At 37.8% G+C, this 115,343-nt stretch carries 93 protein-coding genes, 4 tRNA genes and 3 rRNA genes (2 of these 100 running past the window's edge); 36 read left to right on the top strand and 64 right to left on the bottom strand.

Annotated features, from left to right (window positions below):
• Positions 1-312, top strand: partial view of an MBL fold metallo-hydrolase gene (locus AC3FI7_RS21760; protein ID WP_142724717.1) — the 3' portion only. Its footprint begins 372 nt before the window's first position; the window shows 312 of its 684 coding nt (coding positions 373-684); the start codon falls outside the window, past its left edge; the stop codon is at positions 310-312.
• A gap of 70 nt (positions 313-382) precedes the next feature.
• On the opposite strand, the gene AC3FI7_RS21755 is transcribed toward AC3FI7_RS21760, so the two are convergent.
• Both AC3FI7_RS21755 and AC3FI7_RS21750 read right to left on the bottom strand, forming a co-directional pair.
• On the bottom strand, positions 383-946 hold the full coding sequence (locus tag AC3FI7_RS21755) for a hypothetical protein (protein ID WP_491460891.1): 564 nt from the start codon (positions 944-946) through the stop codon (positions 383-385).
• A 20-nt stretch (positions 947-966) separates the two neighbouring features.
• Entirely contained in the window at positions 967-1,809 is an 843-nt protein-coding gene (locus tag AC3FI7_RS21750) for a helix-turn-helix domain-containing protein (protein WP_142724719.1), read from the bottom strand.
• 159 nt (positions 1,810-1,968) lie between these two features.
• On the opposite strand from AC3FI7_RS21750, the gene moaA reads away from it, so the two are divergent.
• The 5 genes from moaA to AC3FI7_RS21725 are packed head-to-tail and all read left to right on the top strand — an operon-like array spanning position 1,969 to position 6,287.
• Positions 1,969-2,955 carry a GTP 3',8-cyclase MoaA gene (gene moaA / locus AC3FI7_RS21745; protein WP_142724720.1) on the top strand — a complete coding sequence of 329 codons (987 nt, stop codon included), beginning with the start codon at positions 1,969-1,971 and terminating at the stop codon, positions 2,953-2,955.
• A 2-nt stretch (positions 2,956-2,957) separates the two neighbouring features.
• A complete protein-coding gene (locus tag AC3FI7_RS21740) occupies positions 2,958-4,157 on the top strand; it encodes a molybdopterin molybdotransferase MoeA (protein WP_491460890.1) in 1,200 nt (399 codons plus the stop codon).
• A gap of 7 nt (positions 4,158-4,164) precedes the next feature.
• Positions 4,165-4,641: a cyclic pyranopterin monophosphate synthase MoaC gene (gene moaC / locus AC3FI7_RS21735; RefSeq protein ID WP_142724722.1), complete on the top strand. Its 477-nt coding sequence runs from the start codon at positions 4,165-4,167 to the stop codon at positions 4,639-4,641.
• Entirely contained in the window at positions 4,622-5,230 is a 609-nt protein-coding gene (locus AC3FI7_RS21730) for an NTP transferase domain-containing protein (RefSeq protein WP_142724723.1), read from the top strand. Before moaC ends, AC3FI7_RS21730 begins: the two co-directional genes overlap by 20 nt.
• A gap of 16 nt (positions 5,231-5,246) precedes the next feature.
• Complete coding sequence (locus AC3FI7_RS21725) at positions 5,247-6,287, top strand: ThiF family adenylyltransferase (protein ID WP_491460889.1); 1,041 nt, start codon at positions 5,247-5,249, stop codon at positions 6,285-6,287.
• A gap of 23 nt (positions 6,288-6,310) precedes the next feature.
• Here the strand turns inward: AC3FI7_RS21725 and AC3FI7_RS21720 are convergent, their stop codons facing one another.
• The 13 genes from AC3FI7_RS21720 to AC3FI7_RS21660 all read right to left on the bottom strand — a co-directional run bounded on the left by AC3FI7_RS21720 (position 6,311) and on the right by AC3FI7_RS21660 (position 27,295).
• Entirely contained in the window at positions 6,311-7,228 is a 918-nt protein-coding gene (locus AC3FI7_RS21720) for a bestrophin family protein (protein ID WP_491460888.1), read from the bottom strand.
• 10 nt (positions 7,229-7,238) lie between these two features.
• Complete coding sequence (locus AC3FI7_RS21715) at positions 7,239-7,727, bottom strand: molybdopterin-dependent oxidoreductase (protein ID WP_343661543.1); 489 nt, start codon at positions 7,725-7,727, stop codon at positions 7,239-7,241.
• Between the two features lie 32 nt (positions 7,728-7,759).
• Positions 7,760-10,156 (bottom strand): FdhF/YdeP family oxidoreductase, encoded by a 2,397-nt coding sequence (locus tag AC3FI7_RS21710; RefSeq protein WP_491460887.1) that lies wholly within the window; start codon positions 10,154-10,156, stop codon positions 7,760-7,762.
• A gap of 28 nt (positions 10,157-10,184) precedes the next feature.
• Positions 10,185-10,535, bottom strand: coding sequence for a DUF7009 family protein (locus AC3FI7_RS21705; protein WP_142724728.1), 351 nt, complete (start codon positions 10,533-10,535; stop codon positions 10,185-10,187).
• Positions 10,532-11,407: a formate dehydrogenase accessory sulfurtransferase FdhD gene (gene fdhD, locus AC3FI7_RS21700; protein WP_491460886.1), complete on the bottom strand. Its 876-nt coding sequence runs from the start codon at positions 11,405-11,407 to the stop codon at positions 10,532-10,534. The genes AC3FI7_RS21705 and fdhD overlap by 4 nt, the downstream gene beginning before the upstream one ends.
• A gap of 46 nt (positions 11,408-11,453) precedes the next feature.
• Positions 11,454-11,870 (bottom strand): molybdenum cofactor biosynthesis protein MoaE, encoded by a 417-nt coding sequence (locus AC3FI7_RS21695; RefSeq protein ID WP_491460885.1) that lies wholly within the window; start codon positions 11,868-11,870, stop codon positions 11,454-11,456.
• Between the two features lie 5 nt (positions 11,871-11,875).
• Positions 11,876-12,118 carry a MoaD/ThiS family protein gene (locus AC3FI7_RS21690; RefSeq protein ID WP_491460884.1) on the bottom strand — a complete coding sequence of 81 codons (243 nt, stop codon included), beginning with the start codon at positions 12,116-12,118 and terminating at the stop codon, positions 11,876-11,878.
• Between the two features lie 16 nt (positions 12,119-12,134).
• Entirely contained in the window at positions 12,135-12,884 is a 750-nt protein-coding gene (locus tag AC3FI7_RS21685) for a sulfite exporter TauE/SafE family protein (protein WP_491460883.1), read from the bottom strand.
• 221 nt (positions 12,885-13,105) lie between these two features.
• Positions 13,106-13,630, bottom strand: a complete 525-nt coding sequence (locus tag AC3FI7_RS21680; protein WP_343661533.1) for a thermonuclease family protein — start codon at positions 13,628-13,630, stop codon at positions 13,106-13,108.
• Between the two features lie 145 nt (positions 13,631-13,775).
• Positions 13,776-14,489, bottom strand: a complete 714-nt coding sequence (locus AC3FI7_RS21675) for a hypothetical protein (RefSeq protein ID WP_491460882.1) — start codon at positions 14,487-14,489, stop codon at positions 13,776-13,778.
• Positions 14,490-14,497: 8 nt separating this feature from the next.
• Entirely contained in the window at positions 14,498-25,240 is a 10,743-nt protein-coding gene (locus tag AC3FI7_RS21670; protein ID WP_491460881.1) for a polymorphic toxin-type HINT domain-containing protein, read from the bottom strand.
• 9 nt (positions 25,241-25,249) lie between these two features.
• Entirely contained in the window at positions 25,250-26,641 is a 1,392-nt protein-coding gene (locus AC3FI7_RS21665; RefSeq protein WP_491460880.1) for a T9SS type A sorting domain-containing protein, read from the bottom strand.
• 432 nt (positions 26,642-27,073) lie between these two features.
• On the bottom strand, positions 27,074-27,295 hold the full coding sequence (locus AC3FI7_RS21660) for a hypothetical protein (protein ID WP_491460879.1): 222 nt from the start codon (positions 27,293-27,295) through the stop codon (positions 27,074-27,076).
• Positions 27,296-27,551: 256 nt separating this feature from the next.
• Between AC3FI7_RS21660 and AC3FI7_RS21655 the strand changes: the two genes are divergently transcribed.
• The 7 genes from AC3FI7_RS21655 (at position 27,552) to AC3FI7_RS21625 (ending at position 31,979) form a co-directional block, all read left to right on the top strand.
• Positions 27,552-27,626, top strand: a tRNA-Pro gene (locus tag AC3FI7_RS21655).
• A 15-nt stretch (positions 27,627-27,641) separates the two neighbouring features.
• Positions 27,642-27,715 (top strand) — tRNA-Arg (locus tag AC3FI7_RS21650).
• Positions 27,716-28,019: 304 nt separating this feature from the next.
• Positions 28,020-28,844 (top strand): 5'-nucleotidase, lipoprotein e(P4) family, encoded by an 825-nt coding sequence (locus AC3FI7_RS21645; protein ID WP_142724740.1) that lies wholly within the window; start codon positions 28,020-28,022, stop codon positions 28,842-28,844.
• Between the two features lie 98 nt (positions 28,845-28,942).
• Positions 28,943-29,542, top strand: coding sequence for a TetR/AcrR family transcriptional regulator (locus tag AC3FI7_RS21640; RefSeq protein WP_491460878.1), 600 nt, complete (start codon positions 28,943-28,945; stop codon positions 29,540-29,542).
• A 59-nt stretch (positions 29,543-29,601) separates the two neighbouring features.
• Positions 29,602-30,882 (top strand): MFS transporter, encoded by a 1,281-nt coding sequence (locus AC3FI7_RS21635; RefSeq protein ID WP_343661523.1) that lies wholly within the window; start codon positions 29,602-29,604, stop codon positions 30,880-30,882.
• Positions 30,883-30,886: 4 nt separating this feature from the next.
• Complete coding sequence (locus tag AC3FI7_RS21630; RefSeq protein ID WP_491460877.1) at positions 30,887-31,435, top strand: cysteine hydrolase family protein; 549 nt, start codon at positions 30,887-30,889, stop codon at positions 31,433-31,435.
• 127 nt (positions 31,436-31,562) lie between these two features.
• Positions 31,563-31,979: an EamA family transporter gene (locus AC3FI7_RS21625; protein WP_343661520.1), complete on the top strand. Its 417-nt coding sequence runs from the start codon at positions 31,563-31,565 to the stop codon at positions 31,977-31,979.
• A gap of 358 nt (positions 31,980-32,337) precedes the next feature.
• Here AC3FI7_RS21625 and AC3FI7_RS21620 read toward each other — a convergent pair whose 3' ends face one another.
• The 8 genes from AC3FI7_RS21620 to AC3FI7_RS21585 all read right to left on the bottom strand — a co-directional run bounded on the left by AC3FI7_RS21620 (position 32,338) and on the right by AC3FI7_RS21585 (position 45,971).
• Positions 32,338-33,177, bottom strand: a complete 840-nt coding sequence (locus tag AC3FI7_RS21620) for an SH3 domain-containing protein (RefSeq protein WP_491460876.1) — start codon at positions 33,175-33,177, stop codon at positions 32,338-32,340.
• 22 nt (positions 33,178-33,199) lie between these two features.
• On the bottom strand, positions 33,200-34,027 hold the full coding sequence (prmA, locus tag AC3FI7_RS21615) for a 50S ribosomal protein L11 methyltransferase (protein ID WP_491460875.1): 828 nt from the start codon (positions 34,025-34,027) through the stop codon (positions 33,200-33,202).
• 435 nt (positions 34,028-34,462) lie between these two features.
• On the bottom strand, positions 34,463-35,176 hold the full coding sequence (locus tag AC3FI7_RS21610; protein WP_343661516.1) for a 3-ketoacyl-ACP reductase: 714 nt from the start codon (positions 35,174-35,176) through the stop codon (positions 34,463-34,465).
• Positions 35,177-35,463: 287 nt separating this feature from the next.
• The gene (locus AC3FI7_RS21605) at positions 35,464-37,026 is read right to left on the bottom strand and encodes a calcineurin-like phosphoesterase C-terminal domain-containing protein (protein ID WP_343661586.1); all 1,563 of its coding nucleotides are present in this window, start codon (positions 37,024-37,026) and stop codon (positions 35,464-35,466) included.
• 65 nt (positions 37,027-37,091) lie between these two features.
• Positions 37,092-38,540, bottom strand: a complete 1,449-nt coding sequence (locus AC3FI7_RS21600) for a SusD/RagB family nutrient-binding outer membrane lipoprotein (RefSeq protein WP_343661515.1) — start codon at positions 38,538-38,540, stop codon at positions 37,092-37,094.
• 11 nt (positions 38,541-38,551) lie between these two features.
• Positions 38,552-41,515, bottom strand: a complete 2,964-nt coding sequence (locus tag AC3FI7_RS21595) for a SusC/RagA family TonB-linked outer membrane protein (protein WP_491460874.1) — start codon at positions 41,513-41,515, stop codon at positions 38,552-38,554.
• A 477-nt stretch (positions 41,516-41,992) separates the two neighbouring features.
• A complete protein-coding gene (locus tag AC3FI7_RS21590; protein ID WP_491460873.1) occupies positions 41,993-42,739 on the bottom strand; it encodes a glycerophosphodiester phosphodiesterase family protein in 747 nt (248 codons plus the stop codon).
• A 145-nt stretch (positions 42,740-42,884) separates the two neighbouring features.
• Complete coding sequence (locus tag AC3FI7_RS21585) at positions 42,885-45,971, bottom strand: TonB-dependent receptor (protein ID WP_142724751.1); 3,087 nt, start codon at positions 45,969-45,971, stop codon at positions 42,885-42,887.
• 325 nt (positions 45,972-46,296) lie between these two features.
• Between AC3FI7_RS21585 and ligA the strand changes: the two genes are divergently transcribed.
• Positions 46,297-48,300, top strand: coding sequence for an NAD-dependent DNA ligase LigA (gene ligA / locus AC3FI7_RS21580; RefSeq protein ID WP_142724752.1), 2,004 nt, complete (start codon positions 46,297-46,299; stop codon positions 48,298-48,300).
• Positions 48,301-48,415: 115 nt separating this feature from the next.
• Here the strand turns inward: ligA and AC3FI7_RS21575 are convergent, their stop codons facing one another.
• The 18 genes from AC3FI7_RS21575 to AC3FI7_RS21490 all read right to left on the bottom strand — a co-directional run bounded on the left by AC3FI7_RS21575 (position 48,416) and on the right by AC3FI7_RS21490 (position 67,716).
• The gene (locus AC3FI7_RS21575; RefSeq protein WP_142724753.1) at positions 48,416-48,676 is read right to left on the bottom strand and encodes a type II toxin-antitoxin system RelE/ParE family toxin; all 261 of its coding nucleotides are present in this window, start codon (positions 48,674-48,676) and stop codon (positions 48,416-48,418) included.
• Complete coding sequence (locus AC3FI7_RS21570; protein ID WP_002981680.1) at positions 48,658-48,894, bottom strand: hypothetical protein; 237 nt, start codon at positions 48,892-48,894, stop codon at positions 48,658-48,660. The genes AC3FI7_RS21575 and AC3FI7_RS21570 overlap by 19 nt, the downstream gene beginning before the upstream one ends.
• 36 nt (positions 48,895-48,930) lie before the next feature.
• Positions 48,931-49,389: a hypothetical protein gene (locus tag AC3FI7_RS21565; RefSeq protein WP_142724754.1), complete on the bottom strand. Its 459-nt coding sequence runs from the start codon at positions 49,387-49,389 to the stop codon at positions 48,931-48,933.
• Between the two features lie 33 nt (positions 49,390-49,422).
• A complete protein-coding gene (locus tag AC3FI7_RS21560; RefSeq protein ID WP_491460872.1) occupies positions 49,423-49,890 on the bottom strand; it encodes a hypothetical protein in 468 nt (155 codons plus the stop codon).
• A 79-nt stretch (positions 49,891-49,969) separates the two neighbouring features.
• Positions 49,970-51,685, bottom strand: coding sequence for an ATP-binding protein (locus tag AC3FI7_RS21555; RefSeq protein ID WP_142724756.1), 1,716 nt, complete (start codon positions 51,683-51,685; stop codon positions 49,970-49,972).
• Positions 51,686-51,691: 6 nt separating this feature from the next.
• Positions 51,692-52,801 carry a sensor protein KdpD gene (locus tag AC3FI7_RS21550; protein WP_142724757.1) on the bottom strand — a complete coding sequence of 370 codons (1,110 nt, stop codon included), beginning with the start codon at positions 52,799-52,801 and terminating at the stop codon, positions 51,692-51,694.
• A gap of 56 nt (positions 52,802-52,857) precedes the next feature.
• The gene (locus AC3FI7_RS21545) at positions 52,858-53,943 is read right to left on the bottom strand and encodes a porin (protein ID WP_491460871.1); all 1,086 of its coding nucleotides are present in this window, start codon (positions 53,941-53,943) and stop codon (positions 52,858-52,860) included.
• Between the two features lie 31 nt (positions 53,944-53,974).
• The gene (locus tag AC3FI7_RS21540; RefSeq protein WP_491460870.1) at positions 53,975-55,345 is read right to left on the bottom strand and encodes an outer membrane beta-barrel protein; all 1,371 of its coding nucleotides are present in this window, start codon (positions 55,343-55,345) and stop codon (positions 53,975-53,977) included.
• A gap of 227 nt (positions 55,346-55,572) precedes the next feature.
• Positions 55,573-56,130 carry a potassium-transporting ATPase subunit KdpC gene (gene kdpC / locus AC3FI7_RS21535; RefSeq protein WP_142724760.1) on the bottom strand — a complete coding sequence of 186 codons (558 nt, stop codon included), beginning with the start codon at positions 56,128-56,130 and terminating at the stop codon, positions 55,573-55,575.
• A gap of 10 nt (positions 56,131-56,140) precedes the next feature.
• Positions 56,141-58,180, bottom strand: a complete 2,040-nt coding sequence (gene kdpB, locus AC3FI7_RS21530; RefSeq protein ID WP_142724761.1) for a potassium-transporting ATPase subunit KdpB — start codon at positions 58,178-58,180, stop codon at positions 56,141-56,143.
• Between the two features lie 175 nt (positions 58,181-58,355).
• Positions 58,356-60,050, bottom strand: a complete 1,695-nt coding sequence (gene kdpA, locus AC3FI7_RS21525; protein WP_491460869.1) for a potassium-transporting ATPase subunit KdpA — start codon at positions 60,048-60,050, stop codon at positions 58,356-58,358.
• A 6-nt stretch (positions 60,051-60,056) separates the two neighbouring features.
• Complete coding sequence (locus tag AC3FI7_RS21520; protein ID WP_077415921.1) at positions 60,057-60,134, bottom strand: potassium-transporting ATPase subunit F; 78 nt, start codon at positions 60,132-60,134, stop codon at positions 60,057-60,059.
• A 352-nt stretch (positions 60,135-60,486) separates the two neighbouring features.
• Positions 60,487-61,809 (bottom strand): sigma-54-dependent transcriptional regulator, encoded by a 1,323-nt coding sequence (locus AC3FI7_RS21515; protein WP_491460868.1) that lies wholly within the window; start codon positions 61,807-61,809, stop codon positions 60,487-60,489.
• A gap of 663 nt (positions 61,810-62,472) precedes the next feature.
• Positions 62,473-62,580 (bottom strand): 5S ribosomal RNA (rrf, locus tag AC3FI7_RS21510).
• Between the two features lie 171 nt (positions 62,581-62,751).
• Positions 62,752-65,504: ribosomal RNA gene (locus AC3FI7_RS21505) — 23S ribosomal RNA — on the bottom strand.
• 153 nt (positions 65,505-65,657) lie between these two features.
• Positions 65,658-65,731, bottom strand: a tRNA-Ala gene (locus AC3FI7_RS21500).
• 94 nt (positions 65,732-65,825) lie between these two features.
• Positions 65,826-65,899: transfer RNA gene (locus AC3FI7_RS21495), tRNA-Ile, on the bottom strand.
• A gap of 300 nt (positions 65,900-66,199) precedes the next feature.
• Positions 66,200-67,716 (bottom strand): 16S ribosomal RNA (locus tag AC3FI7_RS21490).
• Together the 16S, 23S and 5S rRNA genes with 2 tRNA genes alongside form the textbook arrangement of a ribosomal RNA operon.
• 1,477 nt (positions 67,717-69,193) lie before the next feature.
• Between AC3FI7_RS21490 and AC3FI7_RS21485 the strand changes: the two genes are divergently transcribed.
• On the top strand, positions 69,194-72,061 hold the full coding sequence (locus AC3FI7_RS21485) for a M16 family metallopeptidase (RefSeq protein ID WP_491460867.1): 2,868 nt from the start codon (positions 69,194-69,196) through the stop codon (positions 72,059-72,061).
• Positions 72,062-72,149: 88 nt separating this feature from the next.
• On the opposite strand, the gene AC3FI7_RS21480 is transcribed toward AC3FI7_RS21485, so the two are convergent.
• From AC3FI7_RS21480 to AC3FI7_RS21470, 3 genes are all read right to left on the bottom strand, one after another.
• Positions 72,150-73,226 carry a GNAT family N-acetyltransferase gene (locus tag AC3FI7_RS21480; RefSeq protein ID WP_491460866.1) on the bottom strand — a complete coding sequence of 359 codons (1,077 nt, stop codon included), beginning with the start codon at positions 73,224-73,226 and terminating at the stop codon, positions 72,150-72,152.
• On the bottom strand, positions 73,223-74,221 hold the full coding sequence (locus AC3FI7_RS21475; protein ID WP_343661486.1) for a polysaccharide deacetylase family protein: 999 nt from the start codon (positions 74,219-74,221) through the stop codon (positions 73,223-73,225). Before AC3FI7_RS21475 ends, AC3FI7_RS21480 begins: the two co-directional genes overlap by 4 nt.
• A gap of 72 nt (positions 74,222-74,293) precedes the next feature.
• Positions 74,294-76,432 carry a S46 family peptidase gene (locus AC3FI7_RS21470; RefSeq protein ID WP_343661485.1) on the bottom strand — a complete coding sequence of 713 codons (2,139 nt, stop codon included), beginning with the start codon at positions 76,430-76,432 and terminating at the stop codon, positions 74,294-74,296.
• 301 nt (positions 76,433-76,733) lie between these two features.
• Here AC3FI7_RS21470 and AC3FI7_RS21465 point away from each other — a divergent pair, with 301 nt between their 5' ends.
• Entirely contained in the window at positions 76,734-77,219 is a 486-nt protein-coding gene (locus tag AC3FI7_RS21465) for a copper resistance protein NlpE (protein WP_491460865.1), read from the top strand.
• A gap of 41 nt (positions 77,220-77,260) precedes the next feature.
• On the opposite strand, the gene AC3FI7_RS21460 is transcribed toward AC3FI7_RS21465, so the two are convergent.
• The gene (locus AC3FI7_RS21460) at positions 77,261-77,908 is read right to left on the bottom strand and encodes an MgtC/SapB family protein (RefSeq protein WP_142726483.1); all 648 of its coding nucleotides are present in this window, start codon (positions 77,906-77,908) and stop codon (positions 77,261-77,263) included.
• A gap of 228 nt (positions 77,909-78,136) precedes the next feature.
• On the opposite strand from AC3FI7_RS21460, the gene AC3FI7_RS21455 reads away from it, so the two are divergent.
• The 4 genes from AC3FI7_RS21455 (at position 78,137) to AC3FI7_RS21440 (ending at position 81,248) form a co-directional block, all read left to right on the top strand.
• Positions 78,137-78,535 (top strand): immunity 22 family protein, encoded by a 399-nt coding sequence (locus AC3FI7_RS21455; protein ID WP_142726482.1) that lies wholly within the window; start codon positions 78,137-78,139, stop codon positions 78,533-78,535.
• 114 nt (positions 78,536-78,649) lie between these two features.
• Entirely contained in the window at positions 78,650-79,261 is a 612-nt protein-coding gene (locus AC3FI7_RS21450; RefSeq protein WP_491460864.1) for an FEKKY domain-containing protein, read from the top strand.
• Positions 79,262-79,303: 42 nt separating this feature from the next.
• Positions 79,304-80,035 carry a protein phosphatase 2C domain-containing protein gene (locus AC3FI7_RS21445; protein WP_491460863.1) on the top strand — a complete coding sequence of 244 codons (732 nt, stop codon included), beginning with the start codon at positions 79,304-79,306 and terminating at the stop codon, positions 80,033-80,035.
• 484 nt (positions 80,036-80,519) lie between these two features.
• Positions 80,520-81,248 (top strand): hypothetical protein, encoded by a 729-nt coding sequence (locus tag AC3FI7_RS21440; RefSeq protein WP_343661477.1) that lies wholly within the window; start codon positions 80,520-80,522, stop codon positions 81,246-81,248.
• Between the two features lie 69 nt (positions 81,249-81,317).
• Here the strand turns inward: AC3FI7_RS21440 and polA are convergent, their stop codons facing one another.
• The 12 genes from polA to tssO form a co-directional block, all read right to left on the bottom strand.
• On the bottom strand, positions 81,318-84,152 hold the full coding sequence (polA, locus tag AC3FI7_RS21435) for a DNA polymerase I (protein WP_491460862.1): 2,835 nt from the start codon (positions 84,150-84,152) through the stop codon (positions 81,318-81,320).
• 306 nt (positions 84,153-84,458) lie between these two features.
• Positions 84,459-84,872 carry a type VI secretion system tube protein TssD gene (gene tssD / locus AC3FI7_RS21430; RefSeq protein ID WP_142726479.1) on the bottom strand — a complete coding sequence of 138 codons (414 nt, stop codon included), beginning with the start codon at positions 84,870-84,872 and terminating at the stop codon, positions 84,459-84,461.
• A gap of 338 nt (positions 84,873-85,210) precedes the next feature.
• Positions 85,211-85,624, bottom strand: coding sequence for a type VI secretion system tube protein TssD (gene tssD, locus AC3FI7_RS21425; protein WP_142726478.1), 414 nt, complete (start codon positions 85,622-85,624; stop codon positions 85,211-85,213).
• 283 nt (positions 85,625-85,907) lie between these two features.
• The gene (locus AC3FI7_RS21420; protein ID WP_491460861.1) at positions 85,908-86,273 is read right to left on the bottom strand and encodes a YdcF family protein; all 366 of its coding nucleotides are present in this window, start codon (positions 86,271-86,273) and stop codon (positions 85,908-85,910) included.
• A complete protein-coding gene (locus tag AC3FI7_RS21415) occupies positions 86,249-86,380 on the bottom strand; it encodes a hypothetical protein (RefSeq protein WP_491460860.1) in 132 nt (43 codons plus the stop codon). The genes AC3FI7_RS21420 and AC3FI7_RS21415 overlap by 25 nt, the downstream gene beginning before the upstream one ends.
• Before the next feature lie 166 nt (positions 86,381-86,546).
• Positions 86,547-87,413, bottom strand: a complete 867-nt coding sequence (locus AC3FI7_RS21410; protein ID WP_142726476.1) for a lytic transglycosylase domain-containing protein — start codon at positions 87,411-87,413, stop codon at positions 86,547-86,549.
• Positions 87,414-87,470: 57 nt separating this feature from the next.
• Positions 87,471-89,966, bottom strand: a complete 2,496-nt coding sequence (locus tag AC3FI7_RS21405) for an ATP-dependent Clp protease ATP-binding subunit (protein WP_343661472.1) — start codon at positions 89,964-89,966, stop codon at positions 87,471-87,473.
• 609 nt (positions 89,967-90,575) lie between these two features.
• Positions 90,576-90,983: a type VI secretion system tube protein TssD gene (gene tssD, locus AC3FI7_RS21400; protein WP_142726474.1), complete on the bottom strand. Its 408-nt coding sequence runs from the start codon at positions 90,981-90,983 to the stop codon at positions 90,576-90,578.
• A gap of 437 nt (positions 90,984-91,420) precedes the next feature.
• Positions 91,421-93,826, bottom strand: coding sequence for a type VI secretion system protein TssR domain-containing protein (tssR, locus tag AC3FI7_RS21395; protein WP_343661470.1), 2,406 nt, complete (start codon positions 93,824-93,826; stop codon positions 91,421-91,423).
• A gap of 47 nt (positions 93,827-93,873) precedes the next feature.
• Positions 93,874-94,785, bottom strand: a complete 912-nt coding sequence (locus tag AC3FI7_RS21390) for a PKD domain-containing protein (RefSeq protein WP_142726472.1) — start codon at positions 94,783-94,785, stop codon at positions 93,874-93,876.
• 48 nt (positions 94,786-94,833) lie between these two features.
• Positions 94,834-95,358 (bottom strand): type VI secretion system transmembrane protein TssO, encoded by a 525-nt coding sequence (locus AC3FI7_RS21385; protein ID WP_491460859.1) that lies wholly within the window; start codon positions 95,356-95,358, stop codon positions 94,834-94,836.
• An 11-nt stretch (positions 95,359-95,369) separates the two neighbouring features.
• Positions 95,370-95,906, bottom strand: a complete 537-nt coding sequence (gene tssO, locus AC3FI7_RS21380; protein ID WP_142726470.1) for a type VI secretion system TssO — start codon at positions 95,904-95,906, stop codon at positions 95,370-95,372.
• 179 nt (positions 95,907-96,085) lie between these two features.
• Here tssO and AC3FI7_RS21375 point away from each other — a divergent pair, with 179 nt between their 5' ends.
• The 8 genes from AC3FI7_RS21375 (at position 96,086) to AC3FI7_RS21340 (ending at position 103,360) form a co-directional block, all read left to right on the top strand.
• Complete coding sequence (locus tag AC3FI7_RS21375) at positions 96,086-96,757, top strand: response regulator transcription factor (RefSeq protein ID WP_142726469.1); 672 nt, start codon at positions 96,086-96,088, stop codon at positions 96,755-96,757.
• A 318-nt stretch (positions 96,758-97,075) separates the two neighbouring features.
• Positions 97,076-97,366 carry an HU family DNA-binding protein gene (locus AC3FI7_RS21370; protein ID WP_002984212.1) on the top strand — a complete coding sequence of 97 codons (291 nt, stop codon included), beginning with the start codon at positions 97,076-97,078 and terminating at the stop codon, positions 97,364-97,366.
• A 367-nt stretch (positions 97,367-97,733) separates the two neighbouring features.
• The gene (locus AC3FI7_RS21365) at positions 97,734-99,293 is read left to right on the top strand and encodes an Rne/Rng family ribonuclease (protein ID WP_142726468.1); all 1,560 of its coding nucleotides are present in this window, start codon (positions 97,734-97,736) and stop codon (positions 99,291-99,293) included.
• A gap of 248 nt (positions 99,294-99,541) precedes the next feature.
• Entirely contained in the window at positions 99,542-100,009 is a 468-nt protein-coding gene (locus AC3FI7_RS21360; protein ID WP_491460858.1) for an OsmC family protein, read from the top strand.
• 91 nt (positions 100,010-100,100) lie between these two features.
• Complete coding sequence (locus tag AC3FI7_RS21355) at positions 100,101-100,730, top strand: NUDIX hydrolase (RefSeq protein ID WP_142726461.1); 630 nt, start codon at positions 100,101-100,103, stop codon at positions 100,728-100,730.
• Between the two features lie 27 nt (positions 100,731-100,757).
• Positions 100,758-101,564 carry a lysophospholipid acyltransferase family protein gene (locus AC3FI7_RS21350; protein WP_062675350.1) on the top strand — a complete coding sequence of 269 codons (807 nt, stop codon included), beginning with the start codon at positions 100,758-100,760 and terminating at the stop codon, positions 101,562-101,564.
• 14 nt (positions 101,565-101,578) lie between these two features.
• Positions 101,579-102,016, top strand: a complete 438-nt coding sequence (locus AC3FI7_RS21345) for a hypothetical protein (RefSeq protein ID WP_142726460.1) — start codon at positions 101,579-101,581, stop codon at positions 102,014-102,016.
• Positions 102,017-102,022: 6 nt separating this feature from the next.
• Positions 102,023-103,360: a UDP-N-acetylmuramate--L-alanine ligase gene (locus tag AC3FI7_RS21340; protein ID WP_491460857.1), complete on the top strand. Its 1,338-nt coding sequence runs from the start codon at positions 102,023-102,025 to the stop codon at positions 103,358-103,360.
• 41 nt (positions 103,361-103,401) lie between these two features.
• Here the strand turns inward: AC3FI7_RS21340 and AC3FI7_RS21335 are convergent, their stop codons facing one another.
• Both AC3FI7_RS21335 and AC3FI7_RS21330 read right to left on the bottom strand, forming a co-directional pair.
• Entirely contained in the window at positions 103,402-104,466 is a 1,065-nt protein-coding gene (locus AC3FI7_RS21335) for an NAD(P)H-dependent flavin oxidoreductase (RefSeq protein ID WP_491460856.1), read from the bottom strand.
• Between the two features lie 173 nt (positions 104,467-104,639).
• Entirely contained in the window at positions 104,640-105,515 is an 876-nt protein-coding gene (locus AC3FI7_RS21330) for an aldo/keto reductase (RefSeq protein ID WP_142726457.1), read from the bottom strand.
• 299 nt (positions 105,516-105,814) lie between these two features.
• Between AC3FI7_RS21330 and AC3FI7_RS21325 the strand changes: the two genes are divergently transcribed.
• Together AC3FI7_RS21325 and AC3FI7_RS21320 are read left to right on the top strand one after the other, a co-directional pair.
• Positions 105,815-106,249 (top strand): GNAT family N-acetyltransferase, encoded by a 435-nt coding sequence (locus AC3FI7_RS21325; protein WP_491460855.1) that lies wholly within the window; start codon positions 105,815-105,817, stop codon positions 106,247-106,249.
• On the top strand, positions 106,250-106,717 hold the full coding sequence (locus AC3FI7_RS21320) for a GNAT family N-acetyltransferase (protein ID WP_491460854.1): 468 nt from the start codon (positions 106,250-106,252) through the stop codon (positions 106,715-106,717). It abuts the gene before it with no gap.
• On the opposite strand, the gene AC3FI7_RS21315 is transcribed toward AC3FI7_RS21320, so the two are convergent.
• Together AC3FI7_RS21315 and AC3FI7_RS21310 are read right to left on the bottom strand one after the other, a co-directional pair.
• A complete protein-coding gene (locus AC3FI7_RS21315) occupies positions 106,691-107,590 on the bottom strand; it encodes a LysR family transcriptional regulator (protein ID WP_343661456.1) in 900 nt (299 codons plus the stop codon). The two genes, AC3FI7_RS21320 and AC3FI7_RS21315, sit on opposite strands and share 27 nt — an antisense overlap.
• Before the next feature lie 40 nt (positions 107,591-107,630).
• A complete protein-coding gene (locus tag AC3FI7_RS21310) occupies positions 107,631-108,377 on the bottom strand; it encodes a metallophosphoesterase family protein (protein WP_491460853.1) in 747 nt (248 codons plus the stop codon).
• Positions 108,378-108,691: 314 nt separating this feature from the next.
• On the opposite strand from AC3FI7_RS21310, the gene AC3FI7_RS21305 reads away from it, so the two are divergent.
• From AC3FI7_RS21305 to AC3FI7_RS21280, 6 genes are all read left to right on the top strand, one after another.
• The gene (locus tag AC3FI7_RS21305) at positions 108,692-109,309 is read left to right on the top strand and encodes an NAD(P)H-dependent oxidoreductase (protein WP_142726452.1); all 618 of its coding nucleotides are present in this window, start codon (positions 108,692-108,694) and stop codon (positions 109,307-109,309) included.
• Complete coding sequence (locus AC3FI7_RS21300; protein ID WP_491460852.1) at positions 109,306-110,190, top strand: NAD-dependent epimerase/dehydratase family protein; 885 nt, start codon at positions 109,306-109,308, stop codon at positions 110,188-110,190. Before AC3FI7_RS21305 ends, AC3FI7_RS21300 begins: the two co-directional genes overlap by 4 nt.
• Positions 110,191-110,192: 2 nt before the next feature.
• On the top strand, positions 110,193-110,480 hold the full coding sequence (locus AC3FI7_RS21295) for a putative quinol monooxygenase (protein WP_142726450.1): 288 nt from the start codon (positions 110,193-110,195) through the stop codon (positions 110,478-110,480).
• Between the two features lie 2 nt (positions 110,481-110,482).
• Complete coding sequence (locus tag AC3FI7_RS21290; protein WP_491460851.1) at positions 110,483-111,238, top strand: type 1 glutamine amidotransferase domain-containing protein; 756 nt, start codon at positions 110,483-110,485, stop codon at positions 111,236-111,238.
• A gap of 212 nt (positions 111,239-111,450) precedes the next feature.
• Positions 111,451-112,434: an aldo/keto reductase gene (locus AC3FI7_RS21285; RefSeq protein WP_142726449.1), complete on the top strand. Its 984-nt coding sequence runs from the start codon at positions 111,451-111,453 to the stop codon at positions 112,432-112,434.
• Between the two features lie 218 nt (positions 112,435-112,652).
• On the top strand, positions 112,653-113,621 hold the full coding sequence (locus AC3FI7_RS21280; protein ID WP_491460850.1) for a cyclase family protein: 969 nt from the start codon (positions 112,653-112,655) through the stop codon (positions 113,619-113,621).
• Between the two features lie 246 nt (positions 113,622-113,867).
• On the opposite strand, the gene AC3FI7_RS21275 is transcribed toward AC3FI7_RS21280, so the two are convergent.
• The 3 genes from AC3FI7_RS21275 to AC3FI7_RS21265 all read right to left on the bottom strand — a co-directional run.
• Positions 113,868-114,311 (bottom strand): carboxymuconolactone decarboxylase family protein, encoded by a 444-nt coding sequence (locus AC3FI7_RS21275; RefSeq protein ID WP_142726447.1) that lies wholly within the window; start codon positions 114,309-114,311, stop codon positions 113,868-113,870.
• Positions 114,312-114,319: 8 nt separating this feature from the next.
• The gene (locus tag AC3FI7_RS21270; protein WP_491460849.1) at positions 114,320-114,751 is read right to left on the bottom strand and encodes a DoxX family membrane protein; all 432 of its coding nucleotides are present in this window, start codon (positions 114,749-114,751) and stop codon (positions 114,320-114,322) included.
• Positions 114,752-114,814: 63 nt separating this feature from the next.
• On the bottom strand, positions 114,815-115,343 hold the 3' portion of the coding sequence (locus AC3FI7_RS21265; protein WP_491460848.1) for a Crp/Fnr family transcriptional regulator. It continues 44 nt past the right edge of the window; the window shows 529 of its 573 coding nt (coding positions 45-573); its start codon lies beyond the right edge, outside the window; the stop codon is at positions 114,815-114,817.

Raw genomic sequence — 115,343 nt, 5'->3', positions numbered from 1 at the left:
AATGATAGTATAGGAAACTTTCGGGTAATAGAGACGCCCGGACATTCAGCAGGTCATATTTCTTTATTCCGCGAGCGGGATGGTGTACTGATAATCGGGGATGCCGCTACCAATATGAACCTGCTCACAACAACAACCGGCCTGCACCTTCCGCCCAACATATTCACCTCGGATCAGCAACGCAATATCCAATCACTCCAGAAGCTGGCAAAGCTGAATCCTTCCATCATCTGCTTCGGTCACGGACCGGTTTTGAGAAATAAAGATCGGAAATTTGAGAAATTTGCAGCTCAATGCAGCGCGGCTATTTAAGATAGACGCGCACTTTGACCCTACTTTACATATTGAATTCCTAAAATCATTAATTTGTAGTCAATGTTGATTAATATTCAGTAATATATTGTCCTATCCATTGATCAAAAGGAGCTTTATATTTTTCCTGAGCCGTTTTAATCAGATCATCAGGTTCTTCGATCGGGTTTAAGTGAAACGTCTCCTTCAGCCACTTTATGTATTCCATCCGGTCTTCGCTTTCGTCATCTTCATCATCTTTATAGAAATAAGCTGTATCAAAATCTACAGAAATTTCTGTATCATAGCTGAGAAGATGCAGCAATTGTAAGAGGTTTTCAGCCACGACATGAACACCTCCTTCGTCCCCAAAAACAACAACTGGCATCAGTTCCAATGGCTTGCCAGTTCCATCATTCCAGATTGCATAAAAGGAGCCAGAACCATTTGCCTGAGCAAAAGGGAAAAGTTTATCGAGAAAACTTTCATCCGTACTCCAGCTTTTCAATCCGTTTTTCTTATCTATTAAAATCCCAAACCCCTGGGAATAGTTTTCAAAGGAGGAAATAGTGTTCTGAAAATAAATTAATTTTTCCAACTCAGCGGGAATTTCTTTAAGATTTAAGTTTTCTTTGAATTCTGTGATGTTTATCATTGTTTATATTTTTATTAAACCTAACTTTTTCCCATCGTCATTCTATAGTTCTTGGGGGTCCAGCCGGTCTGCGATCTGAAAAAATATGAAAAGTGAGAGAAATTATTAAATCCAAGCTCAAAGGCTATTTCTTTAATTGATTTATCTGAACTGTGTAATAATTTTTTGGCTTCCAATAATACCCTTTGTCTTATAAACTCCAATGGAGATATTTTATATTGCTTTCTACAAAGAACGCCGAGATAATTGGGCGTAATACATAGCTCTTCAGCGTAAAAGGCCACCCCTTTTTGTGTTTTATAATAGGTTTCGACAAGCTCATGGAAACGGAAAACAGGATTATTGTGATCATTCAATGCAGACTTTCCATACACCTGCTCTATCCAAAGGTTAATCATCAGTGCCAAGAGTCTCACTCTTGCATTAATAAGTTCCGGGAATACAATTTCTGAATGTATTTCTTTGCGGATGGCATCAAATTCCATACTGAATTTTTCATAAGCTTCTCCGTTTGACGGAATCATTTCGTAGGTACTGTGAGGTGAGAAAGTATGTTTTAAAGTAGGAGAAAATGTTTCAAGAATAGAATCATTAATGATCAGTCTTCTGCCACTCGCCTGTAAAGGCAGATTCCATATATATTTCCTTTTGGGAAGATGAACAAATAACTGCCGGGAATTTAAGGCATATGTTCCAATATCCGTCGTACAGTTACCTTCCTTACATTCGTCCAAAATAATGATTGTGAAAGAATTATCAGGAAAACGGTTGAGCTCGGAAGAACTTATTTCATCCTGATAAATTACATCGATATCTTTTTTAGTCTGACTTTCCAATATTTTTGAATTACCCTGTCCCTGCATTTTATATTTTACTATCGCATAAAGTTAGTTAAATTCAATATGAATAGAGATCAATATCCGGAATTGTGAAATAAATATTGTCTATTATCTGCCAATAGAGAATTTCCCATTTCGAAGAGAAACATTCAGTATATTTGTAATAAGACTTATTCTATTTAAATGTTGACAGATAAATTTGGAAGGAGCATAAACTATCTCCGGCTTGCTATTGTAGACCGGTGTAACCTCCGGTGTACCTATTGTATGCCGGAAAACGGTCTTCCCTGGATTAAGCAAAATGAACTGATGACTGATGAGGAAATGCTCAGAATCTGTTCGGTATTTACAGAAATGGGCGTTGATAAAATCAGGATAACAGGAGGAGAACCTTTCGTCCGAAAAAACAGTATTGAGCTTATCCAAAATATATCACAATTAGCCGGGCTTACTGACCTTAGCATAACCACTAATGGCCTACTTACCGAACAATACATTCCACAACTTAAAAAATGCGGAATACAATCTGTCAATCTAAGTCTTGATACGCTGGACAGAGATCGTTTTTTCAAAATTACCCGGAGAAATAGTTTGGATAAAGTCATGAAAACTTTAAATGGTTTATTACAGAATAACATAAAAGTAAAAATCAATACCGTGGTGATGGAAGGGGAAAATACTGAGGATATTATTCCTTTAGTAATGCTTACAAAAAATCTTCCGATAGATGTCCGTTTTATTGAGGAAATGCCTTTTAACGGAAGTGAAACTGATATTTCCCTGAAGTGGAATTTCACACAAATTTATAACCATATAAAAGAATATTTCCCTGAAATACAGAAGACAGAGGATCCTAAAAGTTCAACGTCATATAATTATAAAATTCCTGGATTTACAGGAAGTATAGGAATCATTGCAGCATATACCCGTTCATTTTGTGGAGACTGCAACAGGATAAGAATCACTCCTTCCGGTATTCTAAGAACCTGTTTGTATGAAGGATCCGGTATCAACCTGAAAGATGAAATCCGTATGGGAAAAACAGATGAAGCGCTGAAAAATATCATTATCGACAGTATACACCAAAAACCGAAAGACGGCTGGGAAGCTCAGAAACAGAGTTTAAACCCATCACAAATACATCAGTCAATGGCAACAATAGGAGGTTAATTATGGAAATGATCAGTGTACAGCAGGCAGAAGAAATCATCTTTTCTCAGGTCAGAGATTTCGGAACAGAAGAAATTTTCTATGAAAATGCCTCAGGAAGGATTTTAGCAGAACATATTCTGGCAGATCGTGATTTACCCCCTTTTGAGAGACCTACGGTAGATGGAGTTGCGATCAGTTTTAAATCCTACGAAAAAGGAATGCGTGACTTTACCATCAAAACCGTACAGGCAGCGGGAGAGGCTCCGCTTTCTATTGATGATGAAAACGAATGCATAGAAATTATGACCGGAGCGGCATTGCATTCTTCAATGGATACTGTTATCCGCTATGAAGATATTTTGATCAACAACAATGTAGCAAGCATCCAAATTGATGTTAAAAAAGGACAGAATATTCATCTTAAAGGAAGGGATAAAAAAGCCGGAGAAATATTGGTAAAAGCCAATCAGGCCATCACTCCGTCTATTCTCGGAATTGCCGCATCAGTGGGGAAAACATTTCTGACTGTGAAAAAACTTCCCAGGGTAGCCATTATTTCCACCGGGGATGAAATGGTTCCGCCTGAAAATACTCCTACTCCATTTCAGCTGAGGCGTTCCAACGGAATTACCATACAGTCTGTTCTGGAAAAATACAGGATCAGTGCTGACCGGCTGCATTGGAATGATGATTTTGAACTCATAAAAAAGGAATTGTCCCAATGTATCGACAATTATGATATTCTACTGATGAGCGGCGGGGTTTCTATGGGAAAATTCGATTACCTGCCCAAAGCCTGTGAAGAGCTGGGAATAGAAAAGCTCTTTCATAAAATAAAGCAAAGACCGGGAAAGCCGTTCTGGTTTGGAAAAAGCCAAAACGGAAAATTGGTTTTTGCATTCCCCGGAAACCCGGTTTCCGTATTCATGTGCCTGCACCGGTATTTTATTCCCTGGCTGGAAAAATCTCTGGAAATCCCGGAAAATCCACAGTATGCCGTTTTACAAAATGATATTGATTTTCCTTTTTCATTACAATATTTTGCCCAGGTAAAACTCAGTGTGAATCCAGCAGGACAATTAATTGCAGAATCAGTCGATACCAATGGTTCCGGAGATTTTTCCCATCTTGCGGAAACCAATGCATTCATAGAACTTCCTCCGGAAAAAACTGTGTTTAAGAAAGGGAAAGTCTATAAAATATGGAAATATAATTTTTAATGTATTCATGACAAATTTTTCACATCTTAATAAAAAAGAACAGCCAGGTATGGTGAATGTAGGCAGTAAAAAGGTTACCCACCGGAAAGCAACTGCCAAAGCCACTGTGACACTTCCTGAACATATTCTGGAAGCGCTTCAAAAAGATGACTTTAAAACTAAAAAAGGCTCTGTTTTCCAAACCGCCATCATTGCGGGGATAATGGCAGCAAAAAAAACAGGAGACCTGATTCCTCTCTGTCATCCTATCGGTATGGATAACTGTGAAATAGATATTGAAATCAACGCTCAAAATGAAATTGAAATCTATTGTACTGCTGAGATTGAAGCTAAAACGGGCATCGAAATGGAAGCATTGACAGGGGCATCAGTTGCTGCACTTACCATATATGATATGTGCAAAGCAATGAGTCATGACATCGTAATCAAAGAAATACAGCTCATCGAAAAATCCGGAGGAAAAAATGATTTCAAAAGAGACTGATGTTCCGAAATTAAACGGGCTGGTACTGGCGGGAGGGAAAAGCCAGCGCATGGGAAATCCTAAAGATAAAATTAACTGGCATGGCAAAGAGCAGCGGTATTATGCGGCTGATCTTTTAGCTCCGTTTTGTAACGAGGTTTTTATTTCCTGCAGACAGGATCAGCTGGAAAATTTTGATCCAAATTACAATGTCCTTACTGATACTTTTCTGAATATGGGACCTTTCGGCGGCATACTTTCAGCATTGCGATCCCAGAGAGATAAAGCATGGCTGGTCGTTGCCTGTGATTTACCTCTATTGGATGAAAAATCGTTAGAATTTTTAATTGAAAACCGAAATATAGAAAAAACAGCCACCACTTACGAAAGTCCTTTTGATGGTTTACCAGAACCATTAATTACGATTTGGGAGCCCAAAAGCTACCCTTTACTCCTTAATTTTTTAGGATCAGGAATTACATGTCCAAGGAAAGTGCTGATCAATAGTGATACCTTAATCCTGAAACCAGGCAACCCGGATTCTTTAATGAATGTGAATACTCCCGAAGATAGGGAAAAAGCCCAGGAAATTTTAAGAAAACAGATGTAATTGAAAACAGAAACAGATGAGTAACCCGCTTGAACGTTATCATTGCCAGATGGCTTTACCAGGATTTGGGGTTTCCTCCCAGGAACTCCTCAACAATGCTAAAGTCCTGATCATAGGCATGGGAGGGCTTGGCTGTCCTTCGGCACAGTATCTTGCTTCTTCAGGGATAGGAACGATTGGTCTTGCTGATAATGATATCATTTCTGAAAGCAACCTTCACCGCCAGATATTATATGCTCCGGAAGATATCGGAAAATCAAAAGTTGATGTTGCTGCTAAAAAGTTACAGCAGCAAAATCCAGCAGTAAAAATCATTCCGTTCAATTTCCGGGTAACCTCTGACAATGTAATGGATCTGATTTCTGAATTTGATTTAATTATCGAAGGAACAGATAATTTTGAAACAAAATGTCTGCTGAATGACGCTTGTGTATTAACAGAAAAACCTTTGGTATATGGTGCCATTTATCAATATGAAGGACAGGTAAGCATCTGGAATGTCATACAGAAAGACGGTACTGCTTCTCCCAATTACCGTGATGTTTTCCCGAATGCGGAAGAATCACAGGTTCCCAACTGCAGAGAAGGGGGTGTACTGCCTACACTGGCGGGAATTGTCGGATGCATGCAGGCTAATGAAGCCATAAAATATTTTATAAACCCTGAAGATTCACTGGCAGGAAAACTCTGGATGATGAATGTGCTGGACGGTAAAACACAGATCATTAAATTAAGAAAAACTTCTGTGCAGATTACAGGATTACCTCAGACTGTTGAAACGATTACGTTTGAGCAGCTGATGCAGGAAAAAGATCTTTTTGAAATCATAGATGTCCGTACATCCAAAGAGCATGAAGAATTCAATATCGGAGGAATCAATATAGCTGTAGATGAGCTACAGAACCATTCAGATTATATTTCGGATTGTTCGAAATCTATTGTAATGTATTGCTTATCCGGAAAACGCAGTGCTGAAGCGGTGAGAAAAATCAAGAGCATCTTTCCTGAGAAGAACGTGTATTCTTTAAAAGGCGGCATTCAAAGAACAGAATTATAAACAACAATCACTTTTTTTAAACACTAATCAATAATATTCTGAGCCTTTTTCGGAGAAACAGCAATATGCTCCCCCACCATTTCATGAATGGTTTCATCAATCATCACACACATGCTGTTCAGAGCCAGATCATTCGCATCTGTTCCAAACGGTTCCTCAATTTCATCAGCTATTGCTTCAAACGCAACAAATGTATACGCTACAAATACCACAATAAGTGGTGTAAACCATCCGAGCGAATCTACGAGTCCAAAAGGTAGCAGAAAGCAATAAATATATACCGTACGGTGCAGTAAAACTCTGTAACTGTACGGAATGGGAGTTGAAATAATTCTTTCACACCCTCCAAGAATATCAGAAAGCTTATCCAAATTTTCATCAAAACGGGCCTGCTGGATGGAATCCAGGGAACCTTCATCTTTTGACTTCTGCACCCATTCTGCAAGCAGGCGCATCATAACAGCGGGCTTATATTTTGATGCAGTAACTAGTTTCAGCTGATCGTCATTAAGCCTGGATCTTAGATCTTTATAGGCATCCGTTCCTCTCAGCTGATGTTTCAGTGCATAAACAAAGGCGCCAAGCAGCTGCACAAAATTATGAACTGAAGCCTGACCATCTTTTGTATTTTTCAGCGTGATGGCCTGGCGGGTAAGAGCTCTGGAAGTATTCAGCAGAGCTCCCCATAGTTTTCGGCCTTCCCAAAACCTATCGTAGCTGGCATTGTTCCTGAAGCCCAAAAATAAAGCTAGTACAAACCCAAACAGTGTAAGGGGTGCCGGATTTAACGGAACTTTAAAAGAAAGAATGATTCCATGAAAATAGGTTACCAGTAAAGAAAGAATTAAAAGCAATCCCAAACGGGGAAGCAAGGCGGGTAAAACAGAACCATGCCACACAAAAAGCATTCTGAACCAGTGTTCCTTTTTTCTTATGATCATTTTTTTGTAATTATTTTTTTACGGATCCGATGAACAGCTCTGTAACCTGGTAGCTACTGCGGGCAGGTTTCTTTTCTCCCTCAGCAATGATCCGTAAAGGACCTTTTTCCGGCAATAAAGGTTTTCCGTCTGCAGTATCAGCAACAATAACGTTTTTATCCTGGATAGAAGCATCAAGCTCTGCCAGTGAGAATAAGACCTGATAACCGTCAGAACATTTTATCAGAACATATTTCGAAAAATTTTCTGCTCCATGAAGCGCTTTTCCGGATGGAACTCCTGCTTTGTCCAAAATTTCCATGATTGGAACTCCTGTAAAAATATGTGAATGGCCTTCTTTATCCTTAAGAACCGCTTCTTTTCGGGACATTTTTGAAAGGTCAGATAAGCTTAGCTCCATAGGGTGGGCCACTTCACCGGAAACCTTTAATTTGAAACCTGTCTGCGCTGATGCCAGCCCACAAAAAGAAAATATAGCCACAAAAAACAGGTGCTTCATGATTAAGTTGTTTTTAAGTTTTATTTTTAAGATTATTCGCGACTGGTTCCTGCTGCAGCCGTTATATGATCATCAATTTTTTTAAAAATTTCGGGACTGTGCTTTCGGATTTTGATACGGACATATTTGGAAGCCGGCATATTGGCACCGTTCACCACGTTATTGATAGATACCAGTACATTGGTTTCCGGGAAATAGGTCATGGTACTTTTCTGAGGAATAGGATATTTTACGACAATAAAAAGCGGTGCTATCCTTTCAATTCCATCATCATAATTGAAAAGATCTACATGGTCGCCTTCTTTCAGACCTGCCTTTTCAATATCTTTTTCGTTCATCATCACCACCCTTCTTTCATTGAAAATCCCACGGTAGCGGTCATTCAAGCCATAAACAACGGTATTGAACTGGTCATGCGTTCTGGTAGTTCCCATCAGGTATTCGTCCTCCGCAAGCGAATTATCCGGTACAGCAGTTATATTGAAAGCCGCTTTTCCAGGGTAAAATTCACTGTTGAATTTCCCGTCTCTTGGTCCGTTCGGAAGATAGAAGCCTCCTTTCTGTACTACCCTTTCGTTATAGTTTTCAAATCCGGGAATGCATTGTTCAATATCATGACGAACGGCATCATAACTGTTGATAAATTTATCCCAATCCACTACGGAACGTTCTCCTAAAACCGCTTTTGCCATTCTGCAGGCTACGTGAGTTTCATTGATCAGGTGTTTTGAAATAGGTTCGAGAACCCCTCTTGACCATTCTATAACCCCCATTGAATTTTCCGTACTTACGTGTTGAAGTTCACCGTTTACCATATCTTTTTCACTTCTGGAGATTACCGGTAAGATCAAAGCTTCTTTTCCATGAATAAGGTGGTTTCGGTTTAATTTTACAGAAACAATCGCAGACATTTCCAGCTTGCGCATGGCTTCTGCCGTAAAAGTTGTATCCGGTGCGGCAGAAAGGAAATTACCTCCCATACAGAACATGAATTTCACTTTGCCTTCATGCATTGCTTTAAGCGCATTGACCACATCATATCCTCCTTTTCTGGGTACCTCAAAGCCATAGTACTTCTGCAGCCTGTCCAATTGTTCTGTTGTAGGATGATGGTTAATAAGCAGTGTTCTGTTCCCCTGCACATTACTGTGACCCCGAACAGGACACGCTCCCCCACCCTGGATTCCTATGCTTCCTTTCATCAGCAGGAGATTCACAATATTATAAATCATTTCCACCCCGTTGTGCTGCTGCGTGATTCCCATTCCCCAACAAATGATCATCCTTTTTCTGGAGGCAATCATCTGTGCAGCTTCTCTTAGATTCTCAACAGGAATGCCACATTCTTCCGATAAGAAATTGAGGTCATATCTTTTTAATTCTTCAACCAATTCATTGAAGCCGGCGGTCTTATTCGTTATAAAATCCTGGTCAAGAACTTTCCCCGGGTTTTTGGCTTCTTCTTCCAGTACGAGAATTTGCAGTGCTTTTAAAAGCGCCATATCCCCATTGATCTTAACAGGAAGATACAGATCCGACAGTTCATAAGGCTTATTGAGCAAAGCACGCACTTCCTGAGGGTTTCTGAAACCTTTTAATCCGGCTTCAGGAAGCGGATTGACAGCCATAATTTTTGCGCCGTTTTTCTTTCCCTTAGTTAATGCAGAAAGCATTCTCGGAGAATTGGTTCCAGGATTCTGTCCTATGATGATGATAAGATCTGTATCGTAAAAGTCTTCCAGCTTTACGGTTCCTTTCCCAATGCCTATGCTTCTGGAAAGAGCATAACCGGAAGTTTCGTGGCACATATTGGAACAGTCCGGAAAATTATTGGTCCCGAATTCACGGGCAAATAACTGGTATACCCATGTTGCCTCATTACTTGTTCTTCCTGATGTATAAAAAATAGCTTCATCAGGCGAATCTAATGCATTTAGTTTTTCAGAAATTTTTATAAAGGCATCATCCCAGCTTATCGGCTGATAATGTGTTCCTCCTTTCGGCAAATACATGGGCTCTGCCAGTCTTCCCAACTGGCTGATTTCAAAATCTGTCAGCTTTGCTAAATCATACACCGAATTTTCTCTGAAAAACTCTGCTCCGATCTTTTTTGAGGTGGCTTCTTCTGCCAGGGCCTTTGCTCCGTTTTCACAATATTCACCTAATCTGGAACGTTCGTCATCCGGGTCTGGCCATGCACAGCTCGGACAATCGAACCCATCAAACTGATTCATACTGAAAAGGGCTCTTCCTCCGCGAAGAACGGAGGCATTAAGCACCAACTGATCCAATGAATGAATCACTGCAGGAACACCCGCTGCCCAGGCTTTCGGTGGTTTCAGCTTCAGATCCAGCAGTTTATAAGGTGGCTCAGCAGAAGGTAATCTGCTGCCCTTTTCTTTTTTATTGAATACATTTTTGTTTTCCATGATTTCCAGGTTTAAAAAAATGAAAAAATTAGCATTTCAGGTTCGGGTTGGGATAGTTGTCGCTTTGGTCTTCCAATGTATTATCAATGCATACAAAGTCTTTTTCAATTAAGAGTTTAATTTTTCCGGACTGCCCTTCAAAACCGACTCTGTCTGTGGTAATCCACTCGTTTATCATTGTTTCAGGCATCTTCAGAACCATTCTGTTCTCGATGAAAGCTGCCGAAAGCTCTGCCTCTTCTGTTCTTTCAATAGCATATATAAACGGACGGTCTACAAATTCTGTGAAGCTTGAAATGATGCCGTCTTCCCCCAATTTTGCCACTTCGGACTGGGTAAGACGAAATCTGACTGTGTTATCTTTAATTCTTATTTTCATAATAGATTTTCAATGTTAAAATGGCTGCCGGAATGGTAAATATTAAAACGGTTGTCCCGGAGAAAGCCCAGTAAAGTAATATCAAATTCTTTGGCCAGATCCACCGCAAGGCTTGAGGGTGCGCCTATTGCCGCAACAATGGAAATTCCTGCCATCGCAGCTTTCTGAATAAGTTCGAAGCTGACTCTTCCACTCAGTAGCAAAATTTTATTGTTCAAAGGAAGCAGTCCAGCAGATAATGCATGACCTATGAGTTTGTCCAGGGCGTTATGTCTTCCCACATCTTCGCGCAGTGCCAGAAGGTTTCCTTCCATATCAAAGATCCCGGAAGCATGTATACCGCCTGTAGCACTGAAATTATTCTGGAATGACTGCAATTTTTCGGACAGCTGATAAAGAGTCTCCAGGGAAACTTCTGTGTTTTCTTTTGTATGGTTGTGTAAAGTACTTACTGTTCTTATAGATTCTATAGAGCCTTTTCCGCATACACCACAGCTGGAAGTAGTATAAAAATTCCGGTCTGCCTTCATTAGCTCAGGAACAAATCCTTCTGTAAGCTCGACAATGACAACATTTTCGCTGTTCCTCGAACATTCTGCCTGCGGAGAATATATGCTTTTAATCTGTTCACGGCCGGAAATAATTCCTTCTGTGAATAAAAATCCTGCAGCAAGTTCTGCATCATTTCCGGGAGTCCGCATAGTTACAGAAATATTTTTGGACTCTTTTTTACCTTCGGCACTGTAAGAAACCCTGATCTCTAAAGGTTCTTCTACAGAGATATCATCTGTATAAGGAAAACCGCTGTTTTCCCTGACTTTGATGATTTCTATCTGCTTTACAGATTTATTTGACAACAGATTTGCTTTCATGATATAATGACTGGCCTAGTAAAGGTACAAAATTTTATTCCTAAAATTATGGGTGTGCTGAAACCCACTCTTCACCATCTTCAAAAATTTCTTTTTTCCAGATAGGAACGGTCTTTTTTATATTTTCAATCATAAAGCTGCAGGCATCGAAAACCGCATTTCTATGCCCGTCACTTACCACAATGATCACGGCAGCATCACCGGGAAACAAGACTCCCGTGCGGTGGTGAACAACAATATTCTTCACTGAAAATAAAGCAATGGCTTTATCGGCTATTTTCTGTATTTCCTTCACGGCCATAGATTGATAGCATTCATATTCCAGACGGGTAACAGGTTTACCTTTGGTATGATTTCGTACGGTTCCTACAAATGATGCTATTCCTCCGCATACAGGGTCGGAAGCAAGGGCAAAGCAAGCCGTAAGATCCAGGATTTGTTCTGTTATTTTTATATCAATCATATCTGTTATCCGCCGCTTACCGGAGGGATTATTGCTATTTCGTTAGATTCTGTTATGATCTGATCATCCTCTGCATATTCATCGTCAACGGCAATAAAATAGGATTTCAATCTTTTCAGTTCCGGAAAGTCTTTTTCCAGAAGTTCCTTGAGTGTTTTAACGCTCGCTCCTTCATGTATTTCTATTTCTTTTTCTGAAGTTCCGAAAATATCTTTCGTTATTCCGAATGCCAGTATTTTAAGTATCATTTTTAAATGTAGCTTATTACCAATATTTTATTAAAACGTTTATTCCGGCTACCAGAACCAGAACAGCCGTCATTCTTTTAATGACCAGAGGATTCCATTTCAGGGACATCCTGGAACCAATCTGTCCGCCAATGAGCACAGCAAAACACAAACTCAGGATTCTGAAATAATCCATATCTGCAGACAGTTTGGATAACTGCCCAAAGATTCCTGATATTGAATTTACCAATATGAAAACACTTGACGCCGCTGCAATTTTTCGTGGGGTATCCCATTTCATAAGGTTTAACAGTGGGGAAAGAAAAATTCCGCCGCCAATGCCTACCAATCCTGATAAAAACCCGATTCCTCCTCCTAAAAATCCGTTTTTGAAAAGTGAAGCTTTTGTATATTCTGAAGGATTTTCTTCATTTTTTGCTTCTGTCTTTATCCACAGCAACAGTGCAGCCATGATTAAGGTGGCTCCCAATATCAGGAAAAAAGTTTCCTGACTTATTTTCAAAACAGCTCCCACATATGCCATGGGAACACTTACAAGGGTAAGCGGCAGTATTTTCTTCCAATCAATCTGCTTATTTCTGATGTAAATAAATACTCCTCCTATTACTACAATAACATTACAGATAAGTGCTGTTAACCGTATTTCCTGATAAGGAAGACTGTACATTGCCAGAACAGCAAGGTAACTGGATCCTCCTCCAAATCCCACAGAAGAATAAATGAAAGCGATGATTAAAAAAAAGAAAAAGATTTCCCAATGCCCCATATTTTTTGCAGAATTAATTTTCTTACAATAATACTCATTTTTAGGGCGTCATTCAGGGTTATCACTTAAAAGTTTCTGTTATAATTTGTGAGAATAATGTTGCAGATTGTTTTTTAAGGATGGAAGATGGGAGCCTGAGGATGGAAGTTACTATTGGACCTATCAATAAAGAGTTATTAACCATTACTTGTTTCTATTCTCAAACTTCTTTGGCCAAAGATTTACACTGCTTCTTTTGTTTTTGTTGCGTTCTTAGCAGCTTCGATTTTCTTAGTATTTCTAAGTTCCCGTTTCATTTTACGGTAGTCCCACGGAGCAATGGCATTACTATCCTGCCAAAGTCCTATTTTTTCCTGCTGTGCAGTTTCCTGCAGCTTTCCCAAAGAGGCATCTTTGGAATAAGAAAAATACCACCATCCCAATCCTGCTTTGATAAGCTCTTTGGAAAGGTATTTCCCATCATCATAGTACACTTTTGCAATGGATCTTCCATAACGGTCCGTAGTCGTTTCAACAAAGCTTACGGTTTTCCCAAATACCTGAGCAGAAGTAAACTGTTTTGCATTTTTACCAAACGCCTGCCCATTTTCCGGACAATCGACTTCAGCCAACCTCAGCTTTTTTTGCTGGTTGCCTTTTAACAGTAAAGTAATGGTATCTCCGTCTGAAATTTTGATCACTTTTCCGGTCGTCTGTGAAAAAAGGAATACAGGGAAAAGTACGTACAGCAGCATTAATCGTTTCATGGGGCAAATATAGGGATTAGTCATTATTACAAATAAAAAAACCTCGCTTTTTGCGAGGTTCCATAATATTGAATTAAGTTATTGGATTCTTTCATCAAAGTCGTAAGACTTTGTGCATGGTAGTATCAAAATTATTCAAATAATTTCACGATATTATTTCAAACTGTATATTATCATATTCTTTTTTTATAATTTTATCTATATATGACTTGTCTTGAAACTTAATATCCAAATATTTTTTTAAGGCTATTGTAATTTTTTGTTCTGAATTTCTAATAATATTATTAAAAGAGTCCTGAAAAGAATATGAATCATGTCCAATATACCCCCTATCTCCAAAAAAGGAACTTCCAACAACATTATAAAAATCGGCGTTTGATTTTACTAATTCTAAATTAATTTCATAAAAAGTTTTATTCAGTTTACTTGGAACACCACTCCACATTAAACATGAATAATTATATGAATTTTTACATTCAGCGTTTAAATCTAAAAAAGAAATTATTTCCCCATTTCCCCATTTCATAAAAAAGTCCACCACATTTTGATCATAATCCTTTGCATCAAAATCAATAATGGGAATCCCTAATAATTGGACATTTCCTTGATTAATATTGAAGTCTTCAATCCTAAAATTAAATGTATATAATATTTGTTTTTCATTGTATTTGTTTATAATCTCAATGGCAAAGTACACAAAATCAAAATCAATAAAAATTTGCTCTATATCATTTTCGTAATAAACACAATTTGTAAGAATAAATTTTTTCGAAAACTTGTTCTTAATTGAACTCATTCTAATATTAAATGCTTCTAATATTTTTACGTTGTCCTTTCTAATTTGTACATTAATAAGCATGTAATTAATTATTTTGTTTTAAAATCATGTATATCTTTGTAATGATTCGTAGTATATCCATACTTTTTCGTACCGTCTGAATTTGTTTTTTCTAATATTCTCAGGTTATCTCCTGAAGGTTGATCTCGAACATTATACTCTACTGCACCAGCCCACTTTCTTTCATTTTTAGTATTCCTTCTATTTTCAAATATTTTTGGTTGACCTGTTGCTTCATCTATTCTTGGAATACCACGACCTGCTGTTACCTCAGAAATTTCCTTATTTATATATTTATTATTGGTAGCAAGAAATCCACAATCATTATTATGTACAAGAATTTTATTTTCTGAAACAAAATAATTATGATTTCCTTCAATCTCTAAATTATAAACATTCTCGATCTTGTCTATAATTTTAATATCATCTACTTCTATTAAGTGCCCCTTATCATTAAAAACTAGATCTCCTTTTTTTAGATCTTTAGCATGCACCCAATTTCCTTTAATATAAAAAGGATGCTCTGGTGTACATACAATTTTAGATTTATTAATAGATAATTCTAATAATTGCTTGGTAGTATTACGTGAAAGTGAAAGAACTGTCTTTAACTCATTTTGCTTTTCGATTTCATTATAAGACCACACCATCTCACCAATCTTAATGTCTTCTATAGGTTTTAAACCATCTGAAGTATAGACTAAGGTTCCTTTTACAAAACAAAGAGTTTTTATGAATAAATTTTTAGCAATACTACCTACAGCAGATACTCCACCAAAAATAAACAATTCTTTAGTAGCCTCTGCCCCTTCTGCTTCATATTTATGGGCCGCTGCTTCATTTCCTCTATCTCTCCAATAAGACTGCATTTCAGCACTATGATATGCTTCCCCTGCAGTATAAGCAAGCATGGCTCGGGTTGCCCATCCCTTAGTAATATAAGCATCTAAAATACCTGCGCCAATAAAACCTCCTACAATCACACCTTTTGAGTGTACCTGATTTATTCCTTGAATAACACCATTTTGTTGATTATTAGGAACTCCCATTAACGCTCCTGCCCATGATTGTTTACCATTAGGATCAACATACACAATAGGATTCTGATAAGTATAAATATAAGGATTTAGATTTCCCCAGAAATATACTCCTCCATTATGTTGCCCATCCCCATAAAACTGAGTCTCCATCGCTGGATTGTAAACCGCTAATGGATCCACACCATACCAAATACTTGCTCTCGGGTTATAATATCTCGCTCCATAATAATACAGCCCTGTTTCTCTATCCAGTTCTTTTGCATTGAACTTATATGGGTTATCATATACTCCTGTTCGCTGCTCCAGCATTGTCTCTCCGAATGGTAAATTTAAGAAAAACTGTGTACTCTGAGCACTGGAATTGGTAACAAATGTTGCCGTTCCTAGGTGATCATTATGTAAATAGTATAATCCTAACTGGCTGGTTGGCCCATTTAAAGTATTCAGCTCTGCTAAGGAAATATCTCCTACTCCTGCTTTTTCAAGGTATGTTTTAAAGTCAACAGAAGGATCAGGCTCTTTCATTGCTGTTCCCTGATCCGATGTTCTGAGATTCAATGGAATAAAAATATTGCCTCCATCCATCACCCTGCTGGCAAAGCGGGTTGATCCTTCAAAATAATGTTTGGTATACTGTCCGTTTAAGGATACCGTTACATATGGATTAGGATACAGAGTATAATCAGTTAAGCTTAAGCTACCCGGATCTACCAACTCTCCGTTCTGATACAGCTGAGAGCTTCCATGAAGGTTGTATTTTATCGTTCTTTCTCCTTTGTCGTCGTATGCATAATACTGGTATACTCCGGAGTCGTCACTGTAAAATGCTTTCAGACGATCCTGCTCATCCCAGAACATCTGCTTGGCACCAAATTCATCAACATGTTTAATGGTATTCCCATTATCATCATATTCGAAAAGTTGCTGCGTACCACTGATATTACCATCAATAATCGTCTTCACTTTATGAGTTTCCGGAATATACTTATAGTTATTCGAGTATGTATTCAATGGGTTCGGCTGCTGGTCGATCTGATGCACCTGCTCCTTCAATACGATTCCTCCACTTTCGTTATATGTTACCTTTCTAAGCTCAAAATGTGAGTTACTTTGTGCATATGGAGAAGTATTGGGTGTTGTAGGAGTTCCCCCCTTATCATTAAGACCCATATCACTTTCCGTACCAATCAATCTGTTTAAGGTATCGTATCCGTATTTGAAAGCATAGGTTCCTCCCATTTGGTTCGGAGTTACTCCTACATCATTGGCAAGACGGATAATATTTCCTCTCTTATCATATTCATAGCTGTTGGATAAAAATGCATTGGAATTGCTCCATAATCCAAAGTGATTTAACCTTCTGTTGGTAGCAATGTATGAATAATCTGTTCTTGTTCCATTTCCATAGTTGGCTGCTGTTCTCTGCTCATAAAGGTCATATCTGATATTCTGAATATAATTATAACTTCCGTTGGTTACCGTTTTAAGATTTCCTCCCAGGTCATAACTGTAAGTAAGCTGTTCTCCATCCGGATAGGTCAGCTTTTTAAGACGGTTCCAGCTGTCATAGACATAATCCGTTTTGAATTCCATAGTCGGAATATTGTAACCAAATATTCTGCGGGTTTCCGATATTACTTCACCCAGCTTACCATAATTATAAGTAGTATATCCTGTACCGTCTGTTTTCGTTGTAATCCTTCCTGAATTATTTCCTGAATTGGCAGGCATATAATCGTAATGAACGTTATTAGGATTTACTGAGCCACTCGGAAGGTTAGGAAGTTCAATATCGGTAAGTCTGTTCTTATCATATTTATAATGGATCTGATGGGTCTGTATCGTAGGATCATTCGCAAGGTTCGGGGTTCCAAACCAGGTAAGATGTCCCGCAGCATCATATACATAAGTTGTACGTCCTTTATCAGGATGTACCATTTCTGTTCTTCTTCCGGCAAGGTTATACTTATAAGTTGTCTTTATACCCTGCGGGTCAGTTACGTTAAGCAGTTCACCTATTGTATTATATTCAAATTTTGTAGACAGCGGGTCACTATTCAGATAATTTATTTTCTCAACAACCTGTCCTTCTGCATTGGTGAAGGTTTCCGTCTTCATAACATCAAATTCTTCTGTAGTTTTAAGCAGGCTTCCTTCAATCTGATAGGTAAGATTCTTCATCACCCCATCTTCATCCTTCATACTGTTAATCCTGTCTGAATGATCATAAGTATTTCTTACGACATTCTGAGCAATTGACAGGTTAAGATTATCTGTCATCTGATCTTCCTGTACCGGATGATATTGCTCTATTGTTCTTCCAAACACATCAAATACAGCTCTTCCTGAAACAGATCTTTTTTCCACACCACTTACATCAATATCTTTCTTCACCTGTATTACTCTTCCCATGAAGTCTGAGTAAGAATCTGTATTAATCAGGTTATTCGGATGGTCTGCATCATAATGTGAAGTTCTGGCACGGAATATTTTAATATTCTGATTCGAACTTGGCATGCCATAATGATCAAAATAATAAGAGTGGGTTATTGTAGAAACACTTGCAGGACTATAAGGTTCAATGATAGATACAGGCCTTCCATAGTCATCATACCCATATTGTATTACATTTCCTGTTATATCTGTACTTTTTGTTAATACATCCAAATAAGGACTGTACTGACCAAAGGAAATATATCCAAAGGCATCTGTTGTCCTGATTACATACTTACCAGTTTCATCATCATATTCGTAGGATATAGAATATCTGTTCTGTGATTCATCAGGCGGATAAGTTACAGTTTTAACATTACCGGAAGGTTCATAAGTATAATCTGTTATGATATCCTGAGAACCATCAAATACAATGTATTTTCCTATATCTCCTGTATTAACATTTACATCCTGGGTTTTTCTCTTCCTTAGAAGAGTAGAACCTGTTCCGTCATATACATTGATCTCTTTTGGTACTGCGATCATATTCTTATTCAGACCTGTCCAATAAGTGATGACAGATTTATAGGAATTGGTAGGGCTGGTATAGATATAATTTGAAATCAATCCGGTATTATAATCATACTCCATTTTTTCCGTAGTTTCTATTTGCCCGCCATTTTCAAATCTCGTATTGATCTTTGTATTCAACAAAACAGTAGCCATTTTTCTACCTTCTGTTCCCCCGGTATCAAAACTTTCGGTTAAGTAATTAGGGTCTATTTTGGTTGTATTATCTTTAAATTTATATAAACGATAGTTATAGATCACTTTGGAAATTAACTCATCATTTCCCGAAAGGGTTTTACTTTCTTTAATTAATCCATTTAAGAAATAACTTGTGTTATAATACGTATCCTCTGTTCTACGGTAAGGATTTCCATCGATATTGATTTCTTCACGTGTTACTTTTTCAAATCCAAAGTTGTCTCTTTCTCTTCTGTCGTATTTAGATTTTTCAAATGTATATTTCGTTACAATATCTTTCGCTGCATCCGACTGAGTATAGTTGGTACTGAATACATCAGGGTTCAAAATTTTTACTTCATCCACCACCAGCTTAGCGTGAGGATCCTGATAATTCGGCTGTGTAAATTTATAATTTACGGCATACTGTCCTTTTGTTACAGCATGAGTAACTGTTTTAAGTTTATTTGTTTTTCCGATTAATGAATAGTTAACAATGAAACCATCGTTCGTATCTACTACCAGATCCGGGAAACCATCTCCGTTCATATCTCTGAAAGCCTTCTTGGTTTCAGAAACATTGATTCCCAGATTGGCTGTAGCTCCTGCACCTGCTTTTATGAAAATAACCAGAATTGCAGGTGGAATAATTGGAATAGGCCCAAAATTCAGCATCAGATTTCCTCCAAAAGATACATAACCATTATAAGAACCTGTTTCTTCTGTAAAATCAACTTTTCCTGTTGATTTAAGCAATGGAACTGCATTATCAAATTTATTACCCAGATTATAACGTACTTTGGCAGACTGATTATTATTATCCACTTCAAGAATATCAATCAATCCGTCACCATTAATATCTTCATACGCTACTTCTGCCGTTCCTTTAGACCCTGATCCTCCGGCGCTGGCACTGATTCCAAAACCAAAACTGCTTAATGCACTTAGATTGGCAAAAGACCCCAGACCTCCTCCTATGGAAAAGTTTAAGCCTCCTATAGGGCGGGAACGGTAAGGAATCATATTCTGATAAGTAGTAGGCTCAGATAAACTGTTCCCAAGATTAAACATTACTGTACTATAATCAATAATTCTATCTGGCAATCCATCACCATTAACATCCGTCCAAAACGATCTTCCCGAATCATATGAATTAAAATAATCGTTGACTCCGGCGCCGGCCGTTACTCCAACTGACCAGGGCATTGAATTATTGGCATGGGAGTCATTCCCATTGGAGCCATTTACTTTAATTCTTCCGCTGGCTGAAAATACATTAAAAGAAAAGCCTAAAGAATTAACCTTTAAATAACTGTATGTATTTGTAGGAAAATCCCCAGTTGCCACAAGCTTAATATCATTCAAGCTTCCCACAGAATTTGTGTATTGTATAGATTCAGGATATACCATGTCAGGATATCCGTCTCCATTCATATCAGAAAATGTCTGGGTTTCAATACTACCATCTTTCAGTGGTAAAGTTTCGGAATTTCCTGCACTTACAGTTCCCACACTTAATCCATTGGTTGTATTCCTGGATCGGCTGCTTTGCTTTTTGCTGATTGCTTTCATTGTCGTATCCAATGAAAGAGCTCCATTCACAAGTGTGGTCGGCGAAATTGCCGGCGGGTTCGGAATAGGACTTGAAAAATAATTTATTTCTTCATGATCCCTGAAAGAAGAAGCCGTTGAATACTGTTGTTTACCTCCTGTACCTATCCACTTGTCAACTCTAACCATTGGTAGAGGACGAGGTTTAATAATCCATTCTGAAAACGGTTTCATAGGATAGACATACTGAGATACCGTATTATTTCCAGGATTAGGATTACCATTTAACGCCACACAATCTGTCAGAGCCTGCCCGGTTAACCCCTGGCACGTTGAATTACCGTTTGTTGCCACGCAATCTGTCAACGCTTGTCCTGTTAATCCCTGGCAAGCAGAATACGTATTCTGCAAAGCAACATCCCCAGTGAATGCTTCAGCTTCAATAGGTGTTCCATAGCTATAATCTACGAAATTGTTCGGTTTGTATAAAAATTGACCCCAGTTATTATAAATAGCCGATTTTGTATTATACATTGCTGTATTTACTGAAGTAGGCCACACAGTAGTCAACAAGCTGGTAGTATCATAATAAATATTAAAAGGTTTCCCTTGAAAATATTCTGAGTATTTGTTAAATAAAGCATATTCAGCACCTGTCTGACAATAAACCTGCACACTAAATCCTAAATCAAAGGTAGGCTGCGTTAAGCTCCCTGTATAAATCGTAGCCGGATCTATTCCTGGAACAGGCTGCCCTGTAAACATGTTCTCTTCCACCAAAGTGGGCGCAGTACCTTGTGCTGCTGTAATGGATACTTTTCTCTTGGCAAGAACATGGCCTTGCTTTTTGATCACATAATAAAAACTTCCTGTTCCCAGGGTAGTAGCATTCGCTATATCCTTATTAATCTGAACCCCAAATTCATGAATTCCGGTAACCGGAGGATTTGTTGGTGTCAACCTGATGTCAAGCCTCTCCTTAAGTTTAGTGACTGCAAATGAAGGATATTGAGCTGCAGGCTTAAAATTCATACTGATATTTCCATTTGTGGATGTAGTTGCATTATACCCTACAGAAATTGAATTTTTCCAGTTGTTAGTAAGGAAATTTGTATATGAATCTGATTCTACAATAAACTTCAAATAAACCGGTTCACTTGCATTTACAGATATTGAACCAATATATTCCTGTGTGCTGAATGGTGAATCGCTTTGAGCATAATTTTCAGAGTGCAAAACAGTAACAGCACCGGTAATTGCATTTTCCTTGATCACCTTAAAGGTAAAATCATCCGTAGAAGAGGGAAAATCAACACTGGAAACGACAATGTTTGCCGCTCCGTTAGCATCAAGATATATAGGTGCTATAAGATTATTCAGGAAAAAGTTGTTTCCATAACTTCCATTATTCAATCGAAACTGATCCTGCTCCATGTTTCTTCCTCTCAATGCCAGCCCGGTGGCAGGATCAATATAAGTAACCGTTGGATTAGAGTCTATTTGCAGATTGTCTTCCGAATTCTTGTGAAGCCTTATATATACCTTATCCCCACTTTTCACAAATAATCTGTTTGGATTATTAATGGCACCATGTACATTATATTGAGTATTTCCTGCAGGTACATTAATAATCTGAGAATAATAATCATTATATTTCGAAATAGTGAAAGACTCTGACAGATTATTAGGATTAAGCTGTGTTAAAAAGACCCTGGCATGATAGAAATTATTAGGCTGGGTACCACCTGGCACATAATCAGGGTTTGCTATTTCAACAGAATAGTATGCCTTATCAGTTGGTTTTAGAACAGTGACAGGGTTTAAAGGATCTGTACCACTTATACTCACATTATCATTAATAGTAATGTATCCGTCCTGTGAAGCAATCCATACTTTTACTACATCAGCAATAGGAGTTGGAGGGTATTCAGGCTCTACAATAGGTGGAACTTTAGGCCCTGGAGGTGGAATAAGAGGAGGTGCTATAGGTTTGACCTTAACCACCATATTCTCTGTATACTCTGAATGTTGAGTCATTTCAGGATTTCCTCCCTGATTATATTTATTAAACCAAACCTTACCGTCATTTACAATATCTACTAACCCGTCAGAGTTGGCGTCAATCAGATAAGTGGAAGTAATTCCTTTTGAAGTGGAGGTAATAGAAGACTTGCTATATACAATTGCACCCATATCCCATCCTGAATTATTGGTTTTTGTCTCAGTAAAAGAAAAATTACTGTTATAATTCAAAATTGGTTTAGCTGGCAGAAAAGATAATTTGCCATATATATCTAATTTACCTTCACTATATGTAAGACCGGAAGATGTTCTATAGATCATATCCTGTATACCATCTCCATTAAAGTCGATAAGCTGCTGCACATTTTTAGCTTCAGCCGTTGAATATCCAAAAGGGAAACCAAACATAAGATGACCGTAAGCATCATTGGATGAATAGAAAAAATTCAACCCTGCCGCCGCTCTGAAATTCAGACCACTCTCAGTGGAAATATTCCCATTAATTTTTGAAGGCTTCAGCATATTTCCAATAATGCTGCCATAAGGGCTGCTCACTCCATTGCTAACCTGAATCGTATTATCCGGGCCAAAAATCTGATTGTTTTCGATTTCATTATAATATTCAAAAACATAATCATCAACAATTGGAAGCGAAGCAGGGTCTTTAATAGTATACCCTTGAATATATAGTCTTCTTAATCTTGTTTTTGAGAACTGTCCCTCTTCATATTCCGATTTATAACTACGGATTTTTTGGGTCTTATAACTGATATCAATACTATTCAAAAGATAAGGTTCCACCCTTTTTACTCCTTGTTTGGCATTAATATTAATATCCTTTCTGCTTACACTATTTTCAGTAACAAAATTGACACTATAGTCCTGATTTTTACCATAGGTTATTTTTTGAATATGAAAATAAGTTCCTCCATTAGCATTATTTCCGGCACCAATATTAACATTCGTATTATTCTGATAGGTAAAAAGCATTCTATTGCCGTGGGTATCTTCTATCATTCTCAATGCCCAATGAACAATCTGGCCTTCGCTATTTTTTATAACAGAATTATCACTTCCGCCATAATAGCTTTTAGTACCATTGGTAGAAGTAACCGTCCATGAATAAGTACCTATACTATTTCCCTCTCTTTCTATAAGGGTAAAGTCATGATTCTTTCTAAGATAAAACTGTTTTTTTCCTGTTGCATTTCTCGGTTGTCTTGCAGTTGTAATATCCGTAGAGGTTTCACTTACATTATTATGCCTGTGAGGCAGGTAGCCGCCAGGATAAACAAGCATTTCACCATCCAAGGTGTAAAGTTCAGTTTCTTCTCCTCCAAACATAGGCGTTCCCCATCTTGTATCGACTGTAATCGCAGATAATCCCTGAAGATCCCATCCTTCACCCATCCATCCGTTACCGGCACCACTGTTGTATCCTATCGCTAAAGAAGGCTGTAATCCTCCCAGTCCTGCCGGAACTTTAATAGGATAATTCATGTTGGCATCCCCTTTCTGAGTTGCCGTAGGGGCATTCATCAGCTGCATGCCTGCCATTGGATCAGCTGCTTTCAATCCGCTGATACTTGTAGGTGAAAAGGCTGTCGTCTGAGGAGATTCCGGAGCGGAAATAATTCCGTTGATATAATCATGGTCTCCATCTCCTTCTACCATTACTGTCTTATTTTTTTCATCAACAACCGACTTGTCAGCAACCCATTGCCTTTTAGTATAATCAAAATGAAAGATTTTAATATCTTTCGGAGAAGACAACCCTAGTCTTTTCGTATCATAAGGAATCGTAATCCTGGCCTTTTTCTCCAGCTTCCCTGATACTACAGAAAATCTGTAAGCAGCATTATTCAGGGTTACATTTTTAAGTCCATGAGAGACTGCCGGAATATCTTTTTCTCTTAATTTAAGAACTTCAATATAAGCAGATTCGGATGCTCCTTTTTCTATAGAAAAATTCATATTTTCATAGCTTATGCTAAATTCCTTATCTTTTGAAATTTCAATTCCTTTAGGTTTTGCATAATTATGATCAACTACTTTAAAGGCTTTTGTGGAAGCCGGAATTTTAAAGGTATTGGATATCCCTCCTGCCATAACAGAGAAAGAACCATCCGTTTTATCTTTTTCAGAAAGTCTGATTACTTTTTCAAATTCGCCTTTCTTTACAGTAACAATTTCATTATTTACTATCACATCTGCCAAAGATCCTGCATTTCCTTTTACGTATAGCTGGTCGTCAGAAAGCATAGAGCTTACTATAGGACCAGTACCTGTTTTTTCATCTTTCTCAAAAACCAGACGTAAATTTTTCACTTTATATTTCACACCTGCAGCAGGTGAAGTAAATAATATAGAATTGGAACCCGCTTTAATAAGCTCTGAATTCAGGGCTTCTTTCTGATGGCTCCATTTCGCACTCGGAACGATAATTCCTCCTCCTATAGCAATATTGTGATTGATAGATCTGGATACAGACTCATGAGAAGCCAGACCAAATAAGTCATATTCCAGATAAGCTACTGTATTTTCCTTCACAGCAGGAATATCTATCGTGAAAAAGTTATCAGAAACTTCATCTTCCTCCTGGTCAGTGAAAGTTCCAATTGTTCCTTCTTTTTCTATCGAAGGATAAAAATTATTGATACTGCTCTTAGCATCATTTGTTAATTCAGAATATTTCTCTTTTCCTTTTTCTGAATCAGCAAATACAGAAGGTTCTCCTTCCAGAAGATTCTTCCTGGAAAATTTTTCTGATGGTGATAATAGTTGAGAATTTTCTTTTACATTTTGACCAGGTAAATCAACTGTTTTATGAGTCCATTTACTGAGGAACTCTTCTTTGAATTCCCGTACCTTCTGTCTGTCATCTCTGGTAAAGCTTGCAAAAACAAACATACAGCCAAAGAAACCTACTAACAGAAGTGATTTCCTGGTAACAGGAAATTGATCCGCATTTATTTTCATGATATAGTTTTAATCAACGATTAATTTGAACGTTTTTATAATTTTTTTATCCTGGATAAGATTGATAATATAAGCACTCTGAACATCCAGCTGCCCTGTGTAATGGGTAGATTTCCGGTCTATATTATCAAGCTTCACAAGTCTTCCCGCTCCATCATAAATGGAAATCCCAAGTCCTTCCATAGGAGGAAAAGTAACCGTAAATGTCTGTCCTTTTTTAACGGGGTTGGGATAGAGATTAATTTTGGTCAGATTCAACGATAAATCGTTGCTGTTTCCTGGTAATCCAGGACCTGAATTTTGATTTTGACCTGAATTTTCTGTTTTAGGGGTTTTCAGAGGGCTAACCGCAAAGGTAAAATGAGCACTATCACCACTATCAAATTCATTCAGAAAATCAACTTTATTAAAAACAATATACTTTTCAGCTTCGGTACCCTGAATTTTCTGAATACCGCCATCAGGCTTTTTCAAAAACATCCAGTAAGCAATAGGTAAAGAGTCAGGATTTACTGTTTCCTTCAAAATCCTTATTGTATAATCTTTTGTGGGAACCTTATTTCCTATAAAGTTTATTTCCCAGTTTTTCTGAAGGATATCGAAATTCCCGTCATTTTTCAACGATAATTCTTTATTATCATCAGACCAGATTACAAACTGATTATTATCGAAAACTGCCTGATTTTCAACATTCGTTCTTTCAATAGCGTTTTTACCAATTGTTAAAAACAAATCTGCCTGGTTGGAAGACTGTTTTTGATACAGTTCATTCCCATTGTCCCTCCCTAATCCGGTAGGTTTATATTTAAATTCTTTATGCTTCTCCGGATCCCAGATCACTTTTCCATCGCTGCTGTAATATTTTCCTTTTTCCAGTGAAATTCCATATTTGAGAGAAAGATAAGAGTGAATTTTATTAAGATCTGAAGACTTTGCTTTTCTTGGCAGAAATATCATCTCGTAAAGATTCTGATCTTCAAATTTAATTTTCAGGCTATCTGATTTTTTATGGTCAGGCTCTGCCACTCCTAAAAAGGAAAAAATACTGGGTCTCTTTCTGATTTCGATACTTTTTTCTTTCCCCGTTCTATAGCTGCTGTTACCTAAAGAGATCTTTTTCTCTGTATCTTCCCAGATCAGCTCATCTTCTTTTGACCGATGAACAGCTGTAAGAGTATGACTCTTATTTTTACTGTATTTAATATATTTCCTGAATAATTTATCTTTGATACCACAATGAAAATTGAGGAGATTTTCATCTTTACATTTCATCGCTTCACGGAGTGTTGGATTACTTTTTTCCCATAGCAGGGCATCAGAGCCTACTAACTGGGAATAAACAGAAACAGAACACGATAAGCAAATTATCGCGAATGCTCTGGAATACAAAATTTTATGCATGTTAGATAGTTTTTACTACATTGAGAGTCAGCAGAGCCAACTAAAGTTTTTGAATAAAAATTAACCTGAAAAAAGAGAACCATCTTTACAATCCAGAAATGGAGTGAGAAGAAAAGATGGATAGGGTTGATTTTTTCATAGTTTTAGTATATGGTATTAGTATTTTGCAAATTTACGAAACAAATACATACCACAAATTTTTAATTAATAAATTTTTAACGGATTTTAATAAAAATAATATACACTAGCAATCAAAGAATTCACCCTTAAAAATTATGATCATAGCCATAAGAACTTGAAAATCTCTGATTACAGGAAATAAGAAAATACAATCCAGCAAAAGAGTAGTTTTTGACCGCAATTTCATAGATTAAAATACTTATGGATGGCTTGTAATAGTTTTAAAGATTTTTACCAATCGATAACAATCCCTTAAACAGAAGGAAAACCATGGGATTTTGCATCAAAATAACAGGCTGTTTTTTCAAGAAATTCATCTTCATGTTCCTTGAGATATTGATCAATCTGACTTGCGACTTCATCATCAAGATAGTCTTCCGGAGATTTAACGTAAAATCCCAAATTGATGGAATCATTCTGAAATGCTTTTTCCAGTGCGGGAATATAAATTGTATAGAAATCCTCTTTTTCCATTTTCATAATTTTAATACAAACCACCATGAACAAACAGTTTTAAAATCCAAGAATGAAAAAAGGAGAAAAAAAATGAAAAATTTTTCCTCATTTTTAAAACAGGATAAGTCAATGGTTATTAACCCGGTAAAGGTAGTAAAAAAGTTTTCTTGAAAAATTAATTAAAAATTATTCTTCATTTTATTTTTTTATTCCAAAAAGTATTGTACCTTTGCAACCGCAAAAACGAAGTAAAATTCGTTACTGATGACACCCTCGGGGCGTAGCGTAGTCCGGTCATCGCGCCTGGTTTGGGACCAGGAGGTCGCAGGTTCGAATCCTGCCGCCCCGACTTAAAAAACATTAAGGGTGCGTAGCTCAGCTGGATAGAGCATCTGCCTTCTAAGCAGACGGTCAAAGGTTCGAATCCTTTCGCGCTCACTTAAAAAGACTTACTGGAAACAGTGAGTCTTTTTTACTTTATACTATACTTTTTATTGAACTGACAGGTCATTTTTTAATAGCAAAGAAAAATGATTCAAATGCAATATTCCCCCAGCTTTTGAGAATGATCCAAAAAAAATAGATCATCCCGATCTTAATCGGGACGGTCAAAGGTTCGAATCCTTTCGCGCTCACATAAAGACTTACTGGAAACAGTGAGTCTTTTTTGTATTTACCCACAATCAGAAAATATTTGCCCTAAAAATCAAATTGTCATAAATTTGTTTACTATTTTATTTCAATGAAAAATCTCACCTTTATTATTGCAGGCAGCTTATTTACACTGATGACATCATGTAAAACGGCGACACCAGTTTCAAAAAATGCCATCCAGGATACACCTTATCAAAATCTCGGAGTTCACGGAAAAATTTATGGTGCATTTTATCAGCAGCGGGCAGCAGAATATGAGGCGCTATGCCTTCAGGCATATAATATTGCAAAACTTCGCCTGGACGAAGCTCTGGCAATGAAATCGGAAAAACCCCTGGCTATTGTTTCAGATATTGATGAGACTTTCCTGGACAATTCGTATTACGCTGTTGAACGCTCAAAAACAGGCAAAGGATATGATCAGGCAACATGGGAAGAATGGACAGCGAAAGGCAATGCTACCCCTCTTACAGGTTCTCAGGAATTTTATCAGTATGCAGCAGGCAAAGGTATTCAGGTTTTTTATGTTACTAACCGTAAAGAGCAGGAACGTGCAGGTACATTAAAGAATCTGAAAAAATACAATTTTCCTCTTCAAAATGACTCCAATCTCATTCTTCGTACCAAAGAAAGCAGTAAAGAGAACCGGAGACAGGACATTGCTAAAAATTATAATATTGTTTTACTGTTAGGTGACAATCTGGCTGACTTCTCCAGCCTGTTTGATAATAAATCAGAAGCTGAACGTTCAGCCGCCGTGAAGAGCTCCGCTGATGATTTTGGTAAAAGATTTATTATCATACCAAACGTAGGATACGGCGACTGGGAATCATCATTTTATCATTACAAATACGATTATACCAATCAACAGAAAGATTCTATGATGTATAATGCTGTAAAAGCCAATCCTTAGAAACCAGACATAGAGATTAATTCTTATAGCAACATAACATTTTGACAAAATTTGTTTTTTTGTCAAAATGTTGTATTTTTGTATCCATATTTCAGACAATGTCATCTCAAACCGAACAAGATCAACTTTCGCAGCAAATCCTGGAAACCGCTTCAGGACTGTATCTGAAGTATGGTTTGAAGAAAGTAACGATGGATGATATTTCCAAAGCGGTTGGCAAAAGCAGAACGTCCATTTACTATTATTATAAAAACCGTGAGGAAGTTTTCCAGGCTGTTCTGGCCAATCTGATCAGGGAAGTTATTTCAGAGATTGATGCCAACATGAAGAAAAGAAACACATTCGAAGGAAAAATTGAGGAGTTTTGCCTTTCTAAAATTAAAACATCAGAAGAAAGATCTTCATTCTTCAGAGCTATAGAAGCAGGAATGGATAATGAAGAAAAATCAAAGCACATTACCGATGCCCACAACCGAATGATGGAGGCAGAGAGAAGCCTTTTGCTCAATTTATTTTCAATAAGTATCAGCAGCCGTGAAATCCCGGCAGTCTCTCCTGAAGAACAGGAAACCATTATTTTTATTCTGCAGAGCAGTATCAGAGGTATAAGGCGTGAAATGGGTTTAAAAAGCAGTTTTGAAAATTTAAATACTACAGTAACCACTCTGACATCAATGGTTATTAAACATATAAGTTAAAATTTTTTATTTAAATTTTGACACTTTAACACAATGTGTCAAAAAGTTTATTTCAACACATGAACAAATTAAGTAACATCAGTACATTCCGGGCGTTCAGAAGTACGAATTATACGTTGTACTTTTTTGGACGTTCTGTATCGCAGTTTGGAACATGGATGCAGCGTACAGCAGTAGTATGGGTTGTATACAGTATGACGCAGTCTGCATTTATGCTGGGGCTGACCATTTTTGCGGAGCAGTTTCCGTCTTTTTTATTTTCAGCTTTCGGAGGGGTGGCAGCAGACCGTTATAACCGGTACAAAATTATACAGATCACCCAGATTCTATCATTGATTCAGGCATCTCTGCTGGCGTTTCTGGTAATGACCGGACACCAGAATATCTGGAGTTTTATTATATTAAGTGTCTTTCTGGGCATCATTAATGCTTATGATGTTCCGGCACGACAGGCAATGATCAATGAAGTGGTAACAGATGATGAAGATCTTCCGAGCGCGCTTTCACTGAGTGCGGCAATGGCGAGTATCGCAAAATTAGCAGGTCCTGCCCTATCGGGAATTATCCTTCAGAAATTCGGAGCTGGAGCATGTTTTCTGATCAATGCTGCCAGCTTTGCAGCAGTAATGGTTTCCATTTCCCTGATGAAGATAACCATCATTCCGAAAAAGCCGACCCAAAAAGGAACTTTTACAGAACTGGCAGAAGGCTTCAGGTATCTTAAAAAAGAACCTTCCATCAGTCTGGTGATCATTATGCTGAGTATTACAGGATTACTGATCTTACCTTATGACACTTTAATTCCGGTTTATGCAAAGGAGATTTTTCAAGGTGATGCTAAAACGTTCGGCTATATCTCAAGTTTCATTGGTATCGGGGCCGTTCTGGGAACAGTGTTTCTGGCTTCGTTAAAAAAAGGAGCGTCCATGAGGAATATCCTTATCCTGAGTACAATTATCCTGAGTATCGGACTGATCCTTTTTTCATATACCACAAACTTTTACTGGTCTATGTTCTTTGCTGCGCTAACAGGATTGGGAGGAGTCGCACAATTTACCACCTGTAATATTATTGTGCAATCTGAGGTCATCCCAGAAATGCGTTCAAGAGCAATAAGTATCCTGCTAACCGCTATATTCGGAATGCTGCCTTTGGGAAGTGTACTGATCGGGTTTGTTTCAGAAAGAATAGGTGCTCCCAGAACTTTATTGCTGGAAGGAATTGCAGGAATTGTAATTGCTGCCGTATTTTGGAATTTATTATTTAAAAAGAATAAAACAAAAGCAGTCAACGAGGAGTTGTTAGAAGAATCTGAAGAACAATTTATCAATAAAATATAATACAATGGAAAAAACAGCCCTATTGGTGATGGATATGCAGTCATCAATATTAAGTAACTTACCTGATACACAAGAATTGGTATCTAACATTAAAGAGGCTATTAAAGCCGCAAAAAACCATCAGATTCCCGTTATTTACATCACCGTAAGCTTCAGACAGGGAATGCCGGAGATCAGTGAGAACAATAAAGCCTTTTCGGCTATAAAGCCCCGCATGGCAGATATTGACATGAAAGAATGGGCAACAATCCATCCGGAACTTACTCCTGAAGAACATGATATTGTTATTGCTAAAAAAAGATTCAGTGCCTTTACAGGAAGTGACCTTGAAGTTGTTCTGCGTGGACTGGACATTCAACATCTGATATTAACAGGTGTATCAACAAGCGGAGTTGTTTTATCTACAATAAGAGAGGCTGCAGATAAGGATTATCAGCTTACTGTAATTGGTGATTGCTGTAAAGATGGTGACGAAGAGGTCCACAGCGTACTGATGAATAAAATTTTCCCCAGACAAGCCGATGTTATCACTCTAAGTGACTGGGTGAAATAAATAAGAAACAATACAATCATTTTATTGCTTATTATGATTATCTTTAAGTAAGCAATACGAAAACAATCATTAGAGAATGGAGTGGCTTACCAATAATACAGATAATAATTTTTAAAACTTTAAAAATATGTGGTGGGTATATGCAATTCTTTCAGCTTTTTTTGCTTCACTGACTGCTATTTTTGCTAAGGTTGGAATCACTGGCGTCAACTCCAATCTGGCAACGGCCATAAGAAGTGTTATTATTTTACTGGTCGCCTGGGGAATTGTTTTTGCACGGAGTGAATACAAAGGGATCCCGGCACTTTCCAGGCATAATCTTATCTACATTGCCATTTCCGGAGTGGCAACAGGGCTTTCATGGATATTTTATTTTAAGGCCCTTCAAATCGGAAAGGTGACCCAGGTTGCTCCGGTAGATAAATTAAGCGTAGCATTGACTATTGTACTTTCTGTTTTATTTCTCGGAGAGTCGCTCACACTGAAGACAGCGATAGGAGCACTATTGATCATCACAGGTACGGTACTCTTAATTTTTGAATAACGAAAAAGCAGATCACACCTTTATCATTTCATTGGTTTAAAATACCGTTTCAACTGTTTATTTTGCCGGGTCAGCACAAATTTTACTTATTGAAAGAACAGTACATACTACTTTTATATTATCAACGTAACCGAGAGGTCATTGAGTTAGCTTAATTAGTATGTAAAACATTGGTTAAGAATCAATAAAAATCTTTTTGTGCACTTTGATTCCCTGCAGCCATTAATGGCTCAACTATACACTTAATCATGTTTGGATAGGATTGGCTTGTTCCAATCCTATTTTATATTACATTTAATTCTCTTAAAAAAGAAAACCGCTGTCCTTACAGCGGTTTATATATTAAGAATAAGTTGGATTACTTCAGTTTATAAGAACTTCCGTTCCAGAGATAGGTTTTGGAAGAGTATTTTTTCTTTTCCCTGTCTTTATCATCTACTTCCATATCTTCAACTTTTAAAATAAATGCATTGGGAATCCCTCCTTTATCATTCGGAAAAACAAATTCCTCACTGTGATAAAAAGCACCGGCATCACCAGCATTCATTAACTGTGGAAGAGCAATCAGTTTTTTATCTTTAAAAAGAACATACTGATCATAGCCGGCAATTCCACAAGCTTCACCAGAAACTCCGGCTTTAAGAGTGAATTCAACATTTTGCAATTTGTGGTTGCTTTCTATATTGAAAGATCCAGAGCTAAGCTCCTCACCTTTTCCGGTATCAAAATACACCTCATCAATAAGTATATTTCCTTCCATTACTTTGATTCCGGCAATGTTCTGCTTTTCAGTCTCATTAAATTCTTTGTTCTTTCTGTCAATGGTTTTGGAAAGTCCGAAAAGGAAATCATATCCGTTTTTGTTACGGTATCCTACACAAAGGTTACCGCCCCAGACGTATCCTTCCAAGGTATTCTCACCTTTCTGATAAGATATTTTATACCAGTTCGCGGCTCTTTCTCCTAATTTAAGAATTGCTGCTTCTTTTTTAACAATCATAATCTGCTGATTGGTCTGAAGTGAGTCTACAATCTGAGCATTCACTCCGGGATCTGATCTCACGCGGGTCCAATCTGTAAAGATCTTCTGTGTTTTATTTTCTTCGAAGCCAAAGATTCCATCTGCATAAGCTTCATTTTCCTGAGCGGCAAAAAACTGCAGCATCAGTAACAATAAAGCTGTCCATAAAGTTTTCATATTGGTATTTTGTTTTTGTGTCTTATTTTTCAAGCAGAAGACTTACCCACTCTTCACGCTGCAGTTGTTTTTTCAGTTCAAGCCCATTTTCTTTACATACTTCCAGAATGTCATCTACATCAAAGAAACATAATCCTGAAAGCAATAATTTCCCTCCGGCATTCAAAACTGAAACATAAGCCGGGATATCTGAAATAAGGATATTTCTATTGATATTCGCCAGAATAATATCATAGTTATCGTTTCCTAAGTTTTCAGCAGTTCCCTGTTCAATATCCAGTTCTACATTATTTCTTACTGCATTTTCTTTTGAGTTTTCCACTGACCATTCATCAATATCAATGGCTTTTGTATCTCCCGCTCCCTGCTGTTTTGCATAAATGGCCAATACAGAAGTTCCGCATCCCATATCCAATACTTTTTTACCATGGAAATCAATATCCATCATCTGCTGGATCATCAGGTGGGTGGTAGGATGATGTCCCGTTCCGAAAGACATTTTAGGCTGGATAATAATTTCATGCATTCCCTGTACAGATTCATGAAACTCTGCTCTGATCAATACTTTATCATCGATATTGATAGGAGAGAAATTCTTTTCCCATTCTTCGTTCCAGTTGATATTTGGCATTTCCTCGAAGGAATATTCGATTTTTACGTTTTCATTTTCAAAGATCGGAAGAGCCTTCAGCTGATCTTCGTTAAACAAATCTGTCTGGATATATCCTAAAATTCCGTCAATTTCTTCTGTAAAGCTGTCAAAACCTATTTCTATAAGCTCTGCCATTAAAATCTCATTCCAGGGTTGTAATGGAGAAATTTTGAAATTGAATTCTAAATAATTTTGCATGTGACTAATTTGCTGCAAAAATACTAATGTTATTACGGTTAAAAAAATGATGGAGTAACTTTTGGCTGAAACCAGGGATTTTTATATTTTTTTGAATGAATGAAAGCTAATCTTATTGAATAAATGCGATGGGAAAGTTTATTGCGTAATTTTTCCCACGGATGATACAGATAGATGATCATATTCAATAGAGGCGGGCTTTAGCCTGTCTTCAAAATCAATACAATACCATTGGCTTTAGCCAAAACCTATAAAAAACTTGAAAATAAATTTTAGGATTGTTTTTTGAAAGACTAAAAATTCTAAGTTTTGGCTAAAGCCATACAATAAACTGTAAAAATAAAGCGGGCTAAAGCCCGCTCCTATTGAATTTTGTTATTCAGGAAGGAAAAATCCTTTTCACAACTTTAAACCCTGAACTTTGAATTTTAATTTTTAAGGATTTGTAGAAAAAATGGAACCATTCGCGATCAGCGCTCTTCTGTTCATTTTCAGGATATCTCTTACCCATTCTGCAAAATCTTCCGGCTGTAATACTTTATCAGGATTTCCGTCTGTAAGTCCTCCCTGGATGCTCATATCAGAAGCAATGGTACTTGGAGTCAGAGTGATCACACGGATGTTCTGTTTTCTCCATTCTGCCATCATCGATTGTGATAAAGATACTACTGCTGCTTTTGAAGCGGCGTATGCAGACATATTTGGTCCGCCTTTCAAACCTGCTGTAGAGGCTACGTTAACGATATCTCCCTCACCTTTAGCTTTCATGAATGGGTGAGCTGCTTTGGCTGCATAGTACACTCCGAAAAGATTGGTTTTAATCACTTGCTCCCATGTTTCGGAAGGCATTTCTTCAATGCTTCCGAAGTCTCCGATACCTGCATTATTGATCAGTATGTCAATTCCTCCCAATTGTTCTGCTAAAGATTCTATTCCAGCTTTTACCTGAATTTCATTGTCTACAGAAAATACGGCGTATGCTGAGTTTACTCCTGATTTTTTGATTTCTTCAACCGTCATTTTAAGGTTTTCCTCATTTCTTCCTGTAATGGCAACGTTTACTCCTTCATTCGCCAGAGCTAATGCTACAGCTTTACCTAATCCTCTTCCGCCACCTGTTACGATGGCATTTTTTCCGTTTATATTCATAGTAATATACTTTTCTTGACACAAAGTTACGAAAGAACATTTTTACGAAGCAGTGAAAACATGGATTTAACTTATATTTTATTCAACCACAAAAGTCACAGAAGGTTTTTAAACACCTACGTTTTTTAAGTTATAAACTCTAAATATAAAAAGCCATTTACAGCTTTCAAATGTTCAAAATACTAATTTTTTTTTGTGGTTTTCATGAGTTTCAGATTAAAATTAAAACCGGCTCATGAGAACCGGTTTCAAAATCTAAAAAAGGTATAGTAAAAAAAATAAAAAGCTTAAGGAATCTGAACCGGATTCTGCACTTCAAACTCTTCTGAAGCAGAGAATTCATTTCCATACATATCAACAGCCTTTACCTCAACTTTATGTTTTCCCAATGATAGTTTTTTAGGAAAATCGGCTTCCCAGATGTGCTTTGACATTTCAGGATTGGAAGGTCTTCTTCCTGGAAAAATTTTCTCTGTGGTATCCCATTTGAAAACGGAAAGCGCAAAATTCGGATCGATAGTTTCATCGTACTCCATTTCTTCCCATTTTCCGCCGTCTATTCTGTATACCACCCTATCTTTCTTACTTCCCATAAAGAAATTGGCCAATACTTTTGCAGAAGTTCTTGATGCAGGGATCACTTTGGGAACATATAATTTAATCTGATAATCATCCGGCTTTCCGGCTGTTTTGTATTTTACTTTATACTGATTGTCTGTAAAACTGATAAAAGAATATCCTTTTGCCGTTCCGTCTCTCATCGTTGAAGTAGGAAGTCCTGCATCATCCGGTGTTCCTGAATACCAGTCGCCACAAGTGGTTCCTACGTTATATTCGTGTAATTCTTTGATCCCATTCCATCCTGCTTTTTTGCCGTAGAAAATCTGCTGCTGGATGTGGGTATGTGCTGACAGCAACAATACATTCTGGAAAGGATTCAGAAAATCAAATAATTTCTGACGGTCCGCATTTCTGAAACTGTCTTCATTATTATGTTCTAAAGGAATATGGAAAGAGATGACGATCAGTTTATTTTTATCGACCAGTTTCAGGTCGTTTTCAATAAACTGAAGCTGGTCATCACGGAATCCTCCCCAATATCCTTTACCATCTCTCGGATCCGGATAAAGAATATCATCCAGAATGATAAAGTGTACATTACCATAATTGAAGGAATAATTGGCCGGACCAAAATTAGATTCAAACGTTTCATCGGAAAGACGGTCTTCTTTTGCATCATAGTTCATGTCATGATTTCCCATCACATTGTACCAGGGCAATCCTACTTCTTTCATAACGTCTGCATAAGGTTTCTGAAGGCTTAGGTTGTCTCCTACCAGATCTCCAAGACTTATCCCCAATACTGCATTTTTCCTGGTATTCTTCACTTCGTTTACAATTCCCCGTTTGAAATAATCCAGCTCTTTTTCAGTGTAAGGCTGCGGATCTCCGAAAACAAGAATATCAAAGGTTTTATCTTCTTTTTGCTGATAAAGCGGGAAGTTCAGTTCTTTGGGAAGTTCTCCTGTAGGAGCGACTCCTTTGTATTTAAAATCTGCAGGAGAACCTTTGGGTTTATGGTGATAATAGAATTGTGGAAGATTGTTTGCGTTTAAAGCAGTCTGATACCCTGATGGCTTGATCACAAAAATAGTCTGATCTTCCTGAACCGGAAGACTGTATCTTCCGTTTTTATCGGTAAGAACCACCTGAACCCCGTTTGAAACTGCTACTCCTTCTATTCCTTTTTCGCGGTTTTCTTTCTTTTGATTTTTATTGCTGTCTTCGTATACATATCCGGAAACAGAAGTTTGTGAGAACGCCATTGCTGAAATTAGCATGCAAGGCATTAAAAATTTTATACTGATACTCATTTTTTTAATTTTTAAATTATTTTTAATCTTTCAATCCCTGATTATTTATTCCACCACATTTTCACGTTGATATTATCACCTCCCATAGACTGTACAGCAGCATTGTAGTTATCGGTATTCATCACTTTTGTAGTGGTAGGATACATAAATCTTACAGGCATCTGACCTCCGTTCTGAAGTCCTCCGTTATTGGGCAATACCGGCAGTTTTGTACGTCTGTACTCATACCACTGCTGATGATCAACAAAAAACAGGGAAATGTATTTCTGAAGCATAATTTTTTCCAGAGAACCATCATAGGCTACTTTAGGGTTACTGAAGTAATTGGCGGGAACTGTTGCTCCCCATTGCTCGATGATAGATTTCACTCCTGTTTCGTAGTAAGTTTGCTGATTTCCTGCGATAATTCCTCTGTTGACCAATTCTGCCAGAATAAACTGAACTTCAGAATACGTCATAATTAAAATCTTTAAAGGAGCTTTAGCCAGGTTCTGGTTAAGATTGGAAGGCTGGTAATTGAAAGCTGTTCCCAGGGCATACCCTGACGGAGCTCCTTTATAGCCAAGATCTTCCCCTGATGTTGCTTTGGCTTTTGTAAAAAACATACTCAACCTTGGATCGTTATTATCTTTCATCGCATTCACAAAGAATTCTCCTGCGGATCTGTACGCTGTAAAATCCTGTGGACGGGCTATGGGTGGCAAGTAGGGAGAGATTCCCGAAAGCGGAAGTACTGCACTGTCTGTATTATTCTGAAAAATGGGATACTGAGCCGGATTATTGACAATTTCCTGAATTCTTTCGTATACATTCACTTCTCCGTTTCTGTTCAGAATTCTGGTCAGTAATCTTAACGAAAGAGAGTTACAAAATTTTTTCCATCCTAAAATACCTGTCTGGCTGTTTGTATTTGCATTGTAAAATAAATCGGTTTCTGCTAATGCCTGTGTTGCATTGAATAGCGAATTGGCTGTTTTCAGGTCGTTTAACAGCTGGATGTAGATATCTTTCTGCTTATCATATTTTGGTCTCAGAATATTTTCTTCAACCCTCACAGCTTCAGATAAAGGTATATCTCCGAAGGCATCTGTAAGATTGGATGCGATCCATGCATTCAGAACCATAGAAATGGCCAGGTAATTATTATTTTGCTCTTTAGCTGCATATTTTCTGAGATCACTTACCTGTTTAAGCCATCTGTAAGAAGTATTCCAGTATCCGTTTCCACTTTTTTCATCCATATAATATCTGCTGTAGGTATTTCCTTCGTTCGGAAAGTCTAAAGCAATCTGCATAATATCAAAAGTGAAATCGTCTGCTCTGTTATACCCGTAACATCCCATTTCATATTGGATAGGAGCAAGCAGACTTCCTACCGAAGGGTCTTTGACCTTACTGGTATCTGTATTGAACTCCTCGAAAGTTCTGTCGCAGGATTGAAGCATGAAAACAGAAACTGCCAGTGTCAGATTTATGATTATTTTTTTCATTTTTAAAGATTTTAGAATTTAAGATTTAGCTGAAAACCGACTGTTCTTGCTGTTGGAAGCTGTCCCATCTCCACTCCGGGAGTGATGGTTGCATTATCCAGCGTAGCCACTTCGGGGTCAAACATCGGGAACTTGGTCCACATCCATAAGTTCTTTCCGAAAATGGCAATCGTAAGATCATCCAGACCGATAGATTTTATGGTCTCTTTGGGGAAGGAATAGGCAATTCTTGCGTCTCTCAGCTTAATAAAATCTGTACTGAAGCTGTTGGTTTCTACATTGGCTCTCCTATAGTAATCTCCATAATAAGAAGATACCAGTACTCCTTTTGTATTCGGGCTGAAAGTTCCGTCCGGATTCTGAACAACGCCATCTCCGACAATTATCCCACCAGGATTATCTCTTCCCGGAAGAGTGGATTTCAGCTTACCTTGTTCAGACATTTTATGATGTGACTGAGAATAAGCAATACCACCATACTGACCGTCAAATGAGAAACTGATCGTAAAGTTTTTAATTCTGAAATCATTCTGAAGACCTGCTCTCCATTTCGGGAATGCATTTCCTACTTTTTCAATATCTGCAGGTCTTGCCGGAAGTCCGTTTTCACCGTAGATTACTTTTCCGTCCGGAGTTCTTAGTAATTTAAATCCGTACATATCTCCCAGTGAGCCTCCCACTTCCATTTTATAGAAGACGACATCCCCTACATTGGAAACAATCCCGTCAAATCCTTCAGGTAATGTCATCACTCTGTTTTCGTTGGTAGACCAGTTTCCACCAACTTTCCAGGAGAAGTTTTTACCTTTTACAGCCAGGATATCCGCTGAAAGCTCAAGACCTCTGTTTCGGATCTCTCCTGCATTGATTATCCTTCTGGCGTATCCGCTTTCGTAAGGCAGGGATACCGGGATAATCTGGTTTTCACTGACATTTTGATATGCCGTAAAATTAAGGTTCAGCCTGTTTTTGAAAAGACCGAAATCCATACCGGCTTCTATATTCGTATTTTTTTCAGGTTTAAGGGAAGGATTATTAAATGTTGTAGGTGCTACTACACTTCCCGTTATGTTGCTTGCTGAATAATAGTTATCCAGAAGATAAGGATCACTGTCTATCCCTACTTTTGCCCAGGAGCCCCTCAGTTTCCATACATTCAGGTTATTACTTTTCAGATTGAAAATATCTGATAAAATAAAGCTGGTACTTACTGACGGATAAAAGAAAGATCTGTTCTGCTTCGGAAGTGTGGAACTCCAGTCGTTTCTTCCGGTAACATCCACAAATATTTTATTGTCATATCCCAGAGTAAGCAACCCGTACACACTGTCTACATGTTTATCTCTTGGTGACGGATATTTAACCGGAATAGAAAGCGCATTGGTAAGGTTGTACTCACCTGCTGTTTTCAATCCGATGGCCTGATAGTCATTCAGTACGTATTCATTGTAACGGATGCTTCCTCCTACGGATGCAGAAATACTGAGTTTATTCCAATCTGCTTTGTAGGAAAATAACAGGTCATTGTTATATTCCTGATTTTTGATAAACTGTTCTCTGTAGAAACCTTTCAGGTAGTTGGCAGAGCTCCATGGCCTTTTGGTGGTTCTTTTTTCATTCAGGATCTCAATACCTGACCTCAGCATTAAGCTGAAATTTTTATTCAACTGATAATCTGCTGTGATATTTCCTGTAATGGTTTTCTTTCTTACCCCGTTCAGCATTTCATAAGCAATCATGTAAGGGTTATCAATATAAGAGCTGAACGGATGGATCTGATCAACCTGTTCCTGTCCGGGTTTCCAGATAGGTTTATACCATTCAAGGTCTACATTCGGATTTTGGAAAATCATGAAATAAGAAATCGACTGATTGTTATATCCCGTTGCAGGAAGATTATCACTGGTAGTAGTGTTATAAGCAAATTTTGTTGAGATTTTTAATTTTTGGGTAAGCTGATGGGCAAAGGATAAGGCAAAATTAAATCTGTCAAAGCCTGTATTCGGCATCATCCATTCATTATTAAGGTAAGTAAGTGAAGTTCTGAAGCTTGTTTTTTCATTGGAGCTTTCTGCTGAAATACTGTTTGAATAGTTAGAGCCTGTTCTCCAGAATCCTTTGATATTGTTTTCATAAGGTCTCCACAATTGTCTTTCCTTACTTTGTCCCATTACATTAGGGTCATATTGGAAATAATACTGTCCGGCAAATTTAGGTCCGAAAGCACTACTTGTGCCGCCTGTACTTGGTCCGTCCGGAGAAAGACCGTAGGAATAATAAAAATCTCCTGCGCTATTTACGGCCAGTGTTCCCTGCCCATATTCGTACTGCCAGTCCGGCCATTTTAATACAGAATCAAAGCTTGAGGAAGAATTAAAAGTGACTCTCAGTTTTCCGTTTTTTGTTTTACCGGATTTGGTTGTGATCATCAATGCTCCGTTGGCTGCCCGTGATCCGTATAATGCGGCTGCAGAAGCTCCTTTCAGTACCGTTACGGATTCAATATCATCGGGATTGATGCTGTTCAGTCCGTTTCCAAGATCAATGGGAACATCGCCGCCGGAACCCGCTCCATAAGCAGCTGTACCGGAACCTGTGGTGGAATTGCTTAATGGCACCCCATCCACTACAATCAGCGCAAAGTTATGATCCATCATAATGGATTTTTCTCCTCTCAAAGTAATTCTGGAAGTTCCCAGTGGCCCTGCTCCGGCAGTCTGGATTTTAAGACCTGCCACTTTCCCTTCCATTGACTGTGCCCAGTTGTTATTCTGAGTTTCTTCAAATGTTTTGGCTTCTACTTTCTCAGCAACATATCCTAAAGCCCTGTCATGTCTTTTGATTCCCAAAGCAGTAACCACTACTTCGTCAAGTCCTTTAACGGTGTCTTTTTTAGCTTTCTGCTGCGCTGTAAGATTGACGCTGACAAATCCTAACAGCGACAAAACCAACAGTTTTTGTGTCTCTTTACGCATTTCCTTTTTGTTTGCGCAAAATTAAAACGACATTACAAGGATGATCTTAACACAATTTTAACGTTTCTTAAAAATTTATTAAACCATATATTAATCCAGTCTTAATAATACTAGTTAAACAGCTAATTAACAGATATTTAATTAATTAAGTTTTTTTAATATCATTCTACAATCGTATTTGTGTATCTTTATTGTCTTGGCTTGGGATAATACCACACAAAATACACAATAAATTGATTTACAATAAAATAAATCAAAATCAATAAACTCTATTTTCCTGTTATCACTAAAATTAGGTACTTAGGTCTAAAAAAGAAACAGTCTGCTCCTTAAAAGAGGCAGACTGTTTAAATTGTTGATGGTTGTGTTGGGAAGTTGTGACCACCCCGTCAAAAATTCAAAGAATTTTTGACATCCCTCCAGAGGAGGGGAATATGTTGTTCTTCAGCTGTACTATTTGTGAAGGATATTCAATTATTATTTATTCTTCAACTGCTCAGGGATGTTAGTGGTTACAAACCCGATTCCCTGTTTCTTCAATTCATGATATACGGCAACATCGTTAACGGTCCATGCATTGGTGATCAATCCTAATGCATTGGCTTCAGCAATCCAGGTAGGATTTTTCTGGAAAACACTGTAGTGATAGTCCATACCGTCCAATCCTTCTTTTTTGATCTGCTCAGGAGACAATTCTCCGTTCAGATACTGTACTTTAAACGCAGGAGCCAATTTTTTGATTTCCTTACAGATATTCAGGCTGAAAGAAATAAATTCACTCTGAGATTCCAGCTTCATATCTTTGATCATTTTGATCGTCTTTTGAGTGATTTCATTTTCAATTTCCGGAGTCTTCGCGGGTTTGATCTCTACAATTAACTTCAACGATTTATCTTTTTTTCCCTGTTTTAAATAATCTTTTAAAGTGGGGAAGCTTTCTCCATTGGACAATTTCACAGCTTCCAATTCTTTGAAAGTTGCGTCTGAAATCTCCAAATTACCATGATGCTCATCATGATTGATCACCAATACGCCGTCTTTAGTCATTCTTACATCAAATTCAGACCCATATACTTTTAATTTCTGGGCATTCTCCAATGACTGAAGTGAGTTCTCCGTTGTAGGAGGTTGTGTCTGGAAATATCCTCTATGGGCAATGATCTGGGTTTGTGCTTTCATCATAACTGTACTTAAAACTGCTAACCCTAAGATAAAATTTTTCATAATATAATTTAGATTATTAAAACAAAGTTCTGAAACTTCCGGATAAAGGTAGTTATTAAAAAATGGAAACCACAGAGACATCAACGATTTTTAAGAACAGTGGCTGTTTCAATTTCTTTTATGTCTTCTGTGGTTCAAAAAGATGTTAGAAGGTGTACTTCGCACCGATCTGGATCTGGTAAGGATTTCCTGTCAGAGGAACCAAACCACCTCCACTTACGTTTTTGGTGTATTCATACTGCATCGTATCCTTATTGAACTTGGTTACTTTATACAAAGAAGTATTTCCGTATGATTTGTTTACTCCCCATTCTTTATTAAGCAGATTTGCCACATTGAAGATATCTACAGAAAGCTCAAAAGCTCCGACCTTATCAAATTTAATTTTCTTGGCTACCCGCACATCCCAAACACCGTAGAAACCATTCTTACCTCCGTTACGTTCTGCGATTTTCCCGTTATATTCATTAATATAATCTTTCAGAGCCTGACCTACCTGTGGATCATCCAGGATAGCTTTCGTGAGATTCGGGAAGATAAAAGCGAGGTCATTGGAATCTACAAAATCTCCGTTGATATTTCCTCCTGTGGTTGCAGAGAAGCGGGTTCCTCCGATTCCTGAATATCTGATTCCTACTGTAAATCCGGCAATGGTAGGTGAGTTACCATAGATAACCACTTTATTACGGAACTGGTTGTCAGAATAGGTCATTCTTAAATCTCTCGGATCACTCTGGATCATGGTAGACAACGTTGCAGAGTTCGCTACGTTTCCGTTGTAAGAAGTATTGTCTTTGATATCAGACCAGGTGTAACTTGCTGTAATTTCTCCATCTTTCCAGTAACGGTAACTTGTATCAATGACGAATGAGAACTGGTTTACTTTACCATCGCTTACCAATTCCAGTACCCTTCCGAAATTTTTATTGATTCTTCCTGCTTTCCAGTCAAAACTCACACTGTTATTGGAGTTATTGGTAATGGCACTTGTAGGAATAAAGACTCCTCTTCCATCTTCATTAGCTAAGGTAAAGAACGGATTGGCTACCATGTTTCTGTCGTAGTAATAGTAATTATTTCTACCTAAAGCCATATAACCTGCAATTCCTGCTCTGAATCTTTCATTGAAGAAATGGGTATAAGAAATATTCGCTTTATAAACGATCGGGATTTTCGCATCTTTACCGGTATAGTTAATTGTTGGAATCTGATACTGGGAAAGAGACGGAACAGAATTATAGTCATTCCTGTAACTGTTAAAATCAGGAGTAAGACCAATCGCTGTAGGATTTACATCTACTGTAGCAAGGTGTCTACCATCAAATACAAGGTTGTTGATGATCATATAATTGTTGATATCGGAAGAGAAAATTCCGGCACCGAACTTCAGGAAGTCTTTATTCCCTTCATTGATATTCCAGTCAAACTGGAATCTTGGCTGAATGACAAATGATTTGATTTTGTTATCCGTTCTGATTCCCATTTCGTCAAACAGTTTCTGGTTGAATTCTGCTTTCGGATAACCACCGTAGTCTAATCTTAGACCGGCCATCAAATCAAGCCCTTTTGCTATTTTCGTCTGGAACTGACCATATACTCCGATATTCCAGATATTGGATCTTACGGATGGATCTGCCATCAAAGGAACTTCTCTGTAGAATCTGTAAGGTGTCATCGCGTCAAAGTTACTCATCCCCTGAAAATGGAATCTCCCGTTCACCTCACTTCCGTATACAGATTTTGCCATTGTATACATAAGGTCGGCCCCGAAAGTATATTTTACCTTATCTGTATTGTAATACAAATTATCGACTACCTGAAATACATTATTTCTGAAGCTTTCCTGAGCAAAACGGTGTCCTCCGATCTGAATATTAGTTGACCCCACGCTTGATGATACTCCTTCCACAATAGCTCTCGGAACCGGTTTTCCTAATTGGCTGTTCTGGTAACTGTCCTGGAAAGTGTAAAGATATTGTGCCTTCAATTCATTGGTCAGATTAGGCTGAAGGTTTGATCTTAATGTTAACAACAAGCTGTTATCAAGGTTTTTGTCATTTCCGTAAGATTCAAAGAAGTTGATATTGGTATTATCACCCAATCCGTTTTTATTAAGGTCGTAGGTAAAGTTATTTCTGAGTGTTAATAAATGCTTTTCATTGATCTGCCAGTCAAGACGTAAGAATGCAGCATCGGAGTTTCTCACTTTATCAAATGTTCCGAATTGCGGGGTGTTTCCTACCCCATATTTTGCTCTGGCAATATCCAGAAACTGGTTAAGTGTCTGTGTTGTTGTATTGAATCTTTTTTCGTCATCCGGAGACTTGATATCAGCAATGACCAATGGTCTTGAATCCAACTGATGGTCCCATGCAACGAAGAAATGCAATTTGTTTTTAATGATTGGACCTCCCAATGAAAATCCGAACTGGGAAGTAGAGAAATCATTATCTCTTTTGTTTCCTCTGATATCATATGGGCTGGAAAGCCAGTTGGTTCTTAAATATTCCCAGGCACTTCCTGAAAATTTATTGGTCCCTGATTTGGTAACAGCACTTACTGTTCCACCTCCGCTTCTTCCCAAAGTAACATCATATTGGTTGGTTGTGATTTTAAATTCACGTACCGCTTCAATAGAGATTGAGAAAGGGGCACCGCTTCGGCTGGTAGTAGCTCCGGCAGAAGTAGGATTTTTGGCTGTCATCCCATCAATTGTAAAGTTGGTAGAAGACCCCAGCTGTCCGGAAAGGTTTCCACCTTTACCGCTCAGTGGTGATAGTTCAGCAAGATTGGCAAAATTTCGACCGTTTACGGGGAGTATGCTGATATTTTTAGCAGAAATAGCGGTGGCCGCTCCCAGGTTTCCGATCTTGTTTTTAAGGTTCCCTGTAATCTTTACTTCTTCAATATGCTTCTCATTTCCAAGATCCATATTGACAGTAACCTGATCACCAAAATTCACATTGTACCCTTCTTTTTTATCATCGTTCACAATGACTGTGTAAGGCCCACCAAGAGGTATTTCTTTAAAAATATACTCCCCTTTTGAGTTCGTTTCCGTTTCCGTTCTGAATCCTGTAGACTCATTCACGATCGTTACTTTCACTTTTTCCTGAGCCGTGCTTCCCGGTCCGGTAACTTTCCCTACAATAGAAGCCTGTGTGGTCTGTGCATAAGCCATGGTTCCAAGCCCTAAAAACAATAATCCCAGTACAATCTTTACTTTTTTCATTTCTTCCGAAGATCTATATTATTAATTTTTTGATATTCGCCCGGAAACCTCTTTGATTTTCATGATGATAGATCATTTTGAGGTTTCTTTTAATCAGATGTGCAAAGGTATTTTGACTTTAAGGGGCAGGTGTTTAAGAAAGCTTTAACATTTTTTTAATTAAATCAGAACGTTATGTTAAATTACTTTAAACACTTGTTTTATAGCGTGCAAAATCAGCATGTTAAAGCATGTTACGGATTTTTAATTTTCCTGTACTATTTTATTCTGTTATTTTTTAAATGCGAATTACTTTAGTTATTTTTGCTCAAAAGATAGAAAAGCAATGTCTGAAAACATTCAACAAAAGATAGAGCAGCTCCGCAAAGAGCTTCACCAGCATAACGAAAACTATTACCAATTTGATACTCCAACGATTACGGATTATGAGTTCGACATGCTTCTGCAGGAACTACAGGATCTGGAAGCTAAATATCCCGAGTTTTATGACGAAAATTCCCCTACAGTACGGGTAGGTGGTGGTGTTACCAAGGTTTTCCCTACGATTCAGCATAAATTCAGGATGTATTCTCTGGACAATTCCTACGATTTTGACGATCTGGAAGACTGGGAAAAGAGAATCATCAAAACCATTGACGATCCGGTAGAATTCGTTGCAGAACTGAAGTATGATGGTGCTTCCATTTCTATTCTTTATGAAAACGGTAAGCTTTCACAGGCTGTGACCCGTGGTGATGGTTTCCAGGGAGATGAAATTACCCCGAATGTACGTACCATTTCAGATATTCCTCTGACTTTAAAGGGTGATTTTCCTGCTCAGTTTTTCATGCGTGGAGAAATTTATCTGACCCGAAAAAACTTTGACAAAATCAATAAACTTCGTGAAGAAGAAGGTCTTGACCCCTTCATGAATCCGAGAAATACAGCCAGCGGAAGCCTGAAAATGCAGGACAGCGCTGAGGTAAGAAAGCGTGGACTTTCTTCTGTACTGTATCAGTTTATTTCTGATGAAGTTCCTGCTGAAAGCCATTGGGAACTGCTTCAGAAAGCGCAGAGCTGGGGCTTCAAAACCTCTCAGCAGGCCAAATTATGTAAAACCATGGCTGAGGTACAGGAATTTATTACTTTCTGGGATACCGAACGCCATAATCTGCCATTTGAAATTGACGGAATTGTTTTAAAAGTGAATTCACTGCAACAGCAGAGACAGCTTGGCTATACGGCCAAATCTCCGCGTTGGGCAATGGCATATAAATTCAAAGCGGAAAAAGTAGAGACAGAACTTCAGAGTGTGTCTTATCAGGTGGGAAGAACGGGTGCTATTACTCCTGTTGCCAACCTTAAACCTGTTTTACTGGCCGGAACGATCGTAAAAAGGGCATCCCTTCATAATGAAGATATCATTAAAAAGCTGGATCTTCATGAACATGATTTCGTGTACGTAGAAAAAGGAGGTGAAATTATTCCGAAAATTGTAGGGGTAAACACGGATAAAAGAACGGAAGAAAGCAAAGAAATTGAATATATCAAACACTGCCCTGAATGCGGTACTGAGCTGGTAAAAATTGAAGATCAGGCCATTCATTTCTGTCCGAACGAACTTCACTGTCCGCCACAGGTCGTAGGAAGAATGATCCATTACGTTTCCAGAAAAGCATTGAATATTGACAATCTGGGAAGTGAAACAATTGAACAGCTGTATAGGGAGAGACTGATTGAAAATCCGGCTGATTTCTATGTTTTAACGAAAGAACAGCTTCTTCCGCTGGAAAGAATGGCGGAAAAATCTGCCCAGAACATCATCACTGGAATTGAAAAATCCAAAGAAGTTCCTTTCGAGAAAGTTTTGTACGGAATCGGAATTAAGCATGTAGGGGAAACGGTTGCCAAAAAACTGGTGAAAAATTTTCCAACGATTGAGGAATTAAAAAACGCTACCATTGAAGAACTTTGCCAGGTAGAAGATATCGGGACTAAAATTGCAGTAAGCATCGTTGATTTCTTCCAGAATTCTGAAAACATCCTGATGATCGAGCGATTGAAATCTTACGGAGTACAGCTTGAAAAAGGAGAAAGTACCAATGAGGTTCTATCCAATGTTCTGGAAGGAAAAACTTTCCTGTTCACCGGAAAATTATCATTATTTACCAGAGAATCTGCTGAAGAAATGGTAGAAAAGCATGGTGGAAAAAATATTTCTGCCGTTTCGAAAAACCTCAACTATCTTGTAGTAGGTGAAAAAGCAGGAAGCAAGCTGAAAAAAGCCCAGGATATTGGGACAATTACGATTCTGGATGAGCAGCAGTTTCTGGATCTGATTGAGAAATAATAAAATTTTAAAATATTTTCAGAAAAGACCATTGAAATAATTCAATGGTCTTTTATTATTATAGAAATGAGTCGAATTAAATAATTTCTCACTTTTTATCCTCTCTCCTTCCATCTCAAACAGAAAGTATGATTAACTCAGAATTTGAAAATTCATAAAATATCAGATAATCTCTTACTATTTTTACCCGTACCTTTTCAATATCTGTTTTTCTTCCTATTGTAGGGTGATCGGCTAATAACCCGATATTATACAGGATCAGCCTATTGAGTTTTATACTGAAAGTTCTAGTTTTATTTCTTAGCATCCAATATTCAAGAATTTCTTTTCTTTCTTTATTGGCTTTAACGGTCCAAATTACTTTTCTTTTAGCCATTCTTCTATATCCTGATTGGCCTGATCTTCCGTAAGATATGCTTTATTCTTATATTCTTCTCTTCCTTCAGCAACTCTTTCTTTTTGCTCGGTAGTAAGAATATATTCATTCTGGTCCAATTCAAAATCCAGAATCTTTTGAATTTCTTCAATAATTCGGGCTTCTTTTAATTGGGTAATTCTGTTAATTAAATCAATTTTTAAATCTGAAGTATTCATCTTATGTGATTTAAGATCAAATTTAGAAAAATTTATTTACTTAAAAATAATAATAGTATATGAAGCATTTTCTCCTGATTTTGACAGAATCATCCTGATATGTTCTTTATTCCTGTAGTAATCTATGTAAGGTTCTTTGGTAATGATCTTTCCTTTCCCTGTTTCTTTATACCCGGTTGCCAATATCAGTTTAAGATACTGATCATATTCTTTCTTCTCTTTAAACTCAAATTCAATCCTGTCTTCTGATTTTTCTTCTTTATATTCAAACTTCCCTATTTTTGAGGTGTAGTCCGGGGCTTCGTATTCGGTTAAAAGAAAGCCTAAGCCCTCAGTTCTGTCATAAAATCTGAACTTCAGCTGCTTCATTTCCTTTTTAAACTCATCCATTGTCAGTTTGTTGAAACCTTTAAGCTGTTCTAATGTGAATGTCTGAGCAGAAACCTGAATACTCAATACAACTGAAAATAATAAGAGCCCTAAAGTTTTTCTCATTGTTATTTTTATCACAAATATAAGAATAACGGTTTATGCTTCTTTAAGCAACACTTTCCGGAACAGTAAAATTTCTTCCTTGTTTAATCCTTCCAAAGAAATTGTGCGTTTTGTATTGGGCATCCAGTCAGGATAAAGAATCAGTTCCACATAATTATCATGGATATGAAACTCTCTCAGAACTTCCGGGTTTCTTGTATTTCTTCGATCTGATCCAAATCTCAGATTGATACACTTACCGGGAACAATGTAAAAATCTTTAGGAAACAAAAACATAGAATTCTGATTCATGAAAATTTCAAAACTGTACCATCCAATTTTTTTACTATAGCTAAGACTTCCTTTAGTGACTGAAACAATGGTGCCATGGATATTTTTAAAAACTACCGCATCCGGCTGTTTATATTTTTCGATAATTTTATTTTTCTGGCTATAAAAGAAAATTCTTGAAATGATAAAAAATACTACACCTGCCAATGGCAAATAGAAAAAAGGATCCATGAATTTAAAAGGATAGAATTACAAATTTTTAAATAAGAAAAATCAAATATTTTCTTATTCAAAGATATAACAATAACCCTTATGAAACCGGCAGTCTGAAATAAAACGTACTTCCGTTATTCAGAGAACTCTTCACTCCTATTTCTCCATGTTGTTTCTCAATAAAATTCTTTGAAATTGCTAATCCAAGCCCCGTACCATTCTGATGCTCGCCGGGAACCTGAAAATAGCGGTCAAAGATCTGTCGGTGGTATTTTTCATCAATTCCGCTTCCGGTATCAATGATGCTGAACTGAATGAAAGAATCCAGTTTCTCAACTACAATCTTAATACTTTCGTCCTGAAAAGAATGCTTTACCGCATTAGTCAGGAAATTATTCATTACCCAGACCGTTTTATCAAAATCAGCTGTCACAGCATCGCTGTCTTCTAGAAGATATTCCGTACTGATGGAAATGTTTTTCTGCTCTGCAAGCTTTTCAACGTTCTTTACAGCAGTCTGTACGATTTCTTTTGGGGAGCATTTTTCAACAGTCAGTCTGATATTTCCGGATTCTACCTGGGAAAGGTTAAGCAGCTCGCCTGTAATATCCAGTAAGCGCTGCCCGTCTTCATTGATGCTCTTCAACAATTCCTGCTGCTGCTCATTCAGTTCTCCGAACTTTTGGTTTCCAAGAAGCTGAACTCCCATCTTGATAGCTGAGATCGGTGTTTTCAGTTCATGGGATATGGTTGCAATAAAATTGGTTTTGGCAAAATCCAGTTCTTTGAAAGGGGTAATATTTCTCAGTAAGATTACCTTTCCGATATATTTTTTCTCTTTTTCGCCTGTTTTTACAATATTGATGGGAATAATATCCTGTTCAAAATAGTTTTCCTTGTTATCGCGGACAATTTTAATCGGATCTTTTACCGGATGATCTATATTTTTCAATAGTTCACGCATCAGATCATTATTAACAGCCACTTCATGAGCCGTTTTTCCGATAATTTCTTCTTTGTGAAGATTGGTGATTTTCAAAGCTTCATCATTGATCATATAGATAAAATGATTTTCATCCAACCCAATAACTGCATCATGCATGTTATTGACCAGCGTTTCGATCCGTTTTTTATCCATCAACTGTTTTGAAAGTGTACTGCTTTCGTACTCCTGAAGTTTCTCTGCCATACTGTTGAACGAATCGGCAAGGCTGTTAAATTCTTCACTTCCTTTGAAATGAACCCTTTCACTATAGTTTTTATCGGCAATCTGTTTAATACTGAAGGTAAGCTGATTAATGGGCTCTGCAATGGTTTGGGGTAAATTGAAAAGTAATATAAAAGCGATCAGAAAACAAACAGTTCCTAAGCTTACGATCCAGAAAGTGGCATTTTCTGCTGTAATGATGGCAATATCACTCTTTCGTTCAATCCCTTTCATATTCAAAGACATAATCTTGGCCAGATCTTCCCGTATCAGCTTTTCTTTTTGGATATCCGGAGCTTTCAGATAGCTGTCGAAATGAAGGTTCAGATTCTGCGTGGCTTCTTTTTCTCCAAATTCTGTAAGATTTTTTTCCTGAAGTTTATTATTTTTCTGAAAATCTGCTATTGCAACAGTACTGTCCGTGCTGATATGATCAAGGGCAAGCAGCATATTCTTGGAAAACTCCAGACTGTTGTAATTGGCAGTAAGAATTTTTTCAGTATCAGATTTTAATTTATTGATATATACAGAACCTATCACTGAAAGCAGAACGATCAGCAGGAATAAAAGGCCAACGCCTAAGGTAAGTTTCGTTTTAAGTTTCATTACTTTTTAAGATAAAATAATAATATCTATCTGTCTTTCATTCAGTCTGTTCATCAGGGTATAGATCCAGCTGTATCCCAAGAGCCGATGCCAGAACCTGGCATGAGGTTTCCCAATACACACTGTTGTAATATTATGGGCTATCACATATTCCAGAATTCCGTTATGAACGCTGCTTTCCTTGATGCGGACTACTTTGGCACCTAATTCCTGTGCTAAATTAAAATTATTAATCAAATACCGCTGCTTATCCAGCGCAATTTTTTCAGGATTTTCTGAGGGTTTCTGCACGTATAAAACCGTCCACGGGCTGTTATAATAACTTGCTAACCTTGCTGTTTTACGGATAATTGTTTTGGCAATTTTTTCGTTACTGCTGATACAGGCCAGGAATTTTATGGGTTTAAAATTTTCAGTTTTAATCTCTGTTTCCACCTTTCTTTCCACATGGGTGGCTACTTCTTTTAAAGCTAATTCACGAAGCTGCAGAATATGCCCGCTCTGGAAAAAGTTACTCAGTGCTGTCTGAATTTTTTCTTTCTTATAGATTTTCCCTTCCTTTAAACGGGTGAGCAGCTCATCTGCGGTAAGGTCAATATTCACCACTTCATCTGCCAGTGCCAGTATCTTATCCGGAACCCGTTCTGTTACTTCCACTCCCGTGATTTTTTTTACTTCTTCATTCAGGCTTTCGATGTGCTGGATATTCATGGCACTGATGACGTTGATTCCGTTATCAAGAATTTCCAGCACATCCTGCCATCTTTTTTTATTCTTGGAACCTTCTACGTTGGTATGGGCAAGTTCATCCACTAATACGACTTCAGGATGTTCGTTGATAATGGCCTGAAGATCCATTTCCTCAAGGTTCTTTCCTTTATAAAAGACTGATTTCCTTTCAATTTGAGGAAGACCCTCCTCCAAAGCTTCGGTTTCTTCCCGTCCATGAGTTTCAATGTACCCAATCTTTACATCAATGCCATTTCGCAAAAGGGAATGTGCTTCCTGAAGCATACGGAACGTCTTTCCTACGCCTGCACTCATCCCGATATAAATTTTGAATTTTCCTTTGCGGGACTTTTGGATCAGTTCTAAAAAATCTTTTGCTGATGACATTGATTTTATTCTTTTTAATTTTACTTTAAGCACTTTTCCTGTAGCTAAATTCGTTTTTAAAACCAAACTGCTAAACTTGATGATATAAAGAAATTTCCTTTTTTAAATTCATCATTTTTTGCAAAAATGGCGTCTTTAGCAGTAAAGCCCCTTGCTTCCGTACGGAAAACCACATTTTTATAGATCGCATAGTCTACATTGAGAGAGTACCCGAAGGTCTGAAATCCATTAGGAGTTCCGGTATTAATAATGACACCATTCTTATCATTGTAATATTCCAGCCTTCCTGCCAGTGCCCATTTGCTGTCCAACTGATATTTCATCTGAACATTCGGACTGTACCATATATTATACTGCTGACTTCCTTTTGATTTCTGCTCTGCACCGATATCAAAACCTAAAATAGCAGAAAGCTGTTCAGTTACCTGAAAAATCCCATGAAGATCATGGAAATACCGCATTCTTTTGTCTTCTTTTGCTTTATCATTACCGATAAATGAACTGCTGTTCAGGATAATTTTATCGGTCGGCTTATAAATGATCTGATGCCCGAAAGAAATACTCTGATTGCCCTCAGCTTTTGCAATACGCTGCCAGCCATTCAATACCAAGCCGCTTAAAAACCATTTCCCGCTATCCGAGGTATAAGAGATCTTAGCACCGGTTTCGAAATAGGGGGAATTTTCAGCAGCCAGACTTCTGGTCAGGTTAAAATTGTCTTTTCCGACAGCGCTTTCCCAGCCAATATGAGAAGGCATAATACCTGCATCAATCCATACGTTTTTATTTTTGGAAATTTTAATTCCAATATTGGCTTCATTGATATAGCGCAAAGCGTTCTGTTCTGCAGCCATGTTATCCTGGGCATAAGTTCCGGCCATTAAAGCCAGATTGGCACGGAGACGCTCATTTTCATAAGATGCCTTCACCAGACCTAAGTTAAGATTTACTTCATTGTGCCTGTTATATGAGTATAGAAAACTCTGGCGCATATGATTGCCCGGTTCATTGAAATCGTAGGTATAAAAAAGTTCTGCATACGCAGAAAACTTTATTTTAGGATTCTGCTGTAAAGAATCCGCAGTTTGGGCTTTTGGAAAAAATATCCCTGATAATATCCCGGCAACAATATATTTTTTCATAGTTTCAATCATTATTTCGTCAATAGTCTCGTTATAATCTGAACATTACGGCAAGTGTAAATCTGCTGTCAGACTTTCTCAGATCCTGTCTCCAGGATTCTACCGGAGTATCTATCCACCCATCCGGGCTGGTAGTTCCCTCTCTTCCTGCGAAATAAGGTATGTTGCTTTTTCTGAATCCATATTCTAATCTAAAGGTAACGAATTGATTGGGCATAATATCCACCGTTGCTGTTCCCTGAAACATTTTTAGTTTTTCTCCGGCTGCAATGGCATCATTAAAGTCATTGTTGGCAACAGGAGAAGGAGTAAACGCCAGATAAGCTCCCGGGTTGGAAACCGCATCGGCTCTTAAAGTCAAAGCAATTTTATTTTGATGAAACCAAAGTCTGTTGGCTACAGAAGTACCGATCATATAGTTGTCTTTAGCTTTCACTCCTCCTCCGCTCTGAAATCCGTAATGATTATTGATACTGAAGGCAGCTTGTGACAGCCCGTCACTGTCTTTGTTTTTATAGTATCTGGCTACAATACTGTGGTCATGGTGAAATCTTCGTACTCCGGGATTATTTCTGGTGTCCTGTCCGTTAAGATAAAAGTTTGCAACAAGTTGTAAGTTTTCATTAGGACGATAATAATTGGAAACCCCCAATCCTAAACCTGTGTTCCATGAATTATAAGTCTGCCATCCGTTCAGAACCCAAATCTCTGTTTTGAATTTTTTGGATGGGTATGCCTGAATTCTTGCTCCCTGGAAATAGAAAGGCGTAAAATCGCAGACTAAGCTTCTCTGATAGTTCCAGTTTTCTCCCAAAACATAACTTTCCAGACCAATATAACTCATAAAAATACCTGCTTCCACATTCAATCCATGCATCACATTGAAATGATATCCTGCAGCGGCTTCACGAATGTATTTTAAATTGTTTCCACTGGTATTTTTCCCGTGATTCAAAGTTCCGTCAAGATCCTGAACAATAGATCCCATCTGGCCAAACTGCAGCCATAAACGGCCTATTACATTTTTATAATTGGTTTCCAGTCCGATACTGGCCATATTTATTGTGACTTCATTAGAACGGCCTATTGCTGCAGAAATCGTGTGGGTATTATCCTTCGGACGATTAAAATCATAATTATAGTAAGCATCCACATAAGTTACTCCCGTGAGTATAGTTTCTCCATTTTTATCTTTTAAAGTTAAAGGAAAGTCTGTCTGCCGGTTCTGGCCATTAATCCATGTAAGGTCATAGCCGTCAAAAGGAATTTTAGAATCTGTTTTTGTTACTAAAGAATCTTTAGGCTGTGCAATTACCGAGTCTTTTTTTATTTCCTGAGCATTGATAAAACTTAAGGTACTCAGTCCAAGAAAAAATGCTGCCTGAAAAGTTTTTGATTTCATTATATAAATATTGATAATAATGTATTAATTGAGTAATGTGGTACTGTTATTCCCCCTGATATTAACAAATGAATTCCGTGGTCTGTAATTTTTAGATTAAAAATAAGGGCTGTTTTGATTTGATCTTTTACAGCTTACAATTCAGAATTCCAGAACACAGAATTCGTTTTAGCTGAATTTCTCTTTTATTCTTTGTTTGAATCTTGAAAAGAAATTTTTTGATGAATTTATTTTAACTGATCCAAAGCAATATTAAGTTTCAGAACATTTACTTTTGATGGTCCGAAAAGTCCTAACAACGGCTTTTCAGTCTGAGTATTAATTAAATTTCTGATCTGCTCTTCGGAAAGGTTTCTCACTTTCGCAATTCTCTTTGCCTGATACAATGCTCCTTCTTCAGAAATATCCGGATCAAGCCCGCTTCCACTTGCTGTAACAAGCTCTACAGGGACTTTGGTATTCCCCATTTCAGGATTATCCATTTTCAAAGTATCAATTCTTTTCTGTACAACCTCCAGATATTCTTTATTGCTTGGCCCTTTGTTGCTTCCTCCACTTCCTGCTGCGTTATAATTGACAGAGGAAGGACGGCCGTGAAAATATTTTTCAGATTTGAATTCCTGTCCGATATTGGCATAGAACTTCTGTCCTTTATCATAAATAACTTCTCCGTTTCCTTTATTAGGAAGTATTTTAGAACCTGCATAGACAACTGTCAGATAAATTCCTGTAACCACCAGCATTACAAGCGTTAATCTGAATGCTGAAACAATATGATTTTTCATTTTTAAAATTTTAATAAAATAAACTGATTACCAGATCAATAATTTTGATTCCTATGAATGGAACAATGACCCCGCCCAGTCCATAGATCAAAAGGTTTCTTCTTAACAATGCACTTGCTCCGATTGGCTTATAAGCTACTCCTTTCAGTGCCAGCGGAATCAGGAACGGAATAATCACCGCGTTAAAAATAACTGCTGATAATATGGCAGTTTCCGGACTGTGAAGATTCATAATATTCAGTTTCTGAAGGGATGGAATAAAAGTGATAAAGAGTGCAGGAATAATGGCGAAATATTTTGCTACGTCGTTTGCAATACTGAAAGTCGTCAGTGTTCCTCTTGTCATCAGCAGCTGTTTTCCAATTTCCACGATTTCGATCAGCTTTGTCGGATCATTATCAAGGTCTACCATATTACCGGCTTCTTTTGCAGCCTGCGTTCCACTGTTCATTGCAACCCCTACATCAGCTTGTGCCAGTGCCGGGGCATCATTGGTACCGTCACCCATCATGGCTACGAGCTTACCTTCCTGCTGTTCCTTTTTGATGTAATTCATCTTGTCTTCCGGTTTAGCTTCAGCAATAAAGTCATCTACACCTGCTTTTTCTGCAATGAACTTTGCGGTCAGAGGATTGTCTCCGGTTACCATTACCGTTTTTACCCCCATCTTTCTCAGTCTCTGGAAGCGCTCCTGGATTCCTGTTTTGATGATATCCTGAAGCTCAATAACTCCCCATACTTTTTCATTAACGGCTACAACCAGAGGAGTTCCTCCGTTTTCAGAAATTTTGGTCACCGCATCCTGGGTTTCCTGCGGGAAGATATTCCCGGCTTTTTCAGTCAGTTTTTTTATCGTATCGTAAGCTCCTTTACGGATTCTTGTTTCGTCAAAATCAATTCCTGAAGTTCTTGTTTCTGCAGTAAAGTCAATATAGGTAGGATTAGCAACCAGCAAATCTTCCGGTTTCAAAGCACTCAGTTCAATAATAGATTTTCCTTCCGGTGTTTCATCCGCTACAGAACTTAATGCAGAAGCTTTAATGAATTCTTCAATCTGAATTCCATTGGCAGGATGAAATTGGGTCGCCTTACGGTTTCCTATCGTGATTGTTCCGGTTTTATCTAACAGCAGTACATCAATATCACCAGCTGTTTCTACTGCTTTACCACTTTTGGTAATCACATTCGCTCTCAATGCTCTGTCCATCCCCGCAATTCCGATTGCAGAAAGCAGACCGCCGATGGTTGTCGGAATAAGACAAACGAAAAGAGATATAAATGCCGCTATAGTAATCGGAGTCTGTGCATAGTCTGCAAAAGGCTTTAAAGTGAGGGTAACAATAATAAATGTAAGCGTGAATCCTGCTAAAAGTATGGTTAATGCGATTTCGTTTGGCGTTTTCTGTCTTGATGCTCCTTCTACAAGGGCAATCATTTTATCTAGAAAGGATTCTCCGGGTTTTGTAGTTACTTTTACTTTAATTCTGTCTGACAGAACTTTTGTACCTCCTGTTACAGAGCTTTTGTCTCCCCCTGCTTCACGGATTACTGGTGCACTTTCTCCGGTAATGGCAGATTCATCAATGGTAGCTAGTCCCTCAATGATCTCTCCATCCATCGGGATCTGATCTCCGGCCTCGCAAAGAAAAATGTCGCCCAATGTCATTTCTGCAGACATTTTTAAAACGGTTTCTACCTGAAAACCAGACTTGTTATCAACCACTAATTTGGCTGGAGTTTCCTCCCTTGTTTTCCTGAGAGTATCAGCCTGCGCTTTTCCTCTTGCTTCTGCAATAGCTTCTGCAAAATTGGCAAACAGAACGGTGAAAAATAAAATAATAAATACTAAAAAGTTATAGGAAAAGCTTCCCTGCGATTTATCACCAGTAAGGCTGAACATGCTTACGATAAACATGACAATGGTTCCGATCTCCACCAGGAACATGACCGGGTTTTTAAACATAATTTTCGGATTCAGCTTCACGAAAGACTGTTTTATTGCCTCGTTAACCAAATCTCTTTGAAACAATGTTTGTGACTGATTTTTCATTTTTTTGAAAGAGTTTATATCATTGTAAATCAATACTCACCATCAAGGCATACCAAATAATAAGGGTAGAGATGGATAATATAAGTGAACGTTTCAGTAAGTGTCAGACTAGCTTCCTCAAACTCTTCAGCATTCTTAATGGTTGAATATTGATTGTAATTTTTAATGTTCACATTTATTTTGAGAAATACTGAATCTGTTCCGCAATAGGACCTAAGGTCAATGCAGGGAAGAAAGACAGCGCTGCAATCAGTAAAATCACCGCCAGGGTCATGAATCCGAAAGTAGCTGTATCTGTTTTCAGGGTTCCTGAACTTTCAGGGATGTATTTTTTCTGCGCCAATAATCCTGCGATGGCTACCGGTCCTATAATCGGGATAAATCTTGAGAGAAGCAGCACAATTCCTGTGGAGATATTCCACCATGGTGTATTGTCTCCAAGTCCTTCAAATCCGGATCCGTTATTGGCTGCAGAAGAAGTAAACTCGTACAGCATTTCGCTGAACCCATGGAATCCCGGATTATTCAATGTTTTTGCTCCGAATTCCGGTAAATAGGCTGTTAAAGCTGTTCCTGCAAGAATTAGAAAAGGATGGAATAATGCCACGATCATTGCGATCTTCATTTCTTTCGCTTCGATCTTTTTCCCCATAAATTCAGGGGTTCGTCCTACCATCAGACCACTGATAAATACAGCAAGAATGATAAAGATGAAATAATTCAGGATTCCAACTCCACAGCCTCCGTAGAAACAGTTGATCATCATTGCAAGAAGTTCATTCATCCCTGAAAGCGGCATAGTACTATCGTGCATCGCATTGACAGAACCTGTAGAAATTACAGTAGTGGCGATACTCCAGTATCCGGATGCTGCACTTCCGAAACGGATTTCCTTACCTTCCATCGCTCCCAGGCTATTATCTGCTCCCATTTGTGTAATCAGAGGATTTCCTCCCGTTTCATTCACAATATTCGGAATGGTAAGCGCCAGAAAACCGACGGTCATGACTGTAAAAATTACCCATGAAAGCTTTCTTTTATTCAGATAAAAACCCAATGCAAATACCAATGCAAACGGAATGATCATCTGAGTGACCATCTCTGTCATATTGGTCATATAATTAGGATTTTCAAGCGGATGCGCTGAGTTGGCTCCAAAAAAACCGCCTCCATTGGTTCCTAAGTGCTTGATGGCAACAAATGCAGACACAGGACCTCTGGAAACATCAGCCTTCTGACCTTCCAGTGTTATCATATGATCTTTCCCTTCAAAAGTCATCGGACTTCCGTTGATAGAAAGAATTAACGCAACAATCACACTGATCGGAACCAGAATTCTAATCATCGATTTTGTAAAGAAATCGTAGAAGTTCCCAAGTTCAGTGCTTGTCTTTTCTTTAAAAGCTTTGAAAAGAACAGCCATAGCTGCCATTCCCGTTGCAGCTGTGACAAACTGTAAAAACATCAGATAAAGCTGGCTCAGATAACTTACTCCTGTTTCTCCCGAATAGTGCTGTAAATTACAGTTCACTAAGAATGAAATGGTTGTATTAAAAGCCAGATCGGGCGACATATTCGGATTCCCGTCGGGATTTAAAGGAAGCCATACCTGATTCAAAAGAAGAAGAAAACCAATGATGAACCAAACCAGATTAATCGTCAGCATGGCATACATATTCTGTTTCCAGTTCATCTGACGGTTGGGATTAATACCCGAGATTTTATAGATTAACTTTTCAACAGGTTCAAAAACCGGATCGAGAAAAGTCTTTTTGTATCCATAAACATTAGCAATGTATTTCCCTAAAAATATTCCGATAACTAATGTAACAGCAAACATTGCTATTATGCCTAATATTTCTGTATTCATGACGGGTTAAAATTTTTCAGGTTTTATTAAAACATAACAGATATACACAAAGGCAAGTATTGAGAGGAAAAATAAACTCCACATAATTTATATTCTATCAAAAAATTCAACTGATTTATACAAAAGCCAAAACAACACTGCAAAAAGCAGAATTAAACTTATCAGCATCATATCTTAATCATTAGGGTTAAAAGAGTCAACAATACGTACGATACAATCAGCAGACTAAAAGTCGAATGCTCCCGTTTTTTAAACGTTTTTCTTGAAATTGTCATTTTTAAATATTTTATTCAGAGACTATATGCCAAAAGAAAGTCCATTTTGAAAAATAAACATTTAAAACATTGAATAACAAAACATTAAAACAAAACCAAGCATTCTATAAAAACAGAAAAGCCTATCAAAATGATAGGCTCTTTATTAAAATGATAAAGGATTATTTTAATCCGTATTCTTCAAGCTTACGGTACAGTGTGGCAATACCGATCTCCAATAAACGGGCTGCTTCCGCTTTGTTTCCTTTTGTATACTGTAGTACTTTTTGGATATGTATTTTTTCCAGTGATCTGATACTTAATGAGTCACTTTCAGGAACTGTTTTTTCGGAATAATGGGGAAGGCTGTCAGCATCAAGAATACTGTTATCCATTAAAATCAAGCTACGCTCCACAGCGTTTCTCAACTCACGGATATTCCCTTTCCAGTCGTTTCGTTCAAGAGCTTTATAATAATCAGGATTTACCTGAACTGTTACCAGATGCAGTTTATGTGAAAAAACATCTATAAAATACTGGGCAATGGCTTTCAGATCTTCTTTTCTTTCTCTTAATGGAGGAAGCGTGATCTCAAAGACATTCAATCTGAAATAAAGATCTTCTCTGAAATTTCCCTGCTTTATTTCATCTTCCAGATCCCTGTTGGTTGCAGCAATCAATCTGAAATCCGATTTGGAAACTTTGGTTTCCCCCATTTTGATAAATTCTCTGGTCTCCAACACCCTGAGTAATTTTGCCTGTAACTCTATAGGCATTTCGCCAATTTCATCCAGAAATAAAGTTCCTCCGTCAGCTTCTTCTATCAGCCCTTTTTTATCTTTCAAAGCACCGGTAAAAGCACCTTGCTTGTGTCCAAAAAGCTCACTCTCCAGAATTTCTTTACTGAATGCTGAACAGTTGATTGCTACAAAACTGTTTTTCTTCCGGTCACTTCCCTCATGAATAGCACTCGCAAAGACTTCTTTTCCCGTCCCGGTTTCTCCTGTAAGAAGTACAGCAGCATCTGTAAGAGCTACTTTTTCAGCCAGTTTCTTGGCCTGTAAAATTAAAGGCGATTTCCCTATGATCTGATGAAATCCTTTTGTTCCAGTCTGCTGAACAACTCTTGATTTATTATCTTTTACTTTATCCAGCGCCTTATAGACCAATGGGATGATTTTCTCATTATCATCCCCCTTTACCAGATAATCATAAGCACCGTTCTTCATGGCCTGTACGGCATCCGTAATATTACCGAATGCCGTCATCAAAATAATCTCAAGCTGTGGATATTTGCTTTTAACAGACTTTACCAGATCTACTCCAAAAGCATCAGGCAGGCGGACATCACTCAGAACAACATCAAATTCATATTGCTCCAGCATCGTCATTGCCGAACGTGCGGTAGAAGCCTCTTTTACATTAAAATTTTCCTGGGAAAGGATCATCCCTAATAGTTTAAGGAGTTTGATCTCATCATCGATGATCAGAATGTTTCCTGACATTATTATTATTTTAGAAAACCACTACAAACTTATTGAAATTATTTGAGTAAAACAGGGTTATACAAGGAAATAGTTAGCTGGTCAGCCTTTAACGTTCAGGAGCATCATCCCGCTATCCATTCCTACTCCTCGCGCCAGGGCTTATTTTCCTTGCTAATCCCAGTGCTTCCACCTCCTGCTGCGGGGTAACCATTCCTATCGGGGCTAGGGACGAATGATGAACGATAATTATGAATTATAAATTATGAGTGATGAATTGTACAGCCTGAGTTGGTTAGGAGTGATCAATTTTAAATTGTGAGTTTCTAAGATCTAATATATCCCCAACTATGTCATTCCGTAGGAATCCAGCCACACTGATTAGAATCTTAAGGATTCAAAGGAATACTAATAGACAAAACTTAAGTGAATACTTGATGATAGAATTTAAAATGGATTGTTTAGACTCCTACGGAGTGACAAGGGAGTGTGTGCTATCAATGATAAGTAATAAGTGATGTATCAGCTCTGGTATAGAAGCAGCAGGAACAATCATTGCCCATTACTGATCCTTTACTGGCTATTACTCATTACCGATTACTCATTGCTGATATTTTGGTTTGTGTATACAGCAAAAAAAAATCCTTTATCATGACGATAAAGGATTTTTAAAAATAAAATAAAAACTGGCGGCGGCCTACTCTCCCGCGTTAGCAGTACCATCGGCGCTGGTGGGCTTAACTTCTGTGTTCGGAATGGGAACAGGTGAGCCCCACCGCTAAAACCACCCTAAAGAAGGTATATATTGTAAAATGTCAGTTGTATCATCTACAATGTCGTTACATTATACTTTGTACATATTACATTTTACAAGTTTTAAGCGATAAAAACTTTCACAAAGACAAAACCTTTACTGCGCATAAAGTACTTGTCATTTTTTATAAATTTGATATAGCAACCATAGGCTATAAATCTACGGGTAATTAGTACTACTCGGCTATGACATTACTGTCTTTACACCTGTAGCCTATCAACGTCGTCATCTACAACGACCCTTAAAAGATGTCTCATCTTGAGGCGAGTTTCGCACTTATATGCTTTCAGTGCTTATCTCTTCCAAACGTAGCTACTCAGCGGTGCACCTGGCGGTACAACTGATACACCAGAGGTTTGTTCAATTCGGTCCTCTCGTACTAGAATCAAGCCCTCTCAAACATCTAACGCCCGCAATAGATAGAGACCGAACTGTCTCACGACGTTCTGAACCCAGCTCGCGTGCCACTTTAATGGGCGAACAGCCCAACCCTTGGGACCTTCTCCAGCCCCAGGATGTGACGAGCCGACATCGAGGTGCCGAACCTCCCCGTCGATGTGAGCTCTTGGGGGAGACTAGCCTGTTATCCCCGGAGTACCTTTTATCCTATGAGCGATGGCCCTTCCATACGGAACCACCGGATCACTATGTCCTGCTTTCGCACCTGATCGACTTGTAGGTCTCACAGTCAAGCACCCTTATGCCATTACACTCTACGCACGGTTACCAAGCGTGCTGAGGGTACCTTTGAAAGCCTCCGTTACTCTTTTTGGAGGCGACCACCCCAGTCAAACTACCCACCACGCAATGTCCTTCTGAAAGAAGTTAGGCTCCAAGTAAGTAAAGGGTGGTATTTCAACGACGGCTCCACAAACACTAGCGTGCCTGCTTCAAAGCCTCCCACCTATCCTACACATTACTTACTCAAAGTCAATACGAAGTTATAGTAAAGGTTCACAGGGTCTTTTCGTCCCATTGCGGGTAATCGGCATCTTCACCGATACTACAATTTCACCGAGCTCGTGGCTGAGACAGTGCCCAGATCGTTACACCATTCGTGCAGGTCGGAACTTACCCGACAAGGAATTTCGCTACCTTAGGACCGTTATAGTTACGGCCGCCGTTTACTGGGGCTTCAGTCAATGCCTTCGCTTACGCTAAGCACCTTCCTTAACCTTCCAGCACCGGGCAGGTGTCAGACCCTATACAGCATCTTTCGATTTAGCAGAGTCCTGTGTTTTTGATAAACAGTCGCCTGGGCCTCTTCACTGCGGCCACCATTGCTGATGGCGTCTCTTCTTCCGAAGTTACGAGACTATTTTGCCTAGTTCCTTAGCCACGACTCACTCGAGCACCTTAGGATTCTCTCCTCGACCACCTGTGTCGGTTTTGGTACGGGTTGCTTCACTTCGGCTTTTCTTGGATCAGATTACTCTACAGCAGCTTCGCCCGAAGGCTAGGCCTTGACTATTCCGTCAGTCTCCAGCAGATACATCCAACCGTCCCCTTTTAGTGTGAGCAAGTCAGGGAATATTAACCCTGTGTCCATCCACTACCCCTCTCGGGTTCGCGTTAGGTCCCGACTAACCCTCAGCTGATTAGCATGGCTGAGGAAGCCTTGGTCTTTCGGTGAGCAGGTTTCTCGCCTGCTTTATCGTTACTTATGCCTACATTTTCTTTTCTATCCGCTCCACAATACCTCACAGTACTGCTTCGGCGCAAATAGAATGCTCTCCTACCAGATGTATAAATACAAATCCATAGCTTCGGTAATATGTTTATGCCCGATTATTATCCATGCCGGACCGCTCGACTAGTGAGCTGTTACGCACTCTTTAAATGAATGGCTGCTTCCAAGCCAACATCCTAGCTGTCAATGCAGTCCAACCGCGTTGTTTCAACTTAACATATATTTGGGGACCTTAGCTGTTGGTCTGGGTTCTTTCCCTCTCGGACATGGACCTTAGCACCCATGCCCTCACTGCCGACGAACATTTATTAGCATTCGGAGTTTGTCAGGAATTGGTAGGCGGTGAAACCCCCGCATCCAATCAGTAGCTCTACCTCTAATAAACTTAACATCGACGCTGCACCTAAATGCATTTCGGAGAGTACGAGCTATCTCCCAGTTTGATTGGCCTTTCACCCCTACCCACAGGTCATCCGAAGACTTTTCAACGTCAACCGGTTCGGTCCTCCACTCTGTGTTACCAGAGCTTCAACCTGCCCATGGGTAGATCACAAGGTTTCGCGTCTAATCCTACTAACTCAGCGCCCTATTCAGACTCGCTTTCGCTTCGGCTCCGGTACTTAATACCTTAACCTCGCTAGTAAAATTAACTCGTAGGCTCATTATGCAAAAGGCACGCCGTCACAGCTTTATGCTGCTCCGACCGCTTGTAGGCGTACGGTTTCAGGTTCTATTTCACCCTTCTATTCGAAGTGCTTTTCACCTTTCCTTCACAGTACTTGTTCACTATCGGTCTTTCAGGAGTATTTAGCCTTGGAGGATGGTCCCCCCATATTCAGACAGGATTTCACGTGTCCCGCCCTACTCATTTATCATCTAATTATGCCTTTCGAGTACAGGATTATCACCTTCTATGATTGTTCTTTCCAGAACATTCCTCTAAACATAAATAGACTTTTGGGCTAATCCGCTTTCGCTCGCCACTACTTACGGAATCTCTTCGATTTCTTTTCCTCCGGGTACTTAGATGTTTCAGTTCTCCGGGTTTGCTCCTCTTACGAGGTGACATGTCTTCAACATGCCGGGTTGCCCCATTCGGATATCTGCGGATCAATTCGTGTGTGCCAATCCCCGCAGCTTTTCGCAGCTTACCACGTCCTTCGTCGCCTCTGAAAGCCTAGGCATCCGCCATACGCCCTTAACGATTTCTTTCCTATTGGTTACTCAAGCGCTTTATGCGCTCGGTTTTCTCTTTGTGATGTCTTTACCGTTAATGTCAATGATCTTAATGTCTTCTTTTCCTACTGATGAACAGATGTTGTTGTTGGCTCCATCCGTAACTTTTAAATCAGTATTCCAAAACTGTGGAGAATAAGGGAGTCGAACCCTTGACCTCCTGCGTGCAAGGCAGGCGCTCTAGCCAGCTGAGCTAATTCCCCCTCTAGGTTGATTTGAGATTTCAAGTTTGTGATTTGATATTCATACATAACGAATTTCAAATTTCAAATATCCAATTTCAAATCACTTAATTAGTAGTCTCGGGCAGGCTCGAACTGCCGACCTCTACATTATCAGTGTAGCGCTCTAACCAGCTGAGCTACGAGACTCTGTTAGATTTGAGATTCATTATTTGATATTTGATATCCTAAACTTTAAATCTCGAAATTCAAATTTCAAATTCTATAATCTCTTGTCTCTCTATCCCTTTACTAATTTCTAGTGGGTTTTATTTTTAATATATTTATAAGTAATGGGTAATGAGTAGTTTTAAATGATCCAATTACCTGGCTCTTTTTACTTTTACCTTTTTACTTACAAATCAACCAAACAAAAAACTAAAGCTATACTTTAAGTAAGTATTATGTATCTTACGATACTGATTTTGTTTAACGTCCAAAGACGCTCTAAAATGAGATGTTCCAGCCGCACCTTCCGGTACGGCTACCTTGTTACGACTTAGCCCTAGTTACCTGTTTTACCCTAGGCAGCTCCTGTTACGGTCACCGACTTCAGGTACCCCAGACTTCCATGGCTTGACGGGCGGTGTGTACAAGGCCCGGGAACGTATTCACCGCGCCATGGCTGATGCGCGATTACTAGCGATTCCAGCTTCATAGAGTCGAGTTGCAGACTCCAATCCGAACTGAGACCGGCTTTCGAGATTTGCATCACTTCGCAGTGTAGCTGCCCTCTGTACCGGCCATTGTATTACGTGTGTGGCCCAAGGCGTAAGGGCCGTGATGATTTGACGTCATCCCCACCTTCCTCTCTACTTGCGTAGGCAGTCTCACTAGAGTCCCCAACTTAATGATGGCAACTAGTGACAGGGGTTGCGCTCGTTGCAGGACTTAACCTAACACCTCACGGCACGAGCTGACGACAACCATGCAGCACCTTGAAAAATGTCCGAAGAAAAGCCTATTTCTAAGCCTGTCATTTCCCATTTAAGCCTTGGTAAGGTTCCTCGCGTATCATCGAATTAAACCACATAATCCACCGCTTGTGCGGGCCCCCGTCAATTCCTTTGAGTTTCAAACTTGCGTTCGTACTCCCCAGGTGGCTAACTTATCACTTTCGCTTAGTCTCTGAAGCTTGCGCTCCAAAAACGAGTTAGCATCGTTTACGGCGTGGACTACCAGGGTATCTAATCCTGTTCGCTCCCCACGCTTTCGTCCATCAGCGTCAGTTGTTGCTTAGTAACCTGCCTTCGCAATTGGTGTTCTAAGTAATATCTATGCATTTCACCGCTACACTACTTATTCCAGCTACTTCAACAACACTCAAGACCTGCAGTATCAATGGCAGTTTCACAGTTAAGCTGTGAGATTTCACCACTGACTTACAGATCCGCCTACGGACCCTTTAAACCCAATAAATCCGGATAACGCTTGCACCCTCCGTATTACCGCGGCTGCTGGCACGGAGTTAGCCGGTGCTTATTCGTATAGTACCTTCAGCTAGATACACGTATCTAGGTTTATCCCTATACAAAAGAAGTTTACAACCCATAGGGCCGTCGTCCTTCACGCGGGATGGCTGGATCAGGCTCGCACCCATTGTCCAATATTCCTCACTGCTGCCTCCCGTAGGAGTCTGGTCCGTGTCTCAGTACCAGTGTGGGGGATCACCCTCTCAGGCCCCCTAAAGATCGCAGACTTGGTGAGCCGTTACCTCACCAACTATCTAATCTTGCGCGTGCCCATCTCTATCCACCGGAGTTTTCAATATCCATCGATGCCGACAAATATATTATGGGGTATTAATCTTCCTTTCGAAAGGCTATCCCCCTGATAAAGGCAGGTTGCACACGTGTTCCGCACCCGTACGCCGCTCTCAAGATCCCGAAAGATCTCTACCGCTCGGCTTGCATGTGTTAGGCCTCCCGCTAGCGTTCATCCTGAGCCAGGATCAAACTCTCCATTGTATGTTTGTCTGACTCACTCAAAGTTTTTAACGCTTTAGTTTTTCCTTACTTGGTTGTTATATTGTATGTCAATGATCTTTATATCTTTCGCTTTTTACGAGGCAATCTATCTGTCAGTGTCGCTCCGTATTTGCGAGTGCAAAAGTAAAACTTTATTTCTTAATGACCAAATGTTTCTAAAGAAAATTTTAAAGTTTTTTAAGTAACCTTAATTCCTTTACTAACCCTTAATCATCCTACTCCTGCGCTCCCTTAATTGGGACTGCAAAGATACAAACTCTTTTTTATCTCGCAACTCTTTTTTAAAAAAAGTTTAAAGTTTTTTTTCGCCTGTTTCTTTTTTGAAGTAATAATGTTTTTGCCCATCTAAAGGCTCTCCTGCGCTACTGATCTACTCTCGTTTTCAGTGGGGCAAAGATAGCAACTTCTCATAACGCAAAACAAGTTTATTGAACATAAATTTTGCCGTTTCGTAATATTAAACCCTAAACCACTGAAAATAAGGAAGAAAAATTTTAAACATTTGTTTAGGGTATTGGGTGGGAGGGTATGAGAGTTTGAGAGTTTGAGCGTGATAGGGGTTTTTCATGAGTAATGAAAGGTACATATATATAATAGTAGATATCTTTCTTGAAATATTCTTTTTTCTTTTGGGGCTTCGTCTTTCTGGCTAATACCTTATTCACTCCTTTCTTAATCTTTTGGCTATAATATAAGATAAGTATAGTCTCTGCTTTACTATCATTCCTTTTATACATCCCGGACAGCACTGTCAATCCGTAGGAGTCTGGACAAAGCTCTTCCATATAAATTAAAATAGCAGAAATATGATTTATCGTAATTACAATGCTTCGACTCAGCTCAGCAGGACACGGCTAATACTAATGGCTTATAATCTTTAAGTCTCTAATAAATAAGTCTAGGTTCCTGCGAAATGATACAAGGAAAATGGAGGTATGTTTGTATATTAATCATTTTCTATAGAAATCGGAAATATTGAAAACGCAATACTGATGTTCCTTTTCTACCCGGCAGCCCGAAACTCGCAACTCTATAACCCGAAACCCGAAAATCATCATTCATCATTCATAATTCATAATTCATAATTCATAATTCCCCCCTAGCCCTGATAGAAATGGATACCCCGCAGCAAAAGTTTGAAAGTGGTGGGCTTGAGCACCGGAGAGCACAGGCGCGAGGAGTAGGAATGAATAGCAGGAGAAAGCTCCTGAAAATGTTGGAGAGTCTGAGAGTATGAGGGCTTGAGAGTTGGATGGATGAAATTGTAGTGATGCCATATATAAATGTAGTATAGATATATGAGTGTATGCAGGATTGGAAAACCGTTTCTGTAGAATGATTCACCTTTTCAACTATAACAATAGATGTAATAATGATAAAAAGCAGCTGACATTTTTTTTGATTCCTTACATTTGTAGTGCATTCCGGTTGCTAAGGAATGAAATGAGTTTTATATATGACAGACAGAAAATATAAGGAAACGGTTCACACAGATAAAAACCATTACGAATATATTACAGTAACAAACGACGAAAATAACGTCAGAATCTATACTTTGAAGAATGGATTAAAGGTTTTTCTTGCTCAGAATTTTGATGCTCCGAGAATACAAACCTTTATTCCGGTAAGAACAGGAAGTAATAATGATCCGGCTGATAACACAGGCCTGGCTCATTATCTTGAGCATATGATGTTTAAAGGGACTTCCAAAATCGGAACCCAGAACTGGGAAAAGGAAAAAGAACTTCTTGATCAGATCTCAGCACTGTATGAAGACCACAAGGCAGAACAGGATCCTGAAAAGAAAAAGGAAATCTATAAAAAGATTGATGAAATTTCTCAGGAAGCCAGTCAGTATGCCATTGCCAATGAGTATGACAAGGCAATTTCTTCTCTGGGAGCAAGCGGAACAAATGCTCACACCTGGTTTGATGAAACGGTTTATAAAAACAATATTCCGAACAACGAGCTTGAGAAATGGCTGAAAATAGAAAAGGAAAGGTTCTCTGAAATTGTCCTTCGCCTTTTCCATACTGAGCTGGAGTCGGTATACGAAGAATTCAACAGAGCACAGGACAATGACACAAGACTTGTAAGCTATGAACTGATGGATGCTCTTTTCCCTACCCACCCTAATGGACAGCAGACAACGCTGGGAAGGCCTGAACATTTAAAAAACCCTTCTATGAAGGCTATTCACAAGTATTTTGATGAATATTATGTTCCTAATAATTATGCAATGGTATTGGTTGGAGATCTTGATTTTGAAAAGACGATTCAACTGATCGACCAATATTTTGGGCCCCTGCCTTATAAAGAACTCCCTAAAAAGACCCCTGTCATTGAAAGTCCTATTACAGAAGTGGTAACCAGAACGGTAAAAAGCCCCACTACTCCACGCACTCAGCTGGCATGGAGAACGGACAGCTATGGAACGAGAGAGGCTATGCTGGCTGATGTAGTCGCCAATATTCTCAGCAACAGAGGGGAGGCAGGACTATTGGATCTACATATTAATCAGACTCAGAAAATGCTTTGGGCACAAGCCTTTTCAGTAGGCTTAAGGCAGTATGGATATTTTTCTATCGTTGCAGTTCCTAAGGAAACACAAACGCTGGAGGAAGCAAAGAATATGGTACTGGATGAAATTGAACTGATCAAGAAAGGAGACTTTCCCGATTGGATACTGCCGTCTATCATCAATGATTTCAAACTTCAGAGAATGAAAGGACTTGAAACGGCTGAAGGACTGGCTACCAATCTCTATGATACTTATATAAAGGGCAGAACATGGGAAGAAGAACTGAATGAAATGGATGAATATGCAGCATTTACCAAAGAAGATGTGGTGAATTTTGCTAACGATTTTTTCCGGGAAAACTATGTTGTGATCAATAAAGAAAAAGGAGTCAACGACAAATTGATCAGGGTTGAAAATCCAGGAATCACCCCTGTTAAAATTAACCGTGATATTCAGTCTGAATTTTTAAGAGAGATTCTAGCTGATAAAACGGAGGATATCAAACCTGAATTTATTGATTATCAAAAAGAAATTCTCACAGATCAGCTTGACGGAAAAAAACTGAGTTTTGTAAAGAACAAATACAACGATATTGCTCAGCTGCATTTTATTTTTCCTTTGGGAAGTGATCATGACAGAGATCTGGGAATTTCTACCCAGCTTCTTCAATATCTGGGAACGGATACACTTTCGCCTGAAGATTTAAAAAAGGAATTTTTCAAAATAGGAATCAGTAATGATTTTAAAACAACCAATGACCAACTGACCATCTCTTTAAGCGGGCTGGAGGAGAATATAGAAAAAGGAATTGCTCTTCTGCAGCACTGGATGTATCATGTAAAACCTGATCAGGAAATCTACAGGCAGTTTGTTGGAACAGTACTGGAAAACCGCCAGGCAGTAAAGAAGGATAAAAACCGTATTATAACGGCTTTAAATAATTATACCAAACTGGGAAGCCATTCCCGTTTTACAGACGTTATCTCCAAAGAAGAACTTGAAAACAGTTCAGCGGAAATATTTACCAACAGAATGAAAAAGCTTTTCAAATATCCTTACCAGGTATTTTTCTATGGTAAAGACTTTGAAAATTTCAAGAAATATATCGGAAGGTATGTAGAACCTGAAAGTCTTCAGATCCCTGATGCCAAGGAATATCCTGAACCTGCAACAGGAGGAAACGTCAATTTCATCAATTATGATATGGTTCAGATGGAAATGAGTAAGATCGGGAAAGGAAATGAGGTGAATCCTAATCATTTTGGAAAGATCAATGTATTTAATGAATATTTCGGAAGAGGATTGTCTTCGATTGTGTTCCAGGAGATCCGTGAAAGTAAAAGTCTCGCCTATTCAGCATATGTTTCCTATGCAGCAAATTCTGAGCTTAACCATCCTGACTACGTTACTACTTATATCGGAACCCAACCGGACAAACTGATGATTGCGGTGGATACCCTGAATGAACTGATGACAGAACTTCCTGAAGTACCTATTCAGTTTGAAAATGCAAAGAATGCAGCCCTGAAACAGATTGCTTCAACAAGAGTTACCCGAAACAATATATTTTTCAACACTTTAAGATTGAGAAAGCTTAATATTTATCATGATTTCAGAAAGGATATTTATGAGCAGATCCAAAGCCTGAAATTTGAAGATATCAAACATTTCTATCACACAGAAATCAAACCGGTGCAGTTTAATACAGCCATTATCGGGAAAAAAGAAAATCTGGATATGGAAGCCGTCAACAAAATGGGAACATTCAAAGAAGTAAGTCTGAAAGATATTTTCGGACATTAAAAAAACAAACGCCTGGTAGTATTATCAGGCGTTTGTTTTTTTTATAAATGATGATCGATAATTGATATGTGATAATTCCTTATTCTACTTACGTCATCATACAATCTCCGTCGCCATCCTGATAGTTTGGGTTAAAATTATCGGGTAATAATGCCAAAAGGTTCTTATGGAAAAGATATTCTCTTCTGAAATCACGCTCGTAGATATGGGAAAATACTTTTGAGTTTTGTATCGCTTTGTTTAATCCGGTTTGATAAGAGGTAAAGCCTTTCACTTTATGGGTAATGATGAAGTAATTTAAAAAACGGACAACCTTATCTGAATTACTATCCGTAAAAAGATAAGGTATTTTAAGATAGTCATCACGGAGCTGCAACAGAAAACAAGATGTAAGTTTATTGGTTTGATCAAAGATTTTAATCCAGAAGTATTTAAATGTCCCGGCAAAACTCGAAAAAAAGTATTGGTCATCTTTTTTGCCCTCCAGCACCCAGGGATTGTCTATAAAGATGTTAATCTCATCTGCATTACGCTTGTTAGGAAATCCATTAATGAAAACAGCACTTTCCTGATCGATTCTATCAAGCATTTCATATTTGAAATCCGGTTTCTGTGTGGAAAGATTTTTTATTGAGATCAGTCCATTGGTTGCAACATCCAGAATTTTTAAAAGTGGCTTCAGAGATTGCGTTCCCGGTTTTTTTTCGGGAATCATTTTAGCAGCATCTGTTCTGAAATAATAACGCTTTCCTTCTTTAGGAAAGACATACTCAAATACTCCCATAATATTGTAAAGTGCTTCTGCTTCTTTGGTAAATTCTGTAATGGCGATTTTCCCATCGTACTCTTCAAAAGCTTTTTTCAACAGAGCTTTCGCAGGTCTTTTTTTTCTGTATTCCGGATCCGCATATAATGTACTGAGCCAGACATAGCGGATTTCTTGTCCATCAATATTAAAATTATCCGGAAAACATCCGACATAACCAATCAGTTTTTCTTCATAAAAAGCCAGAATAAGAAGCGTATCTTCATCAGATGCTTTGGGATTCCGGATATGAGACAGCGCCCGATGCTTTGTGACAGGAAGAAAATCATATTGCTGATAAGTTCCGGAGGATATAAAATCTTCCAGTTCTTTTCTGTTATATGTTTTCAGCACTATCATTTTCTCACAATCGTATTTTTATTCATCCATTTTTTCAGTCTGAAATAAGCAATTTCTTTTCTCAATATCTGCGCTCCACTCTCTCCCATTTCCATTGGGATTCTTTGAAAGTTTTTCTTCACACTGTCAAGCTTTATACCAGCACATCCGAAGCTGCAGTAGATTTCTTCATTTTTATAAAGTTCATCAAAAAAATCTTTTCCTACTTCAAAATCAGTGAACGGAAATGCAAAACTTTCGTATAAGAAACTATTTTCTTTTAAATAGGCAAAAGTTTTATCCGTTGTTTCCATTTGTTCTTTTAAAGATAAATCTCCGTATTTTGGGTGATCCCAACTATGCGATGAGATTCCGAAACCTTTACTTGTAAGTTGTTTTAGTTCTTCGGTGCTCAAATAAGGTTTATATTCTCTGGAGTAGGCTTTAAAATCCACTTCAAGTTTGCCTGCTAGCCGGTCCAGGATCTCTTTTTCCTGATAATTGATTGTTAAAATTTTCTTCTGTAAAACGTGTCTGTCTGTATTTTTAAGCGATAAGATAAAATAAACTTCGGGATCTATGGTTTTTATTTTCCCAACAGCATCTGCAAGCAGACTTGCCTTACACCGGAACATCATCTCTTTATTATCAATGAAAGCAGGATTAATAAAATTACAGGCATAAATTCCTTTACGTTCCAAGATGGGAGCGGCTACCTCATAAAACTCTCTGAAACCGTCATCAAAAGTAAGCAAAGCGATCTTTTTAGCAGGTTTAAAATTTCCCGACATACAATCTTTGAATTCCTGCCAGCTTACAAACTGAAAATTCTTTGAAAAATGATCCAGGTCTTCTTCAAACTGTTGGATATTCTTGTAGCGGATCACATGTTTTAAATGAGGAAGCTCTTTATCTGAGACACTGTGATAAAGCGGCAGACAGTAATCCAGCGGAAAAGATTTTCCGATATTCTCAGATTCGAAGGCTGCCATTACATTGATGATCCTGTCTTTCATCTTATTTAAAATAAAAAAGAATCTATTCAAAACTCAATTCAAACAGATTCTTAAAGGTATAACTTTTAAAAATTATTTTATAATTTTCATTTCATCAATAAGCCACTTTGAATCAGCAAACTTGTCAATGATGAAAAGGATATATTTGGTATCTACCATAATGTTTCTGCTGAAACGCGGGTCATAGTTGATATCACTCATGGTTCCTTCCCACTGTCTGTCGAAGTTCAGTCCGACAAGGTTTCCGTTGGCATCAAGAGCCGGGCTTCCCGAGTTTCCTCCTGTGGTATGGTTGGTGGCTGTAAATCCTACAGGGACATCACCGGTTTTATCTTTATAGATTCCGAAATCCTTTTTGTTGTAAAGATCTATAAGTTTATTTGGGACATCAAATTCATAATCTCCAGGAACATATTTTTCCATTACTCCTGCAAGGTGGGTCTGGTATCCGTAAGAAACTGCATCTCTTGGTGTAGATCCTTTTACTTTACCATAGGTTACACGAAGTGTTGAGTTGGCATCCGGGAAGAATTTTCTGTCTTTATCCGTCTGCATCTGCTGAGCCATGAACTTTTTCTGTAAAGCATCTATTTTCGCCTGCATTGAAGTATACTGAGGATCCGCAGTTTTCATATATGTTTCTTTCATAGAAACGTACAGCTGATAAATAGGATCTTTCTTTAATGTTTTGATCAATTTATCCTGATTAGAAAATGCTTTATCAATATCTGCTGTCAGTGCTGCCCCGTTGACAGCAGTTCTTCCTGTGATAACAGAATTTTTGGACATATCTTCTACGACAGGAATATTGGCATTCTCATCTTTATATTTACTGAATCCTGCTGGTAAAAACTGTGAAGCCGTTTTATTGGCATATAAAGCCAAAAGCTTTGCTGTTACTTTAGCATCAAGCTCTGCACTGTAGTCTTTATAGAAGGAGGTTAATTTTGTTTTTACCTTTGCTAGCTCCTTTTCATCCATTCTGCCTGCTTCTACAGCAGCTACAAAGTCATAATAGTCACCGGCGAGTTTCAACGTCTCTGCATTTTTGATCACTTCTGTATAGTAAGCATTGTTTAATGCATAAGGTGCCTGATCATTGTACAGCTTATTCAACTGGTCCAAAGTATTTTTAATATCGGGATTTTTAGAGACCAAAGAACCCTCATACATTACTTTCTTTTCTACAGCATTGGATTTTTTCAATCCTTCTACCTCGCCAATCCATTTTTTCCAGTAGTTCGCTACCGAAGCATATTTTGAAGCATATTTAATACGTGTTTCATTATCAACACGCATTTTTTCGTCCAATGTTTTTAAGGCAACATCCCGTACAGCAATTTTTGCAGGATCAATTTCTTTCATGATCTTCTCTACTCCAATAGCAGGAAGATATTCTGTCGTTCTTCCCGGGAATCCGAATACAAAAGTAAAATCGTTTTCGTTTTTATCTTTTATAGAAACCGGTAGGTAGTGCTTAGGGACATAAGGAACATTGTCTTTAGAATATTCCGCGGGTCTGTTGTTCTTGTCTGCATAGATTCTGAACATAGAGAAATCTCCGGTATGTCTCGGCCAAACCCAGTTGTCCGTATCACTTCCGAATTTTCCGATACTCTGAGGCGGAGCTCCTACAAGACGGATGTCTTTATAAGTTTCGATCGTGTAAGCATAGTATTTGTTGCCATAATACATAGGTTTTACCATGATCGACTGATAGGATTCAATTTTCTGAGCGTTTTTATATACCTCAATATTGTTGTTGATCTTTTTGGTAAGTTCCGGTTCTGTAAGATTGTCTGTACCTTCCAAAATCTGATCAGTAACTTCTTTTATATCTACAATAAAATCTACTTTTACTCCCGGATTGGGAAGTTCTCCTTCTGTATTTTTTGCCCAGAATCCATTGGAAAGAAGATCATTCTGAACCGTTGAATGTGCCTGAATCTGACCATAACCACAGTGATGGTTGGTTAACAGCAGTCCTTTAGGTGAAATAATTTCTGCAGTACATCCACCATTAAACTGTACTACTGCATCCTTAATGCTTGGTTTCTGAGGGTTGAAAATATCTTTTGCAGAAATCTTCATTCCCAAATCCTTCATTTCCTTTTCATTCAGCTCAGTAGGAATCCACATTCCTCCATATTGTTGTGCAAATGCCATTGCAGCCGGCAAAAGAAATACAGATAAAAGTATCTTTTTTGTCATAATAAAAATTTTGCCCGAATTTACGAAGAAAAATAAGAATAGGCTTTATAAAACAGGTGGAAAAGTTGTTAAGAGTGGCTTTTTGTAAAATCTAAAAAGTAAAATGTATTAATGAAGGGAAAACAGAAAATTCATTTAATGATCTATACAGTAAACCCGAACCGTATATTGACAACTATCAGCCAGCAACATTAAACTTTAAACTTTAAACTTTAAACATTAACCTTCCACCCTCTCTCTGGCTCAGTTTTTGTTTATTGGAAGTAACTTTATTATTAAAAACATACTTAAATTTATTATTATGATGAAAAACAAAATGCTCATGTTGGGATTAGTATCAACTCTGTTTCTTGCTTCATGTGCTAAAAAAGAAACCACTGAGACCACCACTACTGCAGATTCAGCTACTGCTGTTCAACCAGCAGCGACAGACAGTATCACAAAAGCGACGCCTACGGCGGCAGGAGACACTTCTGAAAATGCACTGGACTGGGCGGGTACCTATGAAGCCACTGTTCCATGTGCTGACTGCCCGGGAATCAAGACTTCTTTGACATTGAACAATGATAAAACATTCAGCATTACGGAAGAATATCTTGACAGAAATTCAAAGAATCAGGATAAAGGATCTTTTGCATGGGATGCAGCAGGAAGCATCATTACTTTAAAAGGAAAATCTGCCAACTACAAATATAAGGTGGGTGAAAATGTTCTGATCCAGCTGGATATGGAAGGAAAAGAAATCGATGGTCCGAACAAGGATCTTTATAAATTTAAGAAAAAATAAAAGTAAAGGCTTCGGCCTTTATTTTTTTGACCATAAATTTTTTAAAACTGATAGGCTGTAATTTTCGGGTCATCCACAAGACGTCTGATCACTTCTTCATGATGGGTGTTTTTACCCGTAAGCCTCCAGATAACAGTAAAACTTTCCTGCGAATACTGCTGCTTGAGCATCAGATAATTTAGATGATGTTCTTTAAAGATATGTTCACAGTATTGGATATCTTCTGAGCTGGTCACCGCAATTCTATATTCCCTTACTTTATTATAATTATCAATAAAATTCTGAAGATAGGTTAGAGCGCTCAGAACGATCAGTACCAAAGCAGTTCCGAGCATAGCAATATAGATATATCCGGAACCAACCGCCATTCCTATGGAAGCTGTTGCCCAAATGGTTGTTGCTGTCGTGATTCCTTCAATTTTATTATCTCCTTTAAAAATAACCCCTGCTCCGAGAAACCCGATTCCGGTGATGATATTGGCAGCAAGCCGGTCAGGATTGGCAACTCCGATTTTTATAGAAAGTATAGTAAACAGACAGGCACCAAAACACACCAGGATAAAAGTTCTGAGACCGGCAGACTTATTACGGTATTCACGTTCGGCCCCAATAAACAATCCTAAAATGACAGAAATGAGAATCAGCAGCAATTCATTTTTAACAACGTAATGGTCCTGAAGAAAATCCATTTTTTAAAATTTAAATGTAGAATAAAATTACAACAAAAAATTCACCTGTGAGATGATCATTGGCCAGGAAGATTTTATTTGACTGAAAACTTTCGTAATATTACAGCTTAAATGAAGAAGGCAGGTACAGGAGATATGAAAGCTGTATTTTTCCGACAAAGAAGCTTTCACGATTTGAAAAAGCTGATATAAGTAAACGATCAAAAAGATTAGAATAAAAATAATATTATGGATAAAGAAATTTCACACTTCTGGTTAGGGTATTTCAAGAATGAAGAAGATTTTTACAGTTTTGTAGAAGAAGATGAAAATTATTATATAGAGGAAGAAACTGATGATCAGTATGTTTCCAAGTTTGCAGAGTCACAGAACATCAAATGGTTTGATGATGATTTTATAGAATATGGCTTTGAGGACGAAAGTCTTAGCCTGTATGATAAGTTTGCAGAATATTCTTACGCTGACCAATGGCTTCCGATCCTGGAAAGAAAACTGAATGAATTAAGTCTGGACACCCCTGTAAACGCTATTATTTTCGCCACAAGATTTGTGATTCCTAATCCTGTTTCTGTAGAAAATGATGATTTTTCCCTGCATTATGTTGGCGAAATAGAGTACGATATTTAATATCAGAGAAATCTCCGTTGATAACAAGTGGCTTCATCATCAATGCAGTTACTTGTTATTGATAAAAGATTAAGAATGGCATAGAAAGTGATGATTTAGTGATAAACAGACGCAATGAAAAGACATCTTATCATCATCAATTTCATTATTATCTTACTGTTGGCTACGGTATATGTCTCCGGCTATTACTTTATTAATTATCCTATACAATTCAACTTCCGGCATTCTATACAAGAATCAGGTTTTGAATATTTTCCTGTTATATTGGCTGTTACCGCAATTGTCACTTACCTTTTGAGCAGTCTGCCACTTAAAGCCTCAGATTTTAAAGGTAAATTTTTAAGAATTTATCCTATCATCAATACTATCGTTATTCTTTTTTTCACCATTTCAGCCGGAAATGAATTTATAAAAACTAAAAAAGAGCTTTCAAAAAAAGAAAAGGAGTATGCTCTTCATGCTGAAAAGGATATAAAAAATGACAAAGTTATAATACTCTATGCAGGAGGTCTCTCGATTGATTCTCAGTATGAGAAAGTAAGTAACAAAATTGCAGATATCCAAAAGAAATACGGTGTAACTTATACAAACACCGGTTGTATCATTGACCCCATCGATATTGAAGCACAAAAGAAATACTCAGAAAAAGTAAAACCTTATCTTGAAAGAAGAAACGGTAAAGGCTGGGAAAACAGGATGCAGAAGGAAATTGATTGTATAAAGTAATACCTGCAATTATATCTTAAAATAGAACTATTTTAGCACCCGATGAATGTATATTCTACCCTACAAATCGGAGATTACCATATTAATCATTGCGAAGATGATCTTCTTATCAAAAAAATCGGTTCAGAAAAGATTGTATGTGCTGTTATGGATGGATGTTCAACAGCTATGGACAGCCATTTTGCTTCGACACTCACTGGTAAAATTTTGCGTAAAATTATTATTGAGATGGGCTACAAAGCCTTATATGATAAAGATAAACAGAATTTAGACGAAGAACTCAAAGAAATTGTAAAAGGTTTATTTGAAGAACTTAAATTTGTTAAAAATCATCTGATGCTGGATGAAAAGGAGCTATTAGCCACCCTTATCCTCTTAGTCTATGACATCACAGCAGACGAAGGATTGGTATTAGCAGTTGGCGATGGAGTTGTCTGCATCAATGGAAATATAACAGAATTTGACCGTAATAATAAACCTGATTATCTGGCTTATCATCTTCATGAAAACTTTGAAGACTGGTATTCCGCCCAGTCTCAGAAAATATTTTTTGATGGTATGAATGATGTCTCCATTGCAACTGACGGTATTTCCAGCTTTTTAAAAATCAAAAAGACTGATTCCGATGAAAAGATCAATTTTACTGAATATTTAATGATTGATCATCAAAATAGTGATACAGAAGAAATGCTAAACAGAAAACTTAAGCAACTGGAACATCAGTATGGGGTAAAACCAACAGATGATTTGGCTATAATCAGAATGATAAAATAATATTTTTAGGCATCATGAAACAATCCAGACCTCATCGGTTCTACACATTTCTGAAGAAATTTTCTTTCAGTCTTATTATTATTTCCATCATGACATGTGTACAGATTTACTGGTCTATGGGAGCTCTTTCAGATCATATATCGAGTGGCTGCATGGAGTGTAGTTTTTTTGAAGATGTGATATATATGGCAGTGATAGCCGGTATTTTATTTTCAGTGTTTTTTTGTTTGCTTTTCTTTATGAAAAAGGTATTTCTGAAGGCATGTATTGAATTCTTATTACTGATCTTCGTATGGCTGTTTGTGAACTATTCGTTATTTGTAGACAGGGAATCTTCATGGAGCACTTATGATTTTAATTCTGAGCTTCATTATACAGTATTAAGCTCATTTTTTCCGGTTATTCTTCTTGGTTGCCTATGTATTTTAATTTTACATTATCGGGAAATAAAAGTTAGATTTGTATCTTCAAAAAACAAACACCATTGAAAAAAATCATTTTAATTTTTCTTCTTTCTTCTTTTATAGTTTATTCATGCGATAAAAGTAAAGCTGATGCACCGAAAGGGTCTTCACCCGTGATGAAAAAAGATTCAGCGCAAAGCAGTATACAAAGAAATCAGGAACTGTCAAAAACAGGTAAACAAGTCTCCGATTTTGTTTCCAACGGGCATGAAATCCAATATGAAACAGAAGGTGACCTTAATCAGGACGGTCTTTCAGACAAAGTACTGGTTCTCAGAAAAAAAGATGATAGTTTAGCGCAGAGAACCATGATTGTCCTTTTAAAAAATCCTGACAAAACCTACCGTTTATTTAAAACTTCAAAAAAAGTACTCCCCGCCGAATACAATGATTCAGGCTATAAAATGCATGATCCGGAAGACGTCAGTATTGAGAAAGGAACATTATATATCAATCTATATGATATCGGGCCCTATGGCAATCAGTTCAGTCAATTCAAATATATGAATGACAACAGCCTGGTTCTCACTTATATTGAAACTTATAATATGGGAGCAGGCTCTCATTCCTCATTTGTCTATGAACCGATAAAAGGGAAAATCAGACTGGAAACAGTCAACACCATGGAAGAGGAGATGCCGGCAACGGTTGAGACTTTTCAGATCAAAAAAGAACGATTTTTATTTGAAAATATTTCTCCTGAAAACATAGTTACCAATACTTATAATTCTGTTGAAAATAATAAATAAATACAGAAAAAGACTTCCGCCTGAAGGTGGAAGTCTTTTTCTGAGGTATAATTTTGCAGTATTTTATTATTAATGTGCTTCTAACCAGTTATCCCCTACTCCGATCTCCACCAGTAACGGAACCTGTGTTTTTAAAGCACTTTCCATTTCTGTTCTGATCAGTTGGGAAGCAGGCTCAATTTCATCAATAGGAGCTTCAAATAATAATTCGTCATGAACCTGGAGAAGCATCTTTGTTTTAAGTTGCTGCTCTTCTAACTCTCTGTCAATTTTAATCATAGCAATTTTTACAATATCTGCAGCACTTCCCTGAACCGGTGCGTTTACTGCATTTCTTTCAGCATGGCCTCTCACCACGAAATTGTTGGAATTGATATCTTTCAAATGACGTTTTCTTCCTAATATAGTTTCTACATAGCCTAACTGACGAGCTTTACTCACCTGTTCTGCCATATACTCCTTCAGTTTCGGATAGGTCTCGAAGTATGCCTCGATCATCTGCTTGGCTTCTGTACGGGATAATCCGGTCTGTTCTGCCAAAGCAAAAGCTCCCTGTCCGTAGATGATTCCAAAATTGACGGTTTTAGCCTGACTTCTCTGGGTTTTGGAAACTTCTGCCAATGGAATTTTAAAAAGTTTTGCAGCGGTAGAAGCGTGGATATCCTCTCCGTCCTGGAAAGCTTTGATCATATTTTCCTCCCCTGAGATTTCAGCAATCAGACGAAGTTCAATCTGGGAATAGTCAGCAGAGATGATCTTTTTTCCTTCCCCTGATACAAAAGCTCCACGGATCTGCTGTCCCCTTAGAGTTCTGATCGGAATATTCTGCAGGTTCGGGTTTACACTCGCCAAACGGCCTGTAGCGGCTGTTGTCTGTGAAAAGTTGGTATGTACCCTGTTATCATCTTTATCAATCTGTGAAGGTAAAGCATCCACATAGGTTGATTTTAATTTCTGATAGGTTCTGTATTCCAGAATATGTTTGATGATTTCATGTTTGGAAGACAGCTTCTGAAGAACATCTTCTGAGGTTGCATATTGCCCGGTTTTTGTTTTCTTCGCTTTTGGATCCAGCTGCATTTTTTCAAACAGGATTTCTCCCAGCTGCTTTGGAGAGTTCATGTTGAACTCTTCTCCTGAAAGTTCAAAAATTTTGGTTTCTAATTCTTTCAGGTCATTTTCAAGGTCAACGCTTTCCTGGGCAAGCCATTTTTCATCCAGAGAAATACCGGCCAGTTCCATTTTTGCCAACACTTCCATCAAAGGCATTTCAATATTGTAGAAAAGCTCTTCCAGATTTTCTTTTTTAAGCTGTGGTGCAAAAAGTTCGTACAACTGAAATGTTACATCTGCATCTTCTGCGGCATAATCGGTCTGGGTTCTGAGATCTGCATCTCTGAAACTGCCTTGTTTTTTTCCTTTCTTTCCAATAATGGTTTCAATAGAGACCGGTTTGTAGTTCAGGTAAACTTCCGAAAGATAATCCATCCCGTGTCTTCCATCCGGATTCAGCAGGTAGTGAGCAATCATGGTATCAAACATGGCCCCTTTCACAGTGATATCGTATTGTTTTAAAACTTTATAATCGAATTTGAGATTGTGCGCTACTTTCAGCAGGTCTTCTTTCTCAAAAAAAGGTCTGAAGATCTCCAGTGTCTGCAAAACTTCTGCCCTGTCATCAGAGAGAGGAATATAATATGCTAATCCTTTTTTATAGGAAAAGCTCATTCCCACCAGTTCTGCTTCCAACTCATTCAAAGAAGTTGTTTCTGTATCAAAGCAAACTACTTTTTGCTGAAGCAGGTTATCAACCAGTTTTTTCTGCGCTTTTGGGTTGTTGATGAACTGATAAAGGTGGTCATTCTGCTCAATGGTAGACTTTGTAGAAGTAGCCTGTTCAAGTTCTTCAAAATTAGCGAAAAGGTCAAGCTGCATTACCTGTCCTTTCACTTCTGTTCCTGCCGGTGTCTGCTTTACTTCTACCTCACTTACCACAACAGTTTCTGCTGCTGCAGGTGCAAAAGCTCTGTAAAGATTTTCGTACAGCCTTCTAAATTCTATTTCATCAAAGACTTCTTTTACTTTTTCAAAATCCGGAGTTTCAAGGTCATACTGTTCCTGATGAAATTCTACAGGAGCATCACAGATAATGGTGGCCAGTTTTTTAGACAGAATACCACGTTCAGCAGAAGCTTCCACTTTTTCTTTCAGTTTTCCTTTCAGCTTATCAGTATTTGCCAGTAAATTTTCAATACTTCCGAATTCCTTCAGGAATTTCATCGCCGTTTTTTCCCCTACTCCTTCCAGTCCGGGAATATTATCTACTGCATCTCCCATCATAGCAAGGAAATCTATAACCTGTTTAGGGTCTTCGATCTCATATTTCGCCTTTACTTCTTCTACTCCGAGAATCTCGATATCCCCTCCTTTCAGGCCCGGCTTATAAATTTTAATTTTATCAGTAACCAGCTGGGCAAAATCTTTATCCGGAGTCACCATAAAAGTAGTATATCCTTCTTTTTCTGCTTTGCAGGCAATGGTCCCTATCACGTCATCAGCTTCATATCCTTCTACCCCAAGAATTGGAATATGCATTGCTTCCAGAATTCTGTGAATATATGGAACAGCAATTTTGATCGCTTCGGGTGTTTCACTTCTGTTGGCTTTATAATCTGAGAAATCATCTGTTCTTACACTCGCCTGTCCTACGTCAAAAACAACTGCCAGATGAGTGGGTTTTTCTCTCCTGATCAGTTCGATCAAAGAATTGGTAAAGCCAAAAATAGCAGAAGTATCCAGTCCTTTGCTGGTAAGTCTCGGATTCCTGATCAATGCGTAATATCCTCTGAAAATCATCGCATAGGCATCGATGAGAAACAGCCTTTTATCTTGTGTTGCGTCCATATTATCTATAATGAACAAATATATGAAAATAGGACTAAAAGTTGATAGTTTGCAGAACGGGGTTGGCTTACATTTTCTTATTTATATATCACATTGTAATAATATCATACCCACAATATTACAGGCATTTTCCCATTAAATGTTCTTTACATAAAGTGAAACTGCTCTATGCTGTAAGAAAATAGCAAATGAATTAAAAATTTGTCTGAACATTTTATTTGTTTTTATCCATGGCTATTAATTACTGATAAAAAAATGAACAGCATGCCTTGGGCATGCTGTTCATTTTTTCTGAGCTGTATTGGATTACATGCTTGCCGAAGGCCATAGTCCACGGTACTGAGAGTCACCATAATCAATGGTTTCAGCACTTACTACAAAGCTGATCAGCATACTGTTGCTGTCTACGGCATCGAAGTCTATTTCGTGCTGGATTACATATCCGTTTTCCCATTTCAAAGTAATCAGGGTTCCTTCTTCATGGGATTTATTGAAGGTGATTTCTCCTACTGTCGGCTTGTATTTACCGTTTAACAAGCTTTCAAGGATGTCTGACTTTTCAGTAGCTTCTACTGTTACTTTGATTAATGCATTGGAAGGGTCTGATGCTACACGTCCTGATACGTCTGTAGATCTGGACACGCTGTAGTTCAGTTTTAACAGCTTCTGTCCTTCACCATTGTTGAATTTTAAGATTCCTCTTGAATTTCTTTCTGCCATGATTGTAAATTTTAATCGTTAATAATATTTTGTGATTCAATAATTATATAACAAAGATAGAACCCCTGTTTTTGAAAAAAAAGCATTTGAACAGAAATATGAAAAAGTGTAGTAATTCTACGATTTGATGTCGTAATTCTACGACAACAGACTTAAAACACAATATAAACACCTCATAACAAACACATTAAAAGCAAAAATAAAACATATATTATTACACCATAAAGAGATATACTATATCCGGAATCGTTATGGAAGTATAATCCCAAAAAAACAGAACAGCGTCTCTTGTCCGCTGTTCTGTACCAATTTTATTTTTACTAAGATGATGAATAGGCTTATTTACCTACTGAAGGCCATAGTCCACGGTACTGAGAGTCACCATAATCAATGGTTTCAGCACTTACTACAAAGCTGATCAGCATACTGTTGCTGTCTACGGCATCGAAGTCTATTTCGTGCTGGATTACATATCCGTTTTCCCACTTCAAAGTGATCAGCGTTCCTTCTTCATGGGATTTGTTGAAGGTAATTTCTCCTACTGTCGGCTTGTATTTACCGTTTAACAAGCTTTCAAGGATGTCTGACTTTTCAGTAGCTTCTACTGTTACTTTGATTAATGCGTTAGAAGGATCTGATGCTACACGTCCTGATACGTCTGTAGATCTGGACACGCTGTAGTTCAGTTTTAACAGCTTCTGTCCTTCACCATTGTTGAATTTTAAGATTCCTCTTGAATTTCTTTCTGCCATGATTAGTAAATTTTGATCGTTAATATTTTGTGATTCGGTGATTGTACAGCAAATATAGAAGCTCTTTTCTCCCTAAAAAAACTTTTTAATATAAATCTGAAAAAGTGTCGTAATTCTACGATTTCTTGTCGTAATTCTACGACAATAGATTTAAGCATCTGCTAAAAACATGATGGACAAAAGATTTATATGTAGTAAAAACTATTGGTAAATTCTATAATTTTCCACATCACTGAGAAATATTGAGACTTTATTAATAGTAAATCAGAATCATTTTAATCAATTATTGATTCCAATAATAGGCAATCACTTCTCTGAAAACAGAGTAAAAATCTCTTATTTCAAAGTAATTCGGACTTGAGCTTTCTACGGTGTAAAAATGACGGTCCATGAAAAGTTTTTTAATTCTTGTCTGATGGTAATATTGTGAAACGGAAATAACATTTCTGAAATGGAGGCTGTCACATATCCTGATGGTATTTTCTACTGTCATTTCAGTATTATTGCCTTTATTATCAACAATAATATTTTCTTTCGGACTATGTTTGATCTCCAGGAATTCTTTCATTTTATCGCCCTCCCAATACCCCTCTTTACCCAATCCTCCGCTTACAAGAATCTTCTTTACGCGACCTGAGTTGTACAACACAACGCTCTGATCAAGCCTGGCCCGCAATCTCTCTGATAATGTCCCATCCCATTTACCTTATTTCCAAGAACCACAGCTAAGTCTGCCTTCTCTCCTTTATCTTTCATCCCATCAGCTATAATGTAAACTGTATGAGCAGAAAACCAGAACAGGGGGGATTAAGAGAATAAAAATCAGTCTTTTTTTCACAACAATCTCTGCTTTTATTGATTATTAAGAGAATGGCAACCAGTAAAACTGATTGCCATTCATTATTTTTTATTATATATTATCTTATTGCTGAATCTTTCCTCCTTCTTTTATGGAGCGAACCAATATTTTATTTTTTCTCAGCAGAAAATCAGGCATGAGATCAACCGGAAGATAGAATGTACTTTCTCCTTTTTTCTGAAGCTCATCCATTATACCGGGATTCCAGGCCAGGATTCTATCAACATCTACATTCAGTTCATCAGCAACAATTTTCAGGTTGAATCCGGCATTGATTTCGGTCTCTGAAAGAGCAGGCTGAATAACTTTTCTGTTTCCATCCTCAAAGAAAATTTTATTGATTCTTGAAGAGTTATAGTTATTCAATACACTCTCAAGCTCTCCCGTAGCATAACATGCATTCAGGTATTTCTTGACATGATTAATCGTTTCTGCGGGAAGATACTTATAAAACTCATGGTATTGGGAAGAACCGGCAGCTTCCATTGCTTTGGCTATGTTTCCTTCACCACAGTTATACGCTGCAACCACAGTTACCCAATTATTATACTTTTTATACAGGTTACTTAAAGAAACAGCCGCAGTTTTTGTACTTTTATAAATATCAGTACGCCCCTGCTCTGTAAGTCCGTACTGATTGGCATGGGCAGTCATAAACTGCCAGATCCCCACAGCTCCGGCTCCTGACGTAATATTTCTGTCAAAATGAGATTCAATCAGAGCCAGGTTTCTCAAATGCTTGGGAAGGCCTTTCTGACGAAGTAACTGCTCAATAAATTCTACCAGATCTTTATTGGCTTTAATGATTCCCTGATATTTTTTCACGCTGTTTTCTGACGTATCAGAAGCAGCAAGAAACTGTCCGTTTACAAAAACAGCTGTACCCAATAACAGTAAACCTGTAAAGATATTTCTGACAATGGTTTTCATTTTAATAGTATTTAAGGTAAAAAAGCGGGTTCACAAATTTACTCTTTTGCCTTATAATTAATCTACTTTCCAACTTAGTTTTTCTTCTTCTTTATTCCAGTCTACATGAATGGTCTGCCCGGACTTCACTTCTTCCCTGACAATCATTTTAGAGATAGGCCTGGCAAGCTGTGCACGGATTACTCCTGAAATCTGTCTTGCCCCATATTTGCTGCTGAATCCTCCCAATGCAAGGTTTCTTACAGCTTCATCACTTATTTTTAAAGCGATTCCCAACCTTGTCAATGAAGCATGAAGTGATTTCAGCTGAATATTAAATATTCTTTCAGCAATGGATTCCGTGATCGGAGCAAAAGGAATAATCTCTGTAATTCTTGCCAGAAATTCAGGTCTGAAACGTCCTGAATTGGACATGATCTGCATCAGTGAAGATGATTCTGGAATTTTCCCTTCTTCAAACTGTTTTACAATTTCCTCACTTCCGATATTGGAGGTAAACAGGATCAGCGCGTTGCTGAAATCCCCTTCTTTACCTAATTTATCATGAACTTTACCCTCATCCATAATCTGAAGAAATACATCAAAAACAGAGTGATGGGCTTTTTCAATTTCATCAAATAAAACAACGGTATAAGGCTGTTGCCTGATCTTATTCACCAGCATACCTCCTTCTTCATATCCTACATATCCCGGAGGTGCTCCGTATAGCAGTGCAGCAGAATGTTCTTCTTTAAATTCTGACATATCAAAACGCACCATTGCCTTTTCATCGTTGAAAAGCAATTCTGCCATTGATTTGGCCAACTCTGTTTTACCGGTTCCTGTAGGTCCCAGAAGGAAGAAAGATCCGATAGGCTGCCCCGGTTTATTCAGTCCGCTTCGGTTTTCAACGATGGCATCGGAAAGGATTTTTAAAGCATGATCCTGCCCTACGACTCGATTCAACAGAAGGGATTCCATGTTCAGAAGCTTCTCTTTTTCCTGAGCCTGGATCTTCCCGATAGGAATATTGGTCTTTGCAGCCATTACAGCCGCCAGTTCCAGCCTGTCTACTTTTTCTCTTTTCTTCGCTGCATGCTGCAGGAGTTCAGCATAAGTATCTTCAATAATCTTCTGGATCTGATCTACCGGCATAGAGTTGTCAATTGATGGCTGCTCGCTTAGTGATCCCCAAAGAATCGGGCTTATTTTATCTCTTAACAGATTGTATGTCCAGATCAGTTCATCTGCTTTATCTTTGCTGTCAGCATATTCTTCTTTTAGGATAGTATCATAGCTTTCTTTCCAACTGTTGAGTTCTTTTTCTGACAGTTCATCAAGCATTTTGATCGCAGCCATTGTTCTGTCTAACAAGTCAATAGCAGCATCTGGTAATTTTTTACCTTTCGCATATCTTTTTGCCAGACGTACACACTCAGGAAGGGCTGTTTTTTCCACTTCAATGCCGTGGTGTTTTTTGTAGCCTTCAAGAAGAACATCAATCATTTTTACGCAGGTTTTTTCATCCGGTTCATGAACGGTTAAAACTTCAAAACGACGGTTAAAAGCCTGTTCTGGTTCTATAATTTTTCTGTATTCTTCCTGTGTTGTCGCTCCGATTACTGTAATTTCACCTCTGGCAAGCTCAGGCTTAAGGAGATTGGCTACATTTCCGATGCTTCCTTTCGGATCTAAAAGGGTATGAATTTCATCAATAAAAAGAATAGCTTTTTCAATTTTCTTACATTCATTGATTACTTTTTTAAGACGGTCTTCAATTTCTCCTTTATAAGAGGTTCCGGCCAGTAATGCTCCGGTATCCAGTTCTAAAAGGGTACCGTTTTTAAGCATTTCCGGAACATTTCCTTTGATAATTTCAGTAGCAAAACCTTCTACCAAGGCTGTTTTACCAACTCCCGGCTCACCGATAATGATCACATTCGGCTTACTTCTGCGGCAAAGGATCTCCACCAGCATTCTGAGTTCTTTATCTCTGCCGATGATATTTTCAATCTCTCCTTTTCTTGCCTGTGCCGTTCTGTCTACACAGTAGCTTTTAATGGAAGGAAAGGAAGAATCTGAATGGTCTGATCCATTTGAAAATAATGATGAGAAATCTCCATCTTCAGAAACAGTAAACGGAGTATCTTTCCTATACAGATTGAAGATCTCATGTTCTCTCAAAGGAAGGGATTTTAACTGTTGAAGAGAGAATACCACCTGCGGCTTTACAATAGCGGTAAGAATACAGATTGGCGTAATCTCATCCAGTCCTAATTTTAAACGGATATCATCAGCTTCTTCAATAAGGGTATCCACCGCATCATCCTGACCTACTTCATCCGGAAGATGACTGGTTTTGGGATATTCTTCGATACGGACGTCTGCCCATTCGTAGAAGTATCCGGGATCTTTATCTATACTTTTCAGGAATTCATTGAGTCCGATATCTTTATGCATTAAAGCCTGCAGGATATGCGGGCCTCCATACGTTCCATTATAATTTTCCTTCGCTATCGACTGAGCAATATGAAATAGTTGCTTTACTGTTTCGTTGGTTACTAGTACTCCCATTTATAATTTTCTTATATTAATATATTTGCGTTTTGCTTTTAATGTGTCTCAGATTTGATGGTTTGATCTAATTTTTATTCCTTATAACCAGAAAATCAAAATTTATCTTTTCAGGTAGTTAAAATTAACTATTTTATTCTAAATGATATAAAGATAGCTAATTCTTCAATTAGAGAAGTAACAACTGTATTTTTTTGTTACCCAACTCAATGCTGATCATTGAATTTTGTGACATATTACCGCTCCAGGACAGCTTTTAATCAGACTAACTCATTGAAGTAGGCTGAGAAAAGCACTGCTGAAGATTCTGCCAGCCCATATAATTTTTCAATTAAATTGGTTTTGAAAAAAGGCCTGGATCTTAAACTCAATGAAAGATTCAGGCTTAGAGAAAGTATATTATATCTTCAAAAACATCATATTTTCTATCAAAATAAAATATCTCAGAAGCGGACAACATTCAAACTGAAAGATCACAATATTTACTTAACAGAATTATGCACATCTGTTGCAGAATAAAAGTTTTTCATCAATTTTCATCAGTCAAAAAAGACCGTCTTATTTAGGGACAGTCTTTTTCTTTATGAATGTTGATAATGTGTGTAAATATTAGTTGCCTGGCCATAGACCGTTATACTGAGAATCACCATAATCAATGGTTTCAGCACTTATTACAAAGCTGATCAGCATACTGTTGCTGTCTACTGCGTCGAAATCCACCTGGTGCTGGATGACATATCCATTTTCCCATTTCAAAGTAATCAGGGTTCCTTCTTCATGGGATTTATTGAAGGTGATTTCTCCTACTGTCGGTTTGTATTTACCGTTTAACAAACTTTCAAGAATATCTGATTTTTCAGTAGCTTCTACCGTTACTTTGATTAATGCGTTAGAAGGGTCTGATGCTACACGTCCCGATACATCTGTAGATCTGGATACACTGTAGTTCATCTTTAGCAGCTTTTGCCCTTCACCGTTGTTGAATTTTAAGATTCCTCTTGAATTTCTTTCTGCCATGATTGCAAATTTTAATCGTTAATAATATTTTGTGACTCAGTGATTGTACAGCAAATATAGAAGCTCTTTTCTTCCTAAAAAAACTTTTCATTATAAATCTGAAAAATTGTAGTAGTTCTACGACTTCTTGTCGTAATTCTACGACAATAGATTTATATCCATTTATATAACACCCTTCAATAAAGCATTTTGGAATATATCTCATTTTCAGGATAAAAAATAATTTTGCACTCAAAAGGGAAATCAATCTGAAAATCGGAGGTGAATTATGTACTATAAGTTATCTTTAATTTTTTTTAAAAGTATCCATATCACTTTTCGAAAAAAGGTTTGACGATTGAATATGAATGTGTACAGAGGTGCAGCTTATTATTCTTTTACATCACAAAAAAAGCAGAAGTGTATACTCCTGCTTTGATATAATGAAAATGATTTTCCTAATGCTTCGTGTATTCCGGCTGTTCCGTCGGAATTCTTGATGGGGTAAAATATTCATTAAGCCAATAGAATGTCTGTCCGTTCTGCTGAATTTTTACAGCCGGATTGTTTCTGTTGGCCAGCATTCTGTCTGCCAGATTTTTATAGTGGTAGAAATAATTCTTTACAGTCTCATTAGGAACCACTTTGGATTTTTTCCAGCCTTTCAGTTTATATTTAGCCATCAGTTCTTCTTCGGAAAGATCAAATCCGGTACTCATTCCGATTGCATAAGACATCGGCAGTTCATAAAGAGCTCCCTTATCTAAGAATTTAATGGTCGGATTATATTTCTTAAGCAGTTTAACATATTCTTTAATGGCTCTTGCCTGATTAAAGTCTGCTCGATCAGCCTGCGTATTTCTGTATACTTCTGTGTAGAAAGCTTTAAGATTATCATATTCTGATTCAGAAATAAGAATTCCTTTTTCTATTCCCGGAGTAAAGTCTTTCAGCTCTTTTGGAATATACCCTTTCACAAGGAATGGGCTTCCATAGTTGATCAGCTGTGCAGCAATGCCTGCAGAAACAGGATTGGTAAGTCCGGGATAAAGGTATTTATACTTCAGATCAACATCTGTTCTTCCTGCCCCTACAGATGAATGGAAATATTCATTGAGTGATTTGTCAATAGTCTGGTTATCCAAAGTAACCTGTGCAATAAGGCTGTCAACAGATTTTTTCAGGAAGCCGGGTGTTGTGATATCTCCTTTTTTAGGGAATATAACGAACCCCTGTGACATACTCTGCTTAGGATAAGCAAGAGAAAAGAACCCTTCATCACCTTCTACCAGACTGAAATTATTTTTAGTAAGGACATCGTATTGGTTGATGATCTTTTGCTTTTTAAGCTCAGCAATATTTTTGGCTGTATTGGTAACCACATTTTCAGCCATCAGTACAAAATCATTGTAGTTATCTGAAGATCTTGCGCTTGTCTGGAACATGATCAGTCTTGCCTGTGCCTGAGTCAGCGAACTGATTACACTGTACATATTTCCGCTTTGGCTTGCAGAAGTTCCTACAGTCACGACAATATTGGTTTCATCAGGAACATTTGAAAGAAGGTTTCCTGCAGCAGTAAGAGCTTCTCCTACCGGTTGATACCCACTATTGCTTGCGCAGTTCATTTCATTTGTTTTATCGTCAATAAATGTTGTGATTTTAGTATAGTCTGAACTTAAGTTAGACACAGAAATATTATTTCCGCAAGGGTTATTTTTATATAAAACCACTCCATATTTAACATTATTAAAGTAGGATGGCTTTTCAAATCTAAGCTGAAGATCCTGTAATAATGATTTTACGATAGGTGCATAAGGTGCATTGGCAGCACTTACATCCAATGCAAAAACAATATTGATATTTTTATCCCGGTCAGTGATCTCTCTGTATCTGTCAAAGCGAATAGGCTCTCCCAATACATTGGAAACAAAGTTCTTGCTGTAATCCAAAATATTGGTAAAATATTTTGTTTTAGAGTCAGGAGTTGGTGTTTCTTCCAGTGGGAGGTTTACAGGGAAAATATTTTCCAGCGGTGTTCTTTTGTTTACCTCAGTAAGAAGAACTGCTGTTTTATTTGTTGCATCTGATGCAGAAGCACCAGGATGGCCTTCATGAATTCCCAGAGCTGAATCATTGATTCCTGTTGTATTTTTAAGCTTGATAGCAGAGCGCTCTCCCCACGTAGAAATAACATTGGAGCTCACCCATCCGTAAAGTCCTTTGCTGATACTGTCCATATCAACAGAAGGCTTTTTACCTACTAAAAAACGTTTGTTATTCTCAGCCATCTTGTATACATATACAATCTGTCCGTTAGGAATTTTTACGTTGGCCGTTTCGATAAGACTTGGTGAGTTAAACACCATAATGGAGTCATTTTTATAATACCTTTCAGCATTTCTGATGACTTCGCTGTTATTAGGTACTACAGCAACCCTTACCGGATAACCTGTTTTTTCGCTTTTAAGGGCATTGTTCCAGAGAAGAAGATCTGACTCCGGGATCCAACCGTATGTTTTAACTGATTTTGACGAAACTTTCTTCATTAAAGCATCAGGAACATACTCTGCTACTTTTACCATTCCGTCCCTATGTTTCAGAACCATTAAAGGCTCAAGGAATTTTACTTCTTTGTAAGATTTCTCATCATCTTTATCCAGATAAGCCGTATTTCTGGATCTGTCTGAAATGACAATCCATGGAACAGACTTTTTAGGATAACCATTAACGACAGGAGAAGTATCCACCTGTCCATACTGCGATGGTTCCGGGGTTTTCTTTGACGGCAGTGTTACCTGGCAACCCGTCAATAATACTGATAACCCTATATAATATGCTGCTAGAGGAAATTTATTTTTCATCCTATTTAATCTTTTTATGATTGGTACATCCGTAAGACCGGACGAAATTATTTGCTTTGGTTGATATCTACTTTAGTTACACAGTTCTGTGTATCATCCAGATTGACTTTCACTGTCTGGATCACCGTATTCTTGTCAAACTGAAGACCTGCACAGTACATATAGAAGTTATTGACTTTGCTGTCATTTACTTTAACAACCGTATTCTCGTTATTACACAGATAAGTTTTCAACAGATAATTATAGTGCATATTGAAGCTGTTTCCGTTGGCGATCTGCTGCAGGTGGTATTTGAAATCATTATCTACTTTTGCATAAGAATCTTCTACTGAAACTTCATCTTCCGCAAGAGCATCATAAGCCGGAAGAATCTTAATACGGTGGTAAACAGGATCCTGGCTTTCTTCAGTGTATAATGTTACCAGATAATCTCCAGGTTTTTTATAAGAATAGATGGTAAACTTATCCTTGGCATCTGTATTTCCTGTCTCTCCGAATTTCCAGGCGAAATGTTTGGCTTCAGAAATAGCACGGAAAGGTACATTTTCATTTTGCATAGCCTGCGCCGGAGCCTCAATCGTAGTACTTATCTTGGCAGTATCTTTTGGTTTCTGAACGCTTCTTGCACTTACCATTACAGGAAAAGATTTCGTATACTTATTGTCAACGATCAAGCTTACCTGATAATATCCCGGTTTATTGTAGAAGTGAATACCGCTGTTTTTATCTGAAGTTGTCCCATCTCCGAAATTCCATCTCTTGGTTTTGGCAAACTGGGTTTTGTCCTCGAATAAAAGTGTATCTCCTACCGCCAGTGAAGACGGATAAACCACCCCAACAATATCATCGGCTGAATGGATTACTTTTTTCTGCAGCCACAAAGCAACCAAAGCTGCGATCAGCAAAGTTGCAATAACACCGATAATAATGTTTTTCTTGTTCTTTTGAAAATAATTCATAGTTAGTAATTGTGATGTGTTTTATTTATAGTTCCTAGTATTTATTGCTTACTGCATTCTTGCTTTCAGATCCTGCTCACGCTGATAAAGCTTATTCTGCTTATCTTTAAACCCGATTCGGCATTCATCTACCTGCTTCTGGAAAATTTTAATATCTTCAGAAGTTGTCGAAATGACTTTTTTGTCATCAAAATACATTTTATAGAATTTGGCAATCTGTGGATAAGCATCTTTCCGGATATCGACAACGTCAGTGCCATTGAAATAGCTGTTAAGGTCGTTCACTCCAAGCTGAATATTATTTTCCACAAAAGGCTGTGGCCCGTCATCGGTAAGTTTTGTAATCATGGTATAGGTACTGTCCATGATGGGAAGAACAATTTTCTGGTGCCGTTCAAATTCTGCTTTCTGCTCAAGATTCTGAATACCTCTTACATCTTCATCAGAAAAGGGAGATTGAAAACCCTTTAAAAAGATCACTCCCAGAAACAACATAGCGGTTATAAGCATCAGTATTAAATAAAAAAACTGATAATGCCTTTCCTTCTTTGATAATGTGATTTGTCCTTGCATATCTTTCTCTTTTATCTTCTTCTTTTACTTCCGGTGAAATTTCTTGTAGGGTCTTTTCTAAGTTCGTTGTTGGTTACTTTGATTTTGCCCATGCATTCGTCAAGGTCCCTTAAAACGGTTTTCTTCTGATACTCTACTTCAATGATTTTAGCTTTTAAAGTCATCATAGGTACAATCTGCTTCATCAGTACAGCATAATGCTTAAAACTCTGAGCACTGTCCTTACCCATAATATTTTTAGCATCCCTCACTTTATCCATAATGCTGGTTCTGAGAAATACTTCGTTTTCCACCTTATTGATACTAAGCTGGTTCATTTTGTCATAAATATCATCAATGTGATCTTTCAGAACATCACTCCGAAGCATCAGTTCTTTGTATGCTTCAGCTTCCCGGCTAATCCCTTCCCGCTGTATATCATAACTCTTAAAGAAGAGAAATAGACAAGCAAAAGATACAACCGACAAAACAACAAATGACAGAATAAACTTCCAAATGCCCATTCTTACGTCAGATTTGTTCAATTTTTTTTCCCTGTTAGAAGACATAATTTGCGATTTGTTTGGCCTGTGAAAATATAAAAAAAAAATTTTATGCACAATACGTAATTTCCCCAAGCCTGTTTCGTGAAAACCCTGATTAAATTAATATTAATTTTCCCTTTGATAAGTTTTTCATAAATTAGACCTCTGAATTTTAAATATCATTCGCCAAATCGATATTAGGAATGAGCAAAATATTATCCAATACCGTACGTTTTTCTATTGCTGACAGTGATTTTTATTTCAAGAAAATAATGATCAAAACGCTTATGGAAAATCCTTTCTATATGCTTCTGAATGACTGTAACAATGGACATGAGCTGGTAAACAGAATCTACAGAAGGCAGGAAGATGTTTTCATTATTGAACTGTTTATGCCGGTATTAAGCGGAATTGAAGCAATCAAATATATCAGAAAAAACAATACAGAAACCCCTATCATTACGTATTCGGGCACTTATCAGGAAGATATGGCCGAAATTCTTTCAAAGATCCCTAATATATACTACTGTCAGAAAAAAAGCACCATCATAAAAGATATCATTAAAGGAAGTATTGCTTCTGAAGGCTTTGATTACCAGGCTTATTCAAAAGAATGGGAGCAGCAGCCGCTCGCTGTACAGGAATACATGGACAGGCAGAAGAAAGGACAAGAAGAGCTTTCACCGGCTGAGATACAGCTGATGAGATTCTGCTATGAGGGATTCAGCAACAAGGAAATTGCAGAAAAACTCAATCTGAGTACCAGAACTATTGATACCTACATCAACCGTCTTACAGAAAAGCTGGGACTGAAGACCAAGCTTCACCTTATACGCTTCTGTGTGGAAAACGGATATTATAATTCCAGTTTATAAAAATTTTTATCTCGTCTTTTATAATTTAAAAATCCGAATCAAAAACATTAGTAATCAACCCATTACGCATCTGCCATTGAAAATGATAAAACTTTTCAAAAGCTGTTATGGCCGGGGTTTATTAAATTTTGTTCATCAGATTTCCACCCCATTATTCTGCTATATTATTTTATTGTTAAATAATCACCACCCAGCCTTAATATAACATGTACATGAAAAGTCTAACGTTTTGAATAAAAATATTTTGCCACTAATTTGCTAGTATTCAATTTTTTTAACTAAATTTGCACACCTAAAATTTAAAATTAAAATAAGGAAATGACAAAGGCAGAATTGGTAAACACCATCTCAAATAAGTTGGGAACAGAAAAGAATGAAACACAGAAAGTTGTAGAAGCTTTTATGCAGGAGATCAGAACTTCTATGTATAATGGGGATAACGTTTATCTAAGAGGGTTTGGATCTTTTATCATTAAAACAAGAGCTGCTAAAACAGGAAGAAATATTTCTAAAAATACTGCAATTGAGATTCCTGCTCATAACATTCCTGCTTTCAAACCTTCAAAATCTTTTGTTGAGAAAGTAAAAACTAAAGTTGCAGTAAAATAAGAACATTAACTGAATATTAACTAGTTACTAAAAAATTAAAATTATGCCAAGCGGAAAGAAAAGAAAAAGACACAAGGTTGCAACTCACAAAAGAAAGAAAAGAAGAAGAGCAAACAGACATAAGAAAAAATAATCTCTTTTTCTCGAGATTTACAATATAATAATATAGTTGGTGGATTTAAATTTATAAAGTTCACTAACTATATTTTTGTTTGCAACTATAAGATTCCGCGGAACACGGAGGGTTTCAAATATTATTTTAATAAACATATAATGATTTTCGTTCAAAATCCTTATATTTAATAGATGAATTAATCGAGAAAAACATCCAATTCCTATAATCTTAACAATTTTATCTTATTAAAAAATGAAGAAAGAACTAATAGTTTCGCATGAAGATGATCTTACAAAGATTGCACTGCTGGAAGACGGAAGACTATGTGAACTTCATGAGCAAGAAGACAAAAGCGATTTTATAGTTGGAGATCTGTTTATAGGAAAAGTAAAAAAACTGGCACCCAATCTGAATGCGGCATTCGTCAATATCGGATATGATAAGGATGCATTCCTGCATTATCAGGATCTGGGGCCTCAGTATCTTACATACAGAAAGTTTTTAAAAGATACTATTTCTAAAAAACAAAGCACTTCGAGCTTAAAGAATTTCGAGATACAACCCGAAATAGACAAAAACGGAACGGTAGATAAAGTAATCGCCAAAGATGATCTGGTTCTGTTACAAATCACTAAAGAACCTATATCTACAAAAGGTCCAAGAATTTCTACCCAGATTTCATTAACAGGACGCTTCCTGGTTTTAATTCCATTTGACAATAAAGTTTCCATTTCCAAAAAAATCAGAAGCTCTGAGGAAAAAGAAAGACTGAGAACTCTTATTGACAGTATAAAACCTGAAGGATTCGGAGTTATTATCAGAACGGTAGCAGAAGGAAAAAAAGTAGCAGACCTTCATAATGATATGAACCAGCTGGTTCAGAAATGGGAAAGCACTTTTAAAAATATCCAGAAAAATAAAGTTCCGTCTAAAGTTTTAAGCGAAGAAGACAAAGCTTCAGCTATTTTAAGAGACAATTTTAACCAGGACTTCGTCAATATCATCTGTGATGATGAACAGATGGTGAACGAAATGAAAAATTACATTGAAGTCATTGCTCCTGAAAAGAAAAATATTGTCCAGTTTTATGATTCCCATATTCCTCTTCTGGAATATTACAATGTTGAAAAACAGCTTAAACAGAGCTTTGGAAAGCACGTAAACATTCCAAGTTCCAAAGGAGCCTATCTTGTTATTGAACACACAGAGGCACTTCACGTCGTTGACGTCAACTCCGGAAATAATATCACTACCGGAACTGCTGTCAATAAAGAGCACGCACTGAAAGTGAACAAAATGGCTGCTACTGAGATCGCAAGACAACTTCGCCTCCGCGATATGGGAGGAATCATCGTCATCGATTTCATAGACATGCCGAATTCTGATCACAGAAGAGATCTTTACGAGCATCTCAAAGAGGAAATGAAGCGCGACAAAGCCCGCCACAAAATACTTCCTCCAAGTAAATTTGGTCTGATCCAGATCACCAGACAAAGAAACCGTCCGGAAAAGCAGATCGATACCAAAGAAGAAAACCCGAACAAAGACGGAGAAATCGTAGCTCCTATTGTAATCGTGGAAAGAATGGGTGAAACTTTAAGAAACATCCTGCAGAAAGAGAAAGGAAAAATTTATCTGCATGTACACCCGTTTGTGGAAGCCTACCTTACAAAAGGCATCAAAAGTATCCAGATGAAATGGTTTATGAAATACAAAAAATGGGTAACCATTGTTCCAAGGGATTCTTTTAAATATTTAGAATATAAGATCTACAATTCCAAAAAAGAAGAATTGATAGAATTTTCTAATTAAGACAAAATTCAAACCTTCAGTTCTACTGGAGGTTTTTTATTTTGCATTGATAAGTATAGAATATGATGTATAATTTAGTTTGGGATAAAGCCAATGGATGTTTATATATACAGACAGGGATAAAGCCCACCCCTATTGAATTTTAACGACAAGATCTTTTATCTTTTATCTTTTATCTTTTATCTTTTATCTTTTATCTTTTATCTTTTATCTTTTATCTTTTATCTTTTATCTTTTATCTTTAAAATATGAAAAATCACCATTACAAAATCACCATCCAATGGACAGGAAATCTGGGAACAGGAACAAGTGGTTACAGAGCCTATGAAAGAAGCCACACCATTTCAGCGGAGAATAAAACAGTTATTGAAGGCTCATCTGATCCGGCATTCCGGGGCGACAGAACCCAATATAATCCTGAAGAACTGTTTTTATCCTCACTTTCCTCCTGTCATATGTTATGGTATCTTCACTTCTGCTCTGAGGCAGGCATTATTGTTACCGATTATACCGATGAGGCTACAGGTATTATGACTGAAACAGCCAGTGGGAGCGGCCATTTTACAGAAGTGACACTGTACCCAAGGGTAACCGTTGCAGAAGAATCAATGATAGAAAAAGCAGAACAGCTTCATCATAAAGCTAATCAATATTGTTTCATTGCCAACTCGGTTAATTTTCCGGTAAAGCATAAGCCTACAACATTAAATAATTAATCCATGAAAAACTTTTAAAAACCATTTTCTTTCTATGGTTAATTAATGTTAAGGCCCTTATTACTTCAAGATATATTGCTAAATTTGAGCTATGGAAAATTTTGGAAAAGATTTATTGAGAAAAATAAAAAGCGTGGAACTTCCCGGTGAACATGCACATGGAGTCTTCTCTCCTCCCTACCGTCCTGTTTTTACTTACGATGAGGTATTGGCAAAAAATCCCAAATTTGCAGCCGTCAACATCGTTTTATACCTTAAAGACAACGAATGGTATTTTCCATTGATTCAAAGAACCATTAACGAGCACGACAGACACAGCGGGCAGATATCATTACCTGGTGGAAAACGTGAGGAAATGGACAGGGATTTTGCCGAGACAGCAGTTCGGGAGACCTCTGAAGAGATCGGAATAGACAAACATTATGTAAGGATCATCAGAGAAATGTCTCCTATTTATATCCCGCCCAGCAATTTTTATGTATACCCTTATATTTCCTATACTAAAAAAAATCCTGCCTTCGTTCTTCAGCAGACGGAAGCCGTGGAAACTATAGAATTTCCCATCACCTCTTTTCTGAACCTTTCAGATACTCCCGAAATTATGGCTCTGCCAAGTGCAGGCGGACATGAAGTTCCTGTCATTAATTTCAACGGGTATATTATCTGGGGGGCTACAGCAATGATATTAAGCGAATTCAGCCAGTTGCTGAAAAAAATGTAACTTTGCACTACCGTGTTTAATTGAGAGATGGCGAAGAAAAATATTTTCACCGATGCATTCGGAACACCTTATTTTTTGAAAAGGTTTATTATTTTTATTTTAGGTATTGTATCCTACAGAAGGTTCAATGGCTTTAATAAACTGAAGATTACCGGCACAGAACATCTTGTGGATCTTCCGGATTCCAATGTATTGTTTGTGTCTAATCATCAGACTTATTTTGCAGATGTAGCAGCCATGTACCACGCTTTCTGCGCTGTTAATAACGGATATTTAAATACCATTAAAAACCCGATTTATCTGCTGAATCCAAAGATTGATTTTTATTATGTAGCAGCTGAAGAAACGATGAATAAAGGGATTCTCCCTAAAATCTTTAAAATAGCAGGAGCTGTTACCGTAAAAAGAACATGGAGATCAGAAGGTAAAAATGTTAACAGAATGGTTGATATGAGTGAGGTAGACAATATCATGAAGGCATTAGATAATGGATGGGTAGCCACATTCCCTCAGGGAACCACTTCAGCTTTTGCCCAGGGGCGAAGAGGAACTGCCAAACTGGTAAAAAATCAGCGCCCGATTGTCATTCCGATCAAAATAAACGGATTTAGAAGAGCTTTTGATAAAAAAGGACTCCGCGTAAAGGTAACCGGTGTAAAGCCTACGATGGAATTCAAAGCCCCTTTGGATATTGATTATGACAATGAAAAAGCACCGGAAATTCTATTGAAAATCATGACTGCTATTGAGCAGACAGAAGATTTCAATTTATTACACAGTTATGATGAAGAACTTAAAGCTAAAAAATTAGAACAAAAGGACTCAAATAATTAAAGTAAATTAAAATTATGAACAAAATACTTGGAATATTATTCGCAATCATAGTATTAGTTTCATGCAACAGCCAGAAAGTATATTCGGATTTTGACATCAGCTATTCGAAAAGCGGTGGCTTTGCTCCCATTTATGAAAATCTGCTTATAAAAGGTAATAATGTACATTATTCTTTTGAAGGACAGGGAAAGAAATATAAACAGGATTTTAAAATTTCTGATGAAGATTTAAAGAAACTGGACCAGGTTCTTTCTCAGAACAATTTCAGAAGAATACAGGAAGACCGTAAAAAATTGTACGACAATATTTCAACTTCCATCAATGTCAGAAAAGGCCCTAATGAAGGCAGTAAAACGGATGCAAGCATGATCATCCCGAATTACCAGACCAACTGGAATAACATTCTGGAGGCTTTCCAGCAGATCATTAATACTAATGTTAAAAAACAGTAAATACAATTGAAAACCCATTTCATTGCCATTGGCGGAAGTGCCATGCATAATCTTGCAATCGCATTAAAAGATAAAGGATATCAGGTGACAGGTTCTGATGATGCCATTTTTGAGCCTTCAAAATCCAGACTGGAAAAGAAAGGAATTCTGCCTCAGGAAATGGGCTGGTTCCCGGAAAAGATTACCCCGGATATCGATGCTGTTATTCTTGGGATGCATGCCCACCAGGATAATCCTGAGCTGGCAAGAGCAAAGGAACTGGGTCTGAAAATATATTCTTATCCGGAATTTCTTTACGAACAGTCTAAAAATAAAACCAGGGTTGTCATTGCAGGATCACATGGTAAAACAACGATTACCTCAATAATCCTTCATGTATTGAATTTTCACCAGAAAGAAGTGGATTTCATGGTAGGTGCCCAGCTTGAAGGTTTTGACTGTATGGTAAAGCTTACCCAGGATAATGATTTCATGGTGCTGGAGGGTGACGAATATCTTTCCTCTCCTATTGATCTTCGTTCAAAGTTTTTACTGTACCAGCCGAATATTGCTTTAATGAGTGGGATTGCATGGGACCATATCAATGTATTCAAAACATTTGACGATTATATTGAACAGTTCAGAAAATTTGTAGCAAGCATTACTGCAGGAGGTGTTCTTGTATACAATGAAGAAGATGCGGAAGTAGTAAAAGTGGTGGAAAATGCAGAAAATTATTTCAGAAAAATTCCTTATAAAACTCCTGAATACGAAATCAGTAATGGTAAGGTATATCTAAAAACGGAAATGGGAGATGTCCCGCTGTCTGTTTTTGGAGCGCATAACCTGTTAAACCTTGAAGGAGCAAGACATATCTGCCAGCAGCTTGGCATTATGGATGAAGATTTCTATGAGGCTATCATGAGCTTCAAAGGAGCCTCCAAACGTCTGGAAAAAGTGGAAAGAGAAGATAAAGGAATACTTTACAAAGACTTTGCCCATGCTCCAAGTAAGGTAAAGGCTGCAGTAAAAGCATTTACCGAACAGTTTAAGAAAGATAAGAAATATGGATTTCTTGAACTGCATACCTATTCAAGCTTAAATCCGGCTTTCCTTGAACAGTATGACCATGCTATGGATGGTCTGGATGAAACTGTTGTCTTCTACTCTGAAGAGGCTTTAAAGATCAAAAGAATGGAGCCTATTTCTCCTGAATTTATCAAAGAAAAATTTAGGAATGAGAATTTAAAGGTTTTTACCAATGCTGAAGATCTTCATGCCTACTGGAATACGCTGGATAAAACAGATGGTGTTTACCTGATGATGAGTTCCGGAAATTTCGGTGGTCTTGATTTAACAAAATAAACAAAAAGCTTCAGAAGTATGATCTGAAGCTTTTTTATTTATTACCTGTATTTTTCACACTGCCTGATTAAACCTTTCAGAATTTCTTCTGTGGAAAGTTCACTATACCGGTGAATAGACTGTCCAACCCAGATTCCTACAAACTCTGGATTTTGCAAGGATTTTGCTGCTTTGCGTAAGGCATTGGTCAGCTTGTTCTGATAAGGATAGGGTAAAATATATTCTGAGTTTTCAACCGTTTCTATAAATTGATTTTTTATTCCTCTGGCATATCGTCCGGAAAAGCTCTTCGTTAAAACAATTTCTTCTTCTATTACTTTTTTCAGTCTTTCCTTTTCAAAAGGCTGCAAAGCACTCTCCTGCGATGCCAATAAAAGATTACCCACCTGGAATCCCTTTGCGCCCAAATCTTTAACAGCCTTTAAAGTCTTTGCATGATAGATTCCTCCTGCATAGACCAAAGGGACATTGACATGGTCATATACCTGAGACAGCAGAGACAACCCTCCTATCTGCGGAATGTGCTCCGCGTCAAAACTTCCTCTGTGGCCTCCTGCTTCTATTCCCTGAACACAAATGATATCAATACCTGATTTTTCAAGCTGCAAAGCTTCATTCACAGACGTACAGGTTCCGATAAGGGTAACTCCGTTTTCTTTTAATTTCTGAATACTCTGAACATCCAGATTTCCGAATGTAAAGCTTAAAATTTTACAGTTTTCTTCAATGATGGCATCCACCTGCTCATGATAAGTTTTTAAACTGATTGTTTCAAGTTCCGGAAGATCTACTTCAATATCATTTTTTCTGGCCAGCTGCTGGATAAACTGTTTGGTTTTAATATACTTTTCTTTTAAACCATCCGTCACTTCAGGAATGTGATGGGTAAATATATTAGCTGAAAAAGGTCTGTCTGTCAGTTCCTTCATTTTCCTGACCAGTTCAGCACACTGATCTGCGGAAAGATCTGCCAGTGCCAGTGATCCCAGACAGCCTGCTTTAGCCGCTGCTGCAGCCATCTGTACTGTGCTTACTCCAAACATCGGAGCCTGAATAACAGGGTATTGTATCCCTAGTTTTTTACGGATTGTATCTGGCCAAAACATAAGAATTATTTTAATTAAAAAGGTACAAAAAATAGGAATACCTCATTTTCAACAGTAAATAATATTCTTCACATTTAATGAAAAATACAATTCCCAAAGCTTTCACGGAAAATACAGATTGTAATCTGTGAATTTGTGAGAGCTGTGGGAATATGATTAATTTATATTCTTTATTAAATATCCGCTACGGAATTTAACATTTTTTGTTCCCATTCAGGATCTTTAGGATCAAAGAATAATCTTTTCCCAGTATCCAATGAACGGACTACATTCATTTCTTCTTCTGTCAGTTCAAAATCAAATACATTAAAGTTTTCTTCAATTCTTGACGGGGTCACAGATTTTGGAATCACCACAAATCCTTCCTGTAAATGCCATCTGAGAATAACCTGTGCAACCGTTTTACCATATTTTTCAGCAATTGCTTTAAGGTCAGGATTGCTTAAAAGATTGGCATTACCGTTCCCAAGCGGGCTCCAAGGCTGTGTTATGATATTATTTTCTCTGTCATACACCTGTAATTCTTTTTGCTGAAATACAGGATGCAGTTCAATTTGATTAATTACCGGTAAAACAGTTGAATTCGCTTTCAGTTCTTCCAGTTTCTCCACAGTAAAATTACATACCCCAATGGCTTTGATTTTTCCCTCCTGATATAATTCCTCCAAAGCTTTCCATGTTCCCAGAAAATCCCCATATGGCCAGTGGATAAGATACATATCAAGATAATCCATCTGCAGTCTGTTTAATGTTCTCTGGAAAGCACTTTTAGCCTTTTCATATCCATGATCCTGAACCCATACTTTTGATGTGATAAACAGTTCATCTCTGTCTATACCACTGTTTTTTACGGCAGCCCCTACTGCAGTCTCATTCTGATAGATAGCAGCAGTATCTATCATTCTGTATCCTGTCTGAATAGCTTTTATGACTGCATTTTCACATTCTTTCAGATCGTCCATCTGCCAAACTCCAAAGCCTAAAGCCGGAATATCCACTCCGTTATTTAATGTTACCACAGGTTGTCCTGCATAGGTTTTCTTTTGCATAAGTCTTTATTTTAATGATTAATATAAAGGAATAAACAAATTTGCAACAAAAAATCGGGAATTCTGTCTACCAATTTTACTGTTTTAAGGTAATAGACTGCTCTTGTATTACTTTTTTAAACTACCCCGTCTTTTTGCTTTTCAAAAATCCACCCCTTTAAGTAAGAGGAATGATAACAGACTATAAAACTTATCATGCTACTTTTTCTAACTTCTAGCCCCATCTTCCATCCTTAAATCTTCACTCCTGCTAGCATTCCTCCTCAATTTTCTCTATTTTTGTTCAAATTCAAAAAATTATGTCACAACATATCAGGCTGGCTCATGCAGAAGATTATCCAAGAATTATGGAAATATGGGAATCAGCAGTAAAAGCCACTCACGATTTTCTTTCTGAAGAAGATTTCAATTATTTTAAAGAAGCCATTCCAAGAGATTATCTTCCTAATCTGGAAGTTTATTTAATTACTGAAGATAATGAGGCTAAAGGATTTGCTTCAGTGGCAGAAGGCAACCTGGAAATGCTTTTCATTCATAATAATACCCGTGGAAAAGGTTATGGCAAAGCACTTTATCAGTTTATGAAAGAGAAGACCGGCCTCACCAAAGTGGATGTTAATGAACAGAATCCTCAGGCCATTGGTTTTTACGAAAAAATGGGTTTCAAAAAGATTGGAAGGTCAGAAAAAGATGGTTCCGGAAAAGATTATCCACTTATTCATATGAGCCTGTAAATGGAAAACTTATCATTCAATCCATTATATTCTGATTCGGAAATCCCCTATCACTTGCTCCTTCTTGCTGATGAAACCAAAGAAGCCATTGATCAGTATATTTTCAAATCTGACATCTATCTTTTACATGACGACACAGAAGATATTGCTGTGATGGCATTATTCAAAACCAGTGATACAGAAATAGAAATTAAAAATATTGCTGTGATTGAAAGCTACAGAAGCAAAGGAATCGGAAGCATTCTGATGAAGAAGGCCAAGGAAATTGCCAGAGAAAATCATTATAAAACACTGACTGTTGGAACATCGGACACCGGCTTCCAACAGATCAGATTTTATGAGAAAAACGGTTTCATAAAAACCGGAATCCGGAAAGATTTCTTTATTGAAAATTATCCATTTCCCATTTATGAAAACGGTTTACAGATGCGGGATATGATTTTACTTACCCATCACCTGCCGGAATAACCCTTTAATATGTTCTATTTCGGATTGATAATTCGTTTTTTTACGGCATCCGAAATACAAGGTATTTTCCAGCTTTTTCTTTCCTTCCCAGATCAGTTTCACATCACCGCTTTCGATGTCGTTTTTGCATAGAAAATCAGGAACTACGGCTAATCCTGTTCCTCCTTTCAGGCAACGGATGATTGAATTCAGATTAGGAACGATATAATTGGGCCGGAAATTCGGTTTATGGCCAAAATTCAAGGTCCAGAACTGGAAAAGATGTTCCATATCTCCTGTAGTTCCATACCATTTTTCGTTCTTCAGCCATTCCTCTATCTGCTCGGCATCTTTTGTTTTTAAAACTTTATTGAAAGCCACAGTATCTACATCTTTCCCTCCTACCAGAATGATCTGCTCGGAAGAGAATGCTTCATGTTCTATATTGGGTGAAGATCCTTTTTTCGGGGTGATGATAAGATCCAGAATTCCTTTATCCAGCTGATCCAGCATTTCGGGATATTCTCCAAAATTGATGATCAGGTTAAAAGGCAGTGAAGAAACATACTGTTCCAGGGTAGTCTGGAAGGTCTCAAAACACATTCCCACGCTAATGGTGGGCGTAAGTTTTTCTGTGGATTTCTGAAAATTTTTCTCCACTTCCTCCAGTTTGGCAAGTGGTTCGGTAACTGCATTAAATAATACTTTTCCGCGTTCCGTAGGAATCATTTTTCTACCGGTTCTGTCGAACAGTTTATACCCTACATAAGCTTCCAAAGAGCTTAAATGAAGACTAACTCCCGGCTGCGAAATGAATAAAGCATCTGCTGCGCCTGTCAGTGTCCCGGTTTTATAGATCGCTTTAAAAGTGCGATACCATTCTAAATTAACCATGACTTAATTATTAATATTCTGAAGTAAATTTACAAAATAATTATAATATTGATACTTTTTCATTCTTCAGAAATGATGCATAATAATCGGGAATGCCGCTTTCCCTTATCTGACGGACGGTTTCATCAATCGGATAAGATAATTGTACAATTTCAGGCGTGATTTTTTCTTCGTCCAAAGTCAATACCAAATAAGAAGCCAGTCTATTCTCCTCTTTGGAACGGCCTACAGAACCACAATTGACAGCCCATGTATTATTTTCAAACTGTTTTTTAAATGACAGATGGGTATGCCCCATCACGATCAGATCAGCATCTGCACTTCCCAGCATCAACCTAAAAACCTTATCATTTTCTGATTCATACAGATAGGTATCATTGCTTTCCAGACTGGAATGAGCCAACTGAATGTTCCAGTGTTTTTTACCTGTTTTATAATTTAATTTTAAATGAAAAGGAAGTTCAGCAAGAAATTTTTTATTCTGTTCTGTAATATGTTTTTTAGAATGGTCTATGGCAATGAACCGGGCCTCAGTCTCTTCTTCTGAATGTTTAGACAAAGGAATTACAGGAATATCAAAGGCTATTCTTTCATCATGATTTCCCATAAGACAGGGAATGTTCAGGCTTCTTATTTTTTCGATCACTTCATTTCCCCAGGGTGCAAAATCTACAAGGTCTCCAAGACAGAACTTCTGCCCAATTCCTCTTTGCTCTATATCTTTCAACACTGCTTCTAATGCAGGCAGATTTCCATGCACATCACTAAAAATCGCTATCTGTATCATTGTCCTTCAATTTGTTAGACAAATTTACACGACAGAAAAGAATTCCAGTTCAGATATAATATGACATTTTACCATGAAATGAGAAAAAGTAAATTGTCAATTTTTGCTTCGAAAAGTCAATAGTGAACTGGTATATACACAAAAATTCACAAGCAAAGCGAATTGACTATTCGCTATTGACCATTCACCATCCACTCTCAATCTTAAATTCAACAAACTATAATTTTAATAATAATTTCATATAATTTATATTATTTTTATTATACAAACATCTGATCTAACTTTGCAGAGTAAAATTTAAACAATCATAAAAAATGAAAAAAGTACTAATTATCAACGGAGGACAGAATTTCGGACATTCCGGAGGAAAATATAATCAGACCATCGCAGAAAATACAATAGCAGCTCTTAAAGAATTTGATAATGTGGAAATAAAGATCACTAATGTAAGTGAAAATTATGATAAAGACGAAGAAGTGAAGAAGTTTGTATGGGCAGATTATATTATTTACCACACTCCGATCTGGTGGTTCCAGCTTCCGAACGGATTGAAAAAATATATTGACGAAGTATTCACTGCAGGTCATGCCAAAGGAATTTATATGAGTGACGGAAGAAAAGCTGAAAATCCAGAAATCAACTATGGAACAGGAGGAATGCTTGGTGGCAGAAAATATATGCTGACTACAAGCTGGAACGCTCCAGCAACTGCTTTCACGCTTCCAGGAGAGTTCTTTAATGAAAAAAGCGTGGATGAAGGTCCGTTATTTGGTTTCCACAGAATGAATGCTTTTGTTTCTATGGAAAAAATGGAAAGCTTCCACTTCCACGATGTAGAGAAAAATGCTAATATAGAACGCGATATGAAGCTTTACAGAGAGCATGTGAGAAATGTTTTTGAAAAAGAATTAAAACCAGAATTGGTATCATGAAAAAAGTACTGATCACAGGTATTACCGGCTATATTGGCGGAACTATCGCAAAAAAAATGCTTGACAGAAATTATGAAGTGACAGGACTCGTTCGTAACAAAGCTCATGTACAGGAGCTTGAATCATTGGGAATCAAGACAATTGTCGGGAATATCCACAATGAAAATCTTATAAAAGCAGCCGTTGCCGATGTTGAAGCAGTCATTCACAATGCAGACTCTGCAGACGATGCCTATGCTGTAGATAACCTGATCAAAGCTCTGGAGGGAAGTCATAAAACATTTATCTTTACTTCAGGATCTGCGATTTTTGGAGGTAAAGAAAATGGAAAAAAAAGTGATTTTGTTTATACAGAAGATTTCCCTTTGACTCCAAGACTGGAAATGGCATCAAGAGTACTTATCAATAATCATGTACTTCAATCGGTTCAAAAGAAGATAAGAAGTATCGTTATTGTTCCTACCATGGTGTATGGAGAAGGCCTGGGAATAAAAAAAGACAGCATCCAGATCCCTGCTCTGATTGATTTCTCACAGAAAAAAGGACATGGTGTATATTTTGGCGAAGGTGAAAATATCTGGTCCAATTTACATATTGAAGATTTGGCAGATCTTTATGTGCTGGCCTTGGAAAAAGCAAAAGAAGGTTCCATTTATTATGCAGAAAACGGAGCCTCATCTTTAAGAAACATTGCGGAAATTATCAGCAAAAAATATCATCTGGAACCTGCCAGATCTTTAAGCGTACAGGATGCTGTTGACAATTTTGGTCCTGCGGGCGGCTATTTCGGATTTGCATCCAACAGTATATGCAGTGCAGGTAAAGCCAAAACAGAACTGGGATGGAACCCGGTCTATAATTCAATTGAAAATTTTATTTAAATATGAAAATTCATCTCACAGCGATTATAAAATCAAAAGAAGAACATCAGGCCGAAGTACTGGAAGTTCTTCAAAATATGGTAAAAGAAACGAGAAAAGAAGAAGCTTGTGAACTTTACAGCTTACACCAGGGAATTGAAAACAAAAATGAATTTGTTTTCTACGAAATCTGGAAAAGCGAGGAAGGACTGGCTCAGCATAATCAGCAGCCTTACATCCAGGCTTTCGGAGCTTTGGTTGAAGAAAAGCTTCAGGAGAAACCACAGATTTATACTACCCATATTATTTAATCATGAAAAAATTAGCGTTCTTAATGCTGGCAGTCTTTACAATAGGATTCGTTCAGGCACAAACCAAAAAATCAAAAAATATGAAAAAGAAAATTTTATTTGTCGTAACCAGTCATGATAAAAAAGGCAGCACTGGCGAAGATACAGGATATTATCTGGGTGAAGTCTCCCACCCATGGGAAGTCCTTCACAAGGCAGGATATGAAATAGACTTTGTAAGTCCACAAGGCGGAACTCCTCCGGTAGACGGTTTCGATTTGAAAGATCCTGTCAACAAAGAATTCTGGGAGAACAAGGAATATAAAAACAAAATTGACCATTCTATGACGCCGTCACAGGTCGATCCTAAGGAATATTCAACCATTTTTTATGCCGGAGGGCATGGTGCGATGTGGGATTTTGCAGATAATATAGAACTGGCAGACATTGCTTCCAAAATTTATGAAAACGGCGGTATTGTAGCCGGAGTATGTCATGGTCCCGCAGGTTTGGTGAATATCAAACTGAATAATGGAAAATATCTTGTAGACGGCAAGAAAATCAATGCTTTTACCAATGAAGAGGAGTCTGAAGTAAAATTAACGAATGTTGTTCCTTTCTTACTGGAAGATAAGCTGAAAGAAAGAGGAGCAAAATTTGAAAAATCAGGGCTTTGGCAGAATCATGTGGTAACGGATCAGAGAGTGATCACAGGACAGAATCCACAGTCTGCAAAGAGTGTTGGAGAAGCAATTTTAAAGGAATTAAATAACAAATAATTTTTAACCACAAAAGTCACAAAAGTTTCAGACACTTAAATAAAAAGAAGTTTCTAATCAGAATACAGAGAAGAATATTTAAAGTCTTTTTATATCGAAAAAGTTCTTAAAAGTGTCAACATTGAAACGGTGAGAATTCCCCTCCAGTGGAGGGGTGGCGAAAATTCAAAGAATTTTTGACGGGGTGGTTTACACATAACAATTAAAACAAAATGGAATACAGAAAATTAGGAAACACTGATTTAGAATTATCAACAATCACACACGGAGCATTTGCAATCGGCGGAAATATGTGGGGAGGTAATGAAAAACAGGATTCTATCAACTCCATTCACGCATCATTGGATCATGGTGTAACATCTATCGATACTGCACCATTCTACGGTTTCGGATTGAGCGAAGAAATGATAGGTGAGGCTATCAAAGGAAAAGATCGTTCAAAAATCCAGCTTTTAACAAAATTCGGATTGGTATGGGACGGAAGCAATAATGGTAAGGGAGAATTTTTCTTTGATGCAGAAGATGAAGGACAAGTTCTTCCGGTGTACAAATTAGCTTCTAAAGAAAACATCATCAAGGAAGTTGAAGAGAGTTTAAAAAGATTAGGGACAGATTATATCGATCTTTTACAGCTTCACTGGCCGGACAGTACTACACCTATCTGCGAAACAATGGAAGCTATGGAACTATTGATCCAGCAGGGAAAAATCCGTGCCGCAGGGGTAAGCAATTACAGCGTGGCTCAAATGGAAGAAGCTAACAGAACCTTAAAGCTTGCCAGCAACCAGGTTTCTTACAGTATGCTGAACCGTGCTATTGAAAATGATCTTGTTCCTTATTCTTTGGAAAACAATTCAGGAATTATCGTGTACAGTCCGATGGAAAGAGGTCTTTTAACCGGTAAATATTTCAAAGAAACCCAATTGAAAGATAATGACCACAGAAACGGATATTTCTCTCAGTTTGATTTGAATAAAGTAAAAACTTTCTTAGAAAAAATTGAACCTATTGCTCAGGAAAAAGGAGCCAGCCTTTCTCAGCTTGTTTTAAGATGGACAACTTTACAACCAGCCATTACCGTTGTATTGGCAGGAGCAAGAAATGCACAGCAGGCTATTGAAAATGCAAAGGCAATGTCTATTGACCTTTCACAGGAAGAACTGAAGTTTATCAATTCGGCTTTAAGCGAGATATAATATAAAGCTGGAAGAAAGAGGCTGGAAGAAGGAAGTTATTGATGTCGGATAACCAATAGATTGGTTTACGATTGAACTCCAACTGTCATTCCGACGAAGGAGGAATCTCTTTGTTACATGCAGAAAAGTGCATAGAAACCACCTAATTATCAATACACTAATAGAATTTCCCTCTCCCAGCTTCCAGCTTCCCTTCTTAAACCTCAATCCTTATAAAAATGAAAAATAATCTGATCAAAGTGTTCGGGTTAGCGACACTATTGACTATAAACAGCATTTCATTAAATGCTCAGACCCTCGTTAACCCCGAAGACCAATCATGGTATCCTTCTGCTTATGGCTCAAAAGATGAAATAGGAGCCGCCAATTTGTTGACTCCTGAAGTTGTAAAACAGGCTCTGGGACTTGTAAAACAAGGTAAAACATTAGCACTTGCAATTCCTATTGACAAAAATCTTCCTGCTTTCAGACACAGAAGTTTCAATTTATACAATATCCAGCCCGGAGAACAGGGAGGAAAAAGCATAGGACCGAATAAATTTACCTTCAATGATGAACTGGTGAACGGATGGACCGGAGTGGGAACCCAGCTTAACGGAATCGGGCACATCGGAATTGACAACACATACTATAACGGAAATAAAGCAACAGACTTTGTAACCGTAGAAGGAGTGAAAAAACTGGGTGTTGAAAAAGTTCCTCCTTTCGTTACCCGCGGTGTAATTCTTGATATGACTGCCCATTATGGAAAATCAATTGTACCGGGAGGAACAGAATTTACGGTGGAAGACATCCAATCTGTTTTAAAGAAGCAGGGGCTTACCCTGAGAAAAGGCGATATTATACTGTTTAATACCGGATGGCTTGAATTGATTGGTAAAAACAACCAGCAATTCCTGGAAACTGAACCGGGAATCGGAATGGACGCTGCAAAATGGCTAGCCGATCAGGGTATCGTAGCTTTTGGCGGTGACACCTGGGCTTCTGAAGTCTATCCTAACCCAAAAAGTAAAGAAGAATTCCCTATCAATCAGTTTATGCTGGCCAAAAAAGGAATCTATAACCTGGAACTGATAGACAGTCGTCCGTTGGTGAAACAAAAAATCTGGGAATTTTTATTCGTGCTGGGACAGCCTTTATATGTTGGCTCTACCCAGGTGAATGTAAATCCTGTGGCTATTTATTAATGTAAATATTAAAAATATAATCTGAGAAACGGAGAGACAATGTAATTCCGGTTTAAAAAATAAAATTAACCTTAGAATTTATTTTTAGAATTAATACCTGAACCCTGTTACACTGTCACTTTGCATCTTGCATCAAAACGGCCTTTCAAAAAATTTGAAAGGCCGTTTCTTAAAATAAAGTAAACATCCGTAGATGATGCAGTCTTCATCAACTTCCATCCTCCATCACCCATCTTCCCGACTTCACTATTTTGCAATCGGAAGATGGGTACTTACTGCAATTCTGTTCCAGGCATTGATGGTTATGATCGCCATAATGATCTGGGCAATCTGGTTATCATCAAAGAAAGATTTTGCTTTCTGATAGGTTTCTTCAGTTAATCCCTTGTCGCTGATCAGAGTAATTTCTTCTGTCATGGCCAGCAATGCCTGCTCTTCCTCGGTGAAAAACTCTTTGGCTTCTGTCCATCCGTTCAGAATAAAGATTCTTTGAGGATTTTCTCCGTATTTGATGGCATCTTTGGTGTGCATATCAAGACAGAAAGCACATTTATTGATCTGTGAAGCTCTAATCTTAATCAGCTCCTTCTGAATGGGTGTCAAAGAAATAGTTTGTAAATATCCTTCCAATCCCAGCATTGCTTTATATGCTGCTGAATCTACTGTTGCAATATTCAATCTTGCGCTCATAATATGTATTATTTTTTGGTTAATTGATCTATACTTAAAGAATAATGTTGTTGTACTGCCAGTAAAAGCGCAGCAGCACTTCCCACCCAAACAGAATAGTTCAGCGGGGCTTTGGGTCCTGATGCAATGGTCATGGATATGGCAAAAACCAACAATAAGCTACAGCTTCCGTAGGCCGCAATTTTTGTTTTAAATCCAAAAATCAGCATCAAAGGAAAAAGAATTTCTAAAAAAGTAGCGGCATACGCTGAAACCGTACTTAAAGCTTCCGGAAGGAAAAATGTCAACGTTCTTGTATATTCTTTAAAACGCTCCATGTTTCCCCATGACGAATTTTCTTTGCTCCACCATCCGAACCGGTCTGCCACCGCAGAAAGCATCGTTACGGCAAGAGCCAGTCTTAAAAAAAGTTGCGGAAATTGATTTTTTTGATCTGTCATTGCATTAGCTTTTAATCACATGACAAATTTCCGGTTTCTGATCCGTAAAAATCTTAAACTGGTTTAAGATCGTAATTTTGCTCTGATTTCACTCAGATATTCCGGAGTAAGATTCAAAAAGGAAGCAATTAAATATTGTGGAATTCTCTGGATAAACCAAGGATATAATGTGCTGAAATGCATATAAAGCTCTTCTCTGGACATTTCATACAAATAACGGATTCTTCTTTCTGAAGCAGCATAAGCTCTTTGATAGATCATCCGGAAATACCTTTCCATTACAGGATGTTTTTTTAATAATTCTTCCTGACGTTCCAGATCAATCACCAAAATAGAAGAATGCTCTACCGCCTGTATAGAAAAATCTGTTGGAATCTGTCTTTCGTAAGCAAATGTATCCGTTATCCACCAGTTCTCAATGGCAAATTCTGTAGTTTGTTCCACTCCTTTCTCGTTGATGAAGAACTTTCTCAGACATCCTTTCACCACAAAATACATCGTCCGGCAGATCTCTCCTTCCAACACAAGATTCTGTTTCTTTTTCACATCAAGAATCTGAAAAAAGGACACAATAGAAGTATATTCCTCGTCA

This window comes from Chryseobacterium sp. TQ-BC-N36, from assembly GCF_058382295.1.
This window is presented reverse-complemented; position numbering and strand designations above follow the sequence as displayed.

Bases quoted from the DNA above. Each gene is read 5' to 3' on its own strand.
- AC3FI7_RS21370 (WP_002984212.1), top strand. From the start codon at position 97,076: ATGACAAAGGCAGAATTGGTAAACACCATCTCAAATAAGTTGGGAACA.
- AC3FI7_RS21705 (WP_142724728.1), bottom strand. From the start codon at position 10,535: ATGAAAATAAGAATTAAAGATAACACAGTCAGATTTCGTCTTACCCAG.
- AC3FI7_RS21635 (WP_343661523.1), top strand. From the start codon at position 29,602: ATGAACAAATTAAGTAACATCAGTACATTCCGGGCGTTCAGAAGTACG.
- AC3FI7_RS21660 (WP_491460879.1), bottom strand. From the start codon at position 27,295: ATGGAAAAAGAGGATTTCTATACAATTTATATTCCCGCACTGGAAAAA.
- AC3FI7_RS21365 (WP_142726468.1), top strand. From the start codon at position 97,734: ATGAAGAAAGAACTAATAGTTTCGCATGAAGATGATCTTACAAAGATT.
- moaC (WP_142724722.1), top strand. From the start codon at position 4,165: ATGACAAATTTTTCACATCTTAATAAAAAAGAACAGCCAGGTATGGTG.
- ligA (WP_142724752.1), top strand. From the start codon at position 46,297: ATGTCTGAAAACATTCAACAAAAGATAGAGCAGCTCCGCAAAGAGCTT.
- AC3FI7_RS21470 (WP_343661485.1), bottom strand. From the start codon at position 76,432: ATGACAAAAAAGATACTTTTATCTGTATTTCTTTTGCCGGCTGCAATG.
- AC3FI7_RS21585 (WP_142724751.1), bottom strand. From the start codon at position 45,971: ATGAAAAAAGTAAAGATTGTACTGGGATTATTGTTTTTAGGGCTTGGA.
- AC3FI7_RS21460 (WP_142726483.1), bottom strand. From the start codon at position 77,908: ATGGATTTTCTTCAGGACCATTACGTTGTTAAAAATGAATTGCTGCTG.
- AC3FI7_RS21280 (WP_491460850.1), top strand. From the start codon at position 112,653: ATGAAAAATAATCTGATCAAAGTGTTCGGGTTAGCGACACTATTGACT.
- AC3FI7_RS21570 (WP_002981680.1), bottom strand. From the start codon at position 48,894: ATGAATACTTCAGATTTAAAAATTGATTTAATTAACAGAATTACCCAA.
- AC3FI7_RS21640 (WP_491460878.1), top strand. From the start codon at position 28,943: ATGTCATCTCAAACCGAACAAGATCAACTTTCGCAGCAAATCCTGGAA.
- tssD (WP_142726478.1), bottom strand. From the start codon at position 85,624: ATGGCAGAAAGAAATTCAAGAGGAATCTTAAAATTCAACAATGGTGAA.
- tssD (WP_142726474.1), bottom strand. From the start codon at position 90,983: ATGGCAGAAAGAAATTCAAGAGGAATCTTAAAATTCAACAACGGTGAA.
- AC3FI7_RS21695 (WP_491460885.1), bottom strand. From the start codon at position 11,870: ATGATTGATATAAAAATAACAGAACAAATCCTGGATCTTACGGCTTGC.
- AC3FI7_RS21685 (WP_491460883.1), bottom strand. From the start codon at position 12,884: ATGGGGCATTGGGAAATCTTTTTCTTTTTTTTAATCATCGCTTTCATT.
- AC3FI7_RS21620 (WP_491460876.1), bottom strand. From the start codon at position 33,177: ATGAAAACTTTATGGACAGCTTTATTGTTACTGATGCTGCAGTTTTTT.
- AC3FI7_RS21410 (WP_142726476.1), bottom strand. From the start codon at position 87,413: ATGAAAACCATTGTCAGAAATATCTTTACAGGTTTACTGTTATTGGGT.
- AC3FI7_RS21750 (WP_142724719.1), bottom strand. From the start codon at position 1,809: ATGCAGGGACAGGGTAATTCAAAAATATTGGAAAGTCAGACTAAAAAA.
- AC3FI7_RS21610 (WP_343661516.1), bottom strand. From the start codon at position 35,176: ATGAATATAAACGGAAAAAATGCCATCGTAACAGGTGGCGGAAGAGGA.
- AC3FI7_RS21565 (WP_142724754.1), bottom strand. From the start codon at position 49,389: ATGAGAAAAACTTTAGGGCTCTTATTATTTTCAGTTGTATTGAGTATT.
- AC3FI7_RS21675 (WP_491460882.1), bottom strand. From the start codon at position 14,489: ATGCTTATTAATGTACAAATTAGAAAGGACAACGTAAAAATATTAGAA.
- AC3FI7_RS21295 (WP_142726450.1), top strand. From the start codon at position 110,193: ATGAAAATTCATCTCACAGCGATTATAAAATCAAAAGAAGAACATCAG.
- AC3FI7_RS21330 (WP_142726457.1), bottom strand. From the start codon at position 105,515: ATGCAAAAGAAAACCTATGCAGGACAACCTGTGGTAACATTAAATAAC.
- fdhD (WP_491460886.1), bottom strand. From the start codon at position 11,407: ATGAAAGCAAATCTGTTGTCAAATAAATCTGTAAAGCAGATAGAAATC.
- AC3FI7_RS21520 (WP_077415921.1), bottom strand. From the start codon at position 60,134: ATGTGGAGTTTATTTTTCCTCTCAATACTTGCCTTTGTGTATATCTGT.
- AC3FI7_RS21345 (WP_142726460.1), top strand. From the start codon at position 101,579: ATGAACAAAATACTTGGAATATTATTCGCAATCATAGTATTAGTTTCA.
- AC3FI7_RS21740 (WP_491460890.1), top strand. From the start codon at position 2,958: ATGGAAATGATCAGTGTACAGCAGGCAGAAGAAATCATCTTTTCTCAG.
- kdpC (WP_142724760.1), bottom strand. From the start codon at position 56,130: ATGAAAAATCATATTGTTTCAGCATTCAGATTAACGCTTGTAATGCTG.
- AC3FI7_RS21350 (WP_062675350.1), top strand. From the start codon at position 100,758: ATGGCGAAGAAAAATATTTTCACCGATGCATTCGGAACACCTTATTTT.
- AC3FI7_RS21275 (WP_142726447.1), bottom strand. From the start codon at position 114,311: ATGAGCGCAAGATTGAATATTGCAACAGTAGATTCAGCAGCATATAAA.
- AC3FI7_RS21450 (WP_491460864.1), top strand. From the start codon at position 78,650: ATGAAAAGACATCTTATCATCATCAATTTCATTATTATCTTACTGTTG.
- AC3FI7_RS21310 (WP_491460853.1), bottom strand. From the start codon at position 108,377: ATGATACAGATAGCGATTTTTAGTGATGTGCATGGAAATCTGCCTGCA.
- AC3FI7_RS21335 (WP_491460856.1), bottom strand. From the start codon at position 104,466: ATGTTTTGGCCAGATACAATCCGTAAAAAACTAGGGATACAATACCCT.
- AC3FI7_RS21730 (WP_142724723.1), top strand. From the start codon at position 4,622: ATGATTTCAAAAGAGACTGATGTTCCGAAATTAAACGGGCTGGTACTG.
- AC3FI7_RS21710 (WP_491460887.1), bottom strand. From the start codon at position 10,156: ATGGAAAACAAAAATGTATTCAATAAAAAAGAAAAGGGCAGCAGATTA.
- moaA (WP_142724720.1), top strand. From the start codon at position 1,969: ATGTTGACAGATAAATTTGGAAGGAGCATAAACTATCTCCGGCTTGCT.
- AC3FI7_RS21540 (WP_491460870.1), bottom strand. From the start codon at position 55,345: ATGAAATCAAAAACTTTTCAGGCAGCATTTTTTCTTGGACTGAGTACC.
- AC3FI7_RS21325 (WP_491460855.1), top strand. From the start codon at position 105,815: ATGTCACAACATATCAGGCTGGCTCATGCAGAAGATTATCCAAGAATT.
- tssD (WP_142726479.1), bottom strand. From the start codon at position 84,872: ATGGCAGAAAGAAATTCAAGAGGAATCTTAAAATTCAACAATGGTGAA.
- AC3FI7_RS21645 (WP_142724740.1), top strand. From the start codon at position 28,020: ATGAAAAATCTCACCTTTATTATTGCAGGCAGCTTATTTACACTGATG.
- AC3FI7_RS21360 (WP_491460858.1), top strand. From the start codon at position 99,542: ATGAAAAATCACCATTACAAAATCACCATCCAATGGACAGGAAATCTG.
- AC3FI7_RS21300 (WP_491460852.1), top strand. From the start codon at position 109,306: ATGAAAAAAGTACTGATCACAGGTATTACCGGCTATATTGGCGGAACT.
- tssO (WP_142726470.1), bottom strand. From the start codon at position 95,906: ATGTCTTCTAACAGGGAAAAAAAATTGAACAAATCTGACGTAAGAATG.
- AC3FI7_RS21550 (WP_142724757.1), bottom strand. From the start codon at position 52,801: ATGTCATCAGCAAAAGATTTTTTAGAACTGATCCAAAAGTCCCGCAAA.
- AC3FI7_RS21355 (WP_142726461.1), top strand. From the start codon at position 100,101: ATGGAAAATTTTGGAAAAGATTTATTGAGAAAAATAAAAAGCGTGGAA.
- AC3FI7_RS21455 (WP_142726482.1), top strand. From the start codon at position 78,137: ATGGATAAAGAAATTTCACACTTCTGGTTAGGGTATTTCAAGAATGAA.
- AC3FI7_RS21680 (WP_343661533.1), bottom strand. From the start codon at position 13,630: ATGAAACGATTAATGCTGCTGTACGTACTTTTCCCTGTATTCCTTTTT.
- AC3FI7_RS21290 (WP_491460851.1), top strand. From the start codon at position 110,483: ATGAAAAAATTAGCGTTCTTAATGCTGGCAGTCTTTACAATAGGATTC.
- AC3FI7_RS21720 (WP_491460888.1), bottom strand. From the start codon at position 7,228: ATGATCATAAGAAAAAAGGAACACTGGTTCAGAATGCTTTTTGTGTGG.
- AC3FI7_RS21480 (WP_491460866.1), bottom strand. From the start codon at position 73,226: ATGATAGTGCTGAAAACATATAACAGAAAAGAACTGGAAGATTTTATA.
- AC3FI7_RS21315 (WP_343661456.1), bottom strand. From the start codon at position 107,590: ATGGTTAATTTAGAATGGTATCGCACTTTTAAAGCGATCTATAAAACC.
- AC3FI7_RS21665 (WP_491460880.1), bottom strand. From the start codon at position 26,641: ATGCATAAAATTTTGTATTCCAGAGCATTCGCGATAATTTGCTTATCG.
- AC3FI7_RS21390 (WP_142726472.1), bottom strand. From the start codon at position 94,785: ATGAATTATTTTCAAAAGAACAAGAAAAACATTATTATCGGTGTTATT.
- AC3FI7_RS21600 (WP_343661515.1), bottom strand. From the start codon at position 38,540: ATGAAAAAAATAATCATAAATCTGACACTGGCAGTTTCTGTTTTCATG.
- AC3FI7_RS21715 (WP_343661543.1), bottom strand. From the start codon at position 7,727: ATGAAGCACCTGTTTTTTGTGGCTATATTTTCTTTTTGTGGGCTGGCA.
- AC3FI7_RS21405 (WP_343661472.1), bottom strand. From the start codon at position 89,966: ATGGGAGTACTAGTAACCAACGAAACAGTAAAGCAACTATTTCATATT.
- AC3FI7_RS21385 (WP_491460859.1), bottom strand. From the start codon at position 95,358: ATGCAAGGACAAATCACATTATCAAAGAAGGAAAGGCATTATCAGTTT.
- AC3FI7_RS21560 (WP_491460872.1), bottom strand. From the start codon at position 49,890: ATGGATCCTTTTTTCTATTTGCCATTGGCAGGTGTAGTATTTTTTATC.
- prmA (WP_491460875.1), bottom strand. From the start codon at position 34,027: ATGCAAAATTATTTAGAATTCAATTTCAAAATTTCTCCATTACAACCC.
- tssR (WP_343661470.1), bottom strand. From the start codon at position 93,826: ATGAAAAATAAATTTCCTCTAGCAGCATATTATATAGGGTTATCAGTA.
- AC3FI7_RS21605 (WP_343661586.1), bottom strand. From the start codon at position 37,026: ATGCCTTGCATGCTAATTTCAGCAATGGCGTTCTCACAAACTTCTGTT.
- AC3FI7_RS21285 (WP_142726449.1), top strand. From the start codon at position 111,451: ATGGAATACAGAAAATTAGGAAACACTGATTTAGAATTATCAACAATC.
- AC3FI7_RS21625 (WP_343661520.1), top strand. From the start codon at position 31,563: ATGTGGTGGGTATATGCAATTCTTTCAGCTTTTTTTGCTTCACTGACT.
- kdpA (WP_491460869.1), bottom strand. From the start codon at position 60,050: ATGAATACAGAAATATTAGGCATAATAGCAATGTTTGCTGTTACATTA.
- AC3FI7_RS21515 (WP_491460868.1), bottom strand. From the start codon at position 61,809: ATGTCAGGAAACATTCTGATCATCGATGATGAGATCAAACTCCTTAAA.
- AC3FI7_RS21555 (WP_142724756.1), bottom strand. From the start codon at position 51,685: ATGAAACTTAAAACGAAACTTACCTTAGGCGTTGGCCTTTTATTCCTG.
- AC3FI7_RS21590 (WP_491460873.1), bottom strand. From the start codon at position 42,739: ATGAAAAATTTTATCTTAGGGTTAGCAGTTTTAAGTACAGTTATGATG.
- AC3FI7_RS21575 (WP_142724753.1), bottom strand. From the start codon at position 48,676: ATGGCTAAAAGAAAAGTAATTTGGACCGTTAAAGCCAATAAAGAAAGA.
- AC3FI7_RS21690 (WP_491460884.1), bottom strand. From the start codon at position 12,118: ATGATACTTAAAATACTGGCATTCGGAATAACGAAAGATATTTTCGGA.
- AC3FI7_RS21630 (WP_491460877.1), top strand. From the start codon at position 30,887: ATGGAAAAAACAGCCCTATTGGTGATGGATATGCAGTCATCAATATTA.
- AC3FI7_RS21270 (WP_491460849.1), bottom strand. From the start codon at position 114,751: ATGACAGATCAAAAAAATCAATTTCCGCAACTTTTTTTAAGACTGGCT.
- AC3FI7_RS21545 (WP_491460871.1), bottom strand. From the start codon at position 53,943: ATGAAAAAATATATTGTTGCCGGGATATTATCAGGGATATTTTTTCCA.
- polA (WP_491460862.1), bottom strand. From the start codon at position 84,152: ATGGACGCAACACAAGATAAAAGGCTGTTTCTCATCGATGCCTATGCG.
- AC3FI7_RS21725 (WP_491460889.1), top strand. From the start codon at position 5,247: ATGAGTAACCCGCTTGAACGTTATCATTGCCAGATGGCTTTACCAGGA.
- AC3FI7_RS21320 (WP_491460854.1), top strand. From the start codon at position 106,250: ATGGAAAACTTATCATTCAATCCATTATATTCTGATTCGGAAATCCCC.
- AC3FI7_RS21595 (WP_491460874.1), bottom strand. From the start codon at position 41,515: ATGCGTAAAGAGACACAAAAACTGTTGGTTTTGTCGCTGTTAGGATTT.
- AC3FI7_RS21475 (WP_343661486.1), bottom strand. From the start codon at position 74,221: ATGAAAGACAGGATCATCAATGTAATGGCAGCCTTCGAATCTGAGAAT.
- AC3FI7_RS21445 (WP_491460863.1), top strand. From the start codon at position 79,304: ATGAATGTATATTCTACCCTACAAATCGGAGATTACCATATTAATCAT.
- AC3FI7_RS21485 (WP_491460867.1), top strand. From the start codon at position 69,194: ATGACAGACAGAAAATATAAGGAAACGGTTCACACAGATAAAAACCAT.
- AC3FI7_RS21375 (WP_142726469.1), top strand. From the start codon at position 96,086: ATGAGCAAAATATTATCCAATACCGTACGTTTTTCTATTGCTGACAGT.
- AC3FI7_RS21415 (WP_491460860.1), bottom strand. From the start codon at position 86,380: ATGAAAGATAAAGGAGAGAAGGCAGACTTAGCTGTGGTTCTTGGAAAT.
- kdpB (WP_142724761.1), bottom strand. From the start codon at position 58,180: ATGAAAAATCAGTCACAAACATTGTTTCAAAGAGATTTGGTTAACGAG.
- AC3FI7_RS21670 (WP_491460881.1), bottom strand. From the start codon at position 25,240: ATGAAAATAAATGCGGATCAATTTCCTGTTACCAGGAAATCACTTCTG.
- AC3FI7_RS21305 (WP_142726452.1), top strand. From the start codon at position 108,692: ATGAAAAAAGTACTAATTATCAACGGAGGACAGAATTTCGGACATTCC.
- AC3FI7_RS21755 (WP_491460891.1), bottom strand. From the start codon at position 946: ATGATAAACATCACAGAATTCAAAGAAAACTTAAATCTTAAAGAAATT.
- AC3FI7_RS21465 (WP_491460865.1), top strand. From the start codon at position 76,734: ATGATGAAAAACAAAATGCTCATGTTGGGATTAGTATCAACTCTGTTT.